We start from the raw sequence: 115343 nt of genomic DNA on the forward strand, positions 1-115343 counted from the left end.
AACTGTTGCAGCAAGCCTATCAGGAAGTGTGGCAGGCGATGCAAAATAAGGATATTAAAAAGTTAAAACAACTGTTTGCTTACTCTGGTCGTGCATTTGCCTATGTCACCAGCTCTACAGAAGATAAAGTACTCAATGAGCACTTTGTGGATATCACCAATGGCGCTAATTTCAAAATGCAACCGATTAATTGGCAAGCTTACGAAGCTAACATAATGAATAAAGGGCGTATGGTCAGGCTGGTTAATAAATCAGACTTTGATTTTTCACCATTACTATATTCCCGTGGTAATAATGCTCTTGCAGGGTTAGCCCCTTTCTTTTCACTAATCAATGGCCGTTTTGTCATTGTGATATAACCGGGGTAACACCGTGCGGTGGCAATGCTGACCGCACGGTGGTTTTAAGGAGCACGCGATTATGATGATTAAAAAAATCGGGCTACTTTGTAGCACGCTATGGCTACTCACCGCCTGCGATGCGGCTATGCCAACCGCCAAAATTAAGTACCGTAGCCTGTTTGATATCGATGGCGTGTTCTGCGCCATTAAAACCAATGGTGTACTTAGCCAGGATAACCGTGACGATATTGCTGCCGGTGAACCCTACGGCACCGGCAGTACTGGTTCAATGCTAGTGATGGAAAATGGTGACAATGAAATCACCCTGGAAGTGGCGGCATTTAACTGGTTTAAACCGGAGATCACCGATGCACAACAGAAAAACCGCTTTCAGCCAGATAACTACTGCACACTTAAACTGATCAAACTGACCGGCACACAACCGGAAGAGATTAGCCAACTTAAAGTCACCATTGACGCACAGGGGCAACCGACTGCCAGTACTTCAGTGGTGAAACCGGCTTACACTGCCATCAATCGCCCAATTACCATGCAGCAGCGACAGGAGACAGCACTGCAGCCAGGATTTATTCCTGAGAATTACTACTCACCTGAATACTACCCTGAGGGTATGCAGGTCTATCAATTTACCCGTATTGTTAATGTAAATGGTTTACCCGAGTGGCCGTGGGTCAAGGCCACTCCCTATACCGATACCCCTGAACAGCGCCAACTGTTGCAGCAAGCCTATCAGGAGTTATGGCAGGCATTTAACCAGAAAGATCTGAGTAAAATTAAACAGCTCTATGGATTATCGATGAAAGCATGGGCATATTCCACTGACTCTGATGAGGAGGAAATATTCACCAATGGCAACTTTGAAGAAAGAGTAAATAGCCCTGACTTTAGAATGTTACCGATTGATTGGTCAGGGTATGAAGTGGTCATCATGAATAAGGGTCGTATGGTGAAATTAATCAACAAATCGGAATTTGGTTATTCACCCATACTTTTCATTCGAGAAAAGAAAATTTTCACCTACAACCCCATTTTCTCTCTGATCAATGGCCGTTTTGTCATTGTGATATAACCGGGATAACACTGTGCGGTGGCAATGCTGGCCGCACGGTGGTTTTAAGGAGGCCGAGATAACCGCAAAGACGTGGCTGCGGGTGATCCTTATGGCACCAGCAGCACCGCCGCCATGTTATTTATGGAAAATGGTGACAATGCAATCACTCTAGCAGTGGCGGTAGTTAACTGGTTTAAACTCCAGGGCAACATCACGAACATTTTTCACACCACCGATGAAAGCCTATCTCGATTTACTGAGCAGTTCGACGGGGCAAAGGTAGCGTAACTTGTTTGTTTTTGGCCAAATGCAGCAGGCAGCGGTGAGTGAAACGTTTGATGCGTCTGGTTTGAGTCACACGGCGACGGTTGCTTGGTTTTGACCCTTTATTTTTGCGCTTTAAAAATATTGATTAAATACAAATGGTTGCAATAGGTGATTTTTAATAGGGTAAAAAGACGATTTTTATCCTAGCTACCTGTTGTAACTTATTTTTATTGGTTTATTCTATCGGTTCACTGCCGCACAGGCAGCTTAGAAATGCAGTTCACCACATGAGCATCTGATATTCCAGTTCACTGCCGCACAGGCAGCTTAGAAATTCATACTCAACCGCTTCAGCCGAGGCATGAGGTTCACTGCCGCACAGGCAGCTTAGAAAAGGCTGGCATCAAGCGTTGCACCGTCGGCAAGGTTCACTGCCGCACAGGCAGCTTAGAAATCATGCATCTCTACCGCTCTTGCGAAGAACGGAGTTCACTGCCGCACAGGCAGCTTAGAAAGATAAGTTACTAAAGCTGGCCGCCAAGCGTGGGTTCACTGCCGCACAGGCAGCTTAGAAATTTAGCGGCATACGCGCAGTAGGTCACGAAGTGTTCACTGCCGCACAGGCAGCTTAGAAATATCGGTTTGATGTGACGCCGCCAGAATACCCGTTCACTGCCGCACAGGCAGCTTAGAAATATCAGGTCAATAGCCAAATCCTCATTGCTATGTTCACTGCCGCACAGGCAGCTTAGAAATCTAAGTTGATGGTCTTTAGTGAGAACAGGCCGTTCACTGCCGCACAGGCAGCTTAGAAATGTGGTGCGGTGACTGGGCGGGCTACTCACAAGTTCACTGCCGCACAGGCAGCTTAGAAATTTAACTAATTGATTTTGTCATTAAACGGTTTGTTCACTGCCGCACAGGCAGCTTAGAAATTACCCAGCTCTGGATAATCGCGCATTAGCGTGTTCACTGCCGCACAGGCAGCTTAGAAAAGCTAAGATGGCTTGCACCATCTCAGAGTTGAGTTCACTGCCGCACAGGCAGCTTAGAAAGCTGTTATTCTCTTCATGTATTGTTGATAATGGTTCACTGCCGCACAGGCAGCTTAGAAAGGCAGTCACATAGCTAACCGACGGTGCCAATGGTTCACTGCCGCACAGGCAGCTTAGAAAAATAGATAGCGGTCATAACGGATCACCTCTGGGTTCACTGCCGCACTAGTTCGCTAACACAAGGAGTGGATATGAAATACAATGCTTTGTTTTATAAAATTTAATTCAAATCGATTAGCAACCGTAAGAACCATTGGTTAAAATGGTGGCACCTTGCAGCGCTGTGCAATAAAATTGCTTTTTTTAATGAGATAAATAACAAAAAGGAATTAATATGTTAAACAACAACGTGATAGTTAAAGGCGATATCACTTCTCACGGTGGTGAAGTATTGGAAGGATGTGACGATATCCAGGTGGAAGGAATACCGGTGGCATTGATCGGGCATCGTGTTTCTTGCCCGCGCTGTGAAGGCACTTTCCTGATTGAAGCCGGCGGCGCCACGCTACAAGTCAATGGTCGGCCTGTCGCGCTGGAAGGAATGCACACTAGCTGCGGTGCTCAGTTGCTCGCTAGAAAAAAAAGCCTGAATGCACGCAGCTAATCAGGGTTGATAGCCATTATTTGTGGTTTGATTCGTCAAGCTAACTCGAACTACAGCGTTCATCGTAGCAATCCCCTCCCCCTGTTAAGCATAGATATCTACACATCGCAGAGGGAGGTTTACCTGTAGCACCCGCCTTACGACAAACCGTGCGCGCCGATGTCGAACGCGCCCCCCTACAGGCACGGTGTTAGCTTAACGCTGCACAACCCTGATAATTGCATAGGCTTGATAATCACCGGGTTTAGCCTCTTGCACACCACAGAGACGAAAAGCAACTCTACCGGACTGTTCCACTGAGCCCTGCCCTTCAATCGTAGGTAGCTCAACTGCATCCCGACCGTCAAAATACATGGTGGTTGCAGTCTGTTCCGCGCAGTTGCTCGGTGGTGTTCCCGACCAGTTGCCGACAATCGATAATTTGCCATCACTCTCCGCGACGCCCAACATCCTGGCATCACTGCTGATACCTTTTGAGCTATTCAATGCATCGATAGAAAGATAGGGGGTCATCGGTAATGGCGAACTGACACTACCATCGCTACAAGAAACGGTGTAATCCAGCACAGATGTCTGCTGTTGACTATCCAGATCAACGCTGGTTTTTGGCATATCGAGACTGCAAGAGTAGTTGGCAACGGTGATTTTTACATTAGAAACTAATTGGTTATATTTATCCCCTATTAATTGAAGAGCATAATCGCCGTGGTAGATTGGCGGTACGATATAGTGTCCTGGCTTCAGCCCTCCTGCGGGTGCATCAACTAAAAATTTAACGTTAACACTTGAACTTGCTGTCACTGCCGCAGCATCGAAGTAATCTGGCAATTCGCCACTACCTACACTGTTAGGGCAAAGGATATAACCACTGCTCTGTGTTCCATCCAGATTTGATGACAATTCTCGCTTATACTGATAATTCTCATCATAGACACTCACCGACCATCGCCCTGTCCGAAAAGCCACTTTACCAATTTCCAACCCGCCATCCTTTAAAGTACGCACCGATTCTCCTGAACCATCAGCCAGTAACACAGCACCGCTCCAGGTGCTATTGTCACCTTCCTCAATATTCAGTTTGATACCGTATACGCCAGAATAACCCATGGCTACGCTAGCAAGATTTTTAAACATACATCGGCTGGTGCTGTTAGAAATGGCAGGATAGCCATAAAGATCTCTAAATAGAGTATCATGCAGTGCTCGAGCAGGAACGCTTGAAGCCACTGTGTTGGTACTACCAACAATACCGGCACGATCACCCTGCACGGTGGCGCTCAAGTCAACCGCCTGTGCCGTAGCTAATGCCCCCAGGCCATAACTGAACGCCAACAATGAGGCAACCCAACAACGCGTTATCGACTGACTATACCAGATGGTTCTCAACCGTAGTTCTGACATTGCATTAACGGCTTGGTGATGTGTTTTCTGGCTACTGACACCATCTTTTTTCATTTATTTTACCCTGTAACATCAATTTATTAAAATAGAATAAACAACTTATTATTTTTATTACTCTTAATTTACCATCCGCTATCAAATGAATTATTTTTATGTAATTTTTATTATAATCAATACCTTAATTTAAAAAAGCAAACTATTTAAGTGCGAAAAAAATTCGCATGATTGCATTCATATCGTTACATATGGAAACTAAACCACAACAAAACAATTGATAAAAAAACTGACACAATTGGCAGAAATTATCGATTGATGATATACAAATTGACTTTGTATTCTTATTTAAAATAAATTTTTATTTATTTACTCCAATTCAAACTGTCAACTCATTTGCTATCAAATTTGATACAACATCATGCTGAACGGATTGCAGCACCAACACGCTCAGCGAGGTGCTCTCATCAGCAAAAGTATGACAACAAAAAAATGTAACATCGCGGTTGTAACATTAACAATTATCATCTACCAACCCCGATCGCGCGATCCCTTGCCACATCAGCGTTGGCAAAGCAAAAATAAAAAGCCTTAGCAATCACAACCGTGTTCGCTGTAACAGTCTTCCCTATTTGACATGCCTTGTTACTCTATTCAGTTTCACTCATCTAATTAACATTTCTACACTGCCAGCACTTAGCAAAAACACAGTTTTCCTTAGATCTGATTTCTGCCTGCTATTGATGGGTGTGCGGGTGAGCCGCTCAGTTAATCGCCAGATTACCGATCTGACCAGGTTTATCACTGTGAGTTGATAGCATGAAACAGGCGTTTTTCTTACTCGTATCGATCTCTTGAACAGGGTTAACTATGTCCAATTCTTATCAAAATGAAGTGCCAAAGGCGCGTATTAATATCAAGTTAAATCTTCATACTGGCGGAGCACAAAAGGCTGTCGAGCTGCCGCTCAAGCTGTTGGCTGTGGGCGACTATAGCCACGGAAAAGAGAAACGCCCGTTGTCAGAACGCGAAAAAATTAACGTTAACAAGAACAATTTTGACAGCGTATTGGCTGATTTTAATCCTGAGTTGAATCTGGTCGTGGCTAACACGCTGGCCGACGATCAAAGTGAAACCACTGCCACACTGCGTTTTTCAGCGATGAAAGATTTTGAACCCGAACAGGTGGCGCGCCAGATCCCTCAGCTACGCGCCATGTTGGCAATGCGTAACCTACTGCGTGATCTGAAATCCAATTTGTTAGACAACCGTACCTTTAAGCAGGAGTTGGAAGCGATCCTGCGTGATGAAGCATTAACCAATGAATTGCGCACCGAGCTGGCCGCATTAGCAGCCCAACAACGTTAATTGATCACACGGTTCAGGAGAATGCCAATGTCAGCATCAGAACAATCGACTATCCATACTCAGCAAGTGATCAGCGAAGAGCGCCCGGCTGGGCAGAGCGTTTATGCCTCGCTGTTCGAAAAGATCAATCTTAATCCAGTCAGCCAGTTGAGTGACCTGCAGAGTTGGCAAGATCAGCAGGCCATGGCAGACGCCAGTACCGATGAGCGTATTACTGCGGCCATGCAGGTGTTTCTTGAGCGCATGCAGCACAGCGGCACCCGGATCAATAAATTGGATAAAACACTGCTTGATCATCATATCGCCACGCTGGATGAACAAATCAGCCAGCAACTGGATGCCATTATGCATCACGCAGAGTTTCAGCGCCTGGAGTCACTCTGGCGCGGTGTTAAATCATTGGTCGATAAAACCGATTTTCGCCAGAATGTGCGGCTTGAGCTGCTCGATATCAGTAAGGAAGATCTGCGCCAAGATTTTGAAGATAGTCCGGAAATCACTCAGAGTGGGCTATATACCCAAACCTATATCGCGGAGTACGACACTCCCGGTGGGGAACCTATCAGCGCGATTATCTCCAACTACGAATTTGATGCCAGTTCACAAGATATTGCGTTGTTGCGTAACCTGTCGAAAGTGGCAGCTTCAGCACATATGCCGTTTATCGGTTCAGTCGGCCCAGCATTTTTTCTTAAAGAGTCCATGGAAGAGGTCGCGGCAATCAAAGATATTGCCAATTACTTTGATCGTGCCGAATACCTTAAATGGAAGTCATTCCGTGACACCGATGATGCCCGCTATATCGGGCTGACCATGCCGCGTGTACTTGGTCGCCTACCGTATGGCCCCGATACTGTGCCGGTACGCAGTTTCAACTACGTCGAACAGGTGAAAGGCCCCGATCACGACAAATATCTCTGGACCAATGCCTCGTTTGCCTTCGCTGCCAATATGGTGCGCAGTTTTATCAATAATGGTTGGTGTGTGCAGATCAGAGGGCCACAAGCAGGCGGTGCAGTGCAAGATCTGCCGATCCACCTTTACGATCTAGGTACCGGTAATTTGGCCAAGATCCCGTCTGAGGTGATGATCCCGGAAACGCGCGAGTTTGAATTCGCTAACCTGGGTTTCATTCCGCTCTCTTACTATAAGAATCGTGATTATGCCTGCTTCTTCTCTGCTAACTCGAGCCAAAAGCCCGCGCTGTATAGCACACCAGAAGCAACGGCTAACAGCCGGATCAACGCGCGTCTGCCCTACTTGTTTCTGCTTTCGCGTATCGCTCACTACCTGAAGCTGATCCAACGCGAAAATATCGGTACCACCAAAGATCGGCGGTTATTGGAATCGGAACTGAATAGCTGGTTACGTGGGCTAGTGACGGCAATGACCGATCCCAGCGACAGTCTGCAAGCTTCACACCCGCTGCGCGATGGCAAGGTGGTGGTCGAAGATATTGAAGATAATCCCGGTTTTTTCCGCGTTAAGTTGTATGCCGTGCCGCACTTCCAGGTTGAAGGCATGGATATCGATTTGTCGCTAGTTTCACAAATGCCAAAAGCAAAATCCTGACATCGGAGTGACAATGAGAATTGAGCGGCCGCTGTGGACTCGCGGGATCATGGTTTCCCCACAACAATTTCAGCAACAGGCAGCGCTGGAAGCCTGGACGAATCAGTGTATTGCAGAAATGGCTCTGCTGTATCCCTGGGGAGTGTTGCAGGCAACATTCTCCGCTCAGGCACTGGCGCTTGGGCGTTTGCAGGCAGAATGCCTGCGTGTCCGCTTTGCTGATGGGGTCTTAATTGATACTGACCACGCTGATCCGCTACCACCGACGCTCACTTTGGCAGAGCATCTGCCGCTAGAGAGCAGTGAAACCACCGTGATGCTGGCACTGCCTCTGTTATACGCTAACGGTAACAACTGTTTGCCTATCAATGGCGCCGCTTCTCGTCCAGTGCGCTATCGCCAGGCCTGGAGTGAAGTCCAAAACCATTATAGCGATGATAAAAAACCGATTGCTGTCATGCAGTACCATCTCACGCTCCGGCTTTCGCAGCAGCAAAATAGCGATTATCAACTCTGCCCAGTGGCGCGTTTAGTGCGTAATGCCAAAGGGCAGTGGGTGCAGGATAGCGAGTTTATCCCACCGCTATTAAGCCTGAATGCCAGCCGCTGGTGTAACGAACAGTTGGAATTGTTGCTGGTTCAGCTACGGGCTAGAGCGCGTCATCTAATGACGCTGCGCCGAGAAAATAATCACCGTATGGCCGATTTTGCCGTTGCTGATGTGTCACTGTTCTGGCTGCTGAATGCCCTGAATAGTGCAGAACCGATTTTGAGTAGCTTTCAGCGTAATCCACAACTGCCACCCGAGCGACTCTATCTCGAGCTGGCACGTCTGGCAGGCAGCCTACTGACTTTCTCGCTCGAGTACGACGTCAGTGCCATCCCTGATTATCAGCATGACAACTTAACCGCTGTATTTCCGCCGTTGTTCGGCCTGCTCAATACCTTGCTGGAAGTCAGTATGCCTTCACGCGTGGTGGCGATTGAGTTGCAGCATGAGCCACGGGTGAATCAGTGGCGAGCGACACTGCATGATCCCCGGTTACGTGCGGGGGTGGATCTCTATCTCTCGGTACGTTCCAGCCTACCGGCAACACAACTGCAAACGCTGTTGCCGCAACTGTGCAAAATCGGAGCGCCGGATCAGATCAGCAATGTGGTTAATGTCGCCATCAGTGGAGTTCCACTACAACCACTTAGCCATGTACCCGCTGCGATACCGATGCGTTTGGGCAACCACTACTTCTCGCTCGATGTCAACCATCCTGCTGCCAAACAGATGCTGGAGGTCGGCGCTTGCACCCTCTACGTGCCCGGTACCTTAGGCGAGATCCAACTCGAACTTTTTGCGGTGTTACCATCATGAGCCGATTCACAGCCCCAAACACAGCAGCATTGGATATTGACCTATTACTTCAGGACACCTGGTTACAGGCGATTGACCTACAGCAACATATTGAATTTAGTGAGGGTAGTGGCAAACTGTTCTGGCAGCGTTGTGTTGACAATATCACTCGCCACCGTCAAGCGCTGCTGGCTGCTGGTCTCAGTGAACAGAACTGCCAGCACATTATCTATGCCGAATGTGCATTGCTGGATGAAGCTGTCAAGCGGCGTGATATGCAGGACGATGCCTATTTTGTCTGGTGTCACTCGCCACTGGAAGCGCACTTTTTCAACACGCTGGATGCCGGTAATCAGTTCTATCAACAACTGGAAACCGTGTTACAACAACCAACACCGGAACGCCATGTGCTGACCTGTTTTCATCGCGTGCTGATGCTCGGATTCGTCGGCAAGTACGGGGTGCAGAACCTTGCTGAGCGACAACCGCTGATCGAACAGCTTTCGGCACAGATCACCCCGTTCAATTTCACTCCGTCACAACCGGTGCTCGCTATGCCGAAATCAGCCAGCCGCCTTCAGCGCTGGCTGCGTCGGTGGCCATTGCGTCTAGCCCTGGCCACAATGTTGGTCGCTGCACTCTGGTTGTCACTCAATTACTGGCTGGCTGATCTTGCAGCGCCACTCTTATTGGAGCCGATACCATGAAGCAGAAATGGCAATGGGTACTCTGGCTCTGGGGAGGATCACTGAGCGCGATACTGTGCTGGTTCTTCCTGCCACTTTCACCCGGCGAACGTGCAGCGCTACTGCTGCTGGTGTTGCTGATTTCACTATGCGGGATCTGGAGCACGGCACGTAAGCCACACTCTGTCGCTGCACAGCAGTTGTTTAACCGCTTACCCCCCGAAAATTACCGTCTACCGATTGTACTGGTCTGTGGCGATGAATTGGCATCTTGGTTTGGTGAAGAGAGGATACAGCAGCACTCACAAGGCTGCTGGTTACGGGTCGAGGAGATCAATCAGCTTAATAACAGCGCCCAACTGCTGATTGAACATCATCCTGATTGGCTGCAACAGTTGAGCGTGATGGTGACGATCAACCCGCAACACCACCACAACCAACGCACACTGGCCAGTTTACTGTGTGAGTTACGCTGGCAACTGGTGCAGTTGCGCCAACAGACGCAGTGTGATGTTCCGCTGCTGTTGTCTAGCCGTATCGAAACTGCGCTCGCCAGCAGCCCGATCTGGCTGTCTCAACACGCGGAAACCTCGCTGACGCTGTGGCCAAACATGGATACGCCACAAACCTTAAGCCAGTGGCAAACGACAGGCGATTCGGAACAACAGGCACTGCGTATCCGCCAAGCTATTCTGCTGCATAGCCAGTATGACTGGTTGCAGGCACATGTACTGCCGGCACTGCAACAGCAAGATGATGGTTTTACTGGCCTGACACCACAACAAATACTGTTGCAGCAGGTCGCGCCATATCAGCAGAACAGCGAGAATTCGCTGTGGCAACAGTGGTTAAGTGCCCAGACCGCATTAACAACACAGCGCATACTGGGTGAACACCGCCAGCAGACAGGCAACCGACTGCTGCCACTGCCCGACTTTGTGCTCTCGGCGCTACCGCGTGGCAGTGGAATTTCCAGTCGTCAACGCGTGTTATGTTTTGGCATCAATATGTTGGCCATCACCGTTATGCTGGCACTCTGTAGCAGTGGTTGGCAGAACCAGCAATTATTACAACGCATAGCTTTCACCTTGCACCACTATCAGCAGGTAGATAAACAGAATACGGTGCTAACAACTTCAGCACTCAACATGTTACACGACGAAATTGCCCTGCTGGATGATCAGGTGCGTGAGGGGGAGCCGCTGCAACTGGGGCTGGGACTTTACCAAGGTAAGCCGTTACTGCATCAACTGGTAAAAACAATAAAAAACTACCGTCAACCCATTCAGGCGCCGCAAACCGTGCGTTTAGACAGCTTATCGCTGTTTGATACCGGGAAACCGGTATTAAAGCTGAACTCAAGCAAAGTGCTGATCGAAGCATTAATCGATATCAAAACCAAACCTGGCTGGCTAATTGTGATCAGTGGCCACACAGATAACACCGGTAATAGACAAAAAAATGAGCAACTCTCACTAGAGAGGGCACACGCTGTGCGTGACTGGCTGGTTGAAAATAGCGATCTCTCCCCTGCCTGTTTTGCTGTGCAAGGCTATGGTGAGAGTCATCCAATTGCCAGTAATGACACCAGCCAAGGGCGCGCAGCAAACCGTCGGGTAGATATTACCCTCATCCCTCAAACTGATGACTGCCAACAACAGAGATTACCGCAGGAGATAGATAGATAACCGCTGCCGATGAATAAATAGCACGTTATCACCCGAATAAACCGTAGCAACAGCCGTTTTACAGTTAATACAGATAGCATCAAAAAATATGACCTGATTGACCTTATGAGCCTCGGTCTACTCAATAGAGAAAACGGCTATGGGCGGTAGCGTATTTATTGCCAACACCGGGAAATATTGGCACTGCAACACCAGGACCTATGTTTAACATCAACCAAGATGGCTAACACCGTAATCGGAAATAAGAACCACCAGCAGGGATGATAAGCAACACAACACCAGGGGTTACTGCTTAAACCACAGGGAAGGCGAATCAACAACAGGGAGCATAAGAAGCACAACATCAGGGATATATTGATTAAACCAGTTACCGAGACTAAAACCAGCACCAGGGAGTATTGGCAGTGAAATTCTCGGGGATAATCACAAAAAAGGAAATTAAAACCACAACACGGGATTATTGGCAACACCAGGAGTTGTTACCAACACCATATGCGGAATTTAAAACCAACAGCAGGAAGCATTGGTATTTCAACATAGGGGATAATTAGTTAAACCACACCAGGGAAACCAATAAAAAAGCAACCCAAGCACTCCAATTATTTCTATTTTAAACAAGGAGGCTTAGGGCCTATTTTAGTGGATATTGCCGACCACTATGGAAATAGGCCATTAATATCAAACCGAGGACTAGTCGTTATGAAATCGAGACGTTATCAATATCGCCTTATGGTATCGGGATATAAAAAACCATTGGAGATTTTTGCTTTTAGTGGTGAGGAGGCATTTAGCAGGCCTTTCTGCTACACCATCGACATCACTCATCTGGCGAACACCGTCACTGCCCGCCAATTAATGATGAAACCGGCAACACTGATGTTACAGGCACCGGCAATCAGGTGCTGTGGTGCCAACTGGCAAACACCTCAACGTGAAATTCACGGTATCATTACCTGCGTTCATCAATTGGCTGACGATCAAAATCAGTACCAGATTTGCCTGCAACCACGTTTACTTCAATTGGCAGGCAGTGATAAAAATCAACTCTATCATGATTGTTCAGTGCCCGAAGTCGTCCAGCAGATCTTGAGCAACTATCGGTTTAAAAATGGACAGCAATTTATTTTCAAACTCGAAAAAGAGTATAAAAAACACAAAACAATCAAACAGCAACAAGATGACTTATCATTTATTTCACGCTTATTAGCAGAACATGGTATCTGGTTTCGCTTTCTCAGCAATCCCTACTTGAAAATCGATACAGTGATTTTTTACGATCATCAACGCCATGAATCATCACCATTATCACTGCCCAATACACCAGAAAATACCATTTATAAAAACGGCCACACATCAGTTTGGGGGCTATCGCACCATCATCAACAACATTCTTCTGGTAAACCCTATTTTTCAGGCAACAGCAATAACATCATGCTAACACCAGGACGGCATCTGCAAGTATTAGCTAATGACATCAACACCACACGAAATGACAGTATGATGATTGTTGGTATCTGTTGTAGTGCAAAATATGATGGCGACTTTTCACTCAACTTCAGTGCCATCCCCTATTCACTCGATGAGCATTTGCACCCTTCGCTACTTGAGCCACCCAAACTTGCCAACAACGGTTCAGCGTCTGCGGCGCACTATAGGCATGGTCTTGAAACACATCATACTGATACCGCCAATAACACATTAATTAACAACCGATTGATACCCGCATGATGACAAATTCTTCGACTCCAGTTTTGAAGCACTTATACCAACTTGCGATACCAGGGAACCTCAGTACGCTGGATGTGCTCGCCTTCCAGAGTGAAGAGGCACTGAGCCAACCATTTAACTACACGATTGACTTCACCAGCAGCAACCAGGCACTGACGGCAGAGCAGTTATTGATGAAACCTGGCAGTTTCACGCTGCAAATCAGCAATGGTGGCCGCAGTACACAATGCCGGATAATTTACGGCGTGATCACCCACTTTCGCCACTTGGCAAACTCGAAAGACCAGGGGCATTACCAGATTTGCCTGCAACCACGCTTGGCTCTGCTACGCCAGAACCGTCAGCACGCAATCTACCAACACTGTTCAGTGCCAGAAATTGTCGAACAAGTGCTACGTGAACGCCTGAAGCTGGCTTCGCACGATTTTGTGTTCCAGCTACGCCAGAAATACCCGAAACGGCTACAGGTGATGCAGTATGGCGAAGATGATTTGCGCTTTATCTCGCGCTTGCTGGCTGAAGTCGGCATCTCGTTTCGCTTCCTGCATGATAGCCGGCTACGTTGTGATCTGGTTGAATTCTCAGATCATGCACAGCAGCGACAAGCAGCGATCAACTTGCCCATGCGTACCCCGGGTGGCCTGCATAGCAGCAGACAAGCTGCTGTCTGGCAGCTCAGCAGCCACCACCAGGTGGTTGAGCAATCGGTAACGACCCACTTTGCCAGCCACGACAGCAATCAGCAGCCGATGGCTCAAGCCGATCTGAGCAACGAATCGAGCACCACCTACGGTGAGGCTTATCACTATGCAGACAGCAGTTTTAGCAGCGCGCCAGAGCCGTTAGAAAGTGGTGCCGAAAGCAGTGAGTTTTATGCCCAGTTACATCACCAGCGCTATCTCAACCAACAGGCACGCTTTAGCGCACTCAGTGATGCCATCGAGCTGGCACCAGGACAACGTCTGCTGGTCAGTGATGCCCATCTCGCTGCTTTTACGCGTGGTGTACTGATCGTTCGCACCCGCGCACACGCGCGGCGTGATAGCCATTTTGAATTGACACTGGAAGCGATCCCGGCAAAAGCCGCCTACCACTTCCGCCCGGAACTGATCAGCAAGCCACAAATGGCCGGCACGTTGGCGGCTCACATTAGCAGCACCAATGCCAATGATATCTATGCACATCTTGATCAATACGGCCGCTACCGCGTCAAAATGCACTTTGATCGTCAACGCTGGCCGCAAGGTGAAGAGAGCCTCTGGGTTCGCTTAGCTCGCCCTTATGCCGGTAATCAGCACGGCCTGCATCTGCCACTACTCGCCGGTACTGAAGTTGCGATCGCGTTTGAAAACGGTGATCCTGATCGCCCCTATATCGCCCATGCACTGCATGATGTCACTCAGCCCGACCCGGTAACGCTGAATAACTACAAATACAACGTACTACGCACGCCAGCAGGCAATCAATTACAACTGCACGATCAGCGCGAACAGCAGCACATTAGCCTCAGCACCGACTACGGTGGCAAGAGTCAGCTCAACCTTGGTCACTTGGTCAATGCTGATCAGCAACAACGCGGTGAAGGTTTTGAACTACGCACCGATCGCTTTGGCGCTATCCGCGCCCAACAAGGGATTTTTATCAGCGCAGAGGGTCAACCACAGGCAGAAGGCGCGATGCTGGCGATGCAGCCGACACTCGATCGTCTGCAACAGGCGCAGCAACTGAGCGAAGCACTCAGTCAGGCAGCCCAGAGCGCCACCGCTGAACCAGCGCAACTGCAGGCGCAGATCGACCTGCTAGAGCAGCGTTTGGAACAACTCCAGTCCGCCGTGTTGTTACTCAGTGCGCCACAAGGTGCTGCGATCAGCAGTGGTGAGCATCTGCAAATGAGTGCCAGTAAAAATCTGATCGCTACCGCAGGCGAGCACGCCGATGTGAGTGTGCTAAAAAATTTCTTTATTGGTGTCGGTCAGCGTTTGAATATTTATATACGCAAACTGGGTATGAAGCTGATTGCCAGCGAGGGGCCAATCTTGATGCAGGCACACAATGGCATGATGGATCTCATGGCTCGCGGGGCGATCCAGTTAGGCAGCACCGAAGACGAGATCCGCTTAGTGGCTCACAAAAAGATCACCATCACTGCTGGCGGCAGCTACCTGATGCTGGATGGCCAGAATATTGAGATCGGCACCAATGGCACATTCGAGATCAATAGCGCACAAGTTTCCCAGCAATCTCCCTGCGTGCTGTCGGTGACAATGCCCAATCTACCAGCCACGCCCAATGATATTGCCATTGCGGCACTGGCAGGCAGTGCTGCAATGGCAGCCGATCACAGTGATCATTCATCCTCTTCATGCTCAGAAACAGATTCTGCCAGCGGAAACAGTGACAGCGAAGATGGCATGGACGAGAGCGAGAGCGAGGACGACATCGACCAAGAGATGGCGAACGCATTAGACGAAGATAAAATTATCTATGCGAGTACGCTGGTTCACTTCGAGCCGACCGAACAGTGGCAAGGTGATTTTGGCTTTGATTGGCTACGTATTAAAATGCCCCACGCGCCATATTTTCAGAAACCCTACCGAGATCTGATCGGTGTGATCGTCATGACTCCAGAGGGTGATCTCGTATACGAACAGGATCATATGGTCTATTTACAATTTTCATACCAGTATAAAAATTATCTGGTTCGCTGGTTACGTGACAAAGCAGAAAGGGAAATCAGAAACGTATCGTTTCCAAAGCCGCTTGACAGCACGCTGTTCCACTATCACAGCCCAGTGATGACCCTGCTGCCTGGAAAGTCCGCCCAACTGGCAGTCACCCTTCAACAAGAAGAGAACCATCGACCCGCAGAAAAGATCGTGTTTCGCTTTGGCGAAGATAACACGCTGACCGATCCCGACATCACCGTGACCGGTAATATTGTTGTCAACCCGGACGTCAGCACCAGACTAGAGATCAACTGCCATGCTGAATTTGATGAAGATAAAAGGATCCGTGCCTTTGCGGTTAATGCTGAGGGGGAGGAGCAGTTGGCTGGCGAGTTTTTTATCAAAGCTAACGATGAACGACACCGTCGAACTATCGATCTGATCTTGGTCAAATGCGTGACACGGATGGAGTATCAAACCCGTGACGACGATCCGTTCGATATCAGCAGTTCAAAACAGCAACTGACCAATATCCTCAACCAGTTCTATGTCATCCCGAACTTTATTGAGCTGACAGTCGATCTCACCGCGAATCCACTCTTTAAAGATACCCGCTACTTTACCTTCAGCCAGGATACGCGGGCGACCTACTTTAATCATTTAAAGCATTTGATCAAAGGACAAATCAATCAACTTTCAGAGATAGATTTTGAGTATGCCTATAAGCTCTATTTCTTTAATGTCTCGGTATTCAAAACCGTGTTCAACGAAAACAATGAAGCAGAAAAAGAGGTGCTAGAGGGAATAGCACGCGACATCGGTGGACGCGAGGCATTTGTTTATCAACTGGGGTTGTACAATAAAACCGCTGCCCATGAACTGCTGCACTGCCTCAGTCTGCAACATCCGTTCTCTCTCTTCTCACCATTTGCATTTAAAGACACGGAAACCGACAACATCATGGATTATGACTCTAACGAACCGGAAGACCTGGCTACCTCCACAGATGGAAATATGGGCGAAAATGCTGGTGAGCCACGGGAATTACCGAATATTCCTAAGGTCGCAAGCTGGCAATTTCAGTGGGCTATGGTTTGGCAACATCTACAGCAGGAGCAAGAACAGAAGTTACATCAGCAACGGCTAGAGCAACAACAACAACTCGAGCAACGGCAACGAGAACAGTCACCGGGGGCATCACAGCCGTTGCTCAACACGCCCGCTCAGCCCAATGTAGCCAGAAGGGGTTCGCCAAAACAGCATCCGCGCGCCACACCGCCTGTCGACTATAACACCGATTCCGATTAGTTAGCGCCGTTCTCACCCTGCCCCATTGTGAGCAGCAACGTGGATTGACTTTCGGATAACGCGACTGCGACCCATTCTGCTGCTCATTCACCGCCAACGGCCCATGTGCGTCCTTCCACTGTTCACACGGCGCAATTGGCACTCACTCTCGGATATGTTATGCCAGTGAACTTGAATCGCTTGCCGGAGCGTTATTTGCGTCCGGCAGCTCCCAACCCTCTGTTTTGGCTGTTAGTGTTGATCACACTGCTGCTATCAAGCCTGCTGCTATACCACTGGCTACTGCCTGACCTGCCGCAGAACAAACGCTGGTCGCTGGTGGTTGCCACGGCATTGATTGCTTGGCTACTGCTGCTCTGGTGCCGCGTGATGGTGCATCTCCTGCAACAGATACAGGCCAATGCTTGGGATCAGCAGCGTGAAGCGCGTATCCTGCAACAAACTGCCCAAGGACGCCGAGCACTGCAAATTGTCGCTGCACACTGCACCACCGGGCACGCTGCCGATCTGCAATTCACGCCGATTGTTGACGCCTTACTGGCGAATCAACCGATTATTAACCAGCAAACCGCTTGGAATGGTGAGCGCAACCTGTTCCATAGCCGCTTAGCCGTCGCACCGAAGCTAAGCGTACAACAGTTACTCAGCAACGCTTTTAACCAGTTACTTCGCCAACTGTCTGATAGCCTTGATCTCTTTCCTGCACAACAGCCGATTGATCTGCTGTTGGAATGCCACTCATCGCTGCCAGAAACAGAAATACAGGCACTGTGGCAGCAAGCTTGGCAACAACAACGTGGTTTAACGCCGATCAACTGGATCAGCCGACGCGGATTGGCTGCGGTCGATCACTGGCTAGATCAGCAGATCAACCAGAGCGCACCATTACTGGTTATCGCGTTACAAATCGCCCCTACCGCGCCTGCATTAAGTGCAGAGATGCTGGTTGGCCTGCTGCTGGCCAACCGTTCGATACCGCTCGCGGTGCGCACACACGCACTGCTGCATCGACCGGAAGCGAGCAGCGCAGCGTATCCCGCGCTCAGCCGTGCGCTGTTGCAAACCGCCGACTGGGTGCCGCTGGAGGATCAGGCCATCAAACAGCTCTGGCTAACCGGTCTGCCAACTGCTTCAGAAGGCTATCTCAGTGCCATGCGCTCACTCACCCATCCACCATTGAGTGCGCTGCAACCCGGCGAGCAAGTACATCACTTTGAGCAGTTTCTCGGCTATCCAGGGGATGCCGGTTGCTGGCTGGCGATTGCAGCAGCGGCACAATCGATTGGATCCGTAGCGGAACCCCATCTGGTGATCGCCGGCACTGCACACGCCGAGCAGCTCTGGAGTGTGGTTGTCGCACCGAATGCTTTACAAACAAGGGATAACTGATGAAACAGGTCTCCTCAGCGCTTAAACGTCCTGAAGTGTGGTTTTGGTTGATCACACTGTTACTGCTGCTGATCAGCACGCTGTTAAGCTGGCTGCTGTGGCAACACCCAGAGCAACTCAGCCTTGATCCTCAGGGTAGCACGCGCACCCTCTGGCTAACGGTGACACTGGTCAGCAGTGTGTTACTGCTGCTGTTCGCCACCTTGGCATTTATTGGCTCACGTTTGGCTGGCAAGACTCATTTTGAGCAGCTACGCCAACAGTTGCAGGCCGATGATCAGCCAGCGGCAGTCAATGTCGAACATGATTCACAGCGTTGGCACAACAGTATGTTGGAGCTAAAACAGACGCTGCGTCGCCGTTACGGCAGATTATGGCGACGTCAGGTGCGGCTATTAATGGTGGTTGGAGAAGCCAAGCAGATCGCCGCGCTGGTTCCGTCACTGGCAGAACAGGGCTACTTGTATGGTGAAAACAGCGTGCTGTTGCACGGCGGCAGTCTGTCACAAGCGCTGGATGCCTCACGCTTGGCCAGTTGGCGTCAATTGTCACGCCGCAAACCGTTGGATGGCATTGTCTGGGTGCTGGACCAGAAACAGCGCGCCACGCTCGACCACCATCTGGCTACCTTAGAGCACATCGGCCAGTTGCTACATTACCGCCCTGCACTTTATCTCTGGCAGGTATGCAGCGCACGCTGGCAAAAAAACCAGCAAGATATGCCCGCCATCGGCGCACTGTTGGCCCCTTCAGCCACGGTGACACAACTGGAGCAACAACTCACTGCGCTGTTGCCGCAACTGCGCGCACAGGGACTACAACAGCTACAGCAGCACCCGAATCGCGATTTTATGCTGCGGCTGGCTGAACGGTTGCAGACCGAGGAGATCAATCAGTGGCGGCAAGCACTCAACCACTGGCTAACGCTCTATCGTCATCAATTACCACTGCGTGGGCTGCTGTTCAGTCTGCCGATCAGCACCGACAGTAGTGGCCGCATCGACAACGCTAACAAACTCTGGTCAGCACCTGCCTGCTGGCAAAGCGTACTGGATGATTGCCAGTCTGCGCATGGCCAGCCAATCGGTCTCGCTGGGCAAACGCTGATCCGCCACACATGCTCTGCCGTTCTGCTGCTAGCGACTCTCGGCAGTCTGCTCTCGTTCGGCGTGAACCGGCAACAGATTATCTCGGCAACCGAGCAAGTCGCACAGTTCAATCAGCCACAGCAATCTGGCGATCAGCAGTTGATCGCGCTGCAATCACTTAGCCATACCATCAGCCAACTGCAACGCTACCGCGCCAAAGGTACGCCCTGGTACCGGCGTTTTGGCCTCGACTATACCCCGCAGCTACTGACACAACTGCTACAGCACTATCAGCGCCTGAATCAGCCGTTACTCAGCCAGCCTGCTGCACGGCAGTTAGCACAAAAGCTCACCGCCCTTCTGGCGGTAGCTCGCAGCGATCCGAACTACAGCACATTGCTGCATCAAGGGTATCCACAGTTAAAAGCCTATTTGATGATCACCAGTCAACCCGAAAAAGCCGAAGCCTCATTTTTTGCAGCACTGATGCAGCAGATCGAGCCAGAACGTGCTGGCATTAATCCTGAGCTGTGGCGTAGCCTAGCACCTGAATTATGGCGTTTTTATGCCAACACACTGCGACAACAACCGGATTGGCAACTGAATGCTGATAACGCGCTGATAGCACGTACCCGTCACCGTTTGCTGAGTGAACTGGGGCAGTCACAGACAGAACAGCAGTTGTACCAACACATCATCTCAACACTTCAGCCTAACTACAGTGCACTGATGCTGGCCGATATGACTGCCGGCACAGATGCCGAACTGCTGTTTCACAACAGCAGCTCAGTGCCTGGCCTGTTTAGTCGTAGTGCCTGGGAGCAACATGTACAACCGGCGATCGCCGCTGCGGTGGCAAACCGACAACAACAGCTCGACTGGGTATTGGGCGAGCAGAGCAGCGCTGACAACGCGCGCTACTCCGCCAGCACGTTAAGAACTCAACTCACCCAGCGTTACTTTGCCGATTTCAGTCGCCATTGGCAGGCGTTCCTCAATAACATGCAGTGGCAACCCGCAAGAAGCCTGCCTGATGTTATCGAGCAACTGACACTGATCAGTGATCTGCGCCGCTCTCCCCTGGTGGCGCTACTGAATCATCTCAGCTGGCAGGCAGACACAGAACAGCAGCCACTCGCTAGCGCTTCACAGCGGTTAAAAAAAATATTCTCCGACGCTGAAGCCGAGGATGAGCAACCACGCCACCCACTACACGCCGAATTCGCAGCAATACAGGTTGTCACGGGCAAAGCCAGCGCTGAAACTGCGCTGCTCTACGACAGCGCATTGAATCTACAAAGTTATCTGACACGGGTTACCCGCCTACGGCTAAAACTGCAACAAGTGCTGGAAAGTGACGATCCGCACGTCTTGGCACAAACCGTGTTTCAAGGTAAGAATCTCGAGCTGCTTGAAACTCAACAATATGCCCAACTGCTCGCGGCCAGTTTTGGCACTGCCTGGCAGCGTTTTAGCCAGACGCTGTTTCTGCAACCCGTCACACAGAGCTGGGAGGCGCTACTACAACCGGCAATCCTAAGCCTAAATCAGCAGTGGCAAACAACCGTCGTCAGTGAGTGGCAAGCAGCATTTAATGGCCGCTACCCGTTTGTCGACAGCAAAAATGACGCCTCACTGGCGTTGTTGCAGGACTTTATTGCCAAAGATCACGGCCGTATCGAAGCTTTTTTGTCTAGTGAGCTGGCTGGCATGTTGTACAAACAGGGAAACCGCTGGGTTATCGATAGCGTCAACAGCAGAGGACTCCACTTTAACCCTGAATTTTTGTCCGCAATCAATCAACTCAGCCAGATTGCCAACATTCTGCGTAGCACCGAACGACAATATCTGCAATTTGAACTGCTGGCGCGTCCGGTGGCCAATGTGCTGGAAAGCAATCTGTTAATTGATGGTAAGGAGTTGCACTATTTCAACCAGATGGAGAACTGGCAAAAATTCCGCTGGCCAAGTGATGACTATCACCCCGGCGTCACGCTCACTTGGAACAGTGCTGTCGCTGGCAGCCAGCTATACGGTGATTATCCCGGCAGTTGGGGGCTGATCCGCTGGCTGGAGCAGGGGCGACAACAAAAACTGCGTGATGGCCACTACCAGCTCAGCTTTACCGTTGCCAACCAGCCACCGCTACAGTGGATATTGCGCACCGAACAGGGCAACGGCCCGTTAGCCTTGCTGGCGCTGCGCAATTTCAATCTACCGGCGCAGATCTTCCTTTCCACCAAGCCCGCTAACCGGCGCTAATCGAGTCGTTCTGAGAGAGCGTGTAATGGCAAGTTTGACCTCGCTGATCGCCGCCTGCGACAGCACACCAGAAGCGTTGCTACAGCAAGCCATACAACAGCTTGCTGACTGGCAGCACTGGCTGTCACCGGTAAACGAGAGCAGCAGCGTCGGGGAAGACCCTACCTATCACGATGATTTCCAATTAATACGTGAAGAGGTCAGTAAACTCTCCGGCGCAGATACCACGCTGATCTGCCAACTGACAGAGCAACTGCTCGTCAGCTACTGCAAAGATCTGCGTGTCGCCACCTACTACATCTGGGCACGGTTACATCGCGAAGGTGCTGAAGGGCTAGCCAGCGGCCTGCTACTGCTGGCTGGGCTACTGCACCAGTTTGGCGAACAACTGCACCCCCCACGCGCACTTAGCCGGAAAAGCGCGCTGGAGTGGCTGGTCAGTGAGCGAATGCTGGATAGCTTGCGCCTCTATCCGATCGTGACCAAACAGCAGTTATTGCAAATTTTGCGTGCGCTGGCATTGATTGAACATGTGCTGGCTACTTGGCCGTCAGCTTCGCAGCCACAATTGACGGCGCTGTACCAAATGCTGGAAACACGCCTGACCACAACCCGCGATGCCAACAACAGCAGTGCATCAGCCGGCACAGCGAGCGCCGGCAGTGGGCTGGAAGACAGTATGTTGGAAAACAATATGCTAAAAAACAGTGTGCTGGAAAACAGTATGTTGGGAAACAGTGTGTTGGAAAACAGTGTACTGGAAAAATATGCCCCGCCGCCACAGCTACACAACGTGCAGTCAGGACGTGATCTGTTTGAACAGGCCAACATACTGAGCCGCTATCTGCGTGAACAACCGAACGGCCAACTGGCCGCTCACCATTTAATTAAAAATCTGCGTTGGGATACCCTGCATGGGCTACCGCCGTTTAACAGCACGCACTGCACCCGCCTAACACCGCCACGCGCCGAATACCGTTCACAATTGAAACGGCTCTATCTGCAACAGAGCTGGCTGGAGCTGTACGAACAGACGGAGAATATGTTTAACGAAGCAGCCAACCACTTCTGGTTAGATCTGCAATGGTATCTACATCAAGCCTTTAGCAAGGCGGGTTCGCCGTTTGATAGCTGGGCCGACTACATCAAGCAGGATCTGAAGTTGCTGCTGACCCGCCTGCCAGGGCTAGAGACATTGTGCTGGAACGATGGCACCCCGTTTGCCGATGAAGTGACACTGGCGTGGATCAACCAGCAAGTATTAGAACCCACAGCCGCTAGCTGGAACACAGCGAACAACACACCGCTCAGTTACCAGGATGATGATCCGCAACAGTGGGAAGCGGAAGCCGTCAATCTGGCCGATCAACAAGGCGTAGAGAGTGCGATCACTTGGCTACAGACACGCCCTGGCGTCAGTAGCGTGCGCCAGCAGTGGTTATTACGCCTGGTGATTGCGCGAGTCAGCGAGCAATACAATCAGCATGATATGGCACTGCATTTACTGACCGAGCTTGATAGCGCTGGCCAGAACCTGCGCCTGACACAGTGGCAGCCCACACTGCTGTTTGAAGTGAAAGCACGGCGGCTGACACTGCTGCGCAGCAAACTCCAACGCAGTGATAGCGACAAGATCCGATTAAGCGGCGAGATTGAACAGTTGCTCGGCGAATTGATCGTACTCGATCCAGCGCGCGCGATGGTGCTGTGCCATTAACACATCCAATCATTCAACACATGCTAACTTAGCGTATTTCAGGAGCGATCATGCCAATAGGCTACTACTTGGTGGTCGGTGATAAAACCAGCTGCGGCGGTATCATTCTTGCCGGCGAACTGACCAATAAACTGATGGGCAAACCACTGGCTAGAGAAGGGGATTTAGTCACTTGCGGTGTAGAGCGAAGCAAAGTATTCACCGTCTCGGGGGGCATTCCACATGATCAAGTGAATGGCAAAAAACTGGCTGGCACACTACACAGCCGCAGCAGTTGCCCGTGTCAGGCACGTTTTATCGCCAGCACTACCGCAAAAACCTATCTCAAACCATCCAGCATCGAGAGCCTAACACTACAGGCGGAACCCGCAACCGCCACACCGGAGAAGGGCAAGAAACCCCTCTCCGATTTTGCACGCCAACATGATATTGATGCCGGTGACCTGGTGTATGGGCTGGCAAAAGCACGTGAGATCCTGATTACCAAAACCTACCCAGAATTTTTAACCGATGAATATCCGGCAGCACTGATGATGGATTTTTACACCAACCAAATCAGCCGCACCGTTACCTATAGCAATGATCTGGAGCCGTTGCTTGAGCTGTACTCAAAGAAAAAGCTGCATGCGATAGCCTCGAGTCTACAGGTGCCTGATAATCTCGATGAGATCGTCAAATTCGATCCTAGGTCTGACTATTTCCCGCTGTGGGATAACTACTTTGCCACCGGTAAAAGAAAACCGAAATTTGATGTCGCCAATATCTACAAAGACAATAGCGATCCGAAAAAATGGGGCAAAGATATCTATTGCGGACTGTATTGTGAACATTTCGAGGAACTCGGTTTTTTACCTTCACTGATGGCCAAACGCAGTAGCAAGCTTGGGCTTGAAATGACCGCCGATGAGCAGGCGACACATAAAGTTCACTTTATACTAGATAGGTTAGATCTCAAGAAAGTGGTCAGTAAACAGGGTAATTACGGGCAGTCGGTCACCGCTTCCGAGTTACGTTATGTCTATCGTAATTATGAGCGTTTGCTGGGCCGGCTATTTTTCTATAGAAATGGCAACAATGTTCCTCCCCCCTGGCTGTCCGATCCCGGTTTGTGGTCGGAATATATCGATCACTATGACCGTAAAAAGAAAAAGCAAAGTTATTTAACTCGGATTAAATTATTTTTCAAAGGGAAGCCGGTTAACTCGTCACTCCCGTCCACGAGCTAGAGACCACGACAACTTCACCTTCACTACACCCTCATCGAATAGGCTGCTATTCATTACCGGAACCCCGCCCTATGGATGATTTAACACTACGTTATTTTGATGCCGAGATGCGTTACCTGCGTGAAGCAGGTGAAGAGTTTGCCCGCGCCCACCCGGATCGCGCAGCATTATTGAACTTGGATAAATACGGTGCGCGTGATCCCTATGTTGAACGACTGTTTGAAGGCTTTGCTTTTCTGATCGGTCGGTTACGCGAAAAGCTGGATGATGATCTGCCCGAACTCACCGAAGGGGTGATGAGCCTGCTCTGGCCACACTATCTGCGTACCATTCCCTCGTTGGCAATTGTCGAACTGGCACCCAACTGGCGTGGCATGAAAGAACATTTCATCGTTGAAAAAGGCTTTTCTGTGCTGTCACGGCCCATCGGTGAAGCGGAAACGCGCTGCCGTTATGCCACAACACATGATGTGGAACTACTGCCACTGGCACTGGTAGAGGCGACTCTGCATCACAATGCTCAAGCGCGATCAGTGATCCGTCTGCGTTTTGAGTGCAGCACTCTGGCGGATTGGGATCAGTTTAAGTTAACCCACCTGCCGATCTACCTGGATGCCGATCCCACGGTTGCCAGTGCGCTACACCATGCGTTGACGCTTAATGTCGACAGCATCTCAATACGCCTTGCAAATCAACAACAAACACAGCCTTTAGCTGCCTTTTTTTCACCGCAGGGATTTGATCCTCAACAGCGCTTATGGCCCAAAGATAACAGCACCTTCAGCGGTTATCAGTTGTTGCTGGAGTATTTCACCTTTCGTGAAAAGTTTATGTTTGTCACCCTGCAAGGACTTGAGCAGGTGAAACTGCCGGCCCGACTAAGCGGATTTGAGATCGACATCGTGCTACAACAGAACTGGTTACATGACTTCTCGTTCAGTGAACGCCACTTGCGCCTGCACTGCGTGCCGGTGATTAACCTGTTCCCACTGGATTCTGATCCGATTCTGCTCTCGCCGTTGCAGACTGAATATCTGCTGCAACCGCTGCGCATTCAGGACGGACACACTGAGATCTACTCGGTCGATTCAGTAATTGCTGCCAACCAGAGTCACCAGCAGGTCTACGTGCCTTTTACCAGTTTCCGTCACAAAGGCGGCATGTTACGCCACGATGCCCCCGAGTATTACTACCACACCCGAGTCAAGCGCGGCCCCTCTGGGCTACATGACACCTGGCTGATCCTCGGTGGTGAGGCATTCGACACACTGACAGTGCCAGAGGATGAGAAACTCTCTCTGACGTTAACCGGCACCAATGGCCAACTAGCGCGTAAATCACTACAGAGCACGCTGTTAGACAGTGCGCTACAGATGCCAGCAGTGCCGTTGCAGATCCGTAACCTAACCGCACCCACCATGCCTTGCTATCCACCGAACCGGGATCGCTTCCACTGGCGTGTATTGAGTCATCTTGGTAGCAGTTTCCTCTGGATGATGGATAACGCCGAGGTGCTACGCGGAACCCTGGCACTGTACGACTGGACCGATAGCGAGATGAACCGACGGCGGCTGGAAGCGATTGTCGAAGTAAAGCACTGGCAAATCGAGCGTTTTGAGCGCGGCCACCTGCTGCGCGGAGTACAGATTGAAATCACGCTGGATAGCAATGGCTTCAATGGCACCGGCGATATCAGCCTGTTTGGTGAAATCCTCAGCCGTTTTTTTGCACTCTACACCGATATCCACCTTTTTAACCGTCTAACGCTGGTGTTACAACCGACCGGGGAACGTTTGCAATGGCAAGAGAACCACGCACACTGCCACAGCCGTTAGCAGCACGCCTAGCCGAACAGATAGCACAAGTCGGTTTTTACCGCTTTTGCCAACTGCTTGAACAAACCGATGCACCACCACTCGGCAGTACCGATTCACCGCACGATGATCCGGTACGTTTTCGTCCTCACCCCGGTATGGGTTTTCCAGTCAGTGAACTGAAGGCGCTCGAGTCTGATGCCAGTCATCCCGACACGCCAGCAACGGTGCGTACCACCTTTTTTGGGCTGTACGGTGTCGACTCCCCGCTTCCGAGTGCCTATATCGATGATGTAACGCTACAACGTGAAGGGCATGAGGCGCTGGAGCACTTTCTCGATATCTTCAACCATCGCATCATGACGCAGTTCTACCGCATCTGGCGCAAATACTCCTACCCAACCACCTTCGAGAGCGGTGGCAAAGATGTGATTTCGCAGTGTCTACTGGGATTGATGGGCATGGCTATCCCAGGCACCCAGGCACAATTTGCCACGCCAATGTCACGCTTTTTATCGCTACTGGGGCTGATCCGCCAACCAGGCCGCACGGCAGAAGGGATCACCGCGCTGGTGCAGCTACTGGCACCAAACACCACCAGCACTATTACAGCACACTGCTTACGCCGCGTAGCGGTCAGCAACCCACTCTGCTTTAGCGAGTCAGGCGAAGCCTGGCTGGAGGGTGACCGGGTGTTGGGCGATGAAATGACCGACGCGAATAGTCAGTTGCTGATCGCGCTACAAACCACAGATCAACAACAGGCAACGGCCTGGCTGACTGGCGAGCAGCTATATGCCGATTTCCTGCTACTACTGAGGGTTTATTTAGGATGGCGATATCAGGCGCGAATTGAACTGACCATCGCCAGCCACCTGTTACCCTGTATTGTTCTGGGTGAAAGCAGCTGCAAACTGGGCATCAACTGGCTGCTGGACGGCGATGAGCAACCACCTACTGACCGGTTGCCTGAATTTATCACGATTGAACTGGGCCATTACGCGGGTCTGGTTGCCAACCCGATTGAACAAGGAGACATGCGTGTTATTCAATATCGTTTCACCGGCTAGGATCATGTTGCCAACCCTGCTGCTGCTGCTCACCGGCTGTCGTTCACCAACCGGTGAAGTCAGCCGTGAGATCGCTGATCCTGTGCCCTCTTATTCACTGTTTCGCAAACAGGTAAAGCTGCTGCACCTCGATTTTTTCGCCCGTCATGCACTGAATAGTGAGAACGCGACCACCGGTCTCTCTCCTGAATCAGTACTGGTACGTGTCTATCAACTGCGCGACAACAAACAGTTTCAAAAGGCCACCTATCGGCAATTGGCGGAGCAGGGAAATCAAGCACTACAGAAAGATCTGCTGGAGAGCCACAGCCTGATCATCAGACCGGGATCGGCCATCGCCCTCACTGCACCGCTGGCAGCAGAAGCACGTTATATTGCTGTTATTGCACTCTTTCGCCAACCAAATCTGGACAAAAATGACTGGCGTCTGCTGCTAGCGCGTCGTGAGCTGGATGCCGATCGCGCGCGCGCGATCGAACTGCGTGATAACTACCTCAGGTTAAAAAAGAACAACAACTAGCGCCATAACACGTCATCGACGTGTCACCAGAAAATCGGGTCACGTATTCAATGTGTAGATTTGGTTATTGCAGGTAATACTCACGCTCAATGAATGTACCGATAATTTTGTCATGCATTTCTACTGATTTTGAGTATCCGAGAGTCTTGCGATTTAGCCGTTTTAATCGGTTGCGAAGATTCAGATTTTCACGCTCAATTCGTTGTGTATAAAGCTTACCTGTGATGTGATTTTCATTCGGCAGCAGGTCATAAGCGCTGAAGTTATCTGTGCACCAGAAGGCAACATTAAAACCCGATAATAACTTCAATAAGTTACGGAAAGTCTTTTTGCTTCGGCGACCAAAAGCATGGGCAATAATGCGTTTAAGCCGGGGTTCCCATGCATACCACAACCCGCGCTGCTGCTTCTTGTTGCCTACAAATGACCACATTTCATCCACTTCGCAGATGAGCTGTATTTGCAGGTTGTCCAGTGGCAGCGCAGTTACACATCGTTGATTCAAGCTTGGCAACCATTACTTAGAGCTATAGATACGGAAGAGTTGCACCTTAATGCGGAACAATTAGCGCAGGTATTGGCGGCATTGTATCAGCAATGTCCTGAATCTGCAGACTTTCAGGTGTTTGGTGACGACTTCCACTCACCGGATTTTATGTTGGCGGCAGCTAACTTGGAGGCATTGAACCGAGGAGAATATCTGGTAGTGCTGGGAGAAATACATCCTGCTGTTCATACTCTGAGTCAACCCGTTGCCACACCATTTTGTCCTTTCACAACAGAGATTGAACAGGAGGTTAATACACTGTTTGGTCGAGAACGGCTGGTATTGGCCGATTCACCCGAGAGTTATCAACGTTCACATATTGATTGGCCATTGGTGCCTCACTATGCACAGTTGATATTACCCGGCAGTGGAGGCAGCACAATAACTGAAAAGCGTTATTCTGTGGGGCGCGCCCGTCTCTATTGCAAGGCTGGCCGCCTGACAGTAGAGGATATGGACGGTACTTTTCACGAAGATTTACTGTGTGTTAACAGTACCGCCTTGCATCAGTTACTCTTTGAATTAGCAGGAGATGTCTTGCCTCGTCATGAGCCGCGACGTATTTATATGAATCATATTCTGTACAAACGGCGCACTTGGACATTTAACTCTGACTCGTTGCCTAAAGCTTCTTCTAACGAGTTCTTAGCGTTTATTCAGTGGAAGAATTGGCAACAGCAGCAGGCTCTACCTCGTTGGGTATTTATCAAATGCGACAGTGAACCAAAACCTTTGTTTATTGATTTTGACAATCCACTTTCCTTAGATGCACTGGCAACAGCACTGAAGAAAGCCTATGTCATTCACGTATCAGAAATGCTGCCGACACCCAACGAACTATGGTTCAATGATGCTCGTGGTCATGTCTGCTGTGAGATCCGTACCACATTTTCCGCCATCAAATAGAAGGACATTCACGTATGCAGAATGAACAAACTTCCGGCATAACGGCACCAGATGTAAAAAAAAGCTTCGCTATGTTGTTCCTAACAATTTTTATCCCATTCGGCATGGGACACTTTATCTCTTACTTATACCGTACCGTGAATGCTGTGATTTATAGCGACTTGTCCAGTGAGCTACAACTACCTGCGCAAAGTCTGGGATTACTAACCGGAGTCTATTTTCTCACCTTCGCGGCTGCTCAATTGCCCCTTGGGGTCATGCTGGATCGCTATGGCCCACGTTCGGTGCAAAGTCCGATGTTGTTGATAGCCGCTGCCGGATCAGTGATTTTTGCATTGTCACACAGCGAAATAGGGCTATTAATTGGGCGTAGTTTGATTGGCTTAGGTGTCGCTGGTTCTCTGATGAGTGCCATCAAAGCCTGCTCGATATGGTTACCCGCAGACAGATTACCACTCAGTACAGCCTGCCTGCTTTCTGTTGGTGGTTTGGGTGCTATGGCTTCAACCGCACCGTTACATGCTGCATTAAATTGGATTAGCTGGCGAGAAGCCTTTCTTGTGCTAGCTCTACTCACAGTGTTGGTAAGTGCGCTGATTCACTTTTCAGTGCGCGGTAGCTTTATAGCAAAAAATACTCGGTTCATTGAGATGTGCCGCGAAGTGGGTAATTTATACCGCTCATGGACCTTCTGGCGATTAGGACTTTACTCAGTATTTGCCCATGCGACTTACATGGCGATCCTGGCCCTTTGGATGGCTCCTTGGCTGCGCGATGTTGCTGGCCTGAACCCCAAACAAATGGCAAATGCACTGATGCTCGGTACTGTGGCGATGGTCGCGGGTTCGCTCAGTTTTGGTTGGTTGACAGATTACCTGCGTAAATATGCCGTGCAACCAATTATGATCTGCGGCTGTGGCGTAATCGTTTTTGTGTTATTCCAAATGCTCATGGTAAGTGGCCTTGCCGTATCACCGTATCTGGTCACGGTAGGTTTTAGTTTCTTTGGTACCGCTGCTACGATGAATTATGCCATCGTGGCTCAATCCGTCGAGCCGACACTGGCTGGTCGGGTAAGCACCTCATTTAATCTGGTGGTCTTTGTGTTGGCATTTGCTGTGCAGTGGTTGGTCGGTGCCGTGATCAGTCACTGGGACGCAATCGCCGGCAGCTACCCAGTGGTAGCTTATCAATGGTCACTGATGTTACTGATCGGATTACAATTACCAGGTTTACTACTTTGGTTAAGCTTCAGACCCTGGAAACTAACACAGGGCAAAATCACCAGCGTTGTTTAACCAAAAACAGTATTTAACCTGATCGCGTGTTTATGTTCTTCCCCCCATCAAAGCAAAAGCAGGACTGGTCAGCTACCGTCAAACATTTCTTGGTGGCTGCGCCAATTCAGGCTCGCCTTGTCCTCTTGGGGAAATCAGCAATATCAGTTCCTGTATGGGATTTAGCAGCAATAAGCCATGCGCTTCAGTATTGTTAGATAAAAGCCAAGCTACCACCGATGTCTGACTGGTGAACTTCAATTTCCGGAAAACTGGCGAAAAACTTGGAGTAAGGCAGAAGAAGATGTTCTTTACGGCCTGATTCATTATGCCTGCACTATCCGGCAGATAGCCGTTGAGCTTAAACGGCATCCTGTAAGCGTCATCAACAAGCTTGCGAAGTACCTGAATGATGACAGTATCCAGAATCGCATTACTCAGGATTTTTACGATGTTCCTGTCCGGGTATTAGGCTGTGTCCCTTAACCCAATAGCCGCTTTAAAAACAACCGAACAGAGCCTAATTTAAGCATGCAAAGGTAATTTCTGGCGGTTTTCTCCGAGCGAGTGGCAATGCGACGATGTTCTTTTAACATCCCAAAGCACCGCTCGACGACATTGCGTTTCTTATACCGCTGGGTATCCAGTTTTCTGCGCCCATCCCGACTGGCTTTTTCATTCGATTTAAAAGGAATAACCGCTTTTATGCCTTTTATGTTCAGGTAATTACGAAGTTTCTGGCTCGAATAGCCTTTATCAGCCAACACGGCGTTAGGACGGGACTTTAGGTGGCCACTTTTTCTAATAATACCCACTCGGTTTAACAAGGTTTCAGCATATTGACTCTCATGAGCTTGCCCACCGCCCAGGCAAAAGCTTAACGGCAACCCTGAGCTGTCTGTCGCCAAATGGACTTTGGTGCCAAAACCACCTCGAGAGCGACCAAGCCCATGATCCTTGAGTTCATCGGGGTATTTTTTTTAGCTCCTGCTGCCGCTTTTAATGCCCTGATATTGCTGCCATCCAGTGCTATAGCATCCCAATCGATGAGTTTGTTCTCATCCAAAATCTGGAGTAATTTATTGAAAATACTATTTATTACTCCAGATTTTGACCACCGGTTAAAGCGGTTGTAAATCGTTTTCCAATTGCCATACCTTTCAGGAAGATCTCGCCAGGGAGCACCAGAGCAAAGCACCCAAAAGATCCCGTTCATGACAGGCCTATGTTCAAGGTAGGGTCGACCGCCTCTTACACGATTACGTTCAGGCGGCAACAGGGGGGAAATGAGCGCCCAAGCCTCATCAGGGACATCATAACGAGCCAAATTCAAAAGCCTCTTCTCGACTAAATATCGCTAAATTGTACAAAAAATAGTTACGGGACACACCCTAGACTAATTTTAATATCCATGTTTTTTTCCTCATAACAACCGGCTAACGCTAACAGAATGCAAAAAAAACTTATAGCCATTAGGTTTAGCTTCATTTAGGCCTCCCGTTCTCATTGAGTTCATTACAGGGTAAGATCACGAACGTTTTTTAACCAAAAGCAGTGTTTGACCTGATCGCGTATTTATGTTCTTCTCCTTAACTGTCTAGCCCCTCCCCCTGAAAAGGGGGAGGTTGGGAGGGTGTTATTTCAAAATAATCAAATGTTTTAAAACCCCACCCTAACCCTCCCCTTATTAAGGGGAGGGAACTACCTGGCTCCTCGTACTGTGGCATAGGACAAACTTTAGTTAATAATCGATTAAAAAACGCTCATGCGTTTACCCTGTTTTTCGCTGCTTTCAGCGCGTTGCCAGCGGCGTCGCCGACAACCGGGATCACGCCAATAGCGGCGGCGAGAAAGTCGAGTGTGTCTTCCGCTTCGGCAAAGCCTTTAATATCACCGACCACCGGGACAAAATCGGCCAAGGTTGAGAGCTGGCCGATTAACTCTTTCGAACTCGGGTCTTGGTAGTCGTTATGATAGGCGTTTAGCGCTTCACCGCCCAACTGTTCGGCGATAGTGGCAAAGGTCTCTGGGTTTTGGTGGTACAGCGCACCGGCTGCCAGTAGTCAACGTTAATTAGACAGAAATTTATTTTATTACAATAATTTAAATACTCACTATCAGCGTTGTCTATACGGATTACTCTCATCCCACTGATTTTCATTCGAAGGTGAAAGTGTGTAATAGCTGAAACTATGTATTGCTGACAATTCACGTTCTACAGATAGTACTGCATTATCTGGTGTCAAATAATAATAATAGGGATGGTAGGGATCATGGTTTTCGGCATTACCAAACACGATCCAGAGTTGATCCCTTTTTTGATCATAAGGTATAGCAGGATAAACCTCCCAATGCACCACTTTGTCATTGTTAATAAAAATAGAAACATATCCACCATCATTATCATATGGGAACGGAATTCCAATTTCCTGCTCAATGCTCTTACGTGTGTAAGTATAATGGAAAAAATAGGCTCTCTGCCAAGAAAAATTAATAACATTATTTAAATCAATATTATATACCCTCTCTTCTTTGGGGGCTGTTCTGACTGCTTCAATAATTTTTTCTTCAATACTCACCCAACTATCTTTAAAAAAGTAGCTGACTACCATCACTAATGTAGCAACAAATAGCACATAACCAAGAATATTACTTTTTTTCTCTACCATTGTCGTCTACCTGCTCAAAAATACTTTTCATGTAATGATATTGTTGCCTAGTGATTTTTTCTTTAGTAAAAAAAACACCATCTGCTGTTTTTTTAGCTACATACAAACCATTTTTATAAAACACGTCTAATACCAATAGGGCGTGCTTCTGCATCGATTGCACCGTTACTGTTTTTCCTATCTGCCGCCCAATCTGGTTATTCAAGAGATCGATCACTGGATCAGCAGAACTTACATCGGAAAAAGTTCTCACACTGAGATCGTGATAAGGAGTATCTTCATGAGCGTTGCCAACTTGGATAGCGATATCTTCACCGTATCTTGCTGTAATCGTGGTTTGCCAAAGAACATGTCGAAAAGCATTCACTTGTGTCCCTTCGCCTTTCAACGCTCTCGCTTGCTGTAATACTTCACTGCCATGAGCTTTTGAATCCCCTAATGTGGCAAAACGTACTGCATTAGTAGAGATATTAGTCCAACCATGTTTATAAACACCTATTTCTGCAGCAATGTTCGGATAACGAACCGCAAAACTCATTTCACGTGCGGTGTTAGAGTCACCGTAATAATCAGTGGGCTGTTCAATTAATGGGCCTGTTGTAGCGGTAACTATTGGTTCGTTGACGGCAGCCGCTTCCGGTGTGACGTTGGCAGCGGTTTCGACCGTTAATGGCTGGCCAGCAAACGCATTTTTTATCCACTGGCTGGCTTCGGCAAGCTGCTGTTCATCGTTGAGATCGAGCGCTTGGCTGGCGGTGATCTGGCCGTTGTGTGTGGCATAAATGTTGATGTTTTTGCCGTGCAGGCTGATACGCCCGTCGGCGTGCAGTTCCAGTGCCGATGCGCCGCTCTCCAGCCGAATGCCGCGCGCCGAGGCCAGTTCCAGCACCTGTTGTACCGTGCGTTGCTGTTGGCCGTTGATCTCGGTGTGTTGATCACCCTGAACCGTTAGGGTGTGGTTGCCGTGCGTGGTGAAGTGATAATGTTGGCCAATTTCAATTTGCTGATTTTGTTGCACCGTTTCGATGTGGTTAGCGCCGACTTCGCTGACGCGGTTGTTCAGCACTTGGGTGGTCATGTCGCGCTGGGCGCGCAGGAATAGGCCTTCCCTGCCTTTGGCATCTTCAAAACGCAGTTCGTTGTAGCCTTCGCCTTTGTGGGTTTTGCTGCGCAATACCATCTGGGTTTTTGCCATCGGCAGTTTTAACGCGGCGCGGTTGACTGCATGATAGGTGCGGCCGGTAACCATCGGTTGATCCGGGTCGCCGTGCAGGAAGTGGATCACCACTTCTTGGCCAACGCGCGGGATGGCGATCATGCCCCAACCTTGTCCTGCCCACGGCTGGCTGACGCGGATCCAGCATGAGCTGTGGTCGTCGCTGTTGCCGTAGCGATCCCACGCGAATTGTACGCGCACGCGGCCATGTTCATCGCAGAAGATCTCTTCGTTGCCGGGGCCGACCACGTTGGCCAGATGTGGCCCGTCGATGACCGGTTTCGGCAGTGGCGTTGGCCGCCAGGTTTGGCTACGCGGGATAAATTGGAACTCGGTATTGAGGTGAGTGCCTTGCTCGCCGGCTTCTTGCTGCAGCGCTTGCGGCTGTTGGCCGCTGTGGCGGGTGGCGATCAGTTGCCAGGCACAGTTGAGTTTGCTGGAAGCCGCTGTCGCCCTGTTCAAAGCAGGTGACGATGCCGGAAACCGCGCGTTGTAGCACGCCGTCGCGCCACACCGAGAGTGTCGCCCCGCGATCGAGCACCGCATCAAAATCAACCGCCGGGTTGCGGCTGGCGAGGTTAAGCTCCAGTTCAAACAGCGAGGAGTCGTGTTCGTGCAGGGTGAAATCGACCACCGCGAAGCTGCCAGCCGGTTGGCCGCCGGCGCTGAGGGTAAATTGCAATCCACTGGCTTGAGTGCGCATGTTCACGTTCCCTGTTCTGAAGCAATCGGTTAAATAAGATTGTCAGATTAAAGCTGTGAGGGGGATAAATGGGAACTGTTTTTTTAGCGCATTTGCTGTTTCATTCTCGCGGCTAATGCCCCCATCTGATGTGCTTCCAAGCCGTTGACGACACCTTGACGATCAGCGGCATTTTTATTCTGGCTCAACTTAAATTTTCCCTCTAACCGCTCTAGCTTAATCTCTACGCCGATGATGGCGGTGATCATCTGTTGCAGGTAGTCACGTGGTGCATCTCCAATACGCCATGGCCGTTCCATCTGTTTCTCATGCTGCGCAGTGAGTCTGGCTAATACGCGTTGTAGAAAACGTTCATCATCACGCAGGCTCAGTTGACCGTGTGCATGTGCCACTGCATAGTTCCAGGTGGGTACCGCTTGGTGGTGTTCAGCCTTACCTGGGTACCAACTGGGGGAGATGTAGCCCTGTTCAGCACGGAAAACCACCATGACCGCTAGCGGTTGATGGCACTGGCTGAGTGGGTTTGCTCGTGCAATGTGTGCCTGTAGGTAGTGTTCTCCGGCCCGTTCTTCAAGCAGAAATGGCAGATGCTCTGCATCAAAGCCCTCTGCGCGTTGATAAATCAGTGTGCCAAGAGCGTGATCACGGATCAGTTGCAATAACGCCGCTTGTTCAACGCGAAAATCGGTCGGTAGATACATAATCGCTTTCCTATCGTCAGCTTAGAGATGTTGGCTATTCTGCCAGTTCTCGGCATCACACACCACAGGTTAACCGGCGGTCGCTAGGTGGCATCGCTGCGGGCAATGCCACCTGAGCCTTCGACAGGAGCCGTCGTCAGTGATATGTTCAGTTTGATAACCGGATTCACTCACTGGCTGGGCAAAGTGCTATTTCAGTCGCTGTAGCAGCGCCTCGGCAGTGGCATCCGAAGAAGCTGGGTTTTGCCCGGTGATCAGCAGGCCATCGACCGCAACATGACTTTGCCAATTTTCGGCTCGGCTATAGTGGCCACCATTGGCTTTTAGCATCTCTTCAACCAGGAATGGCACGATGTTGGTTAATCCGACCGCTTCTTCCTCGCTGTTACTAAACCCGGTCACCTGTTTGCCCATCACTAAGGGGTTGCCTGCCGCATCCTTCACATCACGTAGCACTGCGGGCGCATGGCAGACGGCCGCTACCGGTTTGCCTTGTGCCTGAAACTGCTCTATCAACGCAATTGAGTGTGCATCTTGTGCCAGATCCCACAGTGGCCCATGTCCGCCAGGATAAAACAGTGCGTCAAAGTCTTCCGCATTAATCTGCTGCAATTTCAGCGTGTTTGCCAGTGCCTGTTGTAGTTGATTATCTTGTGCGAAACGGCGTGTTGCCGCACTTTGTGCGCCAGGTTGTTCACTTTTCGGATCCAGCGGTGGTTGGCCACCTTGTGGAGAGGCCAAGGTAATCTCAGCGCCGGCATCGTGGAAAACGTAATACGGTGAGACAAATTCTTCCAGCCAGAATCCGGTTTTTTCGCCGCTGTTACCCAATTTGTCGTGAGAGGTCAGTACCATCAGAATTTTCATTGCTTATCTCCATTGTGCGTTGCTGCACGTTAATCAGTGAACTGGATATCAGCTTAGGCGATCCTCTATAATTCTAAAAATAAAATACACTTATCTCAGATATTCAAAAAATGAATATATCCAATAAAGATTTAAATTTACTGCTGTTTTTTATCGTTCTTTATCAGGAGCGTAATGCTTCCAAGGCTGCGCTGCGTCTCTCGCTCAGCCAGCCGGCAATGAGCCATAAACTGAACAAGCTGCGCCATCAGTTTGGTGATGCACTGTTTGTCAAAGTGCCACGAGGGTTAGCGCCGACACCGCGAGCACATCAGTTGGCTCCACAGGTGAAGAAACTGGTTGAAGAGATTGAGCTGTTCTATGAGCAGTGTGAGGGCCGTGATTTTCTTGCTCAGAGCGCACGCATTCATATCTATACCACCGATTATATGGAGCAGATCTTATTGCCGGGTTTGCTGCCCATCTTGCGGCAAGAGGCGGCCAATCTGGTATTGATCACTCACAATACACGCGGTTTGCTGCCACGCGAAGAGTTGGAAAAGGGCACTTGTGATCTGGCTATTGCCGGTTTTTTTCAGCAGTTGCCTGCCACTTTTCATCAACAGCGGCTGTTGAGTGAAGATTTTGTGGTGCTGGCCTCGGCTAATCACCCCAAGTTGCAACGGGGATTGGATTTGGCGACTTATCTTGAATGCCAGCACATTCTGACCACGTTAACCGGCGATTTGAACGGTGTGGTCGATCGCCATCTGCAACAACTGGGAGTGGCGCGTCATGTGGTGGCTGGGTTATCCAGTTTCTTGGCTCCCAGCCATGTAATCAGAGACAGTGATCTGTTGCTCACCTGTCTGCGGTCACTCGGCGAGCAGGCGGTGAAGGATTCGCCACAGTTGCGTCTTTACCCACTGCCGTTTAGCTTGCCACGGGTTGATATGATGCAGATTTGGCACCAAAGAACCGATGATGATCGCTTGCGCCGCTGGCTACGGATGAGAATTCAGCAACATGCGCAGACACTGGTTACCACGGTTAGCTAGTGCTGTTGTGTTGCGTTCCAGGGTGTTAAGGCTGGCGCTTGGCAGCGCCATCTGTGGCAACCGGTCACTCGTGCTGATCTGTCATCAGCGTTTCCAGCTCTGTCAGGCTGAGATCCAGCATTTCAGCAATGCTCTGCAATGACACGCCTTGCGTAATTAGTGCGGCCAGCAGTGCCTGTTTTTGCACGCGTTCAGTTTTTGCCTGCTGCTCAATCTGTTTTCTTTGCGCCCTTTCGCTTTTGAGCGTTTGTTGCCACTGGATTGCCGCCAGTCTGGCAATATTCTCCGACTGTTGTGCTGTTTGTACTGCCTGTTTCGCGATCATCTGCTCTTGTTGACGGATCTGTTCAATCAGTTGGTAGGTCGGTACATATTTCTGGCTGCTTTCCAGTTCACTCATTAGGCCGCTGTGGCGGAAGCTGAAATATTCGTTCGGCGAGATCACCAGATGGTCGTCCAGGCTGATGTTGAGGATTTTGCCCACTTGGATCAGGCGATCGGTGATCTCTTTGTCTGATTCGGTCGGAATGACACTGCCTGAAGGATGGTTATGTACTGCTATGATACGTGATGCATTTTTCATCACTGCAATGCGGTAGACGTTCATCGGTTCAATCACTGTAGCGCTTAAATTACCTAGGCTGATCAGCTCGATATACAGCATGTAACCGGCCTGGTTGATGCCGATGATCCAGAAATGTTCTCGCTCGCGGTCAATCTGGTTTTCACGCAACAGGATGCGTTGCATGATTTGGTAGATATCTTGTGGGCTTGCCAACTGTTTTTTGTCTTTATCGGTGAGCTTGATTTCCATAACGTGATCAACCGTGAGTTATGCGCAGATGGCGTCCACTATAACACGATTAAGTGGCGCTGATGAGTGGTTATTGATATGAAACAACAGCGAAAGTGTAAGCCGTTCGTGTTCAATCACTACCGCATGGCGCGTATTTGCCGACGCCACACTCTCGGTTAAAACTGTGATGGCGTCGGTAAGTTACACTCAAATCAGCGCTAGATTAGCTGCAATGCGTGGTGCTGTTCAACATAGGCGCTGTTTGGCCTGTTCGATTGCAGCGGCAACCTGTTCGGGCGCGACTCCCCCCTTGGCGGCTCTTTTCTCTAGGCAGGATTGTAACGATAGGCTGGGGTAAACATCTTGCGCTATCACTGGGCTAAATTTCTGTAACTCTGCCAGTGTCAGTTGCTCTAGTGCTTTACCTTGCGCAATCGCTTCAACGACTGCCGCACCAACAATGTGATGTGCTTCGCGGAATGGTACACCTTTGGCAACTAAGTAGTCGGCCAACTCGGTCGCATTGGCATAACCTTGTTGTGCCGCTTCTTGGCAACGTGCGCGTTTGACTTGGAGCCCATCCAGTACCAACGCCGCCATTTGCAGACAATCCAACCAGGTGTCCAATGCATCGAACAGCCCTTCTTTATCTTCCTGCATATCTTTGTTATAGGCGAGTGGTAAGCCTTTTAACGTCATCATCATGCCGGTTAACGCGCCTTGTACTCGCCCTGATTTGCCACGGATCAATTCCAGTGCGTCGGGGTTTTTCTTTTGCGGCATTAATGACGAGCCGGAGGTAACACGATCAGAGAGTTCAACAAATGCCGCTTCACCACTGTTGAAGAAGATGAGATCTTCAGCAAAGCGTGATAGGTGGATCATGCTGATTGCAGCGTTCGAGAGCAGTTCCAGGACATGGTCACGATCAGAGACGCTATCCAAGCTGTTACGGGTGGCGGCAGCAAAACCCAGCCACTCCGCTAGCTGTTCGCGGTCGATCGGATAGGCGGTGCCCGCTAACGCACCGCAGCCCAGTGGGCTGACGTCAAGCCGTGTCAGTGTGTCCTGTAGCCGTGTTTCGTCGCGTGCCAGCATCTCGACATAAGCCAAGCACCAGTGTGCAAAGGTCACTGGCTGCGCGCGCTGTAGGTGAGTGTAGCCCGGCATCACTGCATCTTGGTTAGCCTCCGCCGTTTCTACCAGCATTTGCTGAAGCTGGCGTAACGCCTGTTGCAACAGCGTGATTTGCGCTTTGCACCATAGTTTAAGATCAGTGGCGACCTGATCATTGCGGCTGCGCCCCGTGTGCAGCTTTTTACCCAGATCGCCAACTTGTGCGATCAACTGTTGTTCTACCCAGCTATGAATATCTTCTGCATCACTGTTAACGATCGCTGCCGGATCAGCCTGAACCTGTTGCAGTAGCAGATCCAGTGCCTGCTCAAGCTGCTGTTGTTCTGCCACGCTAAGAACGTTGACTGTGACTAATGCCTTCGACCAGGCGATAGAGCCAATAATATCCTGCTCTGCCAGTCGGTAATCAAAGCGCAGTGAGTCATTTAACTGTTTGAATCGCAAGTCTGCTGCCTGACTGAAACGCCCACCCCAAAGTGCCATAAGCTAACTCCTGAATAACCATGCCAAAACTGAATATCACGCCCAAAACCCGTGGTAACGCAAAGGGGCGCAATTGCGTGCGCCCCACAATGTTTAGTCTGTTTTAACCAACATCGTTTTGGTTGCCGTTAACTGTGCTTCTTTTCGTTCAATGCACGGATACGTGAAGAGAGCGAGAATAGGCGAATAAAGCCACCAGCATGGCTATGATCATAAACCTCATCTTCACCAAAGGTGGCGAACTCTTCCGAGTAGAGGCTGTTGGCCGATCTTTTCTGAATGGCTGTCACTTGTCCTTTGTAAAGTTGCAGCACGACTTCACCATTTACGGCTGCGGCTAGGCTCTCTGCCGCCGCCTGAATAGAGCGACGCAGTGGCGCAAACCAGCGGCCATCGTAAACCACGTAGGACATTTCTAATCCGAGCTGCTCACGCCATTTGAAGCTGTCGCGATCTAATACCAGTTGTTCGATGCCACGCAGTGCCGCAATCATGATGGTGCCACCGGGAGTTTCATAGCAGCCACGTGATTTGATGCCAACTAAGCGGTTTTCAACAATATCCACTCGACCAACACCGTGTTTTGCCCCCAAGGCATTGAGGGTTTCTAGACACTGATAAGGCGTCATCGCTTTGCCGTTGACCGCGACCACACACCCTTTTTCGACCGTTACGCTAACCTGTTCCGGTTGGTCTGGTGCCTGTTGCGGATCGACTGTCCATACCCAACAATCTTTATTGGCGGCATTCCAGGTGCTTTCCAAAACACCACCTTCGGTTGAGATGTGCCAGGCGTTCTCGTCACGGCTGTAAATCTTCTCCAACGTTGCTGTGGTGGGAATGTTGCGCTGTTTCAGATAATCCAGCAGGGCTTCACGCGAACGCAAATTCCATTCACGCCACGGTGCAACCACTTTAAGCTGAGGGGCCAATGCCGTGTAGGTGCTCTCAAAACGTACTTGGTCATTGCCCTTGCCTGTGGCTCCATGCGACAGCGCATCAGCACCGACTTTCAGTGCCAGTTCGACTTGCGCTTTGGCAATGATTGGGCGTGCCATTGAGGTTCCCAGCAGATAGCTGCCTTCGTACAGTGCGCCGGTTTGCAGCACGGGATAGACGTAATCGCGAATAAACTCTTCACGTAGATCAACCACGTGGCATTCAGAAGCCCCCGATTGCAGCGCTTTTTGCTCAACACCTTCCAGCTCGCTGCGTTCTTGGCCAATGTCTGCCACCAGCGCAACCACTTCACAACCGCCGTAGTTCTCTTTTAACCACGGAATGATCGCCGAGGTATCTAAGCCACCAGAATAGGCGAGAACGATTTTTTTGATGCCTTGATTTTGCATTTTGTGATTCCTTTTAATTCAAAAATTAAGCGAGAATGCGCGTGCCAATTGGCGTGCCATTAAACAGCGCTGGTAGTTTTTCGGTGTTACGCCAACTGGCAATGTCTACTGGGCGGCCAAGCGTGCGTGCTGCATCAAGTGCCGCATTGACTTTGACCACCATGCCACCGGTAATAACACCCTGTTCAATTAATTCATTCGCTTGCTGTGCAGTGATCTCTGCAATGCGTTGCCCTTTGCCGTCAAGAATGCCACTCACGTCGGAGAGCAGTACCAGATCGGCACCCAGTGTTGCCGCCAGTGCGGTCGCAGCTTGGTCGGCGTTGACGTTCATCAGTTGTCCAGATGCGGTGATGCCGATCGAGCTCATCACCGGCAGGTAACCTGCAGCCAGTAATGTGTTTAGCAATACCGGTGATCCAGGTTGTGCGTGCCCGACATGGCCGAGCGCGGGATCTAATTGGGTGACTTGCACCGAACCACCATCAGCTAGGCTTAAGCCAACAGCATCAATTTTGTGTTTCACTGCCCACGCCAATAGGGTTTTATTGGCGGTTCCAGCCAACGCACCGGTGATAATGCCAATTTGGTTCGCCGGTGTGACTCGTAGGCCATTTTTCTTTACTACCGGTAACGAGAGCTGTTTCATTAGCTCATCGACGACACAACCACCGCCATGCACTATTACCAGTGGGCGAGGCTGCTCTCGGCGGTAGAGATCCAGTGCAGTAAACAGACGCTCCAGCGCTTCTTCACTGTCTAACAGCACTCCACCTAATTTGATAATCAACGGATTCATCGTGATACTCGTGCCAAGCTAAAGTAATGATTCAGTTTCCGGGAAACCAAAACGCAGGTTAAGACACTGCACCGCTTGCGCTGCAGCGCCTTTTAATAGGTTGTCTTCGGTCGCCACCACGATCAGATGTTCGCCATTCAGTGCAAAGCCGATATCACAAAATGGTAAGCCAATCACCGCTTTCAATGCCGGTACACCCTGCTGATAAATACGCACCAACGGCTTGTTGTGATAGGCCGTTTGGTAAACTTGTGCGATCGCTTCTGCGTTCACGCCCGGCCGTACCCGGCAGGTGATGGTTTCTAGAATGCCGCGTGGGAAACTACCTAAATGCGGGGTGAAAATCACCGGTACGCCAAGGTGTTTGGCAACTTCCGGCTGATGGCGGTGGGTAAACAGGTTGTAAGGTTGTAGGCTGACTTCGCACCAACTGGTGGTCAGGCTGGCTTTTCTGCCAGCACCGCTGACGCCACTGATTGCGTTAATCACGGGCCATTGCGATAGCTCCAGCAATTGATTGTCAATCAACGGTTTTAATGCCAACTGTGCTGCCGTTGGGTAGCAACCTGGCACTGCGATTAACTGTGCCTGCCGCAGTGGCTGGTGCTGCCACTCGGCCAGACCATAAACTGCTTTTGCTAGCCATTCCGGATAGTGGTGGTCAAAACCATAATAGTGGCGATAGAATTCAACCTCATTAACGCGAAATGCACCTGATAGATCAATCACAACACAACCTGCCGCCAGAAACTGTGGCGCGAGGTCATGGCTGACTTCATGGCTGGTGCCAAGAAACACGACATCGACACCGGCGGCCATTTGAGCAACATCATGCAGTGGCTGTAACGGCAGATCGATAGTCTGTTTGAATTGCGGGTGCAGCTCAGAGAACCGTTTGCCGGCATCTGCGCTTTGAGCTGAAACCGCTAAGGCAGTTATCTTTATCTGTGGATGGCGATGGAGATAAGCAGTAAGCTCAGCCCCGGCATAACCGCTGGCACCAACAATCAGCGTATTCAACATATGGCTTTTCACCTTTTGGGTTGACGATACTTGGCGGATAATCAGAGTACCTGAGCACTCCGCTACTAAGGTGTACGCAAATGATGCCTATCACGATAGGCTTTAAGCTGCGATCCACCATTCCGATTGAGCGTTAATATACAACATTGCGTGGTGTTATCTCACGCTTTGTTTTGTATTTTTATTCAAAAAATATGCATGAATATTGATACTATTCTAGACAGAGGCTGTCAACAGTGAAGATGAAATTACCCTCATTTATTGAGTTATACCGTGCATTAATCGCTACGGCTTCGATCAGTTCCACTGATGCCGCGCTGGATCAGAGCAATGAACAATTAATCAACTTGCTGGCTGGCTGGTTTGAAGATTTGGGGTTTAGTGTCGATGTGCAACCGGTGCCGGAGACGCGCCACAAGTTTAACCTGCTAGCCAGTCTGGGGAGTGGTTCTGGTGGGCTGTTGCTGGCTGGCCACACCGATACTGTCCCCTATGATCAGGGGCGTTGGACACGCGATCCGTTTACCCTGACAGAGCACGACAATAAGCTTTACGGTTTGGGCACTGCCGATATGAAAGGCTTTTTTGCCTTCATTCTGGATGCATTGCGCGATGTGGACAGTGCGACACTCAGCAAGCCGCTCTATATTCTGGCAACCGCAGACGAAGAGACCACCATGGCTGGGGCTCGCTATTTTGCTGCCAGCAGTGTGATCCGTCCTGATTTTGCTATTATCGGTGAGCCGACGGGTTTGCAGCCGGTGCGTGCCCATAAAGGACATCTTTCGAATGCGATCCGGATTGTTGGTCAATCCGGTCATTCGAGCGATCCAGCTCGGGGAGTGAATGCGATTGATTTAATGCATGAAGCGACCAGCCATTTGATCGCGCTGCGTAACACATTGCAGCAACATTACCACAATCCGGCATTTGCTGTTCCCTACCCTACGATGAATTTCGGCTATATTAACGGCGGCGATGCCGCTAACCGTATCTGTGCCTGCTGTGAATTGCATCTGGATATTCGCCCACTGCCAGGGATGACTCTTGAGCATCTCAATGAACTGTTGCAACAGGCGCTGGAGCCGGTGTGCCAACGTTGGCCAGGCCGTTTGACCATCGATGAGTTACATGCCCCGATCCCCGGTTATGAGTGCCCGACAGATCATCGCATGGTGGCAGTGATTGAGCAGTTGCTCGGTAAGCGTACTGAGGTGGTTAATTACTGTACTGAGGCGCCATTTGTTCAGCAGTTATGTCCAACGCTGGTGCTTGGACCTGGTTCAATTAATCAGGCTCATCAGCCCGATGAATATCTTGATACCGCGTTTATTGAACCTACCCGACAGTTGCTGCGGCAGTTGCTTGATCACTTCTGCCGCTGATTCTGTTGCTGACTACGCATCAGCCGTCACGGTTGTCACTCGAGGACAACCGTGTTGCTGACAATGCAATCATGCAGTTTGCAAAGCAACCTGATGGCAACATCACACTGTTTCAGCCAGTGCCATCCAGGTTTTTACTACCGTATCCGGGTTGAGTGATAGGCTATCAATCCCTTGATCCATGAGCCACTGCGCGAAGTCAGCATGATCTGAAGGCCCTTGCCCACAGATGCCGACATACTTGTCGTGGCGCTTGGCTGTCTGGATTGCCATTGCCAGCAGCGCTTTGACCGCTTCGTTACGTTCATCGAACAGTTCAGAGACTACGCCGGAGTCGCGATCTAAGCCTAATGTCAATTGTGTCATGTCATTAGAGCCTATCGAGAAGCCATCAAAGTGTTCCAGGAATTGATCGGCCAACAGGGCATTTGATGGGATTTCACACATCATGATCACTTTCAATCCGTTCTCACCGCGTTTCAGCCCTTGATGCTCCAGTTCGGCCACGACCGCTTGTGCTTGAGCAACGGTACGCACAAACGGCACCATCACTTCTACGTTGGTTAACCCCATCTGGTTGCGTACCCGTTTAACAGCGGCGCACTCCATGGCAAAACAGTCACGGAAGCTGTCTGCCACGTAGCGGCCTGCGCCACGGAAACCCAGCATCGGGTTCTCTTCGTGTGGTTCGTAACGTTCACCACCAACCAGATTGGCGTATTCGTTCGATTTAAAATCGGATAAGCGCACAATGACGCGTTTCGGCCAAAATGCCGCCCCTAGCGTGGCAATGCCCTCGGTGAGGCGGCTAACATAGAAATCTACCGGATCATCAAAACCTTGCATCATGGTTCTGATCTGTCGCTGTAGTTCAACTGGCTGTTGATTAAACTCAAGTAGCGCGCGTGGATGAACACCGATCATGCGATTAATAATGAACTCCAGGCGCGCCAGCCCTACCCCTTCATTCGGCAGTTGGGCAAAGTCAAAAGCACGATCTGGGTTACCCACATTCATCATGATCTTCAGCGGTAGTTTTGGCAGTTCGGTCACTTCCGAACTTTGCACGCTGAAATCAAGCTGGCCACGATAGACAAAACCGGTATCACCTTCCGCACAGGAGACGGTGACACTTTGTCCGTGCTGTAGCCGTTCGGTAGCATCACCACAACCCACCACGGCCGGAATACCCAGTTCGCGGGCAATGATCGCTGCATGGCAGGTTCTTCCGCCACGATTGGTGACAATTGCCGCCGCTTTTTTCATGATCGGTTCCCAGTCCGGATCCGTCATGTCGGTCACCAAGACATCTCCCGGCTGGATCCGATCCATCTCGCTGATGCTGTCGATCACTTTGACGGTGCCTGCACCAATCCGGTGCCCGATCGCACGCCCTTCAATCAGGACTTCACCACTGTTCTGCAACTGATAGCGTTCGATCACTTGTTCATTAGAACGTACCGTTTCTGGACGCGCCTGTACAATCATTAGCTTGCCAGTATGACCATCTTTCGCCCATTCAATGTCCATTGGGCGGCCATAATGTTTTTCAATCAACAGCGCCTGCTGTGCCAGCGCCTGTACTTCATCATCCGCCAGTGAGAAACGGTTGCGTTGCATTTCGGGTACTTCTTCAACACAAACCTGTTTGCCATGTTCTTGTGTTGTTCCATACACCATGCGCACTTTTTTCGAACCCAGGTTGCGACGTACAATCGCCGCTTTGCCTTTAAGCAGTGTGGGTTTGTGTACGTAGAATTCGTCTGGGTTGACCGCCCCCTGCACCACCATCTCGCCCAGTCCGTATGCTGAGGTGATAAACACCACCTGATCAAAACCTGATTCAGTGTCAATGGTGAACATCACGCCAGAAGCTGCCAGATCAGAACGTACCATGCGTTGCACCCCAGCAGAGAGGGCGACGTTACGGTGGTGGTATCCTTGGTGGACACGGTAGGAGATGGCGCGATCATTGAATAACGAAGCAAATACATGTTTGATCGCAACCATCACTGCTTCAATGCCCTGCACATTAAGGAAGGTTTCCTGCTGACCAGCAAAAGAGGCATCCGGCATATCTTCAGCCGTGGCCGATGAGCGCACTGCAAAAGAAGCCTGCTCGTCACCTTCAGAAAGTTGTTGATAGGCGAGTGTTATTTCTTGTTCAAACTCTGGATGGAATGGCGTATCAAGTACCCATTGGCGGATCTGTGCACCTGCTTTGGCAAGTTGAACCACATCATCAATATCCGTTTGATCCAGAAGTTGATAGATGCGCTGATCTACACCACTCTGTTCAAGAAAATCATTGAATGCTTGTGCTGTGGTAGCAAAACCATTTGGAACACTGACTCCCAAGTCCGAAAGATTGCTGATCATTTCACCGAGGGAGGCATTTTTGCCCCCCACCCGATCAACGTCATGCATACCAATCTGGTTGTACCAAAGCACATTACGCAAATTTGGGCTGTTGTTAGACATCGAGACAATCCTTATTGTTATCGCTCAGGTATTGGTGCGACTTCTGTTGGGAAATGGATTACGCCAAGAATCAGCGCCCAGCCAGATTAACATATTAAACAATAAACAATAGATAGATGAATCGATCAAGCTAATAAAGAAAAAACAGTGAGTTCAACGCAATGATTAGGATTTCTTTTCGGTTGGCGAGTGCTGTGCAACGCTCAACGCCAACCGAATATCGGTCATTTAATAAACAACTTGATGCCCGTAACTGGATAAAATGGTTTTGATGCGTTCCAGTAGCTCGGGTTTCGGCGGTTTTACCTGTTCCAGTTGGTAGGGTTCTCCCATTGTGGTCCACTTGTGTTTACCCAGTTCGTGGTAGGGCAATAGCTCAATTTTCTCAATGTTTGCCATCCGTTGAGTGAATTCACCTAGCAGATGCACTGAGTGATCGTCATCAGACCATCCGGGTACCACGACGTAGCGGATCCAGGTGCGTTGCTGACGTTTCGCCAAATAACGGGCAAACTCCAGTGTGCGCTGGTTGGAGACTCCGACCAGTTTCTGGTGAATTTCATCGTTCATCTGTTTCAGATCAAGCATCACGAGGTCGGTGCTGTCGAGTAACTCGTCGATCACTGGATCATAACGGCGCACAAATCCGTTGGTGTCCAAGCAGGTATTGATGCCCTGTTGCTGGCAGGCACGAAACCAGTCACGCACAAATTCTGCCTGTAGAATGGCTTCGCCACCAGACGCGGTAACACCGCCGCCAGAAGCGTTCATGAAGTGGCGGTAGGAGACGGTATCAGCCATTAACTCTTCCACCGTGACTTCTTTGCCTTCGTGCAGATCCCAGGTGTCGCGATTGTGGCAATAAAGGCAACGCATCAAGCAGCCTTGAAAAAAGACAATAAAACGGATCCCCGGGCCATCAACCGTGCCGCAGGATTCAAAAGAGTGGATTCGGCCTTTTAACGACATTACGTGCTGTTCTCCAATGATTGTCACCGATACCAGCATCATCTTTGTGTTAGCTGGGTTTCGAACAGAATATAGCAAAAAGGCCGGAAGATCCGGCCTTGCTGTTTTAGTGTGGGCCGGTTCTTCCGCCCACGTTGCAGCTATCTTACAGGGTTTGGGTAAATGTACGTGTGATCACGTCCTGCTGCTGCTCTTTAGTTAATGAGTTGAAGCGTACCGCGTAGCCGGAAACACGAATGGTCAACTGAGGATATTTCTCAGGGTGTTCCATTGCATCCATCAGCATTTCACGGTTCATCACGTTCACGTTCAAGTGCTGACCGCCTTCAATTGAGGCTTCATGGTGGAAGTAACCATCCATCAGCCCAGCTAAGTTGGTCTTACGCACTTCATCATCTTTGCCCAATGCATTTGGCACGATCGAGAAGGTGTAAGAGATGCCGTCTTTGGCATAGGCAAACGGCAGTTTCGCTACCGAAGTCAATGAAGCTACCGCACCTTTCTGATCACGACCGTGCATCGGGTTGGCACCTGGACCGAATGGCGCACCAGCACGGCGACCATCTGGTGTGTTACCCGTCTTCTTACCATACACCACGTTGGAGGTGATGGTCAGAACCGATTGGGTTGGTACCGCATTACGGTAGGTCTTCAGTTTCTGAATCTTCTTCATGAAACGTTCAACCAAATCACACGCGATATCATCAACACGTGCGTCATTGTTACCAAATTGCGGGTACTCACCCTCAATTTTGAAGTCAACAGCCAAGCCATCTTCATCTCGGATCGTTGATACTTTGGCGTACTTGATCGCCGAGAGTGAGTCTGCGGCAACAGAAAGCCCGGCGATACCACACGCCATCGTGCGGTAAACGTCACGATCGTGCAGTGCCATCAATGCAGCTTCATAACTGTATTTGTCGTGCATGTAGTGGATGATGTTCAACGAGGTGACATACTGCATTGCCAGCCAGTCCATGAAACGATCCATTCGCTCCATGACTTTGTCGAACTCCAGTACATCATCCATCATTGGCGCTTCTTTCGGGCCAACCTGCAACTTCAGTTTCTCATCAACACCACCGTTGATTGCGTATAGCATGGTTTTCGCCAAGTTGGCTCGCGCACCAAAGAATTGCATGTGTTTGCCAACAATCATTGGGCTGACGCAACAGGCAATGGCGTAGTCATCGTTGTCGAAGTCTGGGCGCATCAGATCATCGTTCTCATACTGCACTGATGAGGTGTCGATAGAGACTTTTGCCGCAAACTTCTTGAAGTTCATTGGCAGCTTTTCAGACCACAGAATGGTCATGTTCGGCTCTGGCGATGGCCCCATGGTGTAGAGGGTGTTCAAGAAACGGAAACTGTTTTTAGTCACTAAGGTACGACCATCAATGCCCATCCCTGCCAGCGATTCAGTTGCCCAAATCGGGTCGCCTGAGAACAACTCATCATACTCAGGAGTACGCAGGAAGCGCACCATGCGCAGCTTCATCACCAAGTGGTCAATCAGTTCCTGTGCCTGCAATTCCGTCAATTTACCCGCTTTGATATCGCGCTCAATGTAGACATCAAGGAAGGTCGATACACGACCAAACGACATGGCTGCGCCGTTTTGTGATTTCACTGCTGCCAGATAAGCGAAGTAGGTCCACTGTACCGCTTCTTGAGCAGTTGTTGCAGGTGCCGAAATATCATAACCATATTTGGCAGCCATCTGTTTCATCTGCGCCAATGCACGATGCTGTTCGGCAATCTCTTCACGCAGTTGGATGGTCAGTTGCAGATCTTCACCGTTTTCCAGCTTACCCTGTAACGATTTGAATTGTTTTACCTTGTCTGCCATCAGGAAGTCGATGCCATACAGAGCAACACGACGATAGTCACCGATGATACGACCACGACCATAGGCATCCGGCAAACCGGTTAATACCCCTGATTTACGGCAGTTGAGGATGTCTGTGGTGTAAACATCGAACACTCCCTGATTGTGTGTTTTGCGGTAATCGGTGAAGATCTTCTTCACATGTGGATCCAGCTCACGACCATAAACCGAACATGAACCTTCCACCATTTTGATACCACCGAATGGGATCAGGGCGCGCTTGAGTGGTGCTTCCGTCTGCAAACCAACAATTTTTTCCAGCGATTTGTTGATATAGCCAGCATCATGAGACGTGATGGTAGAGACCACGCTGGTGTCAAAATCGACAGGAGCGTGAGTACGGTTCTCCACTTTGATCCCTTCCATTACCTTCTGCCACAGGGTGGTAGTTGCGTCAGTAGCACCAGCCAGGAAGGACTCATCACCCTCATAAGGTGTGTAGTTTTTCTGAATAAAATCACGCACGTTGACTTCTTGTTGCCAGTCGCCGGTGTTGAAACCTTGCCAAGCGGCTGCTACTTTTTCGTTGAGTTCGGTCATTGTACACCTACCTTTTAAGATGGATTTTTCGTCAATCCGGCAAGATGCCGGCCAACAGATTTAGTGTTTCTGTTCACCACCACGCAGATAAATTACCCAGTGGGTCAAACCAACCAGTACCGCCCCACCAATAATGTTACCGATGGTGACCGGGATCAGGTTATCGACAATAAAATGACTCACGGTTAGGTCAGCAAACTGCTCCGGTGTCGCTCCCACGGCGTGCCAAAATTCCGGTGCAGCAAAATGTTTAACTACGATGCCCAAAGGGATCATAAACATGTTGGCGATACTGTGCTCAAAACCACAAGCAACAAACATAGCGACCGGCAAGATCATCACAACCAGTTTATCTGTCAAACTACGGCCTGAATAACTCATCCATACCGCCAAGCAGACCATGAGATTCGCTAAAATACCCAAGCAAACAGCTTCGATAAATGTATGATGCAATTTATGTGCCGTTGTCTGTAATACATTCAAGCCCCAGAGGCCGTTAGCCACCATATACTGGCCTGATAACCAGATAAGAACGACAAAAAACAGCGCACCAAGTAGATTACCAACGTAAACATTCAGCCAGTTAGCCGCTAGCTGTTTCCAGGTGATGCGACCACTGCCTTTTGCAACGACTGTAAGTACCGTTGAGGTAAACAGATCAGCACCACAGACGACGACAAGCATTAACCCCATTGAGAAGCAGATACCCCCGACTAACTTGGCAAACCCAAATGGCACATCCGCAGTACCGGTAGTGGCTGTGATATAGAAAACAAAGGCGATAGAGATGAATACGCCAGCAGCAATCGCTAAATAAAAAGTTTTTAGTGGATGTTTGGTTGCTTTGTAGACACCTGCGTCTTCGGCAACTTTAGCCATGGCTGCAGGTAACAGCATATCGAAGGGATTATCAGCTCTCACGCTAGCTCTCGCTATTAAGGATTAAAATAATGCATTGAGATACTAACAAAGGAGTATGGCACCAAAATTGACCTAGATCATGATCCACGGCGGTAAAGCGCTATACAACCCTGTAATTAGCCGCATATTTTCAATTAAAATTCTGATATTAATCAGAAAAATATTTTTTAATGTTTGCAAAATTTTTTGAAGAAGAACCATCGATGATAATTAAGCTAAAAAATAACCAATTAAAAGTCTAACTTTAATAGATTAAAGTTATCAAAATTAATAAATTGATAAAGACAAACCCGTTCAATCCTATTCTCCGTTTCTCAGCCCGTGTCTCTGGCTACGACAGATTGCAACAGTGTGGATGGATGCGCCTAAGCTAACAACATGACTCAATGTTTTTCAGAGATACCTCTCTCACCCAGACATAGCATCGCGCTGTGTTCCAATATCAGTGGATGTTTAAATTATCACGCTATTATCTAGCACGTGCCATTTGCTGCGGTATCCGCTTGGCACATGCAGCGACAATCGCGGCCTCTAGACTTCTCTAACCATATAATTTCCAGTTTGAACTGGAAATTAATCCGCTACACAGGAAATGCTTTAAAGGTTAGTGTAAGGGGATAGGAATTTTATCTAGGCTCTGTGGCCAGGCTGTGGTGATGAGCTAAAATCTGACTTTTCGGCGGGTCGCGGGTGTTATAGTTAGCGATGCTTGGCTGAATTGCTGTTTGGATGTTATGCCGACACGAACATGAAAAATTTTCAAGCAGCCGAGCCAAGAATAGCGCGCTATAACAGTGCCACTGCTGTAACCGCGTAATCTTGTAGTGGCGTTAAGACCCGATGTTAGTGACTGCTGTTAACGGTAGCTTTTAGTTTTTACTGTTAGAGGTTAAATAAGATGCATGGTGCCACTTCCCGTTGATTGTGGTGTCCGCCTTGAACATGTTGCTGGCATGACCTACCTAATCGAATGCTATATCCTTATTTAACGGTAATCATGAGGGCTTGTTTGATATTCAGGATAGGCTTTTAACATGAAGCGTTGGTTTTGAATGCTGCACACGGAAAAATGTGCAGGAGAAATTAAAAAACGGCTTTATAAAATCGCTTCATAAACGAATTACTAATGGCGGGCAATATTCGATTTTGTCCTGTGCCTCAAAACTTAATTCATATATCCCATCTGCAGAAATGATATTTTTCTGGTGATTAATCCATGAAGCAGTTATAGTGCTCATCAAGATAGAAAAAGCCAGTGTTAACACCAACATAAACGATAGTTCAATTATTGACAGTAACTATTCAAGTAACAATTAACATGACAAACTGAATGAAATATAAACAAACATCAGTGACTGTCTACTGTGCTTGAAACGATTTTTAACCTGTTAGAGTGAAACATTCTAATGCTTTTAGGTTAACGATGACTATTAACGAGATAAAAACCTGTCTCTTTTTCACCAGTGAATCGGTACCTTAATTGCGCTTGTATTGACACAGCGACTCTGTTCAACAAGATTACCTGATGCTTTAAGCTGTTATATTGGTTGTTCCATTTTGTTTGATTAGTCGAAAAACGTAACGATAACAAAACCGAAACTTTGCCATTGGCGTCTCTGTATACAGAATAACGATCCGCTCGCTAATCGGTGTTTATTATCTCAGTAGTCTGTTGATTATGTGTTTTAATCTTGTTAGTTGGTTTTTTGTTGTAGCTAATCAGTCAGCATTTTAATTTTTAGCAAAATAAAAACTTATAAAAAAAGTATTTTTCACCAAAGTATGGGGTTGTGCAGGCATCCAGAACAGAAAAAGCCTGTTTTTTAATCAAACGATTGACTGCTCTGCGGCTATAAGATTAACAGCCGACACCAAAGTTGCTTTTCTAATCTGTTAACACAAGTAAAGAGAAAGAGAAACAACGCGGTCAGGACAATATTTATCGGTTAAATGTGGTTTGTGCATTTAACCGGCAGTGAGATAAAGAGTTGTGCCACTGCTCCATTCAAGTGTGAGTTATTGGCAATGCCCGTTTGAACACCAAAAGTACAAATTAGAATTTAAGTCTGTTGAGTTAGCGGCTAGCAGAGATTTACACCGCACATGCTGTCACTGCCCAAGCCAGGTTTTACTATTACAGTGATGAGGGATGAAACCGTTCAATGATGGCGAGGTTATCTATAATAGCTAAGATTAACTAACATTAGACCAAACCAATACGATGACAATTGCGTCATTATGGTTGCACGATTGTTTACCCATTGTTGATTACTATGTTCTAGCTAGCTAGTGAGATGTTATGAGAATGATGGCTATGGTTAGCATTCTATGCTGACGATAACTTGGATTCTCAAAAAGAGAAAATGAGAGGTAATCACGGTCAGGATGAGAATTTAAACCTCAAGTTGATAGATTAAAAGCCTAACCCAGTCATTGGCATGGCTGATTTGGATAGCGGCAGTTTATCGCAGTTGGATTGTACTTCGGTATCGATTGTACCCCGATGTATGAAGATTGCAGATATCACTCGAGATCCCAATCGCGCCACGGGAAAAAGGGCTAAGTACATAACTGCAGTTGAGCGCTGTGACTACAACACAGTGACGGCAATGTTAGGGTGATTGTTCTGTTAACAATCAAAAGCTGGCCAGCTCTGGGCGCGACTCAATCAGTCCAGATGGTTTGGTACAAGGAACCACCAAGGGGAGAACATGACAAAAGCGTTTAATTTACTTGATGAACCGTGGTTATCTGTAAAGATGCTCAACGGTGCGCACAAAGAGTTAGGCTTGCTGGCACTCTTTCAGCAAGCAGATAAAATCGCCTTTTTGACCGAAACCGCACCACCAGCACTGATTGCCCAGTATCGCCTGTTATTAGCTATCACCCACCGCGCACTATGTACTGCCCTACCCGACTGGCAACCAAACCGATCGCTGTGGTTCAAACAGGGATTACCAAGTAGTCTAATTATTCAATACCTTGAACAGTGGCGAGAACGCTTTTGGCTGTTTCATCCTGAACACCCCTTTATGCAGGTTGCCGCTTTGGCCTCTGCACCAGAAACCGCAGATAAACGAAAACCCTGGACACAGATCGACCTTGCCTGTGCCAGCGGTAACGCACCGGTAGTTTTTAGTCATTCACTTGATGCAGTACCGAGTCGCATCACGCCAGCCGCAGCAATACGTCACTTGTTGGGTTTTTTACAAAGCACACCCGGAGGACTAGTCAAAACCTTTCGTGATGCCGACAAAGCCGGGCCGTTAGCCAATACCGCTGCCATACTTCCTTTAGGGAATACGCTGACTCAGACGCTGTTGTTAGCGCTACATGCTCCTTCTGGTGCAAGCGCAGATCTACCCTGTTGGGAACGTCCGGCATTGACCATTCAAGAATTGCGAGGCGCACCCACTCCGGCTAGTGGCCCAAATGATCGCTATACCCGTCAGACTCGTGCCGTGCTGCTACTGCGTGAAGTCTGTGGTGACATCTGCTACCTGCGCTTTGCTGCTGGCCTGGGACTGGAAGACGATCCCACAACAGTTGATCCAATGGCTTGCTATCGCGCCGGTATCAACGGCCAGGTGCGTTTGACCTTTGTCGAAGGCAGATCTCTATGGCGTGACCTACCGGCGCTATTACCTGATGATGGCAGTCACAAATCGGCTCCAGCGCCGATCTTAATTGAGGCTTGTCAATTGGCTCGGGTGTTAGCGATCCCTGTGCTGCCCCTGCTGATTGCCGGCTTGGCTTGTGAACAGGCTAAACTTTTACGTTGGCGCAGCGAAGTGTTATCGCTGCCACTGGTGCTATTTGAACAACCTACACTCACCACGCTGGTGTGTGAACTGCTTGAAAAAGCAGAAATGCTTTTTACTGAACTGAAACAAGCTGGCATCCAATTGATCGCCGGGATACTGCCTGACAGCCAGAAAAAAGATACCCGTAATCGTGCGCGCATCCTGTTTGATGTTAGCCCTGCTGCCAGAGTTTATTTCTGTCAACTTGAACCGGCGCTAATGGTGCTACTGGGAGAAATCGAGAAACAACCTCAACAAGCCAGCCAGCAATGGATGCAATCATTGAAGTTAGCCGCATTAAAAGCCTGGGAAGTACTACTTGCCTACCAAGGAGGAGGAAGTCGATTGTGGCGTTCCAACGCCAAAGCTGAACCGCGTTTACAGTTAGCCATTAACCAGTATATGGCAGTTGCCACTGATGGTAATGGATTAATATAAAAAATAATGAGTTATATAAAGCACAGCCGCTGGCGTACGAATTTCTGTCATGTTAGCGAGCTATCTGGCAAGGCAAACGAATAATGACTCGTTCAAGGAGAAATCATGCCTTTGTTTATTGAATTGCATCTTATTCAAAATTTCGCTCCTTCTAATCTCAATCGGGATGATACTGGGGCACCTAAGGATGCGCTATTCGGCGGGCAGCGCCGAGCGCGGGTAAGCAGCCAATGCTTTAAGCGCGCCATGCGACTCTATAGTCGCCAGCATCAACTGATCCCGGAAGAATATTGTGCTCTACGGACTAAAAAGCTACAGGCACTGCTGCTAGAACGCTTAGTCGGCCGAGAGACACAAGAGGCTGCGCGTAAAATTGAAGTCGCACTCGCCGCTGCCGGGCTTAAATTGAAAGAAGAAGGAAAGACCGAATATCTGCTTTTTCTTGGCGAACGCGAAGTCGCCGGATTCGCCAACCTGATTAATGATCATTGGGATCAACTACAGTTCTCTGCACTGAGTGAAAAAAAGAGCAAAAAAGAGAGTAAGGCTGCCGTTGCACCGGAATTGGCCAAACAGGCAAAGCGGATCCTTGATGGTGGCAAAGCCGTTGATGTTGCTCTGTATGGACGAATGCTTGCAGATCTACCGCAAGTCAACCAGGACGCCGCCTGCCAGGTCGCTCATGCCATCAGCACTCATCGTGTTGAGCGGGATTTCGATTACTTCACTGCGATCGATGATGTCAGCCACCCTGGTGAAATCGGAGCTGGAATGTTAGGACAGATCGAGTTTACTTCTGCTACCTTCTACCGTTATGCCGTGTTGGATCTAGCAAAACTATTACACAACCTACAAAACGATCAGGAGTTGACGTTATTGTCTGTTGATGCACTGATCCAGGCAATGGTACGTGCCATTCCGAGTGGTAAACAGAACAGTTTTGCAGCACACAACTTGCCAGAATTTATTGGCCTCAGTTTACGCAGCAGCCCACTCAATTTAGCCAATGCATTCGAACGTCCAGTCCAGCCTAATTCCAGTCAGAGCTTAACCGCTTTATCAGTAACCGCTCTGAGCCAATACGAAAGCAAACTGGCCCCCATTTATGGCCATGCCAGTGATCGCTGGGCACATATTGATTTAACTGGTCAATGGCAACAGCCAAACAGTGACTCACATACTTCAATAGCTGAACTCACCCAATGGGTGAAGGAAGCTATCGTTAGTCAATGGAGAAAGTAATATGCCAACTCTGCTACTGCGTTTACAAGGAGCAATGCAATCTTGGGGTACGCCTAGCCGCTTTGATGAGCGTGAAACAGAAACTGAACCCTCTAAATCAGGGGTCATTGGCCTAGTGTGTGCTGCATTAGGCCGAGATCGCAGTGAAGAGATTGATGATCTGGCAATGTTGTCGATGGGTGTTCGGGTTGATCGGGAAGGGATCTGTTTACGTGACTATCAGACGGCAACCGGCGTGTTGACTGCCGCCGGTAAAGTCGAACTGGGGCGCACCGTGGTCAGCCCACGTTATTATCTGGCAGATGCTGTTTTTCTGGTCGGGCTAGCGGGGGAAGATCGGCAATTACTGCAACAAATCCACCACGCACTGCGCGCACCACACTGGCCACTCTTTTTGGGGCGCAAAGCGTGCGTCCCGTCGCCGCCAGTCTATCTACCTGATGGGCTGTGTGATAGTGATCTAGAGACCGCGCTGCGCCACTACCCCGCGCTAGTGACTCAAGCTACCGACCAACCTCGTCGCATCTTACTGGAAGCTTCTCAGGGGGCTCTACGCTATGACCAACCTATCGCCCCTTTTATTGAGCGTCGGTTTGGCTCACGCTTTGTCACTACCTTGCCTTGGCAACCACAGGGGGAAGCATGTTCTTAACTAAATTAATGCTGAATCCGCATAGCCGCGAAGTGCAACGCGATCTGGCCAACCCTTACGAGTTGCATCGAACACTGGTACGTGCCTTTGTTGCCGATGCCAAAGCAGCACCAAGACGTTTTTTGTGGCGCCTAGAATCTAATCATAGCTGGCAACAGCCTATATTATTGGTGCAATCTGCGTTCCAGGCTAATTGGGCACCCATTATTCAGTTGTCGCACTATTTGGATGCGGAGATCCAGGAAAAAACCGTCGAACCAGAACGCTGGTTAATTACCGACCATACTTTCCGTTTTCGCCTACAGGCAAATCCAACGGTCAGTCGTCATGGTAAACGCTGGGGATTAATGAAAGAGGAGGAACAACTGGGCTGGTTAGCTCGACAGGGTGAACGTAATGGCTTTTTAGCAATGCAAACCCAATGTAGTGGCATGGTCATGTTACAAGCGCGTAAAGGGCAGAATAAATTGAGCGTATTAAGTGTCACCTTTGATGGTTATTTACGCGTTGTCGATCCCGAACTATTGTGTGCAGCAATGTCCGCTGGTATTGGCCCGGCCAAATCTCTCGGCTGTGGCTTACTCACACTCGGCAGAGGCTAATGCTAATTACGTAATTTGTTGACAAAATAAAATTATCTTTGTATCTTTTTTGCTCTAAAAATGTTCTTAATTTTAAGACTCTTTGTTGCTCGTGTGTTGATATCACACAGATATATTTATCATCTGCCAGTGTACTCATTAAGTTCGGACACTGACATCTCGGAATTTTCAGCCTACGGCTGTTTCCCTGCCTGAGCAGGGATGAACCAAGGTTGTGGTCGATAGAACCATCGATGGGCATTACCTCCCCGCAGTTGCGGGGATGAATCAAGTTTCCCTCACAGTAGCCTACGTCAAAACATAGGCAGTGCTCGCTGCCGCACGGCACTGGCGACAGCTAGCTGCCCGATTACAGATAAATAAACATGGCTCTATGCACCAACTGTCGTGTTGTGTTGCTGTTCTTCTCACCCGTTATGTCGAAAAAATGGGCGGTTTAGCTGGTGTTCACTCGGATTAATATATTGTCTTAGCTACGATAATGCTGCAACTCAGCCAGAACAGAGTGTTGCGCTCAGCTATCCGGATAAAAAAATTTATGCAAACTACCAATCTATTTTCAATATTGGTCTAACATTTACAGGGTGTCGTGAGGTTTCTTCTGGAGTAAATAGCGTTACTCAACGTAAGAAGATGTAGAACGTGCAGAGTATAGAAATATCAATGCTTATTTTTCCATCATTACAGCTTGAATCGCAACAATTGAGTTGCTATTCCCCGTTGTTGCGGGGATGAACCTGAAAATTGCGTAGCAATGAAATTGACACTATCTGTTCCCCGCATTGGCGGGGATGAAAAAATTGCTGACAAAAACCAGAGGATATACCACGCGCGATATCAAAAAATCGGTGACTGATCGACAACAAATGTTAATAGCGATTGTTACTTATCTCAACAGAGGTAACTCATCTTTGCTCGCTTGAGATAATTATCACACTTGATGACGAATATATTGCAAACACTGCCAATCAATTCACCCTGTTTAAGCAAATGTGATAGTCAAATATACTCAACCGCATTCATCTGGCCGCTATCACTATTCGTTTTATAACTATTCTTTTTTGTCACGCGATTGACGAACAATAAATCAACTAGTTTGCACACATGTTATTAGCCGCAGGACGCATAAAAGCTAACGCCTGCTCCACTGTCGCCACACTAGCCCCTGGTTTGTGAGCATGTTCACTCAAATGACGACGCCACTGCCGAGCACCCGGTATCCCCTGAAACAACCCAAGAATATGACGCGTTATGTGGCTAAGATAGGTTCCTTTTGCCAACTCTCGTTCAATATAGGGGTAGAGCGCCTCAACAACCGCAATATTGTCGATTATCGGCTGATTAGCGGAAAAAATCCTGTTATCCACTTGTGCTAATAGACTGGGATTCTGATATGCCTCACGGCCAACCATCACGCCATCAACATACTGCAGGTGCTGTTCTGCCTCTGCCAATGTTTTGATGCCGCCATTGATCGCAATCGTCAAAGTGGGGAAATCACGCTTAAGTTGATAAACACGCGGATAATCTAATGGGGGAATTTCACGGTTCTCTTTTGGACTTAATCCTGAAAGCCAAGCTTTACGAGCGTGGATAGTGAACATATCACACCCACCATGCTCAGCCACCGTGGCAACAAAATCGCACAAAAAAGCGTAGCTATCCTGATGATCAATGCCAATACGGGTTTTGACTGTTACCGGAATACTCACTGCATCTCGCATCGCTTTGACACAATCCGCCACCAGCCTTGCCTGCCCCATCAGGCAGGCTCCAAACAGGCCATTTTGTACACGATCTGAAGGGCAACCAACATTGAGATTGATCTCGTCATAACCGCGTTGCTCGGCCAATTTGGCACAATACGCCAGTGCGCTAGGATCACTGCCACCCAATTGCAGTGCAACAGGATGCTCTTCCTCGTTGTAAGCTAAATAATCACCTTTGCCATGAATAATCGCACCGGTAGTGACCATCTCACTATAAAGAAGCGCTTGTTTGCTTAACAAACGGTGGAAGTAACGACAGTGGCGATCACTCCAATCCAACATCGGTGCCACGCTGAAGCGGTGGGCATGGTAACGAGATGTTATTTCTCTCTTTTCGATAGATTTCTTTTGAGCGATCGGGGGGATATTCTCGTGCATTTTGGGTCGTTTGCCGTATTTTTACTTTATCAGGACACCATACAGCACCCCTGATTCATGGGGTGCTGGGCAAAGGTAACGAAAAAACGGCTCACTATAGCATAGAAACAGGCCAACACGCAGGCAGAACCTCGTATCGCTGCTGTAGTGTGGGAGAAAACCATGTAAGACTGAGGCATCGATTAGTGGCCTCATAGGCTTAAGTGAAAATAATTTATTGTTTTTTTTGAAAATTACACCAAGAACAAGAGAGAAATAACAGTCTTGCCTTCCAGATCATGTATTCTATCGGCGTAAAAAAACCCGTCGGAACGGGTTTAGTCATTTGATCAGAGTTTCTCGACTATGTGGATAGGTAAAAATAGTCTTAACTATCGACTTTATTTGTGTTTTTCTTCGGATTCACTTGTCTGTGTTTGCCGCCGCCTACCGAAATGAAAAACACTGACTAATGCCACCAGCGTTGTCCCCAAAACAGTGGTGGCAGGCCAATAAGCTCCACTCGCTACCATTGCCAGTGAGACGCCGGACAACACAAGAACACACGCGAAGGCGAGTATTTGTCCCCGTTTATCCTTTGATATCGCACCTTCGAGAGCCCGCCGAGTCATCTCATGCCGGTGGTTTTGTTCGCTTTTTGCCATGCCAACAATTTCTTTAGCCAGCCCGGGCGTTACTCTCTCATACCTTGCAAGTTCCTCAGCGTCGGGGAGTGGGCCTGTCCTCATTCTGGAGACCTTCATCATTACTCCCACACCATCAGGCGATTCGGTAATTCTTTCTATTAATTCAGGATCACTACTTGCGTCTTGCATCAATAACGCAGCTGTTCCATCAACAGCTTCGTGGACTGCTTCAGTCCGAGTAACTGGTGCCTGCTTTGATGGTCTTTGTTTAGTTTTGGCAACCGTGTCGTGTTTTCTTCGACTCATAGGTCTTCATCGATTCCCTGAGATAATCCCCAACAACCTTCCAGTCCCCGCCAACCATCTGATAATCAGACGATAATTTTCGGAACTCCTCATATTCACCAGCAGGTTGTAGATCAAGAATTGAACCGATAGACCGCAATATCCGCTTAGTGGCGTTCTTCATCTGGAACTCCTCCGTTTTGTTTTGCGCTTTCAACAGCACCCTACAGCGCCATGAGCATCACTCCTCAGGGAGTGTATAATCAAATTCGCTTATGATCAAACCAGCCTATTGTCACAAAGCTGACACGCCTCGATGCATCATGCATTATCGTCACTGATTACGCAGCAACGACCAATCTCATCAATCCATTTTTCCTGCCAGCAAAAATCTTGCTGGTTTAACAAGCGCTAAAAACATCGCGTTTTACCGCATGTTGATGCCTCTCTGAACAACTTACGACAATGCAATGAACTGCTGACGCAGTTGGTGGATCTCATCGCGCAGTGCCGCCGCCTGTTCAAACTCCAAATCCTGGGCGTGTGCATACATTTTCGCTTCCAGTTGCTGAATTTTTTGCTCCAACGCTTGTGCAGTTAGTGGCTGATAACTGGGTGAATGCTCCGCCGCTACCCGACCACGCGTTTTTGCTTTGTTGCTATTAACCGGCTGACCGAGTTGCAAAATGTCATTGATTTTTTTATTCAATCCTTTGGGGACAATATTATGGGTCTGGTTGTAGTTCTGCTGTTTGATCCGACGGCGCTCTGTTTCACCGATCGCCTTCGCCATAGATTCGGTGATCTTGTCGCCATAGAGGATCGCTTTGCCATCGAGATTACGCGCAGCACGACCAATGGTCTGAATCAATGAGCGCTCTGAACGCAGAAAACCCTCTTTATCGGCATCCAAAATAGCAACCAGCGATACCTCCGGCATATCCAACCCTTCACGCAGCAGGTTGATCCCGACCAGTACATCAAACTCACCCAGCCGCAAATCACGAATAATTTCCACCCGCTCCACGGTATCGATATCCGAATGTAGATAACGTACCCGTGTGCCGTGCTCTTCCAGATATTCAGTTAAATCTTCCGCCATTCGTTTGGTTAATGTGGTGACTAATACGCGCTGATCTTTTGCACTGCGTTGGCGAATTTCACTGAGTAGATCATCAACCTGTGTTGATACAGGCCGTACTTCCACCAGTGGATCCAACAATCCGGTGGGGCGCACCACCTGATCAATCACCTCTCCACCGGACTTTTCCAACTCATACTTACCGGGGGTCGCAGAAACATAGATGGTCTGCGGTGCGAGTGCTTCAAATTCCTCGAAACGCATTGGCCGGTTATCCAGTGCAGACGGCAGACGAAACCCATACTCGACCAGTGTCTCTTTGCGTGATCGGTCGCCTTTATACATTCCGCCGATTTGTGGAATGGTAACATGCGACTCATCCACCACCAGTAATCCATCGGCGGGCAGGTAGTCGAACAGTGTTGGTGGCGGTTCCCCTTCCTCTCGACCAGAGAGATAGCGTGAATAGTTTTCAATGCCGGAACAGTAGCCCAACTCATTCATCATCTCCAGATCGAACTGGGTACGCTGTGCTAGCCGCTGCTCTTCGACCAGTTTGTGGTTGGCCAGCAGCACTTGCCGCCGTTGTGCCAACTCCAGTTTAATCGCTTCCATCGCTTCAACGATGCGATCTCGCGGTGTGACGTAGTGTGTTTTCGGGTAAATGGTAAATCGCTGCACGGTCTGGATCATCTGCCCGGTCAGCGGATCGAACAGCGATAGACGCTCGACCTCCTCATCGAACAACTCTACCCGCAGTGCCAATTCATCCGACTCTGCCGGAAAGATATCTATCACTTCACCACGCACCCGGAAAGTTGCGCGTTGAAATACCTGGTCGTTACGGGTGTATTGCAGCTCCGCCAAACGACGCAGAATAGCCCGCTGGTCGATCAACATCCCCTGCGTTAAATGCAGCATCATCTTTAAATAGAGATCGGGATCTCCGAGACCATAAATGGCGGATACCGAGGCGACAACCACCACGTCACGCCGTTCTAGCAGCGCTTTGGTGGCAGAGAGCCGCATCTGTTCGATATGCTCATTGACCGACGCATCCTTCTCAATAAAGGTATCCGAGCTGGGTACATAGGCTTCTGGCTGATAGTAGTCGTAATAGGAGACAAAATACTCAACGGCATTTTCTGGGAAGAAGGCTTTCATTTCACCATAGAGCTGGGCTGCCAGGGTCTTGTTCGGTGCCAACACCATTGTTGGGCGATTGAGATCAGCTATCACATTGGCGATGGTGAAGGTTTTACCAGAGCCTGTTACACCGAGCAGCGTCTGGTGCGCTAATCCATTCTCCAGTCCAGCCTTCAATTTATCAATGGCTTGAGGTTGGTCACCTGCCGGTTTGAACTCTGCATGTAGCTTAAAGTGTTTGCCCATTACCGTTTTTCCTCCCGATTTGTGACCAGGCAGTAACAAAAATATGTATCTGCGCAGTGATTGTAACAATAAGTCTATTGAAACTTGCAGTCTGTGAGAACCCGATAGCGCGAGCAAACACTGCCATCATGATACTGGATATAAAACCAGCAAAACAAGAGTGATGCCAAAAACAGTTTAATGACTCAACAAGCTATAGCAGGTGATCAAAGTGATATCCAGTGCCTCTGGCGCGTAAATTGCCACGCACTCCTTTGACTCAACACCTCACTCAACGCTGCTGAGCAGGCAGAGCGATAGCGATTTAGCAACTAGCGATAAGTTGAGTCGCGGCGGCAATAATGTCGTTATCTCAAATAATAGCTATCACATCAGCAGGATAATTCTGCTCGTGCCAAACAGCCTAAATGTTATCCCCAAGCTAAACCGGCCACGCACTACTAGCTGGAAAATAACTGCTTATACGCTGCTTGATCCTGATGGCTTGATTTTATTTAATCAACTGATAAATAACAAAATCAAAAAAAGATGAGAATACAGGCAACAAAGGCAAAACCCGCCTAGGATCGCTGTTTAACAGACTTTTCTAGGGATAATGCACAAGGTTATCCACAAGAATAGTGGATAACTCACACTACCCCGCGACGGACGGGAGTTACATCAGTAGTGCGATCACTGTGCCATCCCCTGGCAATGCGTTGATTAATATTTTTTTACAAAAAAACACCTTTTTTACCGCCAGCTAAACTAACGGCTGGTTTAACTAGCCAACAAAATACATATAATTGAATTACAATTATTTTTTGTTAGGTGCACTCAATATATCAGCCGGGATAAGTCCAAATAGTGCGCCAATCGCTGTTGTTCAACAGCGGCTAAATGAGGAAACGTACCTAAAAGTGGTGCAGGCAAGCGCTGACACAATGCTGCCAGATACTGTTGATGACGTCCCCCCGGTGCCATCACTGTGTTGGCAACCCATCCAGCCAATCGCAATCCCGCTTGCCTGATGGCTAATGCAGTCAGCATGGCGTGATTAATACAACCTAACTTGACCCCTACCACCAAGATCACTGCAAGTTGCTCTTGCTGCACCCAATCAGCTAACGTCTGTTGTGCAGAGAGTGGCGTAAACCATCCTCCCGCCCCCTCGATCACCAGCCAATCCGCCTGCTGCTCAAGTTGACGTAAACCAGCGCTGAGATCAGCGAGTGCGATTGGCCGCCGCTCAATGGCACTGGCGATATGGGGTGCTGTTGCTTCAACAAAGCGGTAGGGGTTTACTTGTTGATAGTCAAGCGGCACACTGCTGTGCCGCTGTAATGCTAAGGCATCGCTATTACGCCATCCCTGCGGCGTCATGTGACAACCAGAGGCAACCGGTTTATAACCGGCACAGCGCCAACCCTGCTCAGCAGCGGCTTGCAATAACGCACAACTGACGACCGTTTTCCCAACTTCAGTATCGGTGCCAGTGACAAAATATTTAATCACGCTGAATAACTCCATAGACTAAGTGGTAGCTGAGCGGAAGCTGGCGATCGCACTTGGGATAGGCTGCCTGCAAAGCAAGTAGCCGTTGGCGCGAAAGTAGGCCTCTGTGACGTCCTTGCTGCAAATGTGTCGCGCCAATCGCTTTTAATCCGTGCATCAATGTCAGTACATTCGGATAATTCAACGTGTTCCAACTCACTTCCAGGTGATGTTTATAGCGTTGACAGGCTGTGCGGATCTCTGACAATGGCAGAAATTGATTGATATGTGACGTTCCATCCACTCGCTGCCAGGCTTCAGCCAACTGGTGCAATGAACCTTCAGCCAAGGTCGAAAACAAGATCAGCCCACCCGGCCGGGTAATGCGCAATAGCTCCGCTAGCACTTGTGGTAAACTGTGGCACCACTGCACTACTAAATTACTGAAACAGATATCAATCACCTCTGCTGACAACGGCAGATGCTCAAGATCTGCCTGTAGGTAGTGGTTCGCTGCCTGCTGTTGGCGTGCATAAGCCAACATACCAGGCGCCAGATCCAACGCGATCACCTGTTTACCCAACGCACGCCAACGGCGGCTAAAATAACCGGTGCCACATCCTGCATCCAGCACCGATAAACCTGTATGCGCACTCCCGAATGCCAGTAGCCGTTCCCCCACCTCACGTTGCAATTGTGCTGCGCTGTCATAGTGGCTTGCCGCACGGCTAAATGCCTGTGCAACCGACTGTTTATTTGAATAATTATCGCGTCGCGACATCAAGCACCTCCAGCAGACGTTCAATATCCTGCGCCTGATGTGTCGCACTGAGCGTCAGACGTAGGCGAGCGCTACCAAGCGGCACGGTAGGCGGGCGGATCGCCGTTGCCCATATCCCATGTGTGCGTAGGCATTCAGCCAATTGCAGCGCTTGCTGATTGTCACCTACCAGCAGCGGCTGAATGGCACTCTCTGAATCCGCCAGCGGCAATGCAAGTTGTGCGGCGCCAGTGCGAAATTGTCGAATATGGCTTTGTAACTGCTGGCGCAAGTGATCGCCCTGCTGGATACAGTGCAGTGCTGCCTGTACCGCACAGGCTTGTGCCGGTGGCATTGCAGTGCTGTAGATTAAATGACGGGCAAATTGCAGCAGATATTCCGCTAAAAAATCAGAGCACAGCACTGCCGCACCACTGACTCCAAAAGCTTTACCAAAGGTGATCACCAAGATCTCTGGTTTAACATTTTGTTGCCAGCAACTGCCACGGCCTCGATCGCCATAACTGCCAATACCATGTGCATCATCCACCAGCAACCAGGCCGCGTGTTGCTGTGCCAGTGCCTGAAGCTCCACCAACGGTGCGGTGTCGCCATCCATGCTGAATACCCCTTCAGTGATCACCAGTTGCTGGCCGAGACATTTTTTTTGCAGCAGTGCGGCTAATTTTTCCGGTCGATTATGCTGAAAACGGCGTAACTGTGCGGGGCTTAAATGTGCCGCTTCCTGCAGTGATGCATGGCTTAATCTATCGGCTAATATCGCATCGCCGTTGCGCATTAATGCCGCTAATACCGCCTGATTGGCGGCATAGCCGGAAATAAACAGTAACGCACGCGGGTAACCAAGCCAATCGGCCAGTTGCTGTTCTAACTGCTGGTGCGCAGCAGAAAAACCACTGACATGGGCAGAACCGCCGCTACCGACACCATAACGCTCTGCCCCTCGTTGCCACGCAGCAATCACCGCTTGATGCTGGCTAAGCCCTAAATAGTCATTACTGGAGAAATTGAGATAACACCTGCCATTCAGCGCTACATGACGGCCATTGACGCCATAATGTACCTGCCGCTGACGATAAGCATTTTGCTGTTGCTGCTCCCTGAGCGCTTGCTCAATACGCTGCTGCCAGTTCATCACTCTGCTGCATTGTAGTACTGGGCAGTATCGGCGCGTAGCAACTGCTCGCTCAACTGCTGTTGTTGTTGCTTATCACCCTGTTCGCTAGTGACCCAGTGCGGGTTTAGACCAAGCTTAACAAACAGTTGCCGATCACGATCCTGTGCCGGGTTAGTGGTGGTGAGCAGTTTGCAGCCATAGAAGATCGAGTTTGCTCCAGCCATAAAACAGAGCGCCTGTGTCTGTTCACTCATCTGTTCACGCCCTGCCGATAGGCGCACATACGAGGTCGGCATCATAATGCGAGCCACCGCAATAGTGCGGATAAAATCAAACGGATCCACGTCAGGACTCTCTGCCAGTGGCGTGCCGGGTACTTTTACCAGCATGTTGATCGGCACACTTTCCGGAGCAACCGGTAAATTAGCCAGTTGCAGCAGCAGCCCAGCACGATCAGCCACACTTTCGCCCAGGCCAACAATACCGCCACTGCACAGTTTGATCCCGGCATTGCGCACATGTTGCAGGGTATCTAGCCGCTGTTGATAGCGGCGTGTTGTGATGATCTGGTGATAAAACTCTGCCGAAGTATCCAAGTTATGGTTGTAGTAATCCAGTCCGGCCGCAGCCAGGCTCTGCGCCTGCTCATCACTCAGCATACCCAGTGTCATGCAGGTCTCCATACCGAGAGCCTTAACCCCCTGCACCATTTGCTGTAAATAGGGCATATCACGCTGGTGGGGATCTCGCCAAGCTGCACCCATACAGAAACGGCTCGCGCCTGCCGCCTTGGCTTGACGTGCTGCTGCCAGCACCTGTTCAACCTGCATCAGTTGTTCACTCTCCAGGCCAGTTTTATAGCGGGCACTCTGTGGGCAATATTTACAATCTTCCGGACAAGCACCGGTTTTTATCGATAACAGGGTACTGATCTGGATTTGCCGCGCATCAAAATGCTGGCGATGAACCGTTTGTGCTTCAAATAGCAACTCAAGCAATGGTTTTTCAAACAGCATTTGTGCCTGTTCCAGAGTCCAGCGATTCTGCTCAGCCATTAACAGCTCTCCCGATACAATCAAAATGTATCGCCAGTGTAAGTATTACCGCTATACTGTCAACCGCAAATATCAACTAATGGTTTACAAGTGATGTTATTGACTACCGACGATCTGGCTTTTGATCAGCGCCATATTTGGCACCCCTATACCTCGATGACACAGCCTCTACCCTGCTATCCAGTCACTGCTGCCAGCGGTGTCGAGTTGCAACTTGCCGATGGACGTAAGCTGATTGATGGCATGTCCTCGTGGTGGGCTGCAATCCACGGCTATAATCATCCAGTATTAAATCAGGCCGTTAGTCAACAGCTAGCGCAGATGTCACATGTCATGTTTGGCGGTATCACCCATCCTGCTGCGGTAACGCTGGCGAGACAACTGATCGCCATCACGCCACAAGCACTTGACTGCCTGTTTCTGGCTGACTCCGGGTCAGTCGCGGTGGAGGTTGCACTTAAAATGGCCTTACAGTATTGGCAAGCACGCGGTGAACCACGGCAACGAATGTTGACTGTGCGCCACGGCTACCACGGCGACACCTTCGGCGCAATGTCCGTTTGTGATCCTGCCGGAACGATGCATAGCCTGTATCAGGGCTATCTCCCCGCTCAGTTGTTTGCTCCTGCCCCACAGTGCCGCTTTGATCAAGTCTGGGATGAACATGAGATCGCGCCATTAACTCAATTAATTGAAAAACATGACAAACAGATTGCGGCAGTGATCATTGAACCGATTGTGCAAGGCGCTGGTGGAATGCGCATCTACCATCCCACTTATCTCAAGCGGTTACGCGAGCTGTGTGATCGTCACCAGCTGCTGCTGATTGCCGATGAGATCGCCACTGGGTTTGGCCGCACCGGTAAACTGTTTGCCTGCCAGCACGCTGAGGTTGTGCCCGATATTTTATGCCTCGGAAAAGCACTGACGGGTGGCTATATGACACTCTCCGCGACACTGACTACACGTCGAGTGGCAGAAACCATTAGCGATGGTGCTGCCGGCTGCTTTATGCATGGCCCCACTTTTATGGCTAACCCATTGGCCTGTGCCGTCGCCTCTGCCAGCCTTAATCTGCTGGCCAACAATCAGTGGCAACAACAGGTGGCTACGATTGAAATGCAGCTACGTCAACAGTTGCAGCCACTCGCTGATCTGCCAAACGTTGCGGATGTGCGGATATTGGGGGCAATCGGTGTTGTTGAGATGAAGCAGGCCGTGGATGTTGCGGCGCTACAGGCACAGTTTGTTGCTGATGGCGTATGGATCAGGCCATTTGGACGATTGATCTATCTGATGCCACCGTACAACATCAACAGTCTACAGTTGTCACGTTTAACCACGGCCATCACCAAGGTTGTGCATCAGATTTGCACCGCGTCATCAACGGCTGGCTAGATAAAGATAAATGGCGGGAGAACACGCCCCCCCCGCCACACAGAAGATATTAATAGTATGAGTGCGAGCCACGCTGATGTTCAGTCAGATCACGCACACCTTTTAACTCAGGAAACTGCTTCAGTAGCTCTTTCTCAATCCCTTCCTTTAGGGTGACATCAACCATCGAGCAACCATTGCAACCGCCACCAAACTGTAGGATCGCGATACCTTCATCGGTGATCTCCATCAAAGTCACTCGACCTCCGTGGCTAGCCAGTTGCGGATTGACCTGCGATTGCAGCACATACTCAACACGTTCCAACAACGGAGCATCATCATCGACTTTGCGCATCTTGGCATTTGGCGCTTTCAGTGTCAGTTGTGAACCCATTTGATCAGTAACAAAATCAATTTCAGCCTGTTCCAGATAAGGAGCGCTCAACTCATCAACATAAGCAGAAAGCTTATCGAATTTTAGCTCAACATCACTCGCTTCTACTGCATCAGGTGGACAGTACGACACTCCGCACTCTGCCGTTGGCGTGCCCGGATTGATAACGAACACACGAATTTGCGTCCCCTCTTCCTGATTTGCCAATAGCTTGGCGAAGTGCTCTTGTGCAGCCTCAGTTATATGAATCATAGTATCCACCCAATAGTTGACTTTTATAGTAGGGTATAATACGCCGATTAATCGGTCACGACAATCTATCGAAGTTGATGCTACCTATCGAATAACTCATCACCGCAGCAGTAGCTGCCAACAAACTGACAGTGTATCGAATGAGAAAGGGCTACCTTTTCATGACTCAGGGCAAACGCATGAACGTTTTTTAATCGATTATTAACTAAAGTTTGTTCTGTGCCACAATACGAGGAGCCAGGTAGTTCCCTCCCCTTAATAAGGGGAGGGTTAGGGTGGGGTTTTAACGCATTTGATTATTTTGAAATACCCCCTCCCAGCCTCCCCCTTTGCAGGGAGAGGCGCGAGACAATGCTTTTGCTTTGATAAGGGGAAAAACATCAACACGTGCTCAGGTCAAATACTGTTTTTGGTTAAAAAACGTTCGTAATCTTGCCCTGTTTCATGACTGAACTGACTCAAGAGCCTAGGGTTAGCATAAAATAAGCACAGTCAATGCTGCCATGACTGCAATAGTTCAAATTACAAACAGCTTCTGCCTATACCTTGGTCGATCTGGTGCAGAATTTACGGCAATAAATGCTGCGAAACTCCCTGAACCGTGATAGTTAAGCAGATTAGTACAAATGGGCAGCCGTCCCAGGCTAGGTTAACTCAAAAATCGAGCTGTTTTATTGATCTAAGTAAGTAATACAGAATTTTTAACCAAATAATTTGAAACAAACAGCATAAAAATGAATCATTATCATAAACAGGTAGAAGATAAAACCAAATGATAAACTTACATTGATAGGTCTTAACAATTTGCTTAACAACCCATTCTGCGTAAACTCACCATCAACGGCTTAATCGATTAAGCTAAATCGATATCAGAAGCCAAGACAATAATTACTTGATTTATAAATTTAAATTAAGCAATACACTGTTGATATTAGATGTCTGTTTAACGTCTAAGCAGAACTGCAAAAAAGCAGCAATGCAGAAACGAGCACAGCTTCCCCAAACAGTGATAGAGAGGCCGTTGTTCTTCAATCGCTAGGGTGATTATTTTCTTAACATCAGGATCAAATGAGTCTATTGCCAACAGAAATTCTGTTTCTGTACAACGGCAAATTAGCGCTAACCGATTAGTGCTATTGCAGTTGGTAACCCTTTTTCACCAGAAGTCAACTATCCGTAACCATCGCAGGTCAATCGACTCAACTCAGTTAGACAACAGGTAAAAGCGGGCTATCTGATATATATAATATTTAAAATGAGAAAAATAACATAATGACGCATCGCGCTCTATTCCAAACCCAACACGCTACCCCGCACTATGGCTGGAAAATGTGGGCCACATTACTACTACTCGCGGCCCCTGGCATCGCCTCAGCAGCAGTGGCTGGCCCTAGCGGAACCTACACCGTCGGTGCAGGAAAGGTGTGGAGCACCCCTCTATCTTGGTCTGCCTCGATTGCTCAGGCCAGTTGGGATCCCACAATAAACCCTTATAGGCATGTTGGCGGCGCACTTACCACCACACTTCCAGACGTTGGTGGTGGCTGTATGAATACCAGTAAAATAGCCACACTATCAACAGGAGCGATAACCGGCTATAAAATAGCTGAAGACGTTATACTGGCAATGACCGCTGGCAATATCACTGGCACTTACTACAACCAGATCAGCGGAACGACCAAAACAACTGTCACAGGTCGCTGGGCTGCCAATGGTGCTTTTACCACCACCACTATTGCAACCTCACCTTGGTGTGTCGGCCTCTCCAGCAATGATATTGGGGCAAGACTGGTTCGGTATGAAACCGGCACTAGCCTAAATAATGGCGTCATGGCGCTCTATATCGGCCCGAATGCCAAGACTGGCACCTATACTGTACCGAATTTCTATCTGACACAGTTTAACGACACAAACGTGATCTTCCCTGTGGTACTTCAGACAAGTAAATTCACCATCAGTCCACCAACCGATTGCACCGTGTCATTTCAGGATTCGAACGTCTCTTTTGGTATGGTGAGCTACAACAGCGCAGATAAAGAGCAACTTGCTGTTTTTCCATCACAGTTGAACATTAACTGTCCATCAGTAGTTGATCAGGGCAATAACACCACGACAGTGAAACTGGCATTCAGCGGTAACAGTGGTCGCACAACCGATACCTTGATGTTGAAAGGGAGCAGCGGCGCTAGCATGGCAGAAATCCGTGGTGTGAGAACAGCGAATACTGCCGGTTGCAGCAGTCTTGATGCCGCACAGATCCAGTTTAACGGTCAATCGGTTGATGTACCCAATGTAGGTGTAGGGCAAACGGCAATCCCATTAACTTGGACACTCTGCAGCAATGCGGCCAGTGAATATGGGCTTGGAACCGCACAGGCAACAGCAACGATCACCTGGCCGTAACCGAATACCAATACGCTATGGCTAAACAAACAGGCACTGTCAGCATGCGGCTTGCTGACAGTGCCTGCTTTTTTCATATTTACTCCTTCCCTACTACGTTACAGCCCTCCCTTACATAAAAAGCCCCAACTCAAAGACTATCTTATTAGCAGATAACATAAAAAATAGTCTAAAATAAAGAGAAAATGCCTACAAGGCTCGATTGACTGCCTGTTGATTTTGTTTATAATATTACGAACACACTGTAACATATTATATTTTAAAACAATTACTATTAGGCTCCTTTCTAGATATTCCCCTGCTAACTTGGAACTGAAACAGAGTTACAACTTATTTGTTGATAAAATATATAACCATTCATTAGGGATAGATGTCATGGCACTCAGTCAAAGATCTTTATCGCACCTCACTAAGCTCATCAGAACAGCCACCGCCATAAGCGTAGTGACCATCAATACCGCTACAGCAGCACCAATACTCACCGCCGTCGTGCCTACAGGCGCTTACGGCATTGTCGGCGCAACTACTCCGCTAACTTCCTATCTTGAAGGGAGTTTGAATAATAAAGAGTACTCTGCCGCCCGAGGCCTCACAGCCATTACCACTACGAATAACGGCCTTTGTGAATCAACCACAAGCGGTGGTGTCGCTATGCAAACCGTGGGGGTCTATGGTTTTAGACTCTATACCGAAAATGGCACCCCCATCAATGCCGTTTTGTTACCCGATGGGCGTGGCACCTTTCAGCGTACTCAAGAGAATTGGGCTAACGTAGACGGCTACGTAGCCTACATCAGAGGGTTATGGTTCATCGATGGTACTGGGGGAATTGGTACAGTTACATCGCACGCTGACGGAACCAGCCCGTATTCACGGAGCAGAGTCGCCTGCCCCAATATCAACAGCAGAAACTACGATCCATCCGCAATACGTTCATCATCATTGAATGTCAGATTTTTGATTGATACTGACGGTAGCGTTCCCGCCGGACGATACTATTCTAACATGCTCTACCATGGCGATTTCTCTTTCACAACCAGCGGTAATTTAATCAATGAACTCGGTAAAGTAGAGGTTGTTTTCGCCCCCTCCTCATGTAGCTTGAACGTACCTGGCAGTGTTGATTTAGTTGTTGAGGGCGGTTACGGCGGCACAGCGAGGATCAGTTATCAAGTACAATGCAGCAATCAATCAGCCGCACCGGTGACGCCTTATCTAACCATCTCTGCTACCGGTCAGCCTCTCCGGCTTGCTCCCGACAACAGGAGCCTGAGAGTACCTGCTTCTAGACTGTTTGTTGTCGGAAATTGGTCCAGCACGGTGCCTACCTGCAGTGGCGGTGGCAACATGTATTTTGATGGTCAAGAGGGGGTTCAATTACCTCAAATGACGCCAAATGGTGGCAGCATTAATGTTCAAGGCTGGATGTCATTCCGACTGTGCGGTGAATCCACAGGTGAGCAACGGTCTACACAGGCAATACTCACGGTCATTCAGCGCTAGTGGCGAATATCGCCAAATCACCACGTCCAGTTTAGGCACACCAAGCAAGGTGATTAAACCTGCTTGATGTGCTCGCTACCACCTCAGCGTGGAATTTATTTTTCTTGGTACGATAAAAATCTTGCCGACAAAATAGAAAATCACGCATCGTTCGCAGCTCAAACAGTACTAAACCGGCTCATTGAGATACTCAGCACCTGACACACGAGCCAATATATGTTCTGCCGGCTTGCGTTGCAGAACAAAGATACGGCACAACATTAATGAAGCCGCTGTTGTCAGACCAAAAATAAACCCTATCCAAAAACCAGCCACCCCCATTGCCGGTACGATAATATCGGTTAATGCCAACGCATAGCCTATTGGCAACCCGATCAGCCAGTAAGCTGTGAAGGTAATGAAAAAAATCGACAATGTTTCTTTATATCCACGCAACACTCCGCCACCAATCGCCTGTATCGCATCGGATATCTGGAAAAGTGCAGCAAAAAACATCAGATGCGCCGCAAGAGCCACCACCTCAGGGTTGTCGTTATACAACAACGCAATCTGTTCGCGTAGTGAAAAAGTAAAAACTGCAGTACCAATGGCAAGCAAAATACCCAGGCTGAACGCAGCATACGAAGACGTTTTAGCCGCAGACACTGAGCGTTCTCCTAGCCTATGCCCAACCCGAATAGTCGCAGCCACCCCTAACGATGCCGGTAATACCAGCATTAGTGTACTAAAATTCAATGCCACTTGGTGAGCAGCAACGATTGTCCCTCCCAGTGGAGCAATCAATAAAGCCACTACCGCAAACAACACCACTTCAAAAAACATCGATAATGCAATCGGCAGCCCAAGTGAAAACAGGCTAATTAATACCGATAGATTCGGTTTAGCAAAACGCTGTTTCGAATTCACACAACGCATTGACGGAGCATATTTAACATAGCCATACATCATAAAAAACATGACCCAAGCGATAATTGCCGTTGCAATACCACAACCGATACCGCCCAATGCTGGAACACCCCAAAAACCATAAATAAAAATGTAATTTACCGGAATATTTGCTGCCAACCCCAATAAGAGGATCACCATCGCTGGCTTGGTATTTTGCATCCCTTCACACTGCGCTTGTAACACTGCGCTAAACAGATAAGCTGGCAAAGCAAAAGCCATAGCATAAAGATAACCGACCGCTTTTCTTACCAACTCAGGCTCCACCTCACCAAATGAATTGATGATGGCATCAAAATAATATGCCGATGGCAAAATCAAAAGCACAAAAAACAGTGCTAGCCAAAACCCTTGCTGTACTTGAGTCGCTATCTCATGCTGTTTTTTTGCCCCATCCAATTGTGCAATGATCGGCACCAAGCCAAGCAACAAGCCAGTGCCCAACGCCATCACCGGCATTCCAATAGAAAGGCCAAGCGCCACTGCCGCCATGTCTGTGGTAGCAAACCCTCCGGTCATAATGGTATCCACAACCCCCATAGCAGTTTGTGAGACAAACGCAATCATTACCGGCATTGCCAATAAAAACGTCCGCTTGCATTCAATAAAAAAATCACGCATCGCTGTTTCCTTTTAGACTTTATTTTCCAATTCACCATTGCAGAATGGCGATAAAAAATAATATAAAGTGTGCATTCCATAAATAAATAGAATATACGAACCCCAAGAAAGCGAGGATCTTGACATAATGCTCCCCGGTTCAACACCCAGTCAACCCCAAAGGGAGCATAACAACTTGTTCAATTAGCCCATCAATTTTTTAAAAACACCGCGTTATATTTCAACCGCCTCCTCCATAATAGTGACACCACCGTGCCCTTGTATATCGTTTGGCACCGGCATAAAACCGGATTGCCGCCAATAGCGGTAATATGTTTCCAATAACGCATTCAGATCAAATGGCACCAATTCGCTATCGACCAGTACTTTCTCCACCACCTCCAGCGACTGTTGGGTCACTTCATCAGGCGGGGCAAGGTAGAGTGATTTAAACGGATAGAGCGCATTCGCTTCATCCAGTTGTGCAACCCACTCTGTCGACCAGATCTCCGGTGCCACAAAGCTGATCGGATGCCCTTTGCTGATCAGGTAAAGCAGCAAATCACGCCCACTCAGCGTACTCAAATACCCCAAATTCAGTGCCCGGTTGAGATAATCCGCTTGCCCACGCGCCGCGATGGTCAGCCGTGCCAAAATATCTACCGGGCTGATATCCAGCATCACGTCACCCCAATCGGGTGCAACGCCCATCTGTACACAGCCTTTGATCAGGCTCAGGGTATGGTTGTGTTCTACATTCGAGACACCGTGCACGGTTGAACCGGTAATATTGCCCATGCGGTAAATCGCCCCCGTCAACCCGGCAGCAAACGCTTGCATCATCAACTGCTCACACACCCACTTGCTCTGTACATAACCGTTAGCGCTCGGGCAATGCGCAGCAACCGTCGCCTCACACAGCCGATCACCCTGTTGCTGTGCCGCCGAGAGGGTAGAGATATAGAACAACTGCTTCGCGCGACCTTGGCAACACAACCCCAGCAACTCACGCGTACTCGCTACATTGCTGGCACGTAACGCGCTGTAACTGTAAAGGTGGTTCACCCAGGCACCACAGTGGTAAATAACATCAACCTGTTCAGCTAAATCACACCACTGACCGGCAGATAACCCTAACCGTGGCTGACTCAAATCACCGGACAGCACTGTAAGCCGTGCTTCATCCAACGTGAGCTGGTAACGTGCTGCGGCCTGACGCAACCGTTGCAGCCCGTTATCGCCACGCACCAGACAGTGCACTGTCGCCTGCGGATAACGCTGCTGAATTTCGGCTAACAGATAGATGCCGAAGAAGCCGGCCGCACCGGTAAGCAGAACCTGCTCAAATGCCACTTGTGGCGCAGGGATAAAATGCATCGCAGGCAGTTGCTTATCCAGCTCCATCAACTGCTCGTCCCCTTCTTCGTTATCCCCTTCGCCCTGCAACGCTGCTGCCAGTGCGGTCAAAGTGCTACTCGAAAATACCTGGCTTACCGGCACTGTTTTGCCTAACCGCCGGTTGATCAGATCACACAGTTTCACCACCAACAACGAGTGACCACCGAGCGCGAAGAAGTTATCGTGGCGACTGACCTGTTCAACGCCTAACAATTCACACCAGATCGCCGCCAGCGTACACTCCAATTGCCCTTGCGGTGCTTGATATTCTGCCCGAGCAAATGCCTGTTCATCCGGCGCCGGTAAGGCGCGTTTATCCAGTTTGCCATTGGGCGTTAGCGGTAATTCAGCCATCGGCACATAAGCGGCAGGCACCATATAGTCCGGCAGCCGTTGTGCTAAATAGTTGCGTAATTCGGCAGCATCTACAGTGTGCTCGGCGTGGGCTATTAGATACGCCACCAGTTGCAAGGCACTCGGTTCGCCCTGGGCCACCACCACTGCGTCACGCACCGAGGGATGACTCTGCAGTTGTGCCGCGATTTCACCTGGCTCAATGCGGAAGCCACGGATCTTCACCTGTTCATCGTTGCGCCCTAAGTACTCCAGTTGCCCGTCTGCGCGCCAGCGGCCTAAATCTCCACTGCGGTACATGCGCGCACCCGGTTCGGTACTGAACGGATCAGGCAGGAAGCGTTCTGCAGTTAAATCGGCGCGTTTGAAGTAGCCACGTGCCACACCGGCACCGCCAATGTAGATCTCACCCATTGCACCGAGTGGCACCAGTTGTTGCCGTTGATCCAGAACATAAACACGCGTATTGGCTATCGGGCGACCGATCACGGGTTCAGATGACCCATCGGTTTCAAGCAACGCCCGTGTCGCTACCACTGTTGTTTCGGTTGGGCCGTAGCTATTCATCACAAACAGTTTTTTTGCCTGTTGTAAACGCTGCCATAACGCCGGAGGGAGCGCTTCGCCACCCACCGTGACTAACAGTGGTGTTGTGCGTTGTTCTATTAAACCTGCATTCAATAACCCCTCCAACTGTGAAGGCGTGCAACAGAAGCGGTTGATGCGTTCCTCTGACAGCGATGCCACAATTTTTGTCGGTTCATAACTCACTTTCGCAGTCAGTATTAACTCCCCTCCACAGAACAACAGCGCCAGCTCTTCCCAACTGGCATCAAACATCATGCTGATGTTCATCAATCCAGAAACTGGTTGCGCTAGGGTGTCTGATAGCATCCCGCTACTCGCAACCATAAAGTTGACGATTTGTTGATGCTCCACCATCACCCCTTTCGGTTGGCCGGTTGAGCCAGAGGTGTAGATCAGGTAAGCCAGATTGCTGGCTGTCAGGGTTGGAATAATAGGATCACACTGATTACCACCGTCAAACAGCGCCGTTTCCAGTAACCACGTCGGTATCGCATGTTGACCCAACGCTGCCATACCGCGTTCATCGGCCAGTAATAGCAGCGGTTCGGCATCCTGCAAAATGTAGCGCAGCCGTTCCCCCGGATAAGCCGGATCTAACGGCACGTAGGCTCCACCGGCTTTTAAAATCGCCAACATCGCCACGATCAACTCAATACTGCGTTCAGCACACAGTGCCACCCGCTGCTCAGGAACCACGCCCTGTTCAATCAGCCGATGCGCCAACCGGTTAGCGCGTAGATTCAACTCACCATAGGTCAAACTGTTGTCGCCATAACGTAATGCTATCGCCTCGCTATGTTCAGCCAATTGCGCGGCAAACAGTGCGGGAAGTGTCGTTGCAGTAACTGGCTCCTGGTTACCGCGCCCCAGTGACAACATGTCCTGTTGCTGTTGTACCGAGAGCAAACCGATCGCCGACAGCGGCTGGTTTGCCTCATTCACCATCGCCGTTAACACCCGCTGTAAATAGCCAATATGGCGCTCAATACTCTGTTCGCTAAACAGGGCTTGGGCATAACCCAATTGACCGTGGATCAACCCATCAGCACCGTCACTCAACCCCAGCTCAAGGTCAAATTTCACCCGCTGATAATTGCTCTCGCCGAGCTCGACCGTAATCCCATCAAACTTAGGTAACACCTCACGCTCTTGCCAGCTCAATAATGCTTGGAACAACGGTGCATAACCGCGCTGACGTGTCGGATTCAGCCGCTCAACCACCTGCTCAAACGGTAAATCCTGGTGTGCTTGCGCCTGTATCACCTGGTCACGCACTTGGTGCAGCAAATGCTGCGCATCGCTCATCGCAGCGACGTTAATACGTAGCGCTAACGTATTGGCAAAGAAACCCACCACCCCTTCCAACTCGCTGCGCCCTCGGTTCGCCACCGGGCTGCCGATCACCACTTCCTGCTGCCCCGCGAGCCGTGTCAGCACCACTGACCAAGCCGCCAGCAATAACATAAACGGCGTGATCCCCTGTTGGCGGCTAAACTGCCGTATCTGTTCGCTCAAACGGGCGTCGAAGCTAAATGACACCGCATCACCGTGATAGGACTGCTCAACTGGGCGTGGGAAGTCAGTTGGCAGGGTGAGTAACTCTGGCGCCCCCTGCAACTGCTGGTACCAGTAATCCGCTTGTTGTTTCAACCGCTCACCCGATAACCACTGGCGCTGCCAAGCGGCGTAGTCCGGATAATCAATCGCGCGAGCGGGTAATACCACAGCATCACCTTGGCTGTAGCCGTTGTAGAGCTGTGCCAGTTCCTGGCAAATCACCCCGATCGACCAGCCATCAGAGATAATGTGATGCTGGGTTAGCAGCAGTGCCCACTGCTGTTCAGCCACCTTCACTAACCGGGCGCGTACCAGTGGCCCCTGACTCAGGTCAAATGGCTGATGCGCCTCCTGCTCACTCAATTGTGCCAATGCCTGTTGCGTATCCGCTGAAGTGGACAGGTCATGTTCACACAGTGGCACACCCGATTCAGGTGACAACAGCACCACCTCGCCTTCACCCGCAGAGTTAAGCACAAAAATTGAGCGCCAGGCCTCATAACGCGCATACAGCGCATTCAGGCTGGCAATCAGCGCATCACGCCGGAGTTCACCGTGTAAATGGAACAGGGCAGGGATATTGTAAGTCGCCGATGGCCCCTCCATCTGCCACAGAAACCAGAGCCGCTGCTGGGCAAATGACAGCGGTAAATGCTGGTCGCGTGAAAGGCGTGTGATGTCAGGCAGGGTCTCTTGCGGCAACTCCGCGATGACGGTAGCTAACGCCGCCAAAGTGCTGTGACTAAACAGAGCCGCCACCGTTAACGAGACCCCCAATCGCTGTTGTACCTGGCTACAGAGCCGCACCGCCAGCAACGAGTGACCGCCGAGCGCGAAGAAGTTATCGTGGCGTCCCACACGTTCCACACCCAGCAGTTCACACCAAATTTCTGCTAACCGTTGTTCCAGTTCCCCTTCTGGTGCCTGATATTCCGCCCGGGCAAATGCCTGTTCATCCGGCGCCGGTAACGCGCGTTTATCCAGTTTGCCATTTGGGGTTAATGGGAATTGCGTGATAGGCACATAAGCAGCAGGCACCATATAGTCCGGCAGCCGTGCAGCTAGGTATTCACGCAGCTCAGTTACTAAACTCTCTTGTTGTGCAATAAAGTAGGCCACCAGTTGCAGAGTACTCGATTCACCCTGTGCCACTACCACTGCGTCACGCACCGAGGGATGGCTCTGCAGTTGTGCCGCGATTTCACCCGGCTCAATGCGGAAGCCACGGATCTTCACCTGTTCATCATTGCGTCCTAAGTACTCCAGTTGCCCGTCTGCACGCCAGCGGCCTAAATCCCCGCTGCGGTACATGCGCGCACCCGGTTCGGCATTGAACGGATCCGGTAAAAAACGTTCGGCAGTTAAATCAGCGCGTTTGAAGTAGCCGCGTGCCACACCGGCACCGCCAATGTAGATCTCACCCATTGCACCGAGTGGCACCAGTTGTTGCCGTTGATCCAGAACATAAACACGCGTATTGGCTATCGGGCGACCGATCACGGGTTCAGATGACCCATCGGTTTCAAGCAACGCCCGTGTCGCTACCACTGTTGTTTCGGTTGGGCCGTAGCTATTCATCACAAACAGTTTTTTTGCCTGTTGTAAACGCTGCCATAACGCCGGAGGGAGCGCTTCGCCACCCACCGTGACTAACAGTGGTGTTGTGCGTTGTTCTATTAAACCTGCATTCAATAACCCCTCCAACTGTGAAGGCGTGCAACAGAAGCGGTTGATGCGTTCCTCTGACAGCGATGCCACAATTTTTGTCGGTTCATAACTCACTTTCGCAGTCAGTATTAACTCCCCTCCACAGAACAACAGCGCCAGCTCTTCCCAACTGGCATCAAACATCATGCTGATGTTCATCAATCCAGAAACTGGTTGCGCTAGGGTGTCTGATAGCATCCCGCTACTCGCAACCATAAAGTTGACGATTTGTTGATGCTCCACCATCACCCCTTTCGGTTGGCCGGTTGAGCCAGAGGTGTAGATCAGGTAAGCCAGATTGCTGGCTGTCAGGGTTGGAATAATAGGATCACACTGATTACCACCGTCAAACAGCGCCGTTTCCAGTAACCACGTCGGTATCGCATGTTGACCCAACGCTGCCATACCGCGTTCATCGGCCAGTAATAGCAGCGGTTCGGCATCCTGCAAAATGTAGCGCAGCCGTTCCCCCGGATAAGCCGGATCTAACGGCACGTAGGCTCCACCGGCTTTTAAAATCGCCAACATCGCCACGATCAACTCAATACTGCGTTCAGCACACAGTGCCACCCGCTGTTCTGGCGCCACGCCCTGTTCAATCAGTCGATGTGCTAGCCGGTTAGCACGTAGATTCAACTCACCATAAGTCAGGATGTTGTCGCCGTAACGTAACGCTATCGCCTCAGGAAAGTGAGCCACTTGCTGCTCAAACAACTGTTGGAGCAGACTAGGCTCGAGGTAGGGGGTAACTGTTGGGTTCAATTCCAGCAGATGTTGCCGTTCATCGATAGGCAGGATATTCACTTGCCAAATCGGCTGTTCTGGGTGACTACCTAGCGTTGCCAACAGTTGTCTCAGTCCTATCTCGACATACGCCGTCAGGCGTTTGGCAGCAACACCTCCGCTACTTTGCGCGGTCAGTGTGAAATTTTGCGTCATATCATCAACAGAGAGAGCCAGTGGGTAATTGCCTCGCTCCTCGACATCCAGAATACGGATCCCTAGCCAGTCCTCGGCGTCATAACCATCGCTATAGCGATAGTTGAATAGACTATTAAATAACGGCAGGGGGGCCATGATGCCACTACACTGCTGAGCAAGAGCCAACGGTGCCTGCTCGTGCTCCAGCAACTCACTCAACCGCTGGTAGGTCTCCTGCACCACTTGACCTACACTGCGCTCACCCAGTTTTATCCGTATCGGCAAGGTGTTAATAAACAGCCCTAACACCTGATCTGCACCGCTCACCCCCTGTGAGCGCCCCATCAGTACCGTACCGAACACCACATCATCCTGACCACTGCACTGCGCCAACAACTGTGCCCAGACAACATGAAACAGCACCGCAGCACTCACGCCGTGCTGACGCGCAGTCTCGCGCACCGATTGCGTCAACACTGGATCCAGCACTAAGACCTCTTTGTCTGTACTGCCATCATGTTGTACATCCAGCAAACCAAACGGTGTGGTGGGTTGTTCCAAATCGCCTAGCTGCTGCTGAAAGTAGGCCTGATGCACCGATTGCGGTATTGCGTGAACCTGAGCAACGAACTCTCGGAAAGGCAGCGCTGGGGGCAATGTTTCTCCCTGATGAGTCATGAAGGCACGAATTTCACGCAACATAATCTCCAGTGAGAGATGATCTTGCACCAAATGGTGCTGCAACAGAGCTAATAGCCACTCACCGGAGTGAGGATCTTGTGCGATGGTAGCGGAAAAGAGCGGTGCCTGAGTCACATCCAAACGATGATGGCGTGGGTCGCAATGTGCCCGTAGTTGCGCTACAGCATCCTGTTGTGTGCTGATCTCAAGAGTCATCACCGGTAAGCGAGCCTGGCGATACACCACCTGCACCGGTTGTGATAAATCCTGCCACTGTATTGCGCTACGCAAAATATCGTGACGGTCGATCACCTGCTGGAAGGCAGTTAAGAAGCTGTCCAACTGTTGGCGATGCTCAAAGGCGAGTAAGACATATCCCAAATAGAGATCATCTTCCTTGTCGAGCAGATAATGGAACAGGATCCCTTCCTGTAACGGTGCCAACGGATAGATATCCTGAATATTCGCCATACCACCGGCTACGCGCGCTGCAATGCAGTCAATTTCTGCTTGTTGCAAACTAATCAACGGCAGCATCTCAGGGGTGATCGCGCTACAATTTAGCGGGATCGCGTTGGCCGGGATCACATGCGTCTGGTGTTTAGTATCGCCTAGCGCTGCCGCCATCGCTGCCAGTGTCGGCGCAGTAAATACCTTGCTTACCGCCAGGCTTAATCCCTGTAACCGTAGCCGCTCTATCAGGGTAACAATTAATAGCGAGTGACCACCGAGCGCGAAGAAGTTATCGTGGCGACTGACCTGTTCAACGCCTAACAATTCACACCAGATCGCTGCCAGCGTACACTCCAATTGCCCTTGCGGTGCCTGATACTCTGCCCGGGCAAATGCCTGTTCATCCGGCGCCGGTAAGGCGCGTTTATCCAGTTTGCCATTCGGTGTTAGTGGTAATTCAGCCATCGGCATATAAGCAACTGGCACCATATAGTCCGGTAGACGCGCAGCCAGATATTCACGCAGCTCGGTTACTGAACTCTCTTGTTGTGCAATGAAGTAGGCCACCAGTTGCAAGGCACTCGGTTCGCCCTGTGCCACCACCACTGCGTCACGCACCGAGGGATGACTCTGCAGTTGTGCCGCGATTTCACCTGGCTCAATGCGGAAGCCACGGATCTTCACCTGTTCATCGTTGCGCCCCAAGTACTCCAGTTGCCCGTCTGCACGCCAGCGGCCTAAATCTCCACTGCGATACATGCGCGCACCCGGTTCAACACTGAATGGATCCGGCAGGAAGCGTTCGGCAGTTAAATCAGCGCGTTTGAAGTAGCCGCGTGCCACACCAGCACCACCAATGTAGATCTCACCGGTTGCACCAAGCGGCACCAGTTGTTGCCGTTGATCCAGAACATAAATGCGGCTATTGGCTATCGGGAGACCAATCACTGGTTCAGTTAAATCACCCGCTTCGATCATCGCCAAGGTGGCATCCACAGTGGCTTCTGTCGGGCCATATACATTCAGCACACGCAGGTTATCGATCTGCTGTAAACGATGCCAAATTGCTGATGAGATCGGCTCGCCTCCCACCAATACCACCATTTTTTGCCGCAGAGATTGCGCTAAGCCGGCATTCAGCACCCCTTCCAGTTGTGACGGTGTGCCACTGAAGTAATTCACCTTTTGCTTAACCAGATGCTGAACCAACTGGTTGGCATCGTACTTATCTTCACTGGCGGTCAGGATCAGTTCGCCACCATGAAACAGCACCGCTAACTCGTCCCAACTGGCATCAAACATGATGCTGGCATTCATTACCCCTCGCGCCAGATCCACACCCTGTGTTGACAGCGTGTTTCCCGTTGCCATTACCAAATTGACAATTTGTCGATGCTCCACCATCACCCCTTTCGGTTGGCCGGTCGAACCAGAGGTGTAGATCAGATAGGCTAAGTTACTTGGTATGAAATGAGGAACTTCGGGATTGTGATCGCTGCCGCTGTCAAACAGAGCCGTTTCCAGTAACCACGTCGGTATCGTATGTTGACCCAACGCTGCCATACCGCGTTCATCGGCCAGTAATAGCAGCGGTTCGGCATCCTGCAAAATGTAGCGCAGCCGTTCCCCCGGATAAGCCGGATCTAACGGCATGTAGACACCACCGGCTTTTAAAATCGCCAACATCGCCACGATCAACTCGATACTGCGTTCAGCACACAGTGCTACCCGCTGTTCTGGCGCCACGCCCTGCTCAATCAGCCGATGCGCTAACCGGTTAGCGCGTAGATTTAGCTCACCATAAGTCAGGGTGTTGTCGCCGTAACGTAACGCTATCGTGTCAGCACACCCCTTCAGTTGTGCTTCAAACAGTGCCGGTAATGTGGTCAGCGTTCTCTCACCCACGTCACCGGCGAGTGACAATAATTGTTGATAGTCTGCATCAGGCAGCAGTGTTAAATAACCAATCGTGCTATCCGGCTCGCTCAGCGCCGAGGCCAGCAAGGTCGCAAAGTGCTCGGCCAAACCCACAATCCGCGCATGAGAAAATAGCCCTGTGTTATATTCAAACTGGCAAGCCACACCACCTTGACTTTCAAATACCTCCAACGAAAAATCAAACTTTGCACGCCCAGTCTCAATATGATGGTAACTGACATCCACCCCATCTACGGATAAATCCGCTATCGCATTTTGATAAGCGAAAAAGGATTGCAACAGCGGCGGGTTGACCGCGCTACGCTCTGAACTCACCGCCTCAACAATCTGATTAAACGGCAAGTTGGCATGAGCAAACGCCTCTAGGCTGTTATCACGCACTTGCCGCAATACATCGCGAAAAGTGTCAGCCGCAGCAAGCTGAGTGCGTATTGGCAAGGTGTTAATAAAAAGCCCTATCAGTCCATGCGTATCTGCCAAACTACGTCCTGAAACCGGTGTACCCACAGTCAACTGGTCCACCCCCGTGTAACGATGCAGCAGCACCATGTAAGCCGCCATCAACACCGCATAGGGGGTCGTCGACTCTTGCGCCGCCAGTGTTTTAATTTGCAGTAACATCTCATTGGGCAATAAGTCACTGACTAAACGCCCGGTGCTACTCTGCTCGGTATGAGCGAGACTGTGCCCATCACAGTCAGCAGGCAATGCCAGCGCCACCGGCGCTTCCACCAAGCTGCGTTGCCAAAACACCCGCTCACGCTGTTGCTGTTCTGCCGTAAACTGTGCTTTTTGCCAAGCCACATAGTCATAATATTGCAGCCTGGCTTCCGGCTCTCCCGCCAGCGTATTGGCGCCCAGTTGCTGATAAATTTCAAACAGCTCACGCACAAACACCCCCAGCGACCAGCCATCGAAAATAATATGGTGGAAACTGAGCACCAGAAAATGTTCATGCTCACGCAAACGCAGCAGATGGGCGCGCCAGAGTGGCCCTTGATAGAGATCAAACGCTAATTGCAGGATGGGTTGTGCCACTTGATCCAGATTTTCTACCGAACAAATGTCTACCTGACGCGCACTGAGGTCGTGATAGCAATAATCGACATAATTCTGCTCCAGAAGATACTGATACACCTCGCCACTCGCATCCACACCGAATGCAGTGCGCAGCATCCAGTGCCGCTTTGCCATCAGCGAGAGGGCCTGAAACAGATGGTGCTGATTTACTGTCCCCTTTAGTACAAAGCCACCGGGAATATTATAAGTGCTGTTATTCCCCTCCAACTGGGACAATAACCATAACCACTGCTGCTGTACTGACAGTGGAGCCCTGGATGGCGATGTCGACTGCGTCTTGCTGATTGAAGAGATAGCAATATGTTCACTCTTACCGAGCACCGCTTCCAGCTTGCTACGTTGCTCCAGCGAGAGCGCCATCAGGCGCGCCCTTAATGCCGGTGAAATATTCTGTTGACTATCGATTGTTTTGGCCTGTTCTAGCGCCAAGTCGGTCACATCTTCTTTCATGGTCTATCCTTATGTTCTGTTAGTTAACATTCCCAAACAGCCGTCATCACAACCCATCGAAAATCAATAAAACCCCATTAAAACAGCAAAATGAATATTAATCAGACACACTGACCAGTAATACACAAAAAACGGCATAGGAGAATTAATTAAATGCACACCTTTACGTTAATTTCTCATAAAAATTAACTCCGAAGTTTAAGCGCCATTAAAAAGAAAAATAAAAAATAACGAAAGCAAATAACTCCACTCAGCACGCACTATATTCATGAAACTTTAAAAAACAAAAAAATCAATAAAATTATTTTTATTCAAAAATATATTTTCGTTTGATTTTAGAGTTTGCTTTCCAGTTCACCATCACAGCACGATGTTCAATAACACAATCTGAATTTCAAAAAATATTACCGCATACCCCCCTTAAGGTGAGATCACGAACGCTTTTTAACCAAAAACAGTGTTTGACCTGAGCGTGTGTTTATGTTTTTCCCCTTATCAAAGCAAAAGAACCGCCTAGCTCTCCCCTGAGAAGGGGTAAGCTGGGAGGGAGGTATTTCACATAATCAAATGCGTTAAAACCCCACCCTAACCCTCCCCTTATCAAGGGGAGGGGACTGGTCACCACATCACTTTCTATACTTCAATTGTTGCTTGCTGCTGTACAACCTCATCCTGTTGATACTGAGGTGCCGGGATAAAACCCGATTGCCGCCAATAGCGGTAATATGTTTCCAATAACGCATTCAGATCAAATGGCACCAATTCGCTATCGACCAGTACTTTCTCCACCACTTCCAGCGGCTGTTGGGTCACTTCATCAGGCGGTGAAAGGTAGAGTGATTTAAACGGATAGAGCGCATTCGCTTCATCCAGTTGTGCAACCCACTCCGTCGACCAGATCTCCGGTGCCACAAAGCTGATCGGATGCCCTTTGCTGATCAGGTAAAGCAGCAAATCACGCCCACTCAGCGTACTCAAATACCCCAAATTCAGCGCCCGGTTGAGATAATCCGTTTGCCCACTCGCCGCGATGGTCAGCCGTGCCAAAATATCCACCGGGCTGATATCCAGCATCACGTCACCCCAATCGGGTGCAGCCCCCATCTGCACACAGCCTTTGATCAGGCTCAGGGTATGGTTGTGTTCTACATTCGAGACACCGTGCGCGGTTGAACCGGTAATATTGCCCATGCGGTAAATCGCCCCCGTCAACCCGGCAGCAAACGCTTGCATCATCAACTGCTCACACACCCACTTGCTCTGTACATAACCGTTAGTGCTCGGGCAATGCGCAGCAATCGTCGCTTCACACAGCCGATCACCCTGTTGCTGTGCCGCCGAGAGGGTCGAGATATAGAACAACTGCTTCGCGCGACCTTGGCAGCACAGTGCTAACAGCTCGGTGGTGCTCTGTACATTGCTGGCACGCAATGCGCTGTAACTGTAAAGGTGGTTCACCCAAGCACCACAGTGGTAAATAACATCAACCTGTTCAGCTAAATCACACCACTGACCGGCAGATAACCCTAACCGTGGCTGACTCAAATCACCGGACAGCAGCGTAAGCCGTGCTTCATCCAACGTGAGCTGGTAACGCACTGCGGCCTGACGCAACCGTTGCAGCCCGTTATCGCCACGCACCAGACAGTGCACTGTCGCCTGCGGATAACGCTGCTGAATTTCGGCTAACAGATAGATACCGAAGAAGCCGGCCGCACCGGTGAGCAGAACCTGCTCAAATGCCACTTGTGGCGCAGGGATAAAATGCATCACAGGCAGTTGCTTATCCAGCTCCATCAACTGCTCGTCCCCTTCTTCGTTATCCCCTTCGCCCTGCAACGCTGCTGCCAGTGCGGTCAATGTGCTACTCGAAAATACCTGGCTTACCGGCACTGTTTTGCCTAACCGCCGGTTGATCAGATCACACAGTTTCACCACCAACAACGAGTGACCACCGAGCGCGAAAAAGTTATCGTGGCGACTGACCTGTTCAACCCCTAACAATTCACACCAGATCGCCGCCAGCGTACACTCCAATTGCCCTTGCGGTGCTTGATATTCTGCCCGAGCAAATGCTTGCTGATCCGGTACTGGCAAGGCGCGTTTATCCAGTTTGCCATTCGGCGTTAGCGGTAATTCAGCCATCGGCACATAAGCGGCAGGCACCATATAGTCCGGCAGCCGTGCAGCCAGGTATTCACGCAGCTCAGTTACTGAACTCTCTTGTTGTGCAATGAAGTAGGCCACCAGTTGCAAGGCACTCGATTCGCCCTGTGCCACCACCACTGCGTCACGTACCGAGGGGTGACTCTGCAGTTGTGCTGCGATTTCACCCGGCTCAATCCGGAAGCCACGCATCTTCACCTGTTCATCGTTGCGCCCTAAGTACTCCAGATGCCCGTCGGCGCGCCAGCGGCCTAAATCACCACTGCGATACATGCGCGCGCCCGGTTCGGTACTGAACGGATCCGGTAAAAAACGTTCGGCAGTTAAATCAGCGCGTTTGAAGTAGCCACGCGCCACACCAGCACCACCAATGTAGATCTCACCGGTTGCACCGAGTGGCACCAGTTGTTGCCGTTGATCCAGAATATAGATTTGAGTATTGGCGATCGGCTTACCAATCGGTAACGGATCATGACACGATGCTAAGCACGGATAGATCGACGCACATACCGTGGTTTCAGTCGGGCCGTAGGCATTGAAAAGACGCTGCCGTTGCGACCAGTGTTGCGCCAACGCAACTGGGCAGGCTTCTCCCCCCACAACGAGCAACAGTGAATCGGGAAGGGCGTCTCTGTCTAAATAACGCAAAGCAGATGGGGGCAACAGTACATGACTGATCTGGTTACACTTCAGTGTGTGCATTAACGGTTCCCCCGGTAGCAACGCTTCGCGTGCAGCCAGACAGAGTGTCGCTCCATGGCATAAGGCAATTGCCCATTCCCATACCGCCGCATCAAAACTGAATGAAGCAAACTGCAGTACTCGACTTTGTGCTGTGACACTAAAGGTTTCCGCTTGTGCCACAATAAGATTAACCAAGCTGTGATGTTCAATCATCACCCCTTTCGGCTGTCCGGTAGAACCAGAGGTGTAGATCAGGTAGGCCAGATTGCTTGCAGTCAGGGTTGGAATAACCGGATCAAGCTGATTACCACGGTCAAACAGCGCCGGCTCCAGTAGCAATGTCGGGACATCGTGTGGCTCCAACGCCGCAATACCGTGTTCATCGGCCAGTAATAGCAGCGGTTCCGCATCCTGCAAAATGTAACGCAGCCGTTCAGTGGGATAAGCCGGATCTAACGGTACATAGACACCGCCAGCTTTTAAAATCGCCAACATCGCCACGATCAACTCAATACTGCGTTCGGCACACAGTGCCACCCGCTGTTCTGGCGCCACGCCCTGCTCAATCAGCCGATGCGCCAACCGGTTAGCGCGTAGATTCAACTCACCATAGGTCAGGGTGTTGTCGCCGTAACGCAACGCTATCGTGTCAGCACACCCCTTCAGTTGTGCTTCAAACAGTGCCGGTAATGTCGTCAGCGTTCTCTCACCCACGTCACCGGCGAGTGACAATAATTGTTGATAGTCTGCATCAGGCAGCAGTGTTAAATAACCAATCGTGCTATCCGGCTCGCTCAGCGCCGAGGCCAGCAAGGTCGCAAAGTGCTCGGCCAAACCCACAATCCGCGCATGAGAAAATAGCCCTGTGTTATATTCAAACTGGCAAGCCACACCACCTTGACTTTCAAATACCTCCAACGAAAAATCAAACTTTGCACGCCCAGTCTCAATATGATGGTAACTGACATCCACCCCATCTACGGATAAATCCGCTATCGCATTTTGATAAGCGAAAAAGGATTGCAACAGCGGCGGGTTGACCGCGCTACGCTCTGAACTCACCGCCTCAACAATCTGATTAAACGGCAAGTTGGCATGAGCAAACGCCTCTAGGCTGTTATCACGCACTTGCCGCAATACATCGCGAAAAGTGTCAGCCGCAGCAAGCTGAGTGCGTATTGGCAAGGTGTTAATAAAAAGCCCTATCAGTCCATGCGTATCTGCCAAACTACGTCCTGAAACCGGTGTACCCACAGTCAACTGGTCCACCCCCGTGTAACGATGCAGCAGCACCATGTAAGCCGCCATCAACACCGCATAGGGGGTCGTCGACTCTTGCGCCGCCAGTGTTTTAATTTGCAGTAACATCTCATTGGGCAATAAGTCACTGACTAAACGCCCGGTGCTACTCTGCTCGGTATGAGCGAGACTGTGCCCATCACAGTCAGCAGGCAATGCCAGCGCCACCGGCGCTTCCACCAAGCTGCGTTGCCAAAACACCCGCTCACGCTGTTGCTGTTCTGCCGTAAACTGTGCTTTTTGCCAAGCCACATAGTCATAATATTGCAGCCTGGCTTCCGGCTCTCCCGCCAGCGTATTGGCGCCCAGTTGCTGATAAATTTCAAACAGCTCACGCACAAACACCCCCAGCGACCAGCCATCGAAAATAATATGGTGGAAACTGAGCACCAGAAAATGTTCATGCTCACGCAAACGCAGCAGATGGGCGCGCCAGAGTGGCCCTTGATAGAGATCAAACGCTAATTGCAGGATGGGTTGTGCCACTTGATCCAGATTTTCTACCGAACAAATGTCTACCTGACGCGCACTGAGGTCGTGATAGCAATAATCGACATAATTCTGCTCCAGAAGATACTGATACACCTCGCCACTCGCATCCACACCGAATGCAGTGCGCAGCATCCAGTGCCGCTTTGCCATCAGCGAGAGGGCCTGAAACAGATGGTGCTGATTTACTGTCCCCTTTAGTACAAAGCCACCGGGAATATTATAAGTGCTGTTATTCCCCTCCAACTGGGACAATAACCATAACCACTGCTGCTGTACTGACAGTGGAGCCCTGGATGGCGATGTCGACTGCGTCTTGCTGATTGAAGAGATAGCAATATGTTCACTCTTACCGAGCACCGCTTCCAGCTTGCTACGTTGCTCCGGCGAGAGCGCCATCAGGCGCGCCCTTAATGCCGGTGAAATATTCTGTTGACCATCGATTGTTTTGGCCTGTTCTAGCGCCAACTCGGTCATATCTTCTTTCATGGTCTATCCTTATTCTCGGCTTCGTTAGTTAGCATCTGAAAATAGCGTATTGGCGTTAGTGATCCCCAACTCCCTTAACTCGCCAAGAATGTCAGCAAGCTCGTCATCAACCACACCGTGCACCAATGCAATTTCCGTTGCTAACAGCGCGGCGATAGAGTCAATGCTCGCGCCTTTCAACAGATCGACAATCGCGATATTCACCTTTAATGTCCGCTCGATGCGGTTCTTTAATTCAATCGCCATCATCGAGTCCATGCCTAATTGCGTCAGTGTCCGATCCTCAGTCAACGCTGCCATCTCGATGCGCAACACTTGGCTAACCAACTGTTTCAGCTGACTAACCACCAACACCTGCTGGTCATCTGCACTGGCACAAGCCCGATACGCTTGGGTAAAGTCCTGTACTGTCTCGCCTGAAGCTGCATGACGAGCCTGCTGTTGTTGCCGTTGTTCCTCCGCTAACACGGTCAACAATAGCGGTGCCGGAATACCCAGTGGACTGGTATCTGTTATTCTCTGCCATTGCGCCCCCAGCACAATCGCTTGCTCTCGATCGCTGGAGAGCAGTTGGCCTAATGCCTGCGTTCCCTGTTGTGAGGTCATTGCAATAAAACCGCGCTGATAAAAATGCTTCAGCAAGTCAAGTTCAATCACCATACCGACATCGCCCCACGGCCCCCAGTTAACACTTAGCGCCGGTAACCCCTGCCCACGCCGCCAGTGCGCCAGTGCATCCAGCGCCGCATTCGCCGCCGCATAGTTACTCTGCCCCATTGAGATCACCAAAGATGCCACCGAAGAGAACAGCACAAAGAAATCCAGTGATGAGTGGCTGAAAGCCTGATGTAAACACCAGGCCCCTTCTACTTTGGCTGGCATCACCGACATAAAATCTTGCGCCGTCATCTGGCTCAGTAACTGCGGTGTCGCCACACCCGCTGAGTGGATCACACCACGGATCGGCGGATAACCCGCCGCTTCATACGTCGAGACCAATGCCGTTACTTGCGACAGCTCGCTGATATCCAGCGCTTCCACCTGCACCCGGCAACCCGCCGCTTCCAATGCCTGCACCGCCGCAATTTTTTTCCGCTGGCTGTCACTGACTGTCGCCGCATTCCACTGCGCGCGTGCCGGTAACCCTTCCCGCCCGACTAAAATCAGGTGGCGTGCGCCGCGTTCAACTAACCACGCCGCAATCACTAACCCCAACGCCCCCAGCCCACCGGTGATCAGGTAGCTGGCGTTACGGCGTAAGGCCGGCGGCGAGATCCCTGCTGACCGGGTGTCGCACTGTTCCAGCCGCATCACGTAGCGTTGTTGATCTCGCCAGGCAATCTGATCTTCACCACTGGATGACAGCAGATCGGCGACAATTTGCCGTCCCTCGTCTGCGCTCGGCTGTGTCGGCAGGTCGATCATGCCGCCCCAGAGACGAATGTGTTCGCCGTGTCCCAACACCCGCCCCAATCCCCAGACCGCCGCATCGAACGGGTGGCTGACCGCCTGCTCAGCCACCGGCTGAGTACCGCGTGTCACGATCCATAGCCGTGGCTCTGTCGCTAACTCCAGCTCCGCCAACGCCTGTGTCAGCGCCAGTACCGTTAAGCAGCGCGCACCGACCACCTGCTGCAACTCCTCACTGTCCCACCCAGATGCGCTGGCCTGACTCAGTGCCGGTGTGCTGGCGCCCAGATGAACCACACCACGTAACCGATACTGCGCCGATACTTGGTTCAGCAACCCGATCCACGCCGGTTTCTGTGTCGCGTCCCAACTCCCCGGGTTGCCCTGTGCGTTCCCTTCCTCAGTCAAGCCGAGGATCTCACCCTGATCCGTGACACAGATCACCTGTTGCCCTTGTTGAGACAGCGCCTGCGCCAGCGCGTCGCACTGTTCACCCGCTTCGCCGTAGAGCAGCCAGGTGCCACCCTCTCCACTCGCCAATGCCGCTATTTCCTCCAACGGTTGCACCACCCAAGCAGGCCGATACAGGTGCTGTTCTGCCACCACCCGCCCGTTTGCTTCGCGCTCGCCGCCCATCGCACGCGCTTGACACTGATGAATATCAAACACTTTCTCGCCAGCGTCGTTATACATCACGATATCGCCACACAGGCCCTGTTCATCTTGGTGGGTTAACTGGGCGACGATCCACAACCGGTGACTCAATGCACCATAACGGCGCCCATGTGCAACCTGCGTTGGCATATACACCAAGTTGCCACTCTGTTTGATCGGCAAGGTGGCGGCAAGCACCTGAAAACAGACATCCAGTACCGCCGGGTGGGCGTGAAAATCGGCCAGCTTATGCTGTAACACCGCCGGAACCTCGAGTAACGCGACCGCCTGGTTATCGCCCTGCCATAACTGCGCGATCCCCTGAAACGTCTCGCCGTACTCCAGCCCCAGTGCGCGGAAGTGCTGGTAACAGGCCAGCTTGCTGATCTCACGCGGGCACGCCTGCTGTAGCGTCTCCAAGTCTATCGGTGCTGTTTGGGTTATTTGGCTCAGGCAGAACTGGCCGGTGCAGTGTGTCTGCCAGGCCGCATCCAGATCGTGATAGGGTTTACTTTGAATGGTAAAACAGTGACTGGCTGGCTCCACGCTCAAACGCAATGTCACTGGGTTCTCCGGAATTATATACAACGCGCTAATAAACGAGATTTGTTGAAAATCAACCACACGCAACGATCCATATAATGTACTTGCCGCATGCAATGCCATCTCAATGTAGCCGGTGCCCGGAAACACGACCGAGCCCTGGATTTGGTGATCCGGCAGAAAATCGAGCGCCGCGCTTTCCAGATCCACTTCCCAGACCGGGGTCGCCAGATCCAGTCGACGCGCCAGCAACGGGTGCTCCGGCGCCTGTAATCGTGCCCGCTCCGCCTGCGGCGGTTCATGCCATAACCGGGTGCTTTTCCACACCGGCAGTGGCAGGCGGGTGTACTGCCCTGCGCCCTGCAACGCGGGCCAGTCGGGGGAATACCCCAGCACATGCAGTTGCGCCAGGTTGTCACGCAACTGCCGAGCCTCATCCGTTTCGCGCCGTAAGGTCGCCGTCACGCTGAGTGTGCGCCCCAACGCCGCAAACGTCTCCTTCAATGAGGCACCCAGCACCGGATGTGGGCCTATCTCAACAAAGTCACTCAACCCCGACTGCGCTATCGCTTGGCTCGCGGCTAAAAACTCAACCGACTGGCGAATATTTTGGTACCAGTAGACCGCATCCAGTTCGCTGCCCATCACCGGTTGTCCGGTGACCGTCGAGTAGAGGGGGGTGTGCGCCGCTTGTGGCTGCAATCCAGCCAACTGCTCAAGCACGGCCGCTTCCAGCGGCGCCATAAATACACTGTGATAAGGCACCGATACCCGTAATTCACGGGCAAACACCGCGTGCTGATCGAGATGCTGCTTTAACTGGCTGATCGCCTGATCATCACCGACCACCGTCACCGAGGTGGGGCTGTTGATCGCCGCTAACGACAGTGACGGCTGTTGTAACAATGCCAGTTCCGCCTGCAACGCCGCTGGCGCCAACCCCACCGCCATTAACCGCCCTTGCCCAGTGGTGGTCTGTTGCAACGAGCTGCGCACATAAATCACTTGAACCGCCTCGGCTAACGACAGCACCCCCGCCGCATAGGCCGCCGCAGGCTCTCCAGCACTGTGCCCAACAATCGCCTCCGGCCGGATCCCCCACGCCGCCAGCAGGTCCGTCAACGCCACTTGCAGCACAAAGTTGGCCGGTTGCGCCACTTCCGTCTCAGCCATCCGTGCTGATGCTGCTTGATTGAACATGGCATCAAACAGCGACCAGCCCGCTATCGCTTCAAACAGTTGGCAGCAACGGTCAACGCTTGCAGCAAACACCGGCTCTCGGGCATATAATCCCTGTCCCATCCCCCACCACTGCGGCCCCATGCCGGTGTAGACAAAACACAAGCCGTGCCGGTTTGCGCCGCCTTCTGGGCTGACAAACAGCGCCGGGTGGCTCTCACCCTGGCTCAGGTGCTGTAGCCCCTCGGCCAGTTCGGCGGCACTCTGCCCGACGACCGCTGCACGATACGGATGCTGTTCACGCCGCGTCGCGGCACTGTGGCAGATGTCACGCAACGCCTTTGTACTCTCTCCCTCACCTGGCTCAAGCTGCGTGAACATCGCGGCCCAGGCGGCGGCTGATTGCGCCAACAGTGCCGGGTGGCGCGCCGAGATTGGCAATATCCACGCAGCCGGTGGCGGGCAGGAGTCTGTGTTCCCCGCTGCGGCCGGTGGCGCCACGCTGCTCAAAATCGCATGTGCGTTGGTGCCGCCAAAACCAAATGAGTTGACCGCCGCGTAGAGTGTGCCTGTCTCGGCTAATGGGGTGACTTGACTGGGGATGTGTAATCCTAATGCGGCAAAATCAATTTTCGGATTGGCACTCTGAAAATGCAGGTGCGGTGGCACACAGCGCTGTTGCAATACCAGCGCCGCTTTGATCAGCCCCGCAACACCGGCGGCGGCTTCGGTATGGCCAATATTGGTTTTGATCGAGCCCAGCAGGCAAGGATTGTCGCTGGCGCGTCCCTGCCGGGTGATGCTACCAATTGCGTTGGCCTCGATCGGGTCACCCACCGGTGTTCCGGTGCCGTGGGCTTCAACGTAACTCAATTGCGCCGGTGTCACCTGGGCTTTGGTCAACGCCTCGGTCATTAAGCGCTGCTGGGCATCACCACTCGGCACCGTCAGCCCGTCACTGCTGCCATCCTGATTCACCGCCGTGGCGCGGATCAGCGCGTAAATCTGGTCACCGTCCGCTTGCGCGCGGGCCAGGGTTTTCAGTACCACTAAGCCCACCCCTTCGCCGCGCACATAGCCATCGGCACGGGCGTCAAACGCCCTGGAGCGCCCGGTGGGCGATAACATGCCGGCACGTGACTCCGCAATGGTGTAACTCGGGCCGAGCAGCGCATTCACGCCACCGGCAATCGCCATCTCTGACTCGCCGTCCAGCAGGCTACGGCAAGCCAGGTGGATCGCCACCAATGACGAAGAGCAGGCGGTGTCTACCGCCAGGCTCGGCCCCTGAAAGCCAAATACGTAGGAGAGACGGTTCGCCAGCAGTGTCATCATCGAGCCGGTGGCGGTGTGAGGCTCCACGTTGCGGTACTCACCGCCGCCGAGTTGCATCAACATGTAATCTAACGTGAAGCCGCCGACAAAAACCCCGACCGGCCGCCCCTGCCACTGGCTGGGCACACAACCGGCATCTTCCAGGCTTTCCCAGCACACCTCCAGCAACAGCCGCTGTTGCGGATCCATCACTTTTGCTTCGCGCGGCGAGATAGCAAAAAACTCGGCATCAAACTGGTCGATTGCCTCAATAAACCCACCCCATCGAGTGGCTGATTTACCGGCAATGCCTTTTTGAGGATGAAAGAATGAGGCGATATTCCAACGCGTTGGTGGAATTTCTGAGATGCCATCGACCCCGTTTAATAAACTCTGCCACAGTTGTGTGACACCGTTGGCGTGCCCTGGGAAACGGCAACCGATCCCGACAATTGCAATCTGTTTTTCGTCAGCATGACTTACTAATGAAATATTCATAGTTTAAATCTCCATGGCAGTGTCTAATTTATTAATTCAACCCCACTATTAATGCATGAACAATATCAGCCCTATAGCAATTAATTCACCATAAAATAGTCACCCTATTGGTCTTCACAGTTTAAAATACGAAACCACCATATCTAATTTCATTTAGCCAAATCTAGAATAGTAAATAGAAACTAAACTTGATTATTGAAATTAAAATAACATCACTGATCTCTGCTTTTGTTTTAACAAATAGCACAACACAGCCTCAATCCATGCTATTTCAACTCTATCCCTGCGCAACAATGGATTATTTCGGGCAATAAGTCATTAGCAAAGTCTATTGATATCTAACCAAACATGAGGCTACGTAACTGTTCATTCACGGCAGCAACCACCCGTTTTTCTTGTTCATGTATGAAGAAGTGACCACCTGAGTAAGTTAACAACTCAAACTTGGCGATCGTCTGTTCCGACCAAGCGCCGACCGAGGGAACTGATATCTGTGCATCCTGGCACCCTGCCATGGCGATAATCGGCACGCTCAATGGGGCCGAAGGCACAAACTGCCAACCATCCACCGCAGCAAAGTCACTACGTAGCATCGGTAGCAGCACCTGTAACAGCTCGCTATTGTTGAAAATTGCTGCCGGTGTCCCTTGTAACTGACGCAACCATGCAATAAATGCCTCATCGCTCATTGCGGCAATATTACGTGGTGCCCGTATCCATTGCGGAGCCTGACACCCGGAAGCAAACAGGCACTCTGGTTGTGGCTGCTTTTGCGCCTTGAGCGCACGCGCCACTTCAAACATGATCATGGCTCCCATGCTATGCCCAAAAAAAGCAAAACGCCCCGTAGTGATGTTCGTTTGAATCACCGCAGTAATCTGTTCGACCAGGATCTCAACCGAGGATATTGCTGGCTCATGCAACCGCGTCCCTCGTCCCGGTAGTTGAACCGCAATCAACTCAATCTCGCTATCAATCAGTTGCGGCCAATTGCGAAATACCTGACTGCTGCCTCCGGCATAAGGAAAACAAAACAGACGAAGCGAGGCTCTTCTAGGCTGATTTAAACGTACCAACCAACTAGAGTCTGGTCTTTTATGCGATATATTTAACGAAGCGATACTATCAATAGTCATAATTTCCCTATCAATCACGGTTAATCTTGAAGACAATAAACCACCCAGCGTGACAAGTGACATTTCACCTGTAACACTATTTATATTTAGCTGGAATGATTCAGTAGTCGAGAAAAGCCTGGTTAAGCTGTTTCTTGATTAGTTAGATAGCCAGTCAATTGCCAGTAGTCATTTATCTGCCAAGCACTCATACTCAAATAAACTCGGCTACTGCTATTTTATTAAACTAATCACTAAATAATGAAACGCTTTGCCCTGATGGATAAGTTAACTTCTTAAAAGGAGAGCAATACCCTCTCTCTCGGAGAAGATATTCTAACGAGCAACTAAAAATAGTCGTTATCAAATTGGTTCAGTAGGTGACTATCACCCTAATGCATTTATGTTGTGATTTCACTAAATAGTCGATGCGTTGCATAGACTAAAAACGCATAGATTACACCAATAACAGCAAAAAGAAATATATGAACACATAACTACACATTTTATAACATTTAACTGGTAAGCAGGATTTAACACTCAATCGCCGTCTATCACCTTGATACCGATCAACATAGCCCTAACTGGTGCACATAATACCAGCAAAATCTGTATATTTTTCACTCCAGGCAACTCAAATCAATGCACGTGCCTGCTCAGTAAGGGGGTGTTCACCGCGTGGGTTTTGACATTCGCTTGTGCTGATACACGCTGGGTAGCATGGCTGCCACACTCAAGCAGGCGTGCTTGAGGAAACACTATCCCGCGTGTTTGACACACAATAAAAAACCCCAAGCTGTTAGAGCTTGGGGTTGATATTTGGCGGAAGGACAGAGATTCGAACTCTGGGACAGTCGCCCGTCGACGGTTTTCAAGACCGTTGCCTTAAACCACTCGGCCATCCTTCCAATGGGCAGCATAATAACGATGTCGCCATGAAATGTCTAGCATTTTATGCAGAAAATTTGCTAGCTTTGCACCATTACCCGTAAGATGATGATGACCAACCGTTGTTAACTGACCCAACACATTGAGTCAGTTATAGTTAGTCCATTTTATCTCACTGATCCTCTGCGTCTGCTTCCCAGTCTGCATCAGACTGTTCCACAGGCTGCTCAGCAGACTCCGGCTCTGCCATCCCTTTCGTCGATGCCAATTGATCAAGTTCATCGTCTTCAACCGGTTCAGCAACGCGCTGTAAGCCAACTACATGCTCATCTTCTGCTGTGCGGATCAAAATCACGCCTTGCGTATTACGGCCAACAACACTCACTTCCGCTACTCGGGTGCGCACCAACGTGCCAGCATCGGTGATCATCATAATTTGGTCACTGCTGGCCACCTGTACCGCACCCACCACTTGTCCATTGCGTTCACTCACTTTAATCGAGATCACACCTTGGGTGGCACGTGACTTGGTTGGATACTCGCTGATTGCACTGCGTTTACCGTAACCATTCTGTGTCACTGTCAATATTTCACCGTCACCACGTGGGACAATCAGTGAGACCACACTGTCTCCCTCACTGAGGTTGATACCGCGTACCCCTGTCGCGGTTCGCCCCATTGAACGTACTTGCTCTTCGGGGAAGCGTACCACTTTGCCATTGGCAGAAAATAGCATCACTTCGTTGCTGCCATCCGTCAGGTCAACACCGATCAGTTCATCACCTTCATTCAGACCCACTGCGATAATGCCCGCGCTACGTGGACGGCTGAATTCAGTCAGTGCGGTTTTCTTCACTGTGCCACTCGCGGTTGCCATGAATACATGCCGCCCCTCTTCATACTCTCGGACCGGTAAAATGGCGGTAATGCGTTCATTCGCTTCCAGCGGTAGCAGGTTGACAATCGGTCGACCACGCGCACCGCGTGTCGCTTCTGGCAACTGGTAGACTTTCATCCAGTAGAGACGCCCTCGGCTGGAGAAACAGAGGATAGTGTCGTGAGTGTTGGCGACCAGTAGCTGATCAATAAAGTCCTCTTCCTTAATCCGAGCGGCTGATTTGCCTTTGCCACCTCGGCGCTGTGCTTCGTAGTCGCTCAGTGGTTGATATTTAACATAGCCTTGATGTGATAGCGTCACTACCACGTCTTCTTGGTTGATCAGATCTTCAATGTTGATGTCAGAGCTGTTAGCTGTGATTTCAGTGCGGCGGGGATCACCAAACTGATCGCGCATTGCCGTCAACTCTTCACGGATCACCTCCATTAGGCGGTTGGGGTTTTCCAAGATGAAAATCAGCTCGGCGATCAGTTTGAGTAACTCTTTATACTCATCAAGCAGCTTTTCATGCTCAAGGCCAGTCAATTTCTGCAGACGCAGATCAAGAATGGCCTGAGCTTGCTGTTCAGTCAGATAATATTGACCGTCACGAATGCCATATTGTGGTTCTAACCATTCAGGGCGTGCTGCATTATCACCAGCACGTTCCAGCATCGCGGCAACATTGCCCAATTGCCAAGGGCGGGCGGTCAATGCCGCTTTTGCCTCTGCCGGTGTCGGTGCTCGCCGGATCAGTTCTATAATGGGATCAATGTTCGCGAGCGCAATCGCCAGTGCTTCTAGGATATGTGCCCGTTCACGCGCTTTTCGCAGTTCAAAAATAGTGCGCCGTGTTACCACTTCACGCCGGTGACGCACAAAGGCTTCCAGGATATCTTTCAGGTTTAGTAACTTGGGTTGGCCTTGATGTAGCGCCACCATGTTAATACCGAAGGTCACCTGTAGTTGGGTCAGTGAGTAAAGGTTGTTCAACACCACTTCAGCCACTGCATCGCGTTTCACTTCGATCACGATGCGCATACCATCTTTGTCGGACTCATCGCGCAGTGCGCTGATGCCTTCAATGCGTTTCTCTTTTACCAGTTCGGCAATTTTTTCAATCAGGCGTGCTTTATTGACTTGGTAAGGGATCTCGTGAACGATGATAGTTTCACGGCCTGATTTAGCGTCTGTCTCTACTTCTGCCCGTGCGCGAATGTAGACTTTACCACGGCCGGTGCGGTACGCTTCTTCTATGCCTCGGCGACCATTAATGATCGCTGCTGTAGGGAAATCGGGGCCGGGGATATGCTCCATCAACCCTTCGATAGTGATATTTTCGTCATCAATATAGGCTAAACAACCATTGATGATCTCGGTGAGATTGTGTGGCGGGATGTTCGTTGCCATGCCAACCGCAATCCCCGACGAACCATTGACTAACAGGTTCGGGATTTTTGTCGGCATCACTTCCGGGATCTGTTCCGTGCCATCGTAGTTAGGCACAAAATCAACTGTTTCCTTTTCCAGATCCGCCAGCAGTTCATGGGCTATCTTCGCCATGCGCACTTCGGTATAACGCATTGCAGCCGCAGAGTCACCATCAACGGAACCAAAGTTACCCTGCCCATCTATCAGCATGTAACGCAATGAAAAAGGTTGAGCCATGCGAACAATGGTGTCGTATACCGCAATATCACCATGCGGGTGGTATTTACCGATCACGTCACCGACAACACGCGCTGACTTTTTATACGGCTTATTCCAATCATTACCCAATATGTTCATCGCGTATAGTACGCGGCGGTGAACCGGTTTTAACCCATCGCGAACATCTGGCAGCGCACGTCCAACGATCACGGACATGGCATAATCCAGGTATGAGCTTTTCAGCTCTTCTTCGATATTGACCGGTGTAATTTCTCTGGCAAGGTCGCTCATAGAGCCGCTATCCCTCATACTGAATGATTCATCTGCCCTGGCTTGGTGCCCAAAGCACCAAAAGAACCAAAAGCACCGAACTATACCACAACACCCCATGTACGGGGAAATTGATGTGTATAACCAAATCTCAACACCCGCCCGAGCAGTCGGACACAGGCATGTGTGTTTGTTCCATTAACTGCTGAAAGCTGTCGTTGCTAGCCTGTGCTAACTTGAAGTCACCGACTCAGTCAGGTGTATAATCAACCAATACACTATAAGGAGTGGATCCCACCCATGAATGCTCAAGCAACTCGTCCAACAGAAAATGTTGATCACCAGGAAATCGCTAAATTCGAGGCTGTTGCTTCGCGTTGGTGGGATTTGGAAGGTGAATTTAAACCGTTACACCGCATCAACCCACTACGTCTACAGTATATCATGCAACGTGCGGGTGGGCTTTTTGCCAAGCAGGTGCTGGATGTTGGCTGTGGTGGCGGTATTCTGGCTGAAAGCATGGCTCGCGAAGGGGCAGAAGTCACCGGTCTGGATATGGGCGCAGAACCGTTGCAGGTGGCGCGGTTACATGCATTGGAGAGTGGTATTACGGTGAACTATGTGCAGGAGACTGTCGAGCAGCATGCCGAAATTCATCCACAACAATATGATATTGTGACCTGTATGGAGATGCTGGAGCATGTTCCCGATCCAGCATCGGTGATCCGTGCCTGTGCCAAGTTGGTAAAACCTGGGGGGCATGTCTTTTTTTCTACACTCAATCGCAATCGCAAAGCCTGGCTGCTGGCAATAATTGGCGCGGAGTACCTGCTGAAAATGGTGCCGAAAGGCACCCATGACTACCAGAAATTTATCCGCCCTTCCGAGCTACTCGGCTGGTTGGATAGTACTGCTTTGCGCGAACAGCAAATGATCGGTCTACACTATAACCCGCTCACCGATCGTTTCAGTCTTGGCAAAGGTGTTGATGTGAACTACATCGTACATACACAACACTGTGGTTAAAGCCACTGATGGTGTGCGCATCGGGCAGTTAACTCGCCTGTAGGTGAAGTTAAACTTGTCATTTAATGTCGTGAATCAATCCGACAAGCTGTGGCAGGTTTACCTTTTATTAACCTGGCGCAATTTTACCTGGGCAGTAAAAATTTTTTCTACTCTTGACAAAGCGCCACCTTAACTGTGGCGCGCTCTCTGCGCTGCCTGCTTTGATAGTTAGCTCAGGAGCAAAATTTTCGCAGTTGCAACGCTGTGCTAATATCATTATTTTGTCATCCTTCTTACGTCAAACCACTATATATAGTGTTTGCCCATTAAGCAGAACGACTATGCTTTTGCATAAGGAACTCACGGAAGCAACCATGAACCAAAGTCTACTTGTCACTAAACGCGATGGCAGCAAAGAACGCATTAATCTCGATAAAATCCACAAAGTCCTCGATTGGGCCGCAGAGGGTTTGCACAACGTCTCGGTTTCTCAGGTAGAGCTACGTTCACACATTCAATTTTATGATGGGATCAAGACCGCCGATATCCATGAAACAATCATCAAAGCAGCAGCTGATCTGATCTCGGGTGATGCACCCGATTATCAGTATCTGGCGGCACGCCTGGCCATCTTTCATTTGCGCAAAAAGGCCTATGGTCAGTTTGAACCACCTAAGCTGTTCGATCATGTTGTGCGGATGGTGGAGATGGGCAAATACGATAAACATCTGCTGGCTGACTACAGTGCCGAAGAGTTCGCGCAGATGGATAGTTTTATTGATCACTGGCGTGATATGAACTTCTCATACGCTGCGGTTAAACAGTTAGAAGGGAAATATCTGGTACAGAACCGCGTCACGGGTGAGATTTACGAAAGCGCACAGTTTTTATACATTCTGGTCGCCGCTTGCCTGTTTTCTGGTTATCCGCGCGCCACTCGCTTGGATTATGTGCGTCGCTTCTATGATGCCATCTCAACATTCAAAATTTCACTGCCGACACCAATTATGTCTGGCGTGCGTACACCGACACGTCAATTCAGTTCCTGTGTGCTGATTGAGTGTGGTGATAGCCTTGATTCCATCAATGCCACTTCAAGTGCCATCGTAAAATATGTTTCCCAACGTGCGGGTATTGGTATCAATGCAGGCCGTATTCGCGCATTAGGTAGCCCGATCCGTGGTGGTGAAGCGTTCCATACCGGCTGCATTCCGTTTTATAAGCACTTCCAAACTGCCGTGAAGTCCTGTTCTCAGGGCGGTGTGCGTGGTGGTGCCGCTACGCTGTTCTATCCCATGTGGCATCTGGAAGTTGAGAGTTTGTTGGTGTTAAAGAACAACCGTGGTGTTGAGGGCAATCGAGTGCGTCATATGGATTATGGCGTTCAGATTAACCGGCTGATGTATCAGCGGTTAATTAAAAATGAAGAGATCACCCTGTTTAGCCCTTCTGATGTCCCTGGGCTGTATGATGCCTTCTTCGCCGATCAGGATGAGTTTGAGCGCCTGTATAAACAGTACGAAAGCGATAGCACTATCCGGCAACAACGGGTGAAGGCGATTGAACTGTTCTCGCTGATGATGCAGGAGCGGGCATCAACCGGCCGTATCTACATTCAGAATGTCGACCACTGTAATACCCACAGCCCATTTGATCCGCTGGTCGCTCCAGTGCGTCAATCCAATCTCTGCCTCGAGATTGCTCTGCCAACCAAGCCGCTAGATGATATTAACGACGAGAATGGTGAAATAGCCCTGTGCACTCTCTCCGCTTTCAATCTGGGTGCGATAGAGAGCCTGGATGATCTCGAAGAGTTAGCGACCTTAACCGTGCGCGCGCTTGATGCGCTGCTCGACTATCAGGATTACCCGATCAAAGCCGCCCATCGCGGTGCTATGGGGCGTCGCACGCTGGGTGTCGGTGTGATTAACTTTGCTTACTATCTGGCGAAGCACGGCGTGCGTTACTCTGATGGCAGTGCCAATAACCTGACACACCGCACCTTTGAAGCGATACAGTACTATCTGCTGAAAGCGTCAAATCGTTTGGCTCAAGAGCGGGGGGCTTGTCCTTGGTTTAATGAAACTCGCTATGCTCAAGGGATCTTGCCGATCGACAACTACAAGAAGGATTTAGATGCCATTTGCGATGAGCCGCTGCATTACGACTGGGAGACGCTGCGCCAGGAGATCAAGACCAGCGGATTGCGTAACTCAACTTTATCAGCATTAATGCCTTCCGAGACCTCATCGCAAATTTCTAATGCCACCAATGGCATTGAACCTCCGCGCGGTCATATTAGTATCAAAGCCTCGAAAGATGGTATTTTGCGTCAAGTGGTTCCGGACTATGAGCAGTTAAAGGGTGGTTACGAGTTGCTGTGGGATATGCCTAATAATGAAGGATATCTGCAACTGGTCGGGTTGATGCAGAAGTTTATCGATCAATCGATTTCCGCCAATACCAACTATGATCCGATCCGTTTCCCTGGCGGTAAAGTGCCAATGAAGCAGTTACTGAAAGATCTGCTTACTGCCTATAAGTTTGGTGTGAAGACGCTCTACTACCAGAACACCCGGGATGGCGCAGAAGATGCGCAAGACGATCTGAGACCGGCCCCAAATGGCAGTGATGACTGTGAAAGCGGTGCCTGCAAAATCTAACCGCAAACTAAGCCGGACACCGTGCCGGCTTTTCCCGCAACGCTATTCATGAAGGGAGGGCAACTTATGGCTTACACTACTTTTTCTCAAAATAAAAACAATCAGTTACTCGAACCGATGTTCTTTGGTCAATCCGTTAATGTGGCGCGTTTTGATCAGCAAAAATATGAAATTTTTGAAAAATTGATCGAGAAGCAGCTCTCTTTTTTCTGGCGCCCGGAAGAAGTTGATGTCTCGCGTGACCGTATCGACTATCAAGCGTTGCCTGAACATGAAAAACATATTTTTATCAGCAACCTGAAGTATCAAACTCTGCTCGACTCAATTCAGGGACGTAGCCCTAACGTAGCATTTTTGCCGCTGATCTCGATCCCAGAACTGGAAACTTGGGTCGAAACCTGGTCGTTCTCTGAGACGATTCATTCACGTTCATACACCCATATTATTCGCAACATTGTCAACGACCCTTCGCTGGTATTTGACGATATTGTCACCAACCGAGAAATCACTCAGCGCGCACAGGATATCGCACGCTATTATGATGATCTGATTGAAATGACTCAGTATTACCACCTGCTGGGTGAAGGCACTCATCAGGTTAATGGTAAACAGATCGTTGTCAATTTACGTGCGCTTAAAAAGCAGTTGTACCTCTGCCTGATGAGCGTCAATGCGTTAGAAGCGATCCGTTTCTATGTCAGCTTTGCCTGCTCCTTTGCCTTTGCCGAACGGGAGTTAATGGAAGGGAACGCCAAAATTATCAAACTGATCGCGCGTGATGAGGCGCTACATCTTACCGGAACACAACATATGCTGAATCTGATGCGTTCTGGCAGTGATGACCCCGAAATGGCGGAAATCGCCCTCGAATGTCAGCAAACCTGTTATGACCTGTTTCTCTCGGCAGCACAACAGGAAAAACGCTGGGCTGAATACCTGTTCCGTGATGGTTCAATGATCGGTTTAAATAAAGATATTTTATGTCAATACATTGAGTATATTACCAATATTCGAATGCAGGCAGTCGGGCTAGCTGCGCCCTTCCAGACACGTTCCAATCCTATTCCCTGGATCAATGCCTGGCTGGTTTCTGACAACGTACAAGTGGCACCACAAGAAGTGGAGGTCAGCTCTTATTTAGTCGGTCAGATCGATGCTGAAGTCAATGCCGATGATCTGAGTGATTTTGAGCTATAAGTTGAGCTATCGGTGAGCGCACATATCATTTCGCTGAAAATCTCCGGTAAAGCGCTTCCCTGTAGCAATAGGGAAAATAACTTACTGGAACTGCTGGAATCGAATCAGGTTCCAGTTGAGTATCAATGCCGTTCCGGCTACTGCGGTGCCTGCCGCTTGACGCTACTGAAAGGTGCCGTTGTCTACCGGCAACCCCCTCTGGCCTCAATTAATGAAGGTGAAATCTTACCGTGCTGCTGCACAGCATCAATGGATCTGGAGCTGGAAATCTAACCGCCCAAGAGGCGTGTGACAATGCTACCGATGGTGGCTGGTGGAAACAGCGGCAAAGAATAAACCAGAAGGAAGGAAGGAAGGAAGGAAGGAAGGAAGGAAGGAAGGGAAAGAAGAGAAAAATGGCGGCAGAATAACCGGCAACTCAGTGCGGTTCACGACTTCTGAACCGCACTGTTTGTTGAACGCTCAACCCTGCACTACTGTCTGGCTACCTCTTCCGGTGACAGAACATCCATAATCCGCACGTGATAGATCATGGTAGCACCAGGCGGGATATCTGGCATCATACCCTTATCACCATATGCCAATTCAGGTGGCACCACCAAAGTAATGCTGCCGTGATTCTTCAGTCTGCTCAATGCTTCACGGAACAGCGGTGGGAACTCACTCAATGGCTGCAGAATGGTCGCTCCAGAGAGATCCATATCCTTCACCACGGTGCCATCAACCAAGCTCTCTTTCACTACTACAGCAATATTGTAGCCATTGGTGATTGGCGTATCTCCCGGATAGTCAATGCGGTAATAGAAACCTTGCTTAGACTTCACCACGCCAGGTTGTTTCTTGAATTTCTGCACATATTTTGCGCCCTCGCGCTCATTTTTATCCTTGATTTTCTTATGTTGTGCCGTCAGTTCTTGTTCACTTTCATGCAATGCCTGAACAATTTCTTCCTGGGGTAATTGTGGCTGACCATTCAGCACATCAGAGACACCGGCCAATATCTGCTGCTGATTAACCTGCAAGCCGAGTAATTTCTTGCTCTCTAGCAGATCAAGAATATCCTTCGCCAGCGAGGTACCAATCGCATAGTCACGCTTCTCCTGCTGGGTATTGGGCACCGCTTTCACTGCCGCAGGCTGTTTTTTCTCCGCATCAGCCAATTTCTGCCGCAACTGTTTGAGCTCTTTTTCCTTGTTTGCACTCTCTTCAGACTGACGTGCCAACTGCTCTTTCAGTTTGGCCAACTGCTGCTTTTCCTGCTGTAGCTGTGCAATTTGCCGCTGCTGCTCTTCCGCCACCTTACTTTGCTCATTCAACTGCTGTTGCAGTTGTTCTGCCTGCTTTTCGCGTTCGGTGCTTTGTTGGGCTAGCTGCTGCTGTAACTGCTTTATCTGCAGGTCTTTCTGCTCGCTCTCTTTGCTCTGGGTGACCAACTGCTGTTGCAATGAGACCAAAGCCTGTTGACCAAGCTGTTCTGCTGTTTTGCCATCCGCCGCCAACTGCTGTTGCAACTGTTTAATCTGCAAAGATTTCTGCTCAGTCTCTTTCACCTGGTTAGCCAACTGCTGCTGCAGTTTCTCCAACTCCGGCGGGTTCTGTGGCTGTGATGCTTTAGCTCGTGCTGCCAATTGCTGTTGCAACTGTTTGATCTGTTCGGCTTTCTGTTCACTATCCTTAGTCTGCTTGTTCAACTGCTCCTGCAACTTGCCCACTACTTGCTGCTTATCTTGTAACTCGCGCTGCAATTGTTGCAACTGCTGTGTTTTTTGCTCGTTCTCTTTACTCTGTGCTGTTAGCTGTTGCTGCAACTTAGATTCAGCTTGCTGTTTTTCCTGAAGTTCACTCTTTAACTGTTTCAACTGCTGCGTTTTCTGCTCACTCTCCTTGACCTTAACAGTCAACTGCTGTTGCAACTCAACTGTCGCCTGCTGCTTGCTCTGCAACTCATCCTGCAACTGCTTAAGTTGCTTGACTTTCTGTTCGATTTCTTTCGATTGCGCAGTGAGCTGGCTCTGCAATTGACCACTACCCTGCTGTTTATCATCCAACGCCCGTTGCAGTTGCTTTAACTGTTGGGTTTTCTGTTCAACTTCCTTGCCCTGACTCGCCACCTGTTTCTGCAATTCAGCCGTCGCCTGTTGGGTGCGTTGCAACTCTTGTTGTAACTGCTTCAACTGTTGTGCTTTCTGCTCACTGTCTTTAGTTTGCACTGTCAACTGCTGCTGCAATTCCGTGCTTACCTGCTGTCTTTGCTGTAGTGTCTGCTGCAACTGCTTGAGTTGTTGAGCCTTCTGTTCACTCTCTTTGACTCGTGCTGCCAGCTCGAGCTGCAACTTAGCACTCGCTTTCTGTTTCTCTTGCAGTTCACGCTGTAGTCGCTTTAGTTGCTGAGCCGGATCATCACTCACTTCAGGTTCCGAAGAGAACACACCCAGCAAGCGATTGAATATCGATGGCCGCTCTTGATTGCCGCCATCTTTCGGAAGCGCCAGTTGAGCTTCCAACTTGGCGATAGTTTGCTGATTTTTTTGCAATGCCTGTTCAAGTTGAACCAACTGCTGGGTCTTCTGTTCCAATTCCTGCTTTTGTGCCTGCAACTGCTGTTGTAGTTGTGCATCTGCTGGCTGTTGAACCAGTTCAACTTTAGGGGCTTTTTCTGTTGGCTGCTGACTGAGCACAGGCTGGGTATTTGCCTGCTGTGTCACAGACTGCTGCGACAGTTGCTTTTGCAACTGCGCATTCTCCTGTCTGAGCTGTTTAATCGTTTGTTGTAAGGCGAGCAACTCAGCAGACGTGCTTTTCTGCTTGTTTTGCGCACTACGTAGCTGTTTTAGGCTAGCTTCCTGCTTGGCAATTTTCTGTTTAAGCTGTTTGATGGTCGCCTGCTGTTTAGCAAGCTCTCGACTCTGAGGATTGATATCACTCTCTGGCGAACGAGAGGAGACACTGGGCTGGGTTAACAGCCGAGACTGAGATTCGGCAGGTTTTGAGGTGTCTATTGGTAAAGGTTTTAAGAACAACACTTCAGGGGCTTCATTCTTCTGGCCGGTGATCACCGCCAGAGAATTGATTAATTTATCATCAAAAATGTTGGACTCATCTTCGGCACCGACCGCACTGAGCGGCAATGCCAAGGTCAGTAAGGCACCACAATATATCCTGCGTTTCATTTCACGCCTTCCCCTCTCTCGATCAGACTTTGCAGGACTTCACGTTCAATTTCAGAACATAACTGATTGGTTTTATAACGATATAATGCATCAAGTGTGTCTTTAGTACCTTCATTCACATCGGCACGCACAGCACCATATATCGCGGCATTATTGACCAGCTCATTAAAATAGGCTTGTTTCGCCTCATACGCCTTTGGATTGATCCGCTTCAGCGATGCCAGCTCACTTTGGCAAATACCGATCTTGCTATTTTTGGTGTCGACCGATGCTGCCTGCTCCGCTGTTAGGTTACTACGCGCAGCGGCAGAAGGGGGGACGGCAGAATTCGATGTCTGACCAGACGAATTCTGCGCATATTGGCACCCTGACAGTAGAACGCCACTGCACAACAGCAGGCACAAATAAAGTTTGCTTTGATTACTTCCCATTGAACATTCCTTCAAAAAAATCACTACCCAGTGTGTCAAGCTGGACGTTACCCAATGCACCCTTTGATACTCATTCGTACTAATTAAGGCTATACCGTGTGTTAATCACAGCAGGGCAGTCTGGCACAAACGTCTATTTAACAGCATATGGCTGCCTTACTTCAAGCAGGATGTTTGCTTACTGCAACCGAGGTTGCGATTCATCTCGATAACTGATTTTATCGTCGGCTAAAACGCGTTAAAAATAGAGCAATGTCGTCACTCTTTGGTCGTTAAACCAGAAACGTCCGCTAAAACGGCGACCACGGTAAAAACAAACATTCAAGGTTTTCTGTAGCTCCAGCTCAAAATAGCCCTGCGGCAGGTTGAGCTCGACAATCATCGCATCGAGAAAATCAAAATAACAGCCAACATGGGGATAAACGGCTTTGAACAGACTCTCCTTAGCTGAAAATAGCAATGTTAGCAGAAAATCGAATCGATATCCCTGCTGCCGCAACCATGCTGCTTCACTGTCTTGGGCGATCATCGCCAATAACTCTTCAGCCCGCTCAATGGAAAGGCAACTTTCAACATCAATCCCCACACCAACACGGCCCGTTGTTGGCTGCACAGCACACAGTACGGTATCGATATTATGGCTCAGTGAACCAATGATACCGGTTGGCCAGCAAGGTGCACGATCTTCACCGCGCGGCAGAATCACGTTGGGATAACCAAATTGTGCAAGTAATAGGCGAGCCAAATAGCGTCCAGCCAGATATTCTGCTCGCCGTTTAGTCACAGCTCTCGATAAATGTGTAGGGAACGGGATCGCCAGGTGTGAAAACAGCTGATCGGAATACTCAGCCAGCGCAAAACGACATTGAGCCACCCGACCAGGAAAATCGGCTATTGGCAAAAACTCCAGATCACGAACAAAAGCGGTAGACACATTATCATCCCAGCGGTACAAATCAGAGCAATGAGTGTAAAGAGTTGCTATCCGTTAAAGCAAGTTGATCAGTGTTAGCCTGGTGGTCACGTTGAACTCATTGCCATACTTGGGCAGTTCATTTTTATTCGCTGACCATCATTCCGCTTCAATAGTCCCTGGTTGGTTATCATCTGTGTTGTTTTTTTAACAACTGGTGGTTAAGCAAACCACGGCTGCTAAAAAAACCAACACATCGGATAGAGTGTAAGCAAACAAACTCAAAATATGTAATTCGGCTTTGACTTCAGCTTTGCACGCCGTTATTATTGCGCCCGTTCAGACGATTCCTCTGTAGTTCAGTCGGTAGAACGGCGGACTGTTAATCCGTATGTCACTGGTTCGAGTCCAGTCAGAGGAGCCAATCTAAAATAACCTAAGCAACAGGTTACTATCAGTTCCAATCACCGTTATGACAAAGCCTCTGTTGACCAGTAAAATTGGTTGGCATAGCCACAGCTCCCCATTTTTCTTTGTTTCTGCACAAAACCATTCCATGTTTAAGCTGTCACTGGTTGATTAGGTTAAGCGCTGACCAAGAACCACTTTGAGCAGCCGTTTGCTCATCGCCGTTGGTCAGTCTGGTGTTTTTTTGCGCCATTTATGCCAGATTTTGCTCTCCTGCCCCCGCCACAAACGCTGAATATTATCGTGGTGGCGTAACAAAATCAGGCAGGAGAGCATCGCAACCGGAAAAGTAAACTCTGGTTTAAACCACCAGACATAAAACGGCACAATTAATGTGCTGACAATCGCTCCAAGCGAGGAGTAACCACTGAGTAATGCCGTCAGCAGCCAAGTGCCACTCAGTAGTCCAGTGACATCCCAACCTATTGGTGCAATGGCACCAAATGCCGTCGCTACGCCTTTACCACCACGAAAATGAAAAAACAGTGGATAGATATGTCCGAGGCAGGCAGCAATCGCGGTTAACCCAAGATAGAACGGTGCTAATTGAATAACATAAGCCAACCAAACCGGTAACATTCCCTTCAGGACATCAAACAACAACACCGCAAGCGCAGCCCAACGCCCTCCCAAGCGCAACACATTGGTGGCACCAGGGTTGCCAGAACCATGTTGACGCGGATCCGGCAATTTGGCGATCCGACAGACGAGAATTGCACTGGAAATTGAACCACACAGATAGGCGAAAATGATCATGCCAAGGGCGACTGCGCTCATAAGTAGCTTTCCGGTCGATGATAGACTTTTTTCTGGTTCAGGGCATATTCACCAATCATGATGTGCCCCTGTTTTACTGGCAATATCTGTGGATAATACGCATATTTCGCCCAGAATGTTATCTGGATTAAATCAAAAATCGAGAACCCTATGATGGATATCATATTTATTGAGCAACTCGACGTCATTGCCACCATTGGTGTTTATGATTGGGAACAGAACATTAAGCAAAAGCTGCTATTTGATATTGAAATGGGCTGGGATAACCGTCGCGCTGCTGCCAGTGACGATGTGTCTGACTGTCTTAACTATGCCGCAGTCAGTGAGGCAATTATCAGCCATGTCAGCACACACCGCTTTGCATTATTGGAGCGTGTTGCTGAAGAGGTTGCTGCAATTTTACGACAGCAGTTTGATACGCCGTGGGTACGCATCAAAGTCAGCAAGCCAGGCGCAGTCGCCCAAGCTGGCAACGTTGGCGTTATTATTGAGCGCGGTGAGCGTGGCTAAGCGATTGCAATAGTATTAATGTCGACTCTACTCCGCGAGGGGTGACGGCTGCTGATTTTTCCAGGTGGCTAGCGCTTGTATACGGCAACGTTGCAGTTCGTTGCCGATCGCCTGCCCCTGAATACCCGTGGCGACAATCTGTTTGACAGAAACGCTGTTGGCTACCTGATAAGCTTGACGCAAATACTCAGCCTGCGGGTAGTCGCTCTGTTCAAATCCAGTACGCCCACGCGAATCAGCCTGGCTGGCAATCAGCACTTGTTCCAGTCGTTCTGGTTTACGCCAGACATCGATCGCATCAAACAATTTAAGTAGCGTTTCCGGGCGCAACTGGAATGCGGTGTGGATCAAATCATGGTAGTACGCCACCAACTTTGCCAAATCACGTATTGGATTAGGTACCCGTAACCGCTGGCAAAGCGCTTCCACCAATTTAACCCCTGCCGGGCCATGCCCATAATGCTTTGGCCAGTGTTGCTTCGGTGTTAACGCTTTGCCGAGATCATGGCAGAGGGCGGCAAAGCGAATATCAACCTGGTCACTCAGTTGGGCTGCGCTCTGTAGTGTCAATAACGTGTGTATACCAGTGTCAATTTCAGGGTGCCACTTTTCAGGTGCTGGCACGCCAAACAGGGCATCAATCTCAGGAAATAGCACCTTCAACGCACCACAATCGCGTAACAACTGAAAGTAGATCTGCGGACTCTCGCTGGCAAGTGCCTTTTCTGTTTCTTTCCAGATGCGTTCAGCAGAGAGCGCCAGTAATTCTCCACTCTCGGTCATTCGCTGCATCAACGCCAACGTCTCGGGCGCGACAGTAAAACCGAAACGGGCAAAACGTGCCGCAAAACGTGCTACACGTAACACTCGCAGCGGATCTTCGGCAAATGCTGGCGAAACATGGCGTAGAATACGCGCTTCAAGATCTGCCTTGCCGTGATAGGGATCTAACAAGGTCCCATCCGCGCTTTGTGCCATCGCATTGATGGTCAAATCACGCCGCAACAGATCCTGTTCCAGTGTCACATCCGGTGCCGAGTAACAGTTAAAGCCGGTGTAACCCCGCCCGGATTTACGTTCTGTTCGCGCCAATGCATACTCTTCATGGCTTTGTGGATGAAGGAATACCGGAAAATCTTTTCCTACCTGTAGATAGCCTTCTGCCAATAACTCTGCTGGTGTAGCGCCAACCACCACCCAATCACGGTCAGACACAGGAAGATTGAGCAGTGTGTCACGTACTGCCCCACCGACAAGATAGATATTCACCACTCTATTCCCCAGTTAACCAGCAACCAATCCATGCTGGAGCCACATCAATAGCCAATCAATCTTCCAGTACAACACTGCTGTTTTCCCGATGACAACCGCTTCTACAGGACATCAACCGATAGCCTTCAATCAATGTTGACTACCCGCCTCCGTGTTTGTGTGCATTTCAGCATCAATTCATCCAACGGTTATTCTTACGTCGTGGTAACAAGCGCGGCAACAGTAAGCCAACCAACAAC

Annotated in this window: 68 protein-coding genes, 2 tRNA genes, 4 pseudogenes and 1 CRISPR repeat array (1 of these 75 running past the window's edge); of the genes and pseudogenes, 34 read left to right on the forward strand and 40 right to left on the reverse strand. The window is 49.9% G+C overall.

Annotated elements, in window-relative coordinates; translation table 11 throughout:
• The 3 genes and pseudogenes from EOJ37_RS01110 to EOJ37_RS01120 all read left to right on the forward strand — a co-directional run.
• Positions 1-359, forward strand: a pseudogene (locus EOJ37_RS01110) (hypothetical protein); the annotation flags it as partial.
• A 61-nt stretch (positions 360-420) separates the two neighbouring features.
• Positions 421-1431, forward strand: a complete 1011-nt coding sequence (locus EOJ37_RS01115; protein WP_127956780.1) for a hypothetical protein — start codon at positions 421-423, stop codon at positions 1429-1431.
• Between the two features lie 495 nt (positions 1432-1926).
• A CRISPR array of direct repeats spans positions 1927-2856; the repeat unit is 29 nt; unit sequence GTTCACTGCCGCACAGGCAGCTTAGAAAT.
• A gap of 213 nt (positions 2857-3069) precedes the next feature.
• The gene (locus tag EOJ37_RS01120; RefSeq protein ID WP_127956782.1) at positions 3070-3339 is read left to right on the forward strand and encodes a PAAR domain-containing protein; all 270 of its coding nucleotides are present in this window, start codon (positions 3070-3072) and stop codon (positions 3337-3339) included.
• Between the two features lie 195 nt (positions 3340-3534).
• Here EOJ37_RS01120 and EOJ37_RS01125 read toward each other — a convergent pair whose 3' ends face one another.
• Complete coding sequence (locus EOJ37_RS01125; protein WP_127956784.1) at positions 3535-4794, reverse strand: hypothetical protein; 1260 nt, start codon at positions 4792-4794, stop codon at positions 3535-3537.
• Positions 4795-5604: 810 nt separating this feature from the next.
• Here EOJ37_RS01125 and tssB point away from each other — a divergent pair.
• The 14 genes from tssB to tssJ all read left to right on the forward strand — a co-directional run bounded on the left by tssB (position 5605) and on the right by tssJ (position 28181).
• The gene (gene tssB, locus EOJ37_RS01130; RefSeq protein ID WP_127956786.1) at positions 5605-6102 is read left to right on the forward strand and encodes a type VI secretion system contractile sheath small subunit; all 498 of its coding nucleotides are present in this window, start codon (positions 5605-5607) and stop codon (positions 6100-6102) included.
• A 27-nt stretch (positions 6103-6129) separates the two neighbouring features.
• Positions 6130-7674: a type VI secretion system contractile sheath large subunit gene (gene tssC, locus EOJ37_RS01135; RefSeq protein ID WP_420820605.1), complete on the forward strand. Its 1545-nt coding sequence runs from the start codon at positions 6130-6132 to the stop codon at positions 7672-7674.
• A 13-nt stretch (positions 7675-7687) separates the two neighbouring features.
• A complete protein-coding gene (tssK, locus tag EOJ37_RS01140; protein WP_127956790.1) occupies positions 7688-9040 on the forward strand; it encodes a type VI secretion system baseplate subunit TssK in 1353 nt (450 codons plus the stop codon).
• Positions 9037-9726 carry a type VI secretion system protein TssL, short form gene (gene tssL / locus EOJ37_RS01145; protein ID WP_127956792.1) on the forward strand — a complete coding sequence of 230 codons (690 nt, stop codon included), beginning with the start codon at positions 9037-9039 and terminating at the stop codon, positions 9724-9726. Before tssK ends, tssL begins: the two co-directional genes overlap by 4 nt.
• Positions 9723-11393: an OmpA family protein gene (locus EOJ37_RS01150; protein ID WP_127956794.1), complete on the forward strand. Its 1671-nt coding sequence runs from the start codon at positions 9723-9725 to the stop codon at positions 11391-11393. The genes tssL and EOJ37_RS01150 overlap by 4 nt, the downstream gene beginning before the upstream one ends.
• 699 nt (positions 11394-12092) lie before the next feature.
• Positions 12093-13121: a contractile injection system protein, VgrG/Pvc8 family gene (locus EOJ37_RS01155; protein ID WP_127956796.1), complete on the forward strand. Its 1029-nt coding sequence runs from the start codon at positions 12093-12095 to the stop codon at positions 13119-13121.
• Positions 13118-17095 carry a type VI secretion system Vgr family protein gene (locus EOJ37_RS01160; protein WP_127956798.1) on the forward strand — a complete coding sequence of 1326 codons (3978 nt, stop codon included), beginning with the start codon at positions 13118-13120 and terminating at the stop codon, positions 17093-17095. The genes EOJ37_RS01155 and EOJ37_RS01160 overlap by 4 nt, the downstream gene beginning before the upstream one ends.
• Before the next feature lie 159 nt (positions 17096-17254).
• The gene (locus tag EOJ37_RS01165) at positions 17255-18484 is read left to right on the forward strand and encodes a hypothetical protein (protein WP_127956800.1); all 1230 of its coding nucleotides are present in this window, start codon (positions 17255-17257) and stop codon (positions 18482-18484) included.
• Positions 18484-21834: an ImcF-related family protein gene (locus tag EOJ37_RS01170; protein WP_127956802.1), complete on the forward strand. Its 3351-nt coding sequence runs from the start codon at positions 18484-18486 to the stop codon at positions 21832-21834. The genes EOJ37_RS01165 and EOJ37_RS01170 overlap by 1 nt, the downstream gene beginning before the upstream one ends.
• A 25-nt stretch (positions 21835-21859) precedes the next feature.
• A complete protein-coding gene (tssA, locus tag EOJ37_RS01175; RefSeq protein ID WP_127956804.1) occupies positions 21860-23551 on the forward strand; it encodes a type VI secretion system protein TssA in 1692 nt (563 codons plus the stop codon).
• A gap of 50 nt (positions 23552-23601) precedes the next feature.
• Entirely contained in the window at positions 23602-24777 is a 1176-nt protein-coding gene (locus EOJ37_RS01180; protein WP_127956806.1) for a PAAR domain-containing protein, read from the forward strand.
• Positions 24778-24848: 71 nt separating this feature from the next.
• The gene (gene tssF / locus EOJ37_RS01185; RefSeq protein ID WP_127956808.1) at positions 24849-26612 is read left to right on the forward strand and encodes a type VI secretion system baseplate subunit TssF; all 1764 of its coding nucleotides are present in this window, start codon (positions 24849-24851) and stop codon (positions 26610-26612) included.
• On the forward strand, positions 26576-27661 hold the full coding sequence (gene tssG, locus EOJ37_RS01190) for a type VI secretion system baseplate subunit TssG (protein WP_127956810.1): 1086 nt from the start codon (positions 26576-26578) through the stop codon (positions 27659-27661). Before tssF ends, tssG begins: the two co-directional genes overlap by 37 nt.
• Entirely contained in the window at positions 27633-28181 is a 549-nt protein-coding gene (gene tssJ, locus EOJ37_RS01195; protein ID WP_162473637.1) for a type VI secretion system lipoprotein TssJ, read from the forward strand. Before tssG ends, tssJ begins: the two co-directional genes overlap by 29 nt.
• Before the next feature lie 64 nt (positions 28182-28245).
• On the opposite strand, the pseudogene EOJ37_RS01200 reads toward tssJ, so the two are convergent.
• Positions 28246-28695: pseudogene (locus EOJ37_RS01200) on the reverse strand (IS1 family transposase); the annotation flags it as partial.
• Positions 28696-28725: 30 nt separating this feature from the next.
• Here EOJ37_RS01200 and EOJ37_RS01205 point away from each other — a divergent pair.
• Positions 28726-29634, forward strand: coding sequence for a lantibiotic dehydratase (locus EOJ37_RS01205; protein WP_127956814.1), 909 nt, complete (start codon positions 28726-28728; stop codon positions 29632-29634).
• A 14-nt stretch (positions 29635-29648) separates the two neighbouring features.
• Positions 29649-30932 (forward strand): MFS transporter, encoded by a 1284-nt coding sequence (locus EOJ37_RS01210; protein WP_127956816.1) that lies wholly within the window; start codon positions 29649-29651, stop codon positions 30930-30932.
• Positions 30933-31393: 461 nt separating this feature from the next.
• Here the strand turns inward: EOJ37_RS01210 and EOJ37_RS01215 are convergent.
• The 8 genes and pseudogenes from EOJ37_RS01215 to EOJ37_RS01240 form a co-directional block, all read right to left on the reverse strand.
• A protein-coding gene (locus EOJ37_RS01215; RefSeq protein ID WP_276318263.1) for an IS5 family transposase occupies positions 31394-32238 on the reverse strand; the annotation gives its coding sequence in 2 pieces (ribosomal slippage) (positions 31394-31893 and positions 31893-32238; 846 coding nt in all).
• A 436-nt stretch (positions 32239-32674) separates the two neighbouring features.
• Positions 32675-32911, reverse strand: a complete 237-nt coding sequence (locus EOJ37_RS01220; protein ID WP_127956819.1) for a hypothetical protein — start codon at positions 32909-32911, stop codon at positions 32675-32677.
• A gap of 117 nt (positions 32912-33028) precedes the next feature.
• Positions 33029-33580 carry a hypothetical protein gene (locus EOJ37_RS01225; protein WP_127956821.1) on the reverse strand — a complete coding sequence of 184 codons (552 nt, stop codon included), beginning with the start codon at positions 33578-33580 and terminating at the stop codon, positions 33029-33031.
• The gene (locus EOJ37_RS15000) at positions 33561-34118 is read right to left on the reverse strand and encodes a DUF6973 domain-containing protein (protein ID WP_420820608.1); all 558 of its coding nucleotides are present in this window, start codon (positions 34116-34118) and stop codon (positions 33561-33563) included. Before EOJ37_RS15000 ends, EOJ37_RS01225 begins: the two co-directional genes overlap by 20 nt.
• A gap of 360 nt (positions 34119-34478) precedes the next feature.
• A pseudogene (gene tssI, locus EOJ37_RS14750) lies at positions 34479-35228 on the reverse strand (type VI secretion system tip protein TssI/VgrG); the annotation flags it as partial.
• 49 nt (positions 35229-35277) lie between these two features.
• Positions 35278-35499, reverse strand: a pseudogene (locus tag EOJ37_RS15005) (type VI secretion system Vgr family protein); the annotation flags it as partial.
• 83 nt (positions 35500-35582) lie between these two features.
• Positions 35583-36200, reverse strand: a complete 618-nt coding sequence (locus EOJ37_RS01235; RefSeq protein ID WP_127956823.1) for an FMN-binding negative transcriptional regulator — start codon at positions 36198-36200, stop codon at positions 35583-35585.
• A 189-nt stretch (positions 36201-36389) separates the two neighbouring features.
• Positions 36390-37067: a type 1 glutamine amidotransferase domain-containing protein gene (locus EOJ37_RS01240; protein ID WP_127956825.1), complete on the reverse strand. Its 678-nt coding sequence runs from the start codon at positions 37065-37067 to the stop codon at positions 36390-36392.
• A gap of 110 nt (positions 37068-37177) precedes the next feature.
• Between EOJ37_RS01240 and EOJ37_RS01245 the strand changes: the two genes are divergently transcribed.
• Positions 37178-38104, forward strand: a complete 927-nt coding sequence (locus EOJ37_RS01245) for a LysR family transcriptional regulator (RefSeq protein ID WP_127956827.1) — start codon at positions 37178-37180, stop codon at positions 38102-38104.
• Positions 38105-38168: 64 nt separating this feature from the next.
• On the opposite strand, the gene EOJ37_RS01250 is transcribed toward EOJ37_RS01245, so the two are convergent.
• The 5 genes from EOJ37_RS01250 to argC all read right to left on the reverse strand — a co-directional run bounded on the left by EOJ37_RS01250 (position 38169) and on the right by argC (position 43691).
• A complete protein-coding gene (locus tag EOJ37_RS01250; protein ID WP_127956830.1) occupies positions 38169-38918 on the reverse strand; it encodes a JAB domain-containing protein in 750 nt (249 codons plus the stop codon).
• A gap of 228 nt (positions 38919-39146) precedes the next feature.
• Positions 39147-40520, reverse strand: a complete 1374-nt coding sequence (argH, locus tag EOJ37_RS01255) for an argininosuccinate lyase (RefSeq protein ID WP_127956832.1) — start codon at positions 40518-40520, stop codon at positions 39147-39149.
• Positions 40521-40648: 128 nt separating this feature from the next.
• The gene (locus EOJ37_RS01260; protein WP_127956834.1) at positions 40649-41869 is read right to left on the reverse strand and encodes an argininosuccinate synthase; all 1221 of its coding nucleotides are present in this window, start codon (positions 41867-41869) and stop codon (positions 40649-40651) included.
• A 25-nt stretch (positions 41870-41894) separates the two neighbouring features.
• The gene (gene argB / locus EOJ37_RS01265; RefSeq protein ID WP_127956836.1) at positions 41895-42668 is read right to left on the reverse strand and encodes an acetylglutamate kinase; all 774 of its coding nucleotides are present in this window, start codon (positions 42666-42668) and stop codon (positions 41895-41897) included.
• A gap of 18 nt (positions 42669-42686) precedes the next feature.
• Entirely contained in the window at positions 42687-43691 is a 1005-nt protein-coding gene (gene argC, locus EOJ37_RS01270; protein WP_127956838.1) for an N-acetyl-gamma-glutamyl-phosphate reductase, read from the reverse strand.
• 242 nt (positions 43692-43933) lie between these two features.
• Between argC and argE the strand changes: the two genes are divergently transcribed.
• The gene (argE, locus tag EOJ37_RS01275; protein WP_162473638.1) at positions 43934-45076 is read left to right on the forward strand and encodes an acetylornithine deacetylase; all 1143 of its coding nucleotides are present in this window, start codon (positions 43934-43936) and stop codon (positions 45074-45076) included.
• A 102-nt stretch (positions 45077-45178) separates the two neighbouring features.
• Here the strand turns inward: argE and ppsA are convergent, their stop codons facing one another.
• The 4 genes from ppsA to focA all read right to left on the reverse strand — a co-directional run bounded on the left by ppsA (position 45179) and on the right by focA (position 51875).
• Positions 45179-47557, reverse strand: coding sequence for a phosphoenolpyruvate synthase (gene ppsA, locus EOJ37_RS01280; protein WP_127956842.1), 2379 nt, complete (start codon positions 47555-47557; stop codon positions 45179-45181).
• Between the two features lie 228 nt (positions 47558-47785).
• On the reverse strand, positions 47786-48526 hold the full coding sequence (gene pflA, locus EOJ37_RS01285; protein ID WP_127956844.1) for a pyruvate formate lyase 1-activating protein: 741 nt from the start codon (positions 48524-48526) through the stop codon (positions 47786-47788).
• A gap of 145 nt (positions 48527-48671) precedes the next feature.
• Positions 48672-50954, reverse strand: a complete 2283-nt coding sequence (gene pflB / locus EOJ37_RS01290) for a formate C-acetyltransferase (protein WP_127956847.1) — start codon at positions 50952-50954, stop codon at positions 48672-48674.
• A 60-nt stretch (positions 50955-51014) separates the two neighbouring features.
• On the reverse strand, positions 51015-51875 hold the full coding sequence (focA, locus tag EOJ37_RS01295; RefSeq protein ID WP_127956849.1) for a formate transporter FocA: 861 nt from the start codon (positions 51873-51875) through the stop codon (positions 51015-51017).
• A 2711-nt stretch (positions 51876-54586) separates the two neighbouring features.
• On the opposite strand from focA, the gene casA reads away from it, so the two are divergent.
• The 4 genes from casA to cas6e all read left to right on the forward strand — a co-directional run bounded on the left by casA (position 54587) and on the right by cas6e (position 58612).
• Positions 54587-56116, forward strand: coding sequence for a type I-E CRISPR-associated protein Cse1/CasA (casA, locus tag EOJ37_RS01300; protein WP_127956851.1), 1530 nt, complete (start codon positions 54587-54589; stop codon positions 56114-56116).
• 105 nt (positions 56117-56221) lie between these two features.
• Entirely contained in the window at positions 56222-57358 is a 1137-nt protein-coding gene (gene cas7e / locus EOJ37_RS01305) for a type I-E CRISPR-associated protein Cas7/Cse4/CasC (protein ID WP_127956853.1), read from the forward strand.
• A 1-nt stretch (position 57359) separates the two neighbouring features.
• A complete protein-coding gene (gene cas5e, locus EOJ37_RS01310) occupies positions 57360-58010 on the forward strand; it encodes a type I-E CRISPR-associated protein Cas5/CasD (RefSeq protein ID WP_127956855.1) in 651 nt (216 codons plus the stop codon).
• The gene (cas6e, locus tag EOJ37_RS01315) at positions 58001-58612 is read left to right on the forward strand and encodes a type I-E CRISPR-associated protein Cas6/Cse3/CasE (protein WP_127956857.1); all 612 of its coding nucleotides are present in this window, start codon (positions 58001-58003) and stop codon (positions 58610-58612) included. Before cas5e ends, cas6e begins: the two co-directional genes overlap by 10 nt.
• 1091 nt (positions 58613-59703) lie before the next feature.
• On the opposite strand, the gene dusA is transcribed toward cas6e, so the two are convergent.
• The 7 genes from dusA to bioB form a co-directional block, all read right to left on the reverse strand.
• Positions 59704-60759, reverse strand: coding sequence for a tRNA dihydrouridine(20/20a) synthase DusA (gene dusA, locus EOJ37_RS01320; RefSeq protein WP_127956859.1), 1056 nt, complete (start codon positions 60757-60759; stop codon positions 59704-59706).
• 380 nt (positions 60760-61139) lie between these two features.
• Positions 61140-61691, reverse strand: a complete 552-nt coding sequence (locus EOJ37_RS01325; RefSeq protein WP_127956861.1) for a DUF2335 domain-containing protein — start codon at positions 61689-61691, stop codon at positions 61140-61142.
• A gap of 436 nt (positions 61692-62127) precedes the next feature.
• Complete coding sequence (gene uvrB, locus EOJ37_RS01330; RefSeq protein ID WP_127956862.1) at positions 62128-64143, reverse strand: excinuclease ABC subunit UvrB; 2016 nt, start codon at positions 64141-64143, stop codon at positions 62128-62130.
• An 816-nt stretch (positions 64144-64959) separates the two neighbouring features.
• Complete coding sequence (gene bioD, locus EOJ37_RS01335; protein WP_420820606.1) at positions 64960-65637, reverse strand: dethiobiotin synthase; 678 nt, start codon at positions 65635-65637, stop codon at positions 64960-64962.
• Complete coding sequence (bioC, locus tag EOJ37_RS01340; protein ID WP_127956866.1) at positions 65630-66397, reverse strand: malonyl-ACP O-methyltransferase BioC; 768 nt, start codon at positions 66395-66397, stop codon at positions 65630-65632. Before bioC ends, bioD begins: the two co-directional genes overlap by 8 nt.
• A complete protein-coding gene (gene bioF, locus EOJ37_RS01345; RefSeq protein ID WP_127956868.1) occupies positions 66381-67532 on the reverse strand; it encodes an 8-amino-7-oxononanoate synthase in 1152 nt (383 codons plus the stop codon). Before bioF ends, bioC begins: the two co-directional genes overlap by 17 nt.
• Entirely contained in the window at positions 67532-68569 is a 1038-nt protein-coding gene (gene bioB, locus EOJ37_RS01350) for a biotin synthase BioB (protein ID WP_127956870.1), read from the reverse strand. The genes bioF and bioB overlap by 1 nt, the downstream gene beginning before the upstream one ends.
• 93 nt (positions 68570-68662) lie before the next feature.
• Between bioB and bioA the strand changes: the two genes are divergently transcribed.
• The gene (gene bioA / locus EOJ37_RS01355; RefSeq protein ID WP_127956872.1) at positions 68663-69967 is read left to right on the forward strand and encodes an adenosylmethionine--8-amino-7-oxononanoate transaminase; all 1305 of its coding nucleotides are present in this window, start codon (positions 68663-68665) and stop codon (positions 69965-69967) included.
• A gap of 49 nt (positions 69968-70016) precedes the next feature.
• On the opposite strand, the gene nfuA is transcribed toward bioA, so the two are convergent.
• The gene (nfuA, locus tag EOJ37_RS01360) at positions 70017-70592 is read right to left on the reverse strand and encodes a Fe-S biogenesis protein NfuA (protein WP_127956874.1); all 576 of its coding nucleotides are present in this window, start codon (positions 70590-70592) and stop codon (positions 70017-70019) included.
• A 1272-nt stretch (positions 70593-71864) separates the two neighbouring features.
• On the opposite strand from nfuA, the gene EOJ37_RS01365 reads away from it, so the two are divergent.
• Positions 71865-72995, forward strand: coding sequence for a fimbrial protein (locus EOJ37_RS01365; RefSeq protein ID WP_127956876.1), 1131 nt, complete (start codon positions 71865-71867; stop codon positions 72993-72995).
• Positions 72996-73370: 375 nt separating this feature from the next.
• Positions 73371-74498 (forward strand): hypothetical protein, encoded by a 1128-nt coding sequence (locus EOJ37_RS01370; protein WP_127956878.1) that lies wholly within the window; start codon positions 73371-73373, stop codon positions 74496-74498.
• A gap of 168 nt (positions 74499-74666) precedes the next feature.
• On the opposite strand, the gene EOJ37_RS01375 is transcribed toward EOJ37_RS01370, so the two are convergent.
• The 7 genes from EOJ37_RS01375 to gyrA all read right to left on the reverse strand — a co-directional run bounded on the left by EOJ37_RS01375 (position 74667) and on the right by gyrA (position 102716).
• Positions 74667-76064, reverse strand: a complete 1398-nt coding sequence (locus EOJ37_RS01375; RefSeq protein WP_127956880.1) for an MATE family efflux transporter — start codon at positions 76062-76064, stop codon at positions 74667-74669.
• 213 nt (positions 76065-76277) lie between these two features.
• Positions 76278-87170, reverse strand: coding sequence for a non-ribosomal peptide synthetase (locus EOJ37_RS01380; RefSeq protein ID WP_127956882.1), 10893 nt, complete (start codon positions 87168-87170; stop codon positions 76278-76280).
• A 633-nt stretch (positions 87171-87803) separates the two neighbouring features.
• On the reverse strand, positions 87804-92297 hold the full coding sequence (locus EOJ37_RS01385) for a non-ribosomal peptide synthetase family protein (protein ID WP_127956884.1): 4494 nt from the start codon (positions 92295-92297) through the stop codon (positions 87804-87806).
• A 24-nt stretch (positions 92298-92321) separates the two neighbouring features.
• Positions 92322-97895, reverse strand: coding sequence for a type I polyketide synthase (locus EOJ37_RS01390; RefSeq protein ID WP_127956886.1), 5574 nt, complete (start codon positions 97893-97895; stop codon positions 92322-92324).
• 338 nt (positions 97896-98233) lie between these two features.
• Positions 98234-99031 (reverse strand): thioesterase II family protein, encoded by a 798-nt coding sequence (locus EOJ37_RS01395; protein WP_162473639.1) that lies wholly within the window; start codon positions 99029-99031, stop codon positions 98234-98236.
• Positions 99032-99830: 799 nt separating this feature from the next.
• Positions 99831-99918: transfer RNA gene (locus EOJ37_RS01400), tRNA-Ser, on the reverse strand.
• Between the two features lie 152 nt (positions 99919-100070).
• Positions 100071-102716, reverse strand: coding sequence for a DNA topoisomerase (ATP-hydrolyzing) subunit A (gene gyrA / locus EOJ37_RS01405; protein WP_127956890.1), 2646 nt, complete (start codon positions 102714-102716; stop codon positions 100071-100073).
• Positions 102717-102995: 279 nt separating this feature from the next.
• Here gyrA and ubiG point away from each other — a divergent pair, with 279 nt between their 5' ends.
• The 4 genes from ubiG (at position 102996) to yfaE (ending at position 107836) form a co-directional block, all read left to right on the forward strand.
• Complete coding sequence (gene ubiG / locus EOJ37_RS01410; RefSeq protein ID WP_127956892.1) at positions 102996-103721, forward strand: bifunctional 2-polyprenyl-6-hydroxyphenol methylase/3-demethylubiquinol 3-O-methyltransferase UbiG; 726 nt, start codon at positions 102996-102998, stop codon at positions 103719-103721.
• Between the two features lie 356 nt (positions 103722-104077).
• Positions 104078-106366 carry a class 1a ribonucleoside-diphosphate reductase subunit alpha gene (gene nrdA, locus EOJ37_RS01415; protein ID WP_127956894.1) on the forward strand — a complete coding sequence of 763 codons (2289 nt, stop codon included), beginning with the start codon at positions 104078-104080 and terminating at the stop codon, positions 106364-106366.
• A 66-nt stretch (positions 106367-106432) separates the two neighbouring features.
• Positions 106433-107563, forward strand: coding sequence for a class Ia ribonucleoside-diphosphate reductase subunit beta (gene nrdB, locus EOJ37_RS01420; RefSeq protein ID WP_127956896.1), 1131 nt, complete (start codon positions 106433-106435; stop codon positions 107561-107563).
• A 12-nt stretch (positions 107564-107575) separates the two neighbouring features.
• Positions 107576-107836: a class I ribonucleotide reductase maintenance protein YfaE gene (yfaE, locus tag EOJ37_RS01425; protein ID WP_127956898.1), complete on the forward strand. Its 261-nt coding sequence runs from the start codon at positions 107576-107578 to the stop codon at positions 107834-107836.
• Between the two features lie 200 nt (positions 107837-108036).
• Here yfaE and EOJ37_RS01430 read toward each other — a convergent pair whose 3' ends face one another.
• The 3 genes from EOJ37_RS01430 to EOJ37_RS01440 all read right to left on the reverse strand — a co-directional run bounded on the left by EOJ37_RS01430 (position 108037) and on the right by EOJ37_RS01440 (position 112098).
• Positions 108037-110733: an FKBP-type peptidyl-prolyl cis-trans isomerase N-terminal domain-containing protein gene (locus EOJ37_RS01430; protein ID WP_127956900.1), complete on the reverse strand. Its 2697-nt coding sequence runs from the start codon at positions 110731-110733 to the stop codon at positions 108037-108039.
• Positions 110730-111164: a hypothetical protein gene (locus EOJ37_RS01435; protein ID WP_127956901.1), complete on the reverse strand. Its 435-nt coding sequence runs from the start codon at positions 111162-111164 to the stop codon at positions 110730-110732. Before EOJ37_RS01435 ends, EOJ37_RS01430 begins: the two co-directional genes overlap by 4 nt.
• Before the next feature lie 238 nt (positions 111165-111402).
• Complete coding sequence (locus tag EOJ37_RS01440; protein WP_127956903.1) at positions 111403-112098, reverse strand: 4'-phosphopantetheinyl transferase family protein; 696 nt, start codon at positions 112096-112098, stop codon at positions 111403-111405.
• Positions 112099-112425: 327 nt separating this feature from the next.
• Here EOJ37_RS01440 and EOJ37_RS01445 point away from each other — a divergent pair.
• Positions 112426-112501: transfer RNA gene (locus EOJ37_RS01445), tRNA-Asn, on the forward strand.
• Positions 112502-112713: 212 nt separating this feature from the next.
• Here EOJ37_RS01445 and plsY read toward each other — a convergent pair.
• Positions 112714-113322 carry a glycerol-3-phosphate 1-O-acyltransferase PlsY gene (plsY, locus tag EOJ37_RS01450; protein WP_127956905.1) on the reverse strand — a complete coding sequence of 203 codons (609 nt, stop codon included), beginning with the start codon at positions 113320-113322 and terminating at the stop codon, positions 112714-112716.
• Positions 113323-113475: 153 nt separating this feature from the next.
• Between plsY and folB the strand changes: the two genes are divergently transcribed.
• Complete coding sequence (folB, locus tag EOJ37_RS01455) at positions 113476-113832, forward strand: bifunctional dihydroneopterin aldolase/7,8-dihydroneopterin epimerase (protein WP_127957113.1); 357 nt, start codon at positions 113476-113478, stop codon at positions 113830-113832.
• 27 nt (positions 113833-113859) lie between these two features.
• Here folB and EOJ37_RS01460 read toward each other — a convergent pair whose 3' ends face one another.
• On the reverse strand, positions 113860-115101 hold the full coding sequence (locus tag EOJ37_RS01460) for a multifunctional CCA addition/repair protein (RefSeq protein WP_127956907.1): 1242 nt from the start codon (positions 115099-115101) through the stop codon (positions 113860-113862).
• 175 nt (positions 115102-115276) lie between these two features.
• Positions 115277-115343: the final stretch of a TIGR04211 family SH3 domain-containing protein gene (locus EOJ37_RS01465; RefSeq protein WP_127956909.1), read on the reverse strand. It continues 551 nt past the right edge of the window; only the last 67 of its 618 coding nucleotides appear in the window; the start codon falls outside the window, past its right edge; it ends in the stop codon at positions 115277-115279.

It is taken from the genome of Serratia microhaemolytica (assembly GCF_004011885.1).
Classification (GTDB): Bacteria; Pseudomonadota; Gammaproteobacteria; order Enterobacterales; family Enterobacteriaceae; genus Serratia_G; species Serratia_G microhaemolytica.

Excerpts from the sequence above, each read along its gene's own strand:
- argB (WP_127956836.1), bottom strand. The coding sequence starts at position 42,668 with ATGAATCCGTTGATTATCAAATTAGGTGGAGTGCTGTTAGACAGTGAA.
- EOJ37_RS01115 (WP_127956780.1), top strand. The coding sequence starts at position 421 with ATGATGATTAAAAAAATCGGGCTACTTTGTAGCACGCTATGGCTACTC.
- bioF (WP_127956868.1), bottom strand. The coding sequence starts at position 67,532 with ATGAACTGGCAGCAGCGTATTGAGCAAGCGCTCAGGGAGCAGCAACAG.
- EOJ37_RS01435 (WP_127956901.1), bottom strand. The coding sequence starts at position 111,164 with ATGGGAAGTAATCAAAGCAAACTTTATTTGTGCCTGCTGTTGTGCAGT.
- tssC (WP_420820605.1), top strand. The coding sequence starts at position 6,130 with ATGTCAGCATCAGAACAATCGACTATCCATACTCAGCAAGTGATCAGC.
- argE (WP_162473638.1), top strand. The coding sequence starts at position 43,934 with ATGAAATTACCCTCATTTATTGAGTTATACCGTGCATTAATCGCTACG.
- EOJ37_RS01250 (WP_127956830.1), bottom strand. The coding sequence starts at position 38,918 with ATGGAAATCAAGCTCACCGATAAAGACAAAAAACAGTTGGCAAGCCCA.
- tssF (WP_127956808.1), top strand. The coding sequence starts at position 24,849 with ATGGATGATTTAACACTACGTTATTTTGATGCCGAGATGCGTTACCTG.
- bioA (WP_127956872.1), top strand. The coding sequence starts at position 68,663 with ATGTTATTGACTACCGACGATCTGGCTTTTGATCAGCGCCATATTTGG.
- uvrB (WP_127956862.1), bottom strand. The coding sequence starts at position 64,143 with ATGGGCAAACACTTTAAGCTACATGCAGAGTTCAAACCGGCAGGTGAC.
- EOJ37_RS01125 (WP_127956784.1), bottom strand. The coding sequence starts at position 4,794 with ATGAAAAAAGATGGTGTCAGTAGCCAGAAAACACATCACCAAGCCGTT.
- nrdA (WP_127956894.1), top strand. The coding sequence starts at position 104,078 with ATGAACCAAAGTCTACTTGTCACTAAACGCGATGGCAGCAAAGAACGC.
- argC (WP_127956838.1), bottom strand. The coding sequence starts at position 43,691 with ATGTTGAATACGCTGATTGTTGGTGCCAGCGGTTATGCCGGGGCTGAG.
- nrdB (WP_127956896.1), top strand. The coding sequence starts at position 106,433 with ATGGCTTACACTACTTTTTCTCAAAATAAAAACAATCAGTTACTCGAA.
- EOJ37_RS01385 (WP_127956884.1), bottom strand. The coding sequence starts at position 92,297 with ATGAAAGAAGATATGACCGAGTTGGCGCTAGAACAGGCCAAAACAATC.
- pflB (WP_127956847.1), bottom strand. The coding sequence starts at position 50,954 with ATGACCGAACTCAACGAAAAAGTAGCAGCCGCTTGGCAAGGTTTCAAC.
- ubiG (WP_127956892.1), top strand. The coding sequence starts at position 102,996 with ATGAATGCTCAAGCAACTCGTCCAACAGAAAATGTTGATCACCAGGAA.
- EOJ37_RS01325 (WP_127956861.1), bottom strand. The coding sequence starts at position 61,691 with ATGAGTCGAAGAAAACACGACACGGTTGCCAAAACTAAACAAAGACCA.
- folB (WP_127957113.1), top strand. The coding sequence starts at position 113,476 with ATGGATATCATATTTATTGAGCAACTCGACGTCATTGCCACCATTGGT.
- EOJ37_RS01120 (WP_127956782.1), top strand. The coding sequence starts at position 3,070 with ATGTTAAACAACAACGTGATAGTTAAAGGCGATATCACTTCTCACGGT.
- EOJ37_RS01170 (WP_127956802.1), top strand. The coding sequence starts at position 18,484 with ATGAAACAGGTCTCCTCAGCGCTTAAACGTCCTGAAGTGTGGTTTTGG.
- tssL (WP_127956792.1), top strand. The coding sequence starts at position 9,037 with ATGAGCCGATTCACAGCCCCAAACACAGCAGCATTGGATATTGACCTA.
- EOJ37_RS01365 (WP_127956876.1), top strand. The coding sequence starts at position 71,865 with ATGACGCATCGCGCTCTATTCCAAACCCAACACGCTACCCCGCACTAT.
- cas7e (WP_127956853.1), top strand. The coding sequence starts at position 56,222 with ATGCCTTTGTTTATTGAATTGCATCTTATTCAAAATTTCGCTCCTTCT.
- EOJ37_RS01180 (WP_127956806.1), top strand. The coding sequence starts at position 23,602 with ATGCCAATAGGCTACTACTTGGTGGTCGGTGATAAAACCAGCTGCGGC.
- ppsA (WP_127956842.1), bottom strand. The coding sequence starts at position 47,557 with ATGTCTAACAACAGCCCAAATTTGCGTAATGTGCTTTGGTACAACCAG.
- EOJ37_RS01160 (WP_127956798.1), top strand. The coding sequence starts at position 13,118 with ATGATGACAAATTCTTCGACTCCAGTTTTGAAGCACTTATACCAACTT.
- EOJ37_RS01375 (WP_127956880.1), bottom strand. The coding sequence starts at position 76,064 with ATGCGTGATTTTTTTATTGAATGCAAGCGGACGTTTTTATTGGCAATG.
- EOJ37_RS01240 (WP_127956825.1), bottom strand. The coding sequence starts at position 37,067 with ATGAAAATTCTGATGGTACTGACCTCTCACGACAAATTGGGTAACAGC.
- casA (WP_127956851.1), top strand. The coding sequence starts at position 54,587 with ATGACAAAAGCGTTTAATTTACTTGATGAACCGTGGTTATCTGTAAAG.
- gyrA (WP_127956890.1), bottom strand. The coding sequence starts at position 102,716 with ATGAGCGACCTTGCCAGAGAAATTACACCGGTCAATATCGAAGAAGAG.
- EOJ37_RS01390 (WP_127956886.1), bottom strand. The coding sequence starts at position 97,895 with ATGAATATTTCATTAGTAAGTCATGCTGACGAAAAACAGATTGCAATT.
- EOJ37_RS01380 (WP_127956882.1), bottom strand. The coding sequence starts at position 87,170 with ATGAAAGAAGATGTGACCGACTTGGCGCTAGAACAGGCCAAAACAATC.
- cas5e (WP_127956855.1), top strand. The coding sequence starts at position 57,360 with ATGCCAACTCTGCTACTGCGTTTACAAGGAGCAATGCAATCTTGGGGT.
- pflA (WP_127956844.1), bottom strand. The coding sequence starts at position 48,526 with ATGTCGTTAAAAGGCCGAATCCACTCTTTTGAATCCTGCGGCACGGTT.
- bioC (WP_127956866.1), bottom strand. The coding sequence starts at position 66,397 with ATGTCGCGACGCGATAATTATTCAAATAAACAGTCGGTTGCACAGGCA.
- tssA (WP_127956804.1), top strand. The coding sequence starts at position 21,860 with ATGGCAAGTTTGACCTCGCTGATCGCCGCCTGCGACAGCACACCAGAA.
- EOJ37_RS15000 (WP_420820608.1), bottom strand. The coding sequence starts at position 34,118 with ATGAGTTTTGCGGTTCGTTATCCGAACATTGCTGCAGAAATAGGTGTT.
- EOJ37_RS01260 (WP_127956834.1), bottom strand. The coding sequence starts at position 41,869 with ATGCAAAATCAAGGCATCAAAAAAATCGTTCTCGCCTATTCTGGTGGC.
- plsY (WP_127956905.1), bottom strand. The coding sequence starts at position 113,322 with ATGAGCGCAGTCGCCCTTGGCATGATCATTTTCGCCTATCTGTGTGGT.
- nfuA (WP_127956874.1), bottom strand. The coding sequence starts at position 70,592 with ATGATTCATATAACTGAGGCTGCACAAGAGCACTTCGCCAAGCTATTG.
- EOJ37_RS01155 (WP_127956796.1), top strand. The coding sequence starts at position 12,093 with ATGAAATCGAGACGTTATCAATATCGCCTTATGGTATCGGGATATAAA.
- EOJ37_RS01235 (WP_127956823.1), bottom strand. The coding sequence starts at position 36,200 with ATGTATCTACCGACCGATTTTCGCGTTGAACAAGCGGCGTTATTGCAA.
- EOJ37_RS01150 (WP_127956794.1), top strand. The coding sequence starts at position 9,723 with ATGAAGCAGAAATGGCAATGGGTACTCTGGCTCTGGGGAGGATCACTG.
- tssB (WP_127956786.1), top strand. The coding sequence starts at position 5,605 with ATGTCCAATTCTTATCAAAATGAAGTGCCAAAGGCGCGTATTAATATC.
- EOJ37_RS01245 (WP_127956827.1), top strand. The coding sequence starts at position 37,178 with ATGAATATATCCAATAAAGATTTAAATTTACTGCTGTTTTTTATCGTT.
- EOJ37_RS01225 (WP_127956821.1), bottom strand. The coding sequence starts at position 33,580 with ATGGTAGAGAAAAAAAGTAATATTCTTGGTTATGTGCTATTTGTTGCT.
- dusA (WP_127956859.1), bottom strand. The coding sequence starts at position 60,759 with ATGCACGAGAATATCCCCCCGATCGCTCAAAAGAAATCTATCGAAAAG.
- EOJ37_RS01210 (WP_127956816.1), top strand. The coding sequence starts at position 29,649 with ATGCAGAATGAACAAACTTCCGGCATAACGGCACCAGATGTAAAAAAA.
- tssK (WP_127956790.1), top strand. The coding sequence starts at position 7,688 with ATGAGAATTGAGCGGCCGCTGTGGACTCGCGGGATCATGGTTTCCCCA.
- EOJ37_RS01395 (WP_162473639.1), bottom strand. The coding sequence starts at position 99,031 with ATGACTATTGATAGTATCGCTTCGTTAAATATATCGCATAAAAGACCA.
- EOJ37_RS01165 (WP_127956800.1), top strand. The coding sequence starts at position 17,255 with ATGCCAGTGAACTTGAATCGCTTGCCGGAGCGTTATTTGCGTCCGGCA.
- bioB (WP_127956870.1), bottom strand. The coding sequence starts at position 68,569 with ATGGCTGAGCAGAATCGCTGGACTCTGGAACAGGCACAAATGCTGTTT.
- tssG (WP_127956810.1), top strand. The coding sequence starts at position 26,576 with ATGGCAAGAGAACCACGCACACTGCCACAGCCGTTAGCAGCACGCCTA.
- EOJ37_RS01430 (WP_127956900.1), bottom strand. The coding sequence starts at position 110,733 with ATGAAACGCAGGATATATTGTGGTGCCTTACTGACCTTGGCATTGCCG.
- cas6e (WP_127956857.1), top strand. The coding sequence starts at position 58,001 with ATGTTCTTAACTAAATTAATGCTGAATCCGCATAGCCGCGAAGTGCAA.
- argH (WP_127956832.1), bottom strand. The coding sequence starts at position 40,520 with ATGGCACTTTGGGGTGGGCGTTTCAGTCAGGCAGCAGACTTGCGATTC.
- EOJ37_RS01370 (WP_127956878.1), top strand. The coding sequence starts at position 73,371 with ATGGCACTCAGTCAAAGATCTTTATCGCACCTCACTAAGCTCATCAGA.